Origin of the sequence: Paenibacillus sp. LPE1-1-1.1 (genome assembly GCF_040676435.1) — a bacterium.
Taxonomy (GTDB): domain Bacteria; phylum Bacillota; class Bacilli; order Paenibacillales; family Paenibacillaceae; genus Pristimantibacillus.
Genome location: NZ_JBEGHY010000001.1, coordinates 1,728,214 through 1,843,556 on the forward strand (window position 1 = coordinate 1,728,214; position 115,343 = coordinate 1,843,556).

A 115,343-nucleotide genomic window follows, 5' to 3' on the forward strand; every position below is an offset into this window, starting at 1 on the left:
GGGAGCAAACTTGAGCCTATCCGAGGTAGCAAGGTATATTAATGTATCGGAACGGCATCTTTCCAGACTATTCTCGCAGAGCATACATGAGTCATTCTCCATGCTCGTGAGATATGAGCGGATACGCGCGGCCGAGCAGCTCTTGTCGCAAACCATTATGCCCATAAAAAGCATTGCTGAACGCTGCGGGTTTTCATCCGTACATTATTTTACAAGAACCTTTGCTGAGGCTAAAGGCATTCCCCCTGCAGCTTTTCGGCAGGCAAGCCGCAGAAATATCGAACAAGAATAACCGTTCTGACCATAACGCCTCATAGGTCATGTATCGTGATTTCGCTTCTAACCATAAACCGGGCATTGACCCCGGCTTGACCGATGCCTTTTGAAATATAATAGGTTCCGTTCTGGCCCGTATGGAGTCCTTTGTAAATTCCTTTAGCCGACAGCGGGCCTTTGGGCTTAAACGCAAAAAAGAACGGCACGTTCAGCTGCTTTCCATGCAGATGGCCGGCCATTAAATAATCATAAGAATAATTGATCTTCAGTACCACGTTAGGATCATGTGTAATGATGACGATGGGCTTGCCGCTGTCGATCCCTTCAAAAGAAGGCGCGATACGGCTGCGGTGAGTACAATCATCATCAATGCCTACCAGCTGAAAATCGTCCACCGTAATATTCTCATTACGCAGTACACGAATATCATACGCATGAAAAAGCTCTAACAGCCGTTTTAAACGCGGTAGCTCGTAATCATGGTTGCCTAATACCGCAAATACAGGAACGCCGCAGTCCGCAATCATTTTGAGATAGTGCCCCGTGCGGGGAAGATAGCTCTCTTTGTACGTGTAGTCGCCTGTCAGGAATATGTAATCCGGTTTAATGTCCTCTATGGTTTTCCGAAGGCTTTCCGCACCAATGCGAAGCCTGTCAACATGCAAATCGCTAATTTGCAGAATACGCTTCCCTAGTCCGATCGGATGGGTTACCGTTTCGATTTTTAACCATTGCGTCGGCAAAATAAACAGCAGGTATAAGAGAATCGCGGTTACTGCCAAGGTTAGTATAATAGCCAAATGCGTCCTCCTATTCTGTCATTCCATACCTAAAATGAAAAAGCTGCTATTATCAGTATAGTAAAGATAACTTTATAAAGCTACCTGAAGCTGGTTGCCCAGCAGTCGGCTGAACAGTCCCTTCTTATCCTCTGCAAGAAGCAAGAAACTGCCTGTCTGCACGATTTTACCATTTTCGATCACAATAACCTGATCTGCATTCCGAATGGTCGAAAGCCTATGCGCGATAACAATAACCGTCATAATGCCTTTCAGTCGCTCGATTGCTTCTTGGATTTTAAGCTCGTTCAAGCTGTCTAGAGCACTCGTCGCCTCATCGAGAATAAGGATGGAAGGTCTTCTTAAAATAGCTCTTGCCAATACGAGCCGCTGTCTTTCCCCGCCTGACAAACGTATACCGCGATCTCCGATAATCGTATCGAGTCCTTGCGGCAGCTTTGAAACAAACTCGGCAGCTGAGGAAAACTCCATAGCCTCCCACATCTGTTCATCATTCGCATTAGGATCGACCATCAACAAGTTTTCCCTGATCGTCCCATGGAAAAGAAAGGGCTCTTGAGGAACATAGCTAATGGTTCTTCTTAGCGATAATAGATCCTCGTCGGAAAGCGTCTTGCCGTCGATAAGAACCTGACCGAGCTCTGGCTTCATAAGTCCCATCATCAGGTCGATTAATGTGCTTTTACCTGCACCCGATTGACCAACAATGGCTGTCATGCCATTAGCGGGGATTTGCAGGTTGATAGCTTCCAACGTAAACTCAGGCTGCTGCCGGTCGTAACGAAAATATACCTGGCGGCATTCGAGCTGGTGGTTGAGCTTTAGCGGCTGAGTCGATTCTCCGCCCAATATATCGGCTTCCAGCAGCTCCCTGCTGCTCAAGCATTGCTCTTGAAGCTCCATCAACATTTTGAAGGCAGGCAGAGCTGAAGCGACTTGCTCTATATTCGATTGGATCCCTGTAAAACGCGGCCATAATCGCGAGAAAATGACCATAATCAGCAATAAATAGCCTCCTTGGCTTTGAAAAAGCATCACCGAACCAAATACAAAACCGGCGATCATGATAGCCGAGAACAGCTTGTAAAAAAGCTGCGAGTTGCTTCGCACTTTTGAGCTTTCATACCTTTCCTGCGCGATCTTCTCTGACCAGCCGAGCAGCCAGCGATAACGCGAGGCTTCGAGCAAATTGCTTTTAATATCCTTCATCCCATTAAAATGATCGGTGATGCCAGCCATGTAGCTTTGAGCCAGCTCCGTTGTTGCGGCTCCGATCACCCTGGATTGCTTGATGAATCTTCTGGAGAGAAACGCAATAACCAATCCGCAGCCTAGAACGAACAATGTCATTTTGACCGAAACAAACAAAGCAATACCAACTTGTATGACCGTAAACACAGAGGACGCGATTAGCTGCAGAGATAAAAAAGCGCCGTTAGTCACACGTCCCAGCTCGCCCGTCAACGAATTAATAAGATCCGTCTTTCTCTTCTTAAGGAAGAATCCCCAATTCGCTTGCAGCAGCGCACGGTAAAGCTCCAAACGTATGCTATTCACAAAACCTGTATGTATCCGAATTTCCCGAAGACTTAGATTACGTCCGATTATTCCCTGTAAAGCGACAAGCCCAACGTATAACAATAAAATAATGAAAAGAGCTCTCTCTTTCGGAAGCTCTTGCAGTGACGATAGCCACGCAATACCGGGGAATGATGACAGCGGAATATTGACGATGCCTATAACGCTAAGCAAAGGCGCTAACAACAATATGCTTGCTCCGTCAAGTAATCCGACAAGCATCATCCCGAAGAGATTCAAGTAAAGCACCTTGCCGCCGTATGCATGCAGTTTTTTGGAGAAATACATGAGATGATTCATCGCTTCATCACTTTCCGTAACTAGTAATAGGTTGCTTGGGCAAACATGCCTGTGACCGTAAACCGATGCATTTCTTCAGCTCCGCTTACATAGAGGGGACCGCTTCGCAGCCAAGCATGCGCGATCAGTTTACCCGTTTCGTCCTTTGTCGTTCCTAAGTACAGCGTACTGCTAATGCCCCGCCTTTTAAGCATCTGCATACCTGCCATGGCTCGGGCAAGACATTTGCTATCCCAAGGCGTATGCCTGCTGGCCAGATGGATGGCAGTTCTGATCCGAACCAAGGTTTCTCTGTGCTCCGCCGATGCTTCAGTCAAGGATTCTTTCATGTATTGTCCTAGTGAAGGAGCTATTTTGCCAAATGGCTGATAGCGTATGCGAAGCCGTGCCCAGCCTAATAAAAGGGTCGCTTCTATTAATAGAAGCATCGTCTTGAAATCCAGTGAAAGCAGCACTCTCAATTTCATCAGCTTTCCCATCATATCACCGCTTAACTAAGCTTTAATATGAACGAGTCGTTCTTCCAGCAGATGGGACAAAAAGGAGAGCACCTGCTCCTCGCACACTTCTTTAGCTACTTCATATTGCTCCAGCAATGCCTCTACGACAGCTGAGATCGCGACAGGCTCTTTTATCAAATCCCAAATTTGGCTGCCCATCGTTCCGAGATTATAATATTTGCCGTTCTCTATGCTCAAAACCACTTTTTCCCCACCCATATCGCTAACGATGTTGTTGCTGTCTTGTACAATGAGCTGCTCCAATAATAAAGTATGAATGATGATCGCTTGGTTCTTTGTCATCTTCTAATCCCCCGTATGAATCGTATTTATAATGAGATCGACCAGCTCCGGTGCCGTAAAACCCGACGTCGGCCTTTGTAGATGATACATAGGCAAATCCGTCGCAAGGGCGGCTGAGCGTGTAAAATGCCAACGCGTTAAATCTAGCTTTTGTACCAAAAAATTCCTGTATGTATGCTGAAACAGAATATCCAGACGACCAAGCTTAGGAATAGAATGAATGGCAACCGACGTTGCATCCGTCATTGTTAGCTCAAACACCCCTGCTAGCGGCAACGCCATTGAGCAAAAATCGGCTTCGACCGGAATGCAAAATTTTGTTTCCCTGCCGTAAATCGTCCTAAGCTCATCGTTGCTGAGCCCAAATGCATCTAAGCTTTGCTGCCATAGCTTCTGCTGGGGATAAGCCGGAATAACAAGCGGTACAGGATCTGCCGCAGATTGCGAAACGGCAATAACGTCATCGCTTAAAAGCGAATAGCCTTTTTTTATGAAAGCGGAGGCCAGCGTTGATTTTCCGGCACCTGAGTGGCCAACGAAAGCGTAGGCTTTACCATCAATAGCAATAGCACTGCCGTGGAGAGGATAAACGCCGCGCTGCAGCAGCAAGGCACCAATACAGGTTCCAAGCACGTAGAGCCGAATCAAGTCCTCATCTGCGCCTTCATTGGGAGCAAGGATTATCCTGTCGCCGTTTTCAATCCGAAAAATTCCCGCATCCGGCATATTCACGGTTACGGTCTTATTCTCGACAACAAAGTCATATGGCATGATTTCTATTTTTTTTGAAAGAGAGCCGTCAATAACGATCTGAATATCGATAGACTCGCTTTCTCCTGAGATACTAGATAGCTCCGGCAGCGCAAGCTCGCTTGCAATGGTTAAACCAAATGCTTTGTACACTATCTTCGTTTCTGTTAGCAACAATGTCCTCACTCCGTCATTTCCTTGATAATAGCTAGAAAGCCCATATACACCAAATGTATAAGGGCTTTCCTTTTCATAACATTCATAATGACTTAGCTAGTGAAACGTGGGTTGTCGGAATATTGACCCGGCACGTATGCCTCATCAGTCAAAGGACCATTTTTAGTAGAAGCTGCCGTCATATGTACATGAAGGACCTCTAGTTCAGGTTTGTTCCATTGTTTTTTTGCTTGCATGTTTGTCACCTCCCTTCAAATCATTTTTTTAAGAAACCGATAAACAATAAGGGTACGCATAAGCAATTTAAAGTTCGGATCAATGGCATGCATTGGCTGGACGCCTTCCAGCAAACCTGAAAGGGATGTTTGCATTACCCTTGCGTCGATGAACGACATAAACGATCGATCCTCGCTCATTTGCCGCAGTTCATCGGTGAATGCGTGCCATTTCGGCAGCATGCGATGCACCCAATCCGCCCCTTGCACTCCTCTCGTACGCTGGTTCAGCCTCACCTGATCGGGTAACAGCTTTTCGGTTGCACGCCTAACCAATGCGCGATCCATTCCGTTCTGAACGTATTGACTCTCTGGAAGCGACAAACAAAACTGAATCACCCTTAGATCATTGGTCGGGTCGCGCTTCCATAAGGAATGTCTTAATGAAAGCTTTGTCGATAATGTATTGCCGGCATTCCAATGAAAGACTTCGTTAAAATGACTTTTTCTTTCTTCATATACATTTTTCGCTGCAAACCATCCCGTTTCATTAATACCGTACTCTCTAAGGCGTTGAAACACATCCGTTTTTTTAGCAAACTCAGGATGAATAATCGCCGGATAATGATATTGCTCTGTATGAGGCCGCAGCTGCTCAATGATCGGAAAAGCCGCACGGCTGACGCTTGAAAATACATGTGCTCGACCTGAACCGATATTCAAACTGTACTGTCGCATTTCGCGAAGCAGCTTGATCCATTTCATTTTTTTCAACAGTGTGGCGTAATAAGGAATGGCTGCCCCCCAAGAAATAGATAAATTCCCTCTGCCTCCATTAAGGAGCACGCCCACGCCCTGCTCCTCGGCCTTCTCGAACATCCCTTTCATCCAAAAAGAATTCTCAAAAAACTTGTAGGGCATTTCCATAATTTCTAGAAAATCATCTATCTCAGAATAAGAATCTCTTCCATGGAAATCCAGATAGTGATCCTTAATTCCTCCAACGTACCCAACTGTTGATTCTATATAGGGTCTTTCATTTGTTATCATGTATTTTGAAGTGTAATCAACGAAATCACTTGTCGGCACAAAACTAAACGTATGCAGCTTTTTATTATTCGGAAGCAATTCCTTAGATGCGAAGCTTACGATGGCTCCAGAGTCCAAACCTCCGCTAAGCTGCGCCCCAACATGACGATGAGTCCTTAATCTTGAAGTCACTGCTTGTTGAAACACATCTTGAAACGCTTCGATATAATCATTATTCGATTTGAAACGAATGCGCTCATCGGGATTAATTTGGTGATATCTTTCTAGTTTGATTCGCTCAGATGATATTGTAATCGTATGAGAGGGGGGAAGCTGTTCGATATTTTTATAGATGGTTTGCGAAGCATCGGCAACATCAACCATACCGGATATCGCAAGAAATTCAGCGAGCCATGCTTCATTAAGTTCCTTCTTCACGCCTGGAAGCGTGAGTAGAGGTTTGATCGTCGTACAAAATACGAAGCGATCCCGATTACAGTGGTAGTATAACGTTCGGCCGCCTGAGAAATCTCTTGCGCCATACAGTTTTCGCTCGCGGCAGTCCCAGATCATAAAAGCAAAATCACCAACCAAATGGACAGGAGTAGTCTCTCCCCATCTATGGTAAGCAAGCAGAATCAGCTGACTATCTGACATTTGTTCTCTTAGGTGAAGATCCACCTGCAGCTGGTTAAATAACTCTGACCGGTTATCAATAATGGCATCCGCAGTTATGACCAATCCTCTTTCCTTATCGAAAAAAGGATTGCGCTCGCCAATTGACTCTGGAGTAATCCACTGGTTATGGCAGCCTAGAAAAATATCATCCTCATGCCAAGCCTGTGCCGTATCACAAGGATAATGAGATAAAGCTTCCATTAATACGCTGCCTTGCTTCCATGCATTACTGCCATTGTCAGTTTGTAAAACTCCTGCGATAGCGCTCATCATTTCCTCCGGTGGGGTATCAAAAATCGTTCTTTATACGGAACAATATCCGAAACCGTTTATTCGTCAATTAGTTCTTAATAAAGAACATAAGTGCATATTACACCGTAATTTTGCCTTTGTCAACAACTTAACCACGATTATTTCGCACTAATCAACGATTATTGTTCTTTATTGAAAACAATATTTTTTTCTCAAAGCAATCATGTTTTTTGAAATGCATTATCCCAGATAAAAACAAAAAAATCACACACCAAAACACCCACTTATTGTTAATAATAAATGGTTTCTTTTTTCTGTATAAAAATTAATGTGAGTTATAACATACAAGCTTTCGCAATTAAGAATAATTCGTTATAATAAGACTAGTCTACAACGATGTGATAACGGAGGAGTTTGTTATGATCGGAGAACGCATTCAGATGCTGCGCAAGAGAAAAGGCCTATCCCTCACTGAGTTGTCTCAAAGGGCAGGCGTCGCAAAATCTTACTTAAGCTCCATTGAACGAGGGCTCCAGCAAAATCCTTCGATTCAATTTCTCGAAAAGGTAGGCGCCGTTTTGAATGTAACGGTCGAAGAATTTCTCAATAACGACGAAAAAACTGATCGCATGCCCGACCATTTGGATACGGAATGGGCTGACCTAGTGAGAGAAGCTATGGCTTCCGGCGTGAGCAAGGATCAGTTTAAGGAATTTTTAGAATTCAATAAATGGAAAATTAAGCGCGAATAGCGCTTTTTTCACTTTTATACGGCAGTTTCTTGAATATCGTCTTTTTTGCTTTCCTCAAGACATAGCAATACCTTGCGCACGTCTTCCTTGCTGAACCCCAAAGAACGTGCATTCATGATTAATGCTACCCACTCCATATCCAAGTCCTGATTGTCCTCTGATTTTACAAGTACCATATCCCATGTCCCCCATTCATTTTGGGACGGTTGCACCACTGACTCCATGCGTTTAAGGTGCCCAGATACTAAACGCATTTCAACGTCTCCCTATGCTTGTCACTCGCTTATATGTATTATAGACCACCAAAATTGCGCATGCTGTCGCTTCATGTCTTACAAATTTGATAGATAATTACATTTTTTGTCGAAAGACTTTAAGCAATATTAAATGGAATGGAATCAATGAACCAGGATCGTTTAGGGCTGAGTAACTACGTTTGAAATACCGATTTTTATTGCGCGGCTTTAATGTAACCAGCTGATTCACGTTCCGATATGGAAAACTCGTCTTCCCCGTAGCCGTTAGGATTAGAATGCTGCCAGCGCCAGGAATCTTCGCACATTTCTTCAATTCCATACGTCGCGGTCCAGTTCAGCTCCTCATTTGCCTTCGCTGTATCCGCGTAACAGATCGCAATATCGCCGGGTCTGCGCTCAATGAGCGCATACGGGATTCTTCTGCCGGATACCTTCTCGAACGCCGCAATCATCTCCAGCACGCTGTAGCCGCGTCCTGTTCCGAGGTTAAATATATCTACGCCTGATTTATTCATAATTTTCTCTAACGCCTTCAGATGTCCTCTGGCGAGATCCACAACGTGGATATAATCCCTCACGCCTGTACCGTCTACGGTTTCGTAGTCGCTTCCGAATACATTAACCTGCTTGAGCTTTCCGACAGCTACTTGAGATATGTATGGCATAAGATTATTTGGAATTCCATTCGGGTTTTCGCCGATTTTTCCGCTTTTATGGGCGCCAATCGGATTAAAATAACGTAAGATCGAAATTCCCCACTGCTCGCTTGACTCCGCTAAATCTTGTAGTATTTGCTCGAGCATAAGCTTCGTTCTGCCATAGGGATTGGTTGCGCTTAATGGGACGCCCTCTGATATCGGAACCTGCTCCGGCAGTCCGTATACGGTTGCTGACGAACTGAATACAAGCTTATGTACATCATGCTGCTTCATTACCTCGCACAATACTAATGTGCTTGTTATGTTCGTATGGTAATAGGACAACGGGAATCGAACGGATTCGCCAACCGCCTTCAGGCCTGCGAAATGAATCACGGCCTCGATGGAATGGTTGCTGAAGACCTCTTCCAGACCGCTGCGGTCCATAATGTCCATGTGGTAAAACGTAAATGGTTTGTTTGTGATTTCTTCTACTCTATCCAAAGAAATACGGCTGCTATTGGACAAATTATCTACGACAACAACCTCGTAACCCGCTTCCAAAAGTTCGACGCAAGTATGGCTTCCAATGTAACCCGCACCGCCGGTAACTAAAATTGCCATTTCATCACTCCTTATTAATCTCTCTAAATGAAGCAAGTTTATACCATTTTCATGCTCATTATATCAAAAAAAATCCCTGAAGCGTGAAATATCTCCAGGGAAGTTTATTTTATTTTTATAAACCGCGGCATTTAATTTCATTAAACGCTGCCTAGATCGGTGTTGTCTACCAGCCTGACGTAAGGAGCAGTACCGGCAACCGTAACCCCTTTGAAAACAGACTTCGCTATGGTCACGGATTGATTTTGGCGCAGCCAGTGGAGATTGATTTTACTGTTCTCGAAATGTGATTGCACAATTGCAGCTTTGTTCGTGTTATCGGCTTTTCCGACAGATGCATTCAAAAAGGTTGAGCCTGTCACGACCGCGTTACCGTCCAGCACCAAGCCTAAATTTTGAAACAAGCCGTTGCGCATGGTAATCTGTCTCTTATATTTGGCATCGGTGGAGCCTAATTGGACATCGCTATTGCCTAACGCAGGAGTTTTTGCTCTCAGAAACTCGCTGTTGCTGACATGGCAGCCTTCAAATCTAGCTGAGCCCTCAATGACGGTAAGACCTTCAATGATATTGGGACGTCCAGCATAATCTTGAGGAACCGAGACCGCAACATCATAGTTTTTTATGGTTGCATTTTTAATCACGGCGCCTGCGGCCAATATATTAAAGTTTGGCGTTGATGCATTATCTTTGCGCCAATCCCTCTCTATCGTAATATTTGTGATATAACATCTACCATAATTGAATCTTCCTACATGAAAGCCTGCTTGACCGGCGTCCGTAACCATCACCGGCGCTCCCCCCGGCGTCTCAGAAACCTGAAAGCTTAACGAAGTGACATTGACGGTATAATATAGTTTATCGACACTGATTCCTGACGGAACTTTACCTATCCATTGTTCAAATGAAACCTGCGCGCCATTGCCCATGCCGTGCGCTGCTTTAAGAGTAAAGGTCCCTGTAGCCATGTTTACCGTCGGCGATCCGAAGTACCCGTAAACACTTGACCCATAAACGGAGCCATTCGCGACTTTGCAGTTTTGGACAACTGCCCCTCTTACATCCAAAAACTTTAAATTACCGTTTTGAATAACGGCACCGTTTACAAAGTTATCTCCTTGCACCCAAAGCTCGCAGCCAATAAACGTATTATCCAAATATTTAACATAAGGAAAATTAGGATTAGAGCTTATGCCCCCGACGTTACCGCCTTCGAACGTATTTTTAGAAACCGTGACATAGGTGCCGTCAGCATTAACGAAATGTCCCCTCGCATTGCTATAAATATGATTTTCTGATACAAAAATTCGATAATTAAGCTCTATTCCATTTGGACGTTCTGCTGATTTATAAGGAATATTGGTCTCCCCATACATAGATTCGATATCGATACCGAACATTGGAGGCGTACCGTTTCTGAAGTTTGTCGTTACACCGTCTTCGTCATAGCCGATATGATGAATTTTGTTACGGAAAATATGCGTGTCGCTGGTGGACGTTATTGATATTCCTTGTCTCCGGCAATGGTGTATATGGCAATCATGAATGCGTATTTGCCGTCCCATCTGCTCTTGCGAATACATAGCTGGATCGATTTGGTATTTCTCCCAACCTGTAAAAATGCCGTCCCCCGTACAATCCGTAATTTCAGTATTACTAATCTCAATATTGCTAGAACCGAATATGCCTATGCCGCATCCACTTTCATGCGTAAAGTAGGAATTGTCTACCTTGGCTTGAATTGCTGTTATTTGAGCATCGGTAAGAGGTGACGTCAATGGAATCGCAAAAATCATTTTATTGTTTTTGCTTAAATCTTTCTCTTCGTTAAGGAACCATCCTCTTCCGGCAGCGCCGGCTGGCGCGAATACTCCATTATTGCGGGAGCCCGTCAGCGTTGCTTTTGATATCGTATCTTTGTATTGATAGAAATGATAGGCAGAAGCATTAACGCCCGGTATGTTCCACAGCCGAAAGCTCGCAAGAAGTCCTGGGTTAGCATACCGGTCAATCACTTCGCTGCGAATCCAGTTTGGATCATTATTCAATGTCCCATCCGCATTAACCCCGCCTCGAACAAACTTCACAAAAATTTCGTATACATGCGTCTTTTTGTCGCCAACCAGTTTGCCGCCGGACACTTTTGCGTATTGAATCGCTCTCATATCAATAATCGAATAATTTGGCGATGAATTCGCTTCAAGTGCAATGACAGAGTCCTGCTCAAGCTCAAAATACATGCCGCTCTGCATATTAATCGCTACTAGAGTGCTAGGATCCAGCTTCACGTTAAAGGTTCCGCTCGGAAGAACGACATGGGAGTAGCCCTGCTGCTTGGCCCACATTATTGCTTCATTAATGCCTTTAGTCGTTTCAGCTGCATTGGATCCATCATTGCTTATATTAAAACGGTCTAGCTCTATGCGGTAAGACGTATGTTGATTCATAGCCTTCACCTTCCTTTTACCGCTATCGTATGTAGCTTGTCAGTAAAAGGTTACTTGTTTCCGCCAATCTCCAGGCTGTGGCTGCGCTTAGCTGCTTTCTTGAAAATGGTATTAAATCGCGGAATTTTTTTCATCAAGCTTCTAACTATTCCCATTAAATATTTAAATTGTTCCGTTTTATAAAATACGCTTATGTAAATAACATTAACAAGAACGACACAAACGAAGCTTTTTACGATAAGCCATATAAATGTAGTAGATGGAATGAATTGGATAACGAATCCGACAGCAACGCAAACGACGAGTCCAAGGGCGGTATACAGCACATAACTGATATAGTATTTTTTAACCGGTTGTTTAAAAACCTTTTGATAAACAAGCATTGGCGTATACCAGAACGGCACGGCTAACGCGCTGATGATATTCCCTATAAATACGCCTAGAATGCCTAAGTAGTGAACTAGAATGAGAGATACGGCCAGGTTGATGCCTGCCTGAATAATCGGTGCATACCGGTCCTCGTGGAAAATTCCGGCGGTTGCTTTTACGGCGCTCAAAGAATTGCGCATTCCTCTTTCATAGAACATGACTACTAATACGAGCAATACGGCATTTGTCATCGTAAACTCCGGACCTAGCCATAGCGCGACTAGCGGTTCGATGAGCAAATATAGACCGATGGATAGAAGTGAATATAACCAAAAATTAAGCAGATACGTAACCTTGAAAATACGATAGACGGCATCTGCGCTTTCTTTCGCAATCAAATTCCCTAAGCTGTGGTACATGTTGGCAAAAACCTGGTTGAGCAAGGTACGGCAAATATCAATTAGCATTTTATAATTTGAATACAGCCCTACGGCCGCAATGCTTACAAAAGTAGAAATAAGAATGCTGTCTACGCCGAAAATAAAATAGTTTCCGACATTTTGCAAAATAATAGCTTTCATGTTTTTGATAAAATTTGCTTTCGTTTCCGGATCGAGCTTGGCTTTGATCTTCTGCTTCAGGAAGGGATACATTTTATTAACAATTAAAACCAATACGGCGGATGTTATAATCGAAAGCACGCTCTCGATTACGAGATATAAAATATAGTTTTCAGTATAGTATAGGATTGCGATTTTCATAGAGGTTGAAATAATGGCGGAGATCGAAAATACGGCTGTTACGATATAATTCTTCTGGCTAACATTTAAAAAAGATTGTTTATAGACAAATAAATAAGGAGCAGCCGTATTCACTAGAAAAAGCAAATAGATGATTTGCAAATTTTCCACGCTCGTTTCCTTGATAAAAAAATCAAGAAAAGGCATTACCCCTAAACCAAGCACTGTCACTAAGCCTGCTATGACCAAATAGGCTTTTTTATATAATTGCATCAGCGCATGGATCTTTGGTTGATTATTATCCGCGATCGGTTTATATAAATTGTATATAATGCTTGAGCCTATCCCTGCCTCGGCCAGCGACAGCATCGCAAGAATACTCGTGAATAGGCCGTTGATACCCAAATATTCAATACCGAGGCTATTAATAAAGACCGTTCTGGAAATAAAACTTAATACGGTTATAATTAGCTGATTACCTAACCCAACACCAATATTCAACAATGAGCTTTTTACTCGCATGTAAATCTCCTATCTAATTAAACGCTGATGGATAAAGAAATATGTAACAATTGGATCTTTTTTATAAGAAGATTAGGTTATTTTATTCATCATATCCAAAATCAAAGGCTAACTCTTTTTTTATTACGTCGATCTGAGATCTTGTTTTATAGGGCCAATAAGTATCGTAAACAGGCTTTTCTTTTAAAAAACCTCTATGTTTTTCAAGATAATTCTCCGTATTCCCTATTATTTTTGCCGGATTGCCTGCTACGATGGAGTTATCTGGTACATCCTTCGTAACAATTGATCCAGCTGCAACAATTACGTCGTTTCCAATGCGCACGTTACATAAAATTAAGCTGTTATACCCGATAAAGACCCTATCTCCTATCTTTACCCTACCAATCTTTGATTTCCCAAAGTGGAGTTTCGTGCTTGCATCATGTGCTAATATCGTACTATTAGTAATTGTGACATCGTCGCCAATCTCAACCAGCCAACAATGACCATAATCAATATGACTATTGAAAAAGTTAAAATTCTTACCGAAAGTCAGCCCTCGTTCTTTTAATATTTCCAACTCTGTTTTAGGATACAATTTGTTTTTAATCCGCGCTTTAACAGATTTCAATATTCTCATTAACATGGGATAATCACCTCTCTATTGCCCTTGATTGGAAATTAGCAATCCGTATGCAAAAACCTTGCGTAAAAGGCAAAATATTAAATAACATCGAATATACGCCTATGTCCTTGGTGTCGCCTTGCGAGAAATCTACTGCTCCGTTTCTTCTCGTTACTTTCATGAGATATTGGATTGCTAAATCCGCACCTTTAGAGCAAGCTTCTGTTAGTTCATCAATTTGTGACGCTTGTAATAAAAACCAAGCCAAGGTCGCGGTCGTAGATGAGTCTGCTCTTGTCTCTTGCCGTGTCACCGTCCAGTTCCAGTTCCCTTCCGGCCCTTGGAAAGCTAGAATGGATCGTGCAAATTTCATCACAAACTGCTTGAGAATTGGTTTTGCAGCATGGTCATCAGGCAGCTCGCGCCAAGCATCGCTTAGTCCGATGGCCAGCCATCCCAGCCCGCGTCCCCAGCCGAATAAGCCAAGAGGCAATGCATTTTCCGTATGATAAGCATGGCTTGGAATAAAATGATCATCGAGCATGCCGTATCTTTCGTATTGTTCCAGCTGCTTCACTGCTAATTGGACACATTCCGGCTTGTTATACTTCATGCCATAGGAAACAAGAAACGGACAAATAAATCCAATCGTATCCACGTATCGATACGTCTTCATGAATTTACGATATTGTACTGTCCCGTCTTCACCGATATGCGATTGAATAAGCTCCCAGGTGCTATCGAGTGCAGGCTTGAAATTGTTGCTATCGATACAATCAAGCTTCATTACCCCGTATGCTAGGATGGCTGAATCGATATAAGCCGGTTTCTCCCGCCATTGCCCATTCCCGTCGAACTTTGCTTTCAGGAATTGATCTACGCTTGTTTTTAGTTTATGGTCTGTTCCATTCTTCAAGCATTCGGATAGTCCTAACAACAACGACGCTTCCTGCCAGTGCTGAATGACGCTCTTGGAATAATTCCCTTTTATCATGTCGATCGCCACGAGCCGCACATTGTCCGTAACTTTAATTTTTGGTGTATGATTAAGCCAATTAACGCCAATTTGCGTTATGGATTGATTCCATTCTTGTTTGTTCCGGTGTCTGCCAATATGTATTCTGCTCAGCCAGTCCCTGCCGATTGGAAAAATATCAATGAAGATAACAATAAGGATGATTCCTACAAAAACAGCAGCTAGAATTTCTAGCATGATATTCGCTCCCCTATAAACAATTATATCAATGCGTATAGCTTTTCAATTTCCGACTCGCTTCCAAGCTGTTCTTGCGCAAGCTGCTCCGAAAAAAACAGCCGTAGGTTTTTGTCCTCTATTAATCGCCTAATTCCTTCATTTAAAGCGGCTGCGTTCATGTCTACGATTAACCCGTTATGATTATGTATAATTTGATCCTTTGCCGTACTGAAATTAGTAACGATAATAGGTTTCTTTAATATTTTTGCTTCATCAATCGCAATGGATTTACCTTCAAAGCGTGAAGGCTGAACATAAATATCAGCTTCCTGGATATAAGGATAGGGATTTTCTTTGATCCCGATAAGAAAGAAATGATTGGTAAGCCCGCTCTCCTCGATGAGAGACTCTAGCTTCACTCTTTCTTCCCCTTCTCCAATTACATACCATTTAAAGTCGTAGCCTTGATGAACTAACGCTTTAGATGCTTCAATCGCAAGCTCAAAGCCCTTCTGGTAGTTCAACCGTCCAATGGAAACAATGGTGATTCCTTTGTGTTGTTCCAGTTCCGTCTTGTCTAATGACATCCTGTTAATAATAGAAGGCGAAACAATGTTATGTATGACTTTAATTTTTTGTTTATATTGCGGGAATTTCTGTTCCAGCACTTCTCCGCATCCATCAGATACCGTAACGAGGTAATCCAGCTTCCCGAAGAAGGGAATATCCAGGTTTGAATCCATTCGCAGCTTCTCGTAATCATTATGAATAAACCCTATCTTTTTCATAGCATTAACTTTCTCAACCGCAAAATAGACCGGGTTTTTCTCAAGAAATCCAATCGCCACATCGTACTTTTTGTTCAGTCTGGGCAACGCCCTTGATAAATGCTTCCAGGCGCGCTGCTCGCGTTTGGCCGGGTTTTTCTCTGTCGTAAAGATATAACCGGCTTTCACTCTTGAGAAGGCAAGTCTATATCTTCCCGATTTTAGACAACTCACGCATGCCGATTTAATCGACATATCGAAGTAATGATACAGAGGAGGTTCTTCTAACACGGTCACTTGTTCCGGAAGTTTATCCAGAAAAATGCCTTCATGCTTGAACAAATATAAATCAACTTCATAGCGTGAATAATCAATCGTTTGAAATAAGGACAATAGTGATTTTTCTGCGCCGCCGCAATTCAAGTTATTCATAACGAACAGTAATTTTTTCTTCATACTTAGCCACCTATGCAAGAAGTTGGTAGAGCTTCATTATTTCCTCTTCGGTCCCTAGCTTTTGTCTTGATAGCTGCTCAACCATCGTTAGGCTCAAGCTTTGGTCCGTCAAAAGCTTTTCAATGCCGCTTGCTATAGCCTCAGCATCCATATCTACGATAAGGCCGTCAATTCCATCATTGATTTGATCTTTTGCCGTATTAAACCTCGTGATTACGATCGGTTTATTCAAAATCTTGGCTTCATCAATCGCAATGGATTTCCCTTCGAACTTGGAAGTTTGCACGTAAATATCGGATTGCTTGATATAGGTATACGGATTGGACTTCAAACCTAGGAGCTTAAAATGCTTTTCAAGCCCGAGTTCGGCTATCAAGCTTAAAAGCGTTTCTCGCTCTTTGCCTTCGCCTATTATGTTCCATTGGATGTTGTATCCGCGGTCCACCAAAATTTTACAGGCAGCAATCGCCATCTCAAAGCCCTTCTCATGATTAAGCCTTCCCACGGAAAGAATTACGGCTTCATCTTCTTTTCGTCCATATACATCTTGATGTTCTTTATCCGCCATGCTTTTGATAACGGAAGGAGAAACGATGTTATGGATCACATTAACCTTAGGAGCTTGCATCGGAAATCTTCTTTTTAAAATATTCGAGCATTCCTCCGATACCGTGACAATGTGATCCAACTGTTTGAAATAATGGATATCAAAATCGGGGTTCATGCCTAATTTGTCATAATCCGTATGAATCCAACCAATTTTCTTGCCTGCATGAACCTTCTCTACGCAAAAATAAATCGATGTTTTCTCCAAGAAGCCGATCGCGGCATCATAGGTTTGACTCAAAGGCAATAGTGAACTGGCTAAGTATTTCCAGCTATTTTGCTCGCCGATCGATGTCTGCTTGTTGCTTCTATTTTTCACGCTGAACATAATCCGGTTTAAGGCGAGCATCAGGTTTCCCCTGCTTAGAAATTGTTGGACCGATTCGGCCAGTGATTTTCCGAATATTTGAAAAGCAACCGGCAATGGCAGCACGCGAACTTGTTTCGGCAGAAGCTCCATAAATAATCCTTCATGATTCAATAAGAACAAATCTACTTCGTATTGATCAAAATCGATTTGGCTTAATAAATTGACCAAGCTCTTTTCTCCGCCGCCCGAATTCAAGCTAGGGATGACGAATAATAAGTTCTTCTTCATTGCAACCTCCCTAGGCAAGCTCTTTAATATACTCAACCGCTTTATATGACATTTTCTTAATCCCAGGGATCGCATGCTTCAGTCTTTTAATCAATAGTTCCTCTTCATTAACCATTTCATCGAACTTCTCGATTAGCCTTGCGCTATTCGATATTTCATCAATGCCCAGAACAAGCTTTTCTTCGCCAAATATATCTTTTGCGATACCTTTGGATTTAACGCTGTAACCGAGCACCATGGTAGGAACATAATTGGAGTACGCGGCGATCGTTGCATGAGTGCGCGCTCCGATAAAAAACCTCATTTTTGCAATGTATCCCTTATATTGAATGGCTGTCAGATGATCCGGCAAAAGGATCACTCTTCCTGTATGCTTATAGGTTTCATAATAGCTGCTTAAAACCTCGTAATCGTTGTTTCCGTTAATAATGACATGGGGCGTCAAGGCTATCGTCATATCCGTGGTGTCTAGAATATGCCGAATCAATTCATCAACTGCGGCTTGGGATTGCTTGTTTCGCTTCCATACTAACGGACTAAAGTTCAGTCCAACCGTATTCCCTTCCTGCCAGCCTTCCGGGAACGCCAGCTCTTCCTTTTCCATTGTAAAAGCCGGATCTGCGCAAAGCTTTACGTTAGTAAGCCCCTTGCTAATCAGCATGTTATAGGTTAGCGATTCGCGGGATAAAATGAGATCGAACAGCTTCAGATCTTCCAGCTTTCTCTCTGACATATCCTCTTCTCCGATCGAGCATCCCCAAAGCACAAGTTTTTTACCTTGGGCTTTCACCCGCCTGTCAATTTCGTACCAGCCAGGCTGCTCCCCGTAACAATAATTATCTCCGCCTATGGATAAACAGACATCCATATCCTTGATGTTTTTGATAATGTTGTGATGAATTTTCCCTAATGCGTAGGATTCATCTTGAAAAAACTTTAGCTTCATAGAGGATAAAAACCAATCGTAGGAATATTTTTTTATCGAGAGCGTTGATCCGTCATAGACGCCGTCCAGCTTCGCGATCACTTTATCCGTTTCAGGCTGTGCCGATGCTAAATATACTTTCGCTCCGTCGATCTTTTCCTTTAATATTGCGGTAGATGACCGGACAATGGCTTCGCATCCGCGGTTAAGACTTCCGTCATGGGCAAACATCATTATTTTCAAAACAAACTCCTCCAATTGTTATCCGTTTCGTAATCGGCTATATGCCGTCATGCAGAATAAACCAAACCATGATCTTCGGTTTATGAAATAAAGCATTAATTTCTGGTATCGATCCAGGGCAAGCTCCGTTTCCTTTTTATAAATGGGAAGGGCAGCTTTAACCTCATTGCTTTCAATCATTTTTCTTATGTATTTGATTTGTTCGTTAACGCGCAGGTTATCCGTTGGTTTTAAATATATATGGATATAAGCCATTACGCTTTGGATCAATTTAATTGATTTCAGATGACTGACCGTTTCTTCGTCCAACAAGCCTTTATAGCAAATGGGAAGCTCCGTGTAATAAACTTCCAGAGCACGCTGGAAATAATCTTTTTTAACAATATCCCTAGTTGCGCTGCCGACGGTCTCGCGGTAGTGGTAGCCGGTGTAATCGATATATTTCAAGCTTTTCGCACAACTGAAAGCATCCATATTGAATAGACCGTCTTCGCCCAGAGCTACATTCTTAGGAAAGATTATTCCATGATCCTTTATTAATGATTTTAGGTACAGCTTGTTGCAGGCCGTGTTTAATTCATCCGTTCTTAGAAAAACAGGCAATATTTCCTTTCTGATAAAGGCTTCGCCCATGATAGATTCCCTTGGAAACGGGTATTTTGTCAGAACGTAGTGTCCCTCGATTTCGCTCTCGAAATTAGAAAGAACAATATCGCATCTCTCTTCGGAAGCTGCTTCGTATAGCACGCCATACATATCCGCTTCAATAAAATCATCCGCATCCACAAAACCGATGTACTCCCCCGACGCAGCTTCCATTCCCGCATTCCGGGCCATGCTAACCCCTTGGTTTGACTGCTGTACCAAGATGATTCGAGAATCCAATTTGCCGTATCGCTCAATAATAGAGACGCTGTTATCCGTAGAACCGTCATTCACAAAAATAAATTCGCATTCACGGAGCGATTGTTTAAGCAGCGACTCCATGCATTCGGCGAGATAAGGTTCGGCATTGTATACAGGTACAATAACGCTGACCTTTATAGTCACTTGCAATAACTCCCCTCAAGCTCAATCAGCTCATATAACTTCTCCAGCTCGCCGCTGTTGCTGTAATCGGAGCTTTTGCAATGATTCGCTAAACGATCTCTTAGTTCGCGGTCCGTATATAATTTCTCGATCCCCTCCGCGACGCCTTCGACTGACAGCTCTGTAATATATCCATCCGTCATATGCTCGATCTGGCTTTCTGCCGTCGAATAATTGGTAATGACGATCGGCTTTCCTAAGATCTTTGCTTCAGTGACCGTAACCGCTTTCCCCTCATATCTCGAGGGCTGCACGTATAAATCGCACAAATTCATATAGGGGTAAGGGTTTATTTGCTTTCCTAGCAGAATAAATTGCCCTTCCAATTGATTTTGTACGATCAAGGCTTGAAGCATCGCTTCATCTCCGCCATAACCGACGATGTACCATACGATGTCGTCATAGCCTTTATCCACTAGAAGCTTAAATGCCTTTATCGCATCATCGAATCCTTTTGCATGGCAGAGTCTCCCGACAGACAGCAATTTAAACCGCGTATCGTGGGCCATGGGATTGGAATCTGCTTGTTCATAGGCCATGCTTCGAATAAACAATGGCGATACGATATTTTCCATGACGACTACTTTTTCTCTTAAAGGCTCGTAGCGTTTTAGAAAAGAGTCTCTGCAGGCATCCGATACGGCAACGATATAGTCGAATTTTTCCCACATCTTCAGATCCATCTTGTAATTTGCGGCTATCGTGGAATAATCCGTATGAATCCATGCAATCTTCTTATCAGCGGTTACCTTGTCGGCTACAAAGTTATGCGGCCATAAGTAACTGATTGCAACATCGTATTCCTTTTCTAATTTAGGCAGAAAAGGCATGGCGTACTTCCAAACCAATTGCATTTGTACATATCCGATTTCATGGATGCCGCTAATTTTGCTTTTTAGCAAAGAATGCCCTTTTGCTATGACGCGGGAAAATCCAATGGGCAGCAGCTTATCTTGAAACGTCTCCTTAATGGATTTTCTGAATGAGGTGTATGGAGCCATTTCGCCAAGCAAATTGGCTTTATCGGTTAATAAACCCATAAAATCGCCCTTATGCCGGTATAGCATCAGATCGATGTTAAACTTGGCATAGTTAAACTCATCCAGCATACCGGCTAAGCTCCGCTCAACGCCGCCGACTTCCATATCATAAGAAGCGATTAATACATTTCTCATCATGAACTCCTATTCACATATAGGTTTCGTTATTTTGATTTTTACTTCTGAGCTTCCTCCAACCCCATATGAATGGCCGCAGCGGAAAATAGAGAAAGTGCAGCCGTTTGGGAAGCGGCAGCGCTTTAGCATCCTCAGGATAGGGAAAAAGAAAGCTTGCGATAAAGATAACCTTCTGTCTAAAGGTCAATAAACCGAATAAATACTTTCTATGATAGCGGTCGACTTCCTCCGATAAAGGCGGACTGTGAAGATTTATCATTCTATGTACGTAGAACATGGCATCCTCAGCTGACCATTCTGCTCTTCTATCGTTTAGTAACGGCTTCATTTCCTCACGTAAAGGAACTGCGAACAATTTCGCCAATAGCAATAAGGTTTGCCCGCCGATATGCGTAAATTGATGTTTTCGAAGCAGAAGAATCAGCTTGGGCCAATCCACCTTTTGTTCCAGCAGCTGCTTAATATCAAGCAACCAGCGAAGCCTTGACCAGCCATGACGCGCGCCATGGGAGACCAGAAACATAAATAAGTCTTCTCTCCCCAAATAATAGATCGGCCGCGAGATTAAGGAGCTTTGCCTTCTTCTCTCCCATAGATCATCAAACTTCGGTTCCTTTGCCGGAGCAGGATTGAGTCTCCAATGCACCTCAACCTTGATTCCCTTTTCAGGGTGAATAAATGAAGTATGATGATGTCGCCATTTCCAGTCGTTCAGCACGGAGACAATATAATCATCCTTTTCATAGCCGCAAGAGAGGAGGAGGCTCTCCGTGTTTTCTAAGTCTTTCAGCGGAATAAGCAGATCTAAGTCGCATGACGTCCGAAGCGATACGTCGCCGTAAAGATCGGCCGCAATGACCGGTCCCTTTAGAAATAACGACCTTATGCCGCTGTCAGAAAATAATTTGGCAATCTGCTCCATCTCACCGCTAAGCGCAAGCATTTGAAGCGTATTTCGATAATAATCGCGATGAAACATTTGGGATACAAACGTAGGAACCCCAAGTGCTTTCAATTTCTGCAGCTTGTGGTTAAGCGATGGAAAGACCCTATGGTGTCGCGCTAATTCGATAAACCGGTCCCAATCCGCATGGCGGATCAGCTCCTGTAAATCAAATGTAATCTCAGCTTTGTTATCCATGGAAAGAATGGATAGCATGAGTCTCAATTCGTCGGATAGGTCTTCCTTATGGAGAGTGACGTCGTTATTCATGAATATCTCCTTCATACTGATTAGCCAATAACGAACAAAATATTTATTTTGTTCTATAAAACGAACACAAGTACAGATTAACACCATCCCTAATATCTGTCAATCATCATTCCATTGGTAGGCTATTCTTTTAGAAAAAAAGGTCGCGATCTGCTAGAATGAAAGAGTCAGATGGAACGGTTTTACAAATAAAGGGGGTTCAATCTTATGCAAAAAATAATCGTATACGGTGCCGGAGGCCATGCAAAGGCTGTTATAGATACGATTGAAAAAGCCGGTATGTATCAAATAGCAGGTATTCTTGACGGTTATAAGCCTGTCGGAACGACCTTTTACGGCTATGACATTTTAGGCGATGAGAACTGGCTTTCAGCCAATCTTTCGACCATCAACAGCGGCATAGCAGCCATTGGCGATAATTGGACCCGAGCAAAAGTCGTCGCGAACATAAAAGAAAAAAATCCTCATTTTTCGTTTATCACAGCTATACATCCTACCGCCTCTATTGCAAAGGGAGCTCAAATCGGCCATGGAACAGTCGTTATGGCGGGCTGCGTCATTAATAGCGATACGCTGGTCGGCGACCACTGCGTCATGTATACCCAGTCTTCTGCCGATCATGACTCTAAGCTGGGCGAATTCGTTACATTAGCCCCCAAAGCCTGTACGGGAGGCAACGTTAGTATTGGTGATTATTCAGTCCTATCCTTGGGCGCAAATGTAATTCACGGTAGAACGATCGGCGAACACGCTGTCATCGGAGCCGGTTCGACCGTTTTAACCGACATCCCTGCTTATACCGTCGCTTACGGTACGCCAGCCAGGGCTATGCGGGCAAGAGAACAAGGAGAGCGTTATCTTTAGAGAACAGACTAGGCGGATTGCGCGCTCTTTTCTGCCGATCTCTCGAACACATCGTTTATGCAATCCACAACCCTTACCTGATCAACAATGGTCATGCTCGAGCCCGAAGGCAAACAAATTCCGCTGTGGAATAACCGTTCACAAACGGATACGTCACCTGCGTGGGCATAGAAACGAGTCCCTTCAAACAGCGGTTGCATATGCAATGGCTTCCAAAGCGGGCGGGCTTCAATATTGGCGGCCGCCATCGCATCCAGAAGCTCCGTTATCGTTGTATTCGTTTCGTTCTCATCCATGACAAGCGTCGTCAGCCAGCGATTTGATTTGGTGTGCTGCAGCTCAGGCATGAAGCTGACGCCTCTCCAAGTTGAAAATGCCCTCACGTAGTTTTCAAATACCGCTCTTCTAGCCGCAACCCGCTCGTCCAATACCTCTAATTGAGCTCTTCCCACACCGGCCAAAATATTGCTCATCCGGTAATTAAAGCCCATGCTGCTGTGCTGATAATGCGGAGCCGCGTCTCTTGCCTGCGTAGCAAGAAAACGCGCTTTGTTTAGAAGCTCCACATCGTCAGAAACGAGCATCCCGCCGCCCGAGGTCGTTATAATCTTGTTCCCATTAAAGGAGTAAATACCGAACTTGCCGAAGGAGCCGCTCTGCTTGCCTTTGTACGTAGAGCCCAGCGATTCGGCAGCATCCTCAACTAGAGGCACCTCATACTGCTCGCATAACGCAACAAGCTCATCCATTTTAGATACCTGGCCATACAGGTGCACAACAATGACCGCTTTCGGCAGCTTCCCCTGACGGTCCGCTTCCTCCAAAGCCCTCTTCAACGCTAATGGCGACATATTCCACGTTTCCGGCTCGGAATCAATAAAAACAGGCTCCGCGCCGCAGTAACGGATCGGATTGGCACTTGCTACGAAGGTGAAGCTTGAGCAAAATACCGTATCCCCCGCGCCCACTCCCAGCAATTGCAAGGATAGGTGTATGGCGGCGGTACCCGAGCTGACAGCTACCGCATCCGCAGCCCCCGTGTAGGCTGCAATCTGTTTCTCAAAGGCATCTATATTAGGCCCTAGCGGCGCAATCCAGTTGGTTTCAAAAGCTTCGTTAATATAATTGCGCTCCTTCCCGCTCATATGCGGAGGGGATAAATAGATTCGTTTCATCTCATTAGCTGACAATTGCCACACATCCTCTTCCATATAATAAGCCATCCCTCAAGCAGTACAGATGCTTGAAAGATGGCTTTATCCTTCGCTATTGGTCGTCGTTCCTTGGAATACGGGCATCGTCACATGATTGCCATTGGATACCCCTTCGGATTTCAGGACCTTTTTTACGGTCAGCAGCAATATTTTAATGTCCAACAGAAAGCTTTGGTTTTCCACATACCAAACATCATGCTCGAACCGCGCTTCCCATGAAACGGCGTTACGGCCGTGAATCTGTGCCCAGCCCGTAATGCCGGGACGGACAAGATGACGCTTCGCCTGCTGTTCATTATAGAGCGGCAAATATTCCATAAGGAGCGGTCTCGGTCCAATTAAGCTTAGCTCGCCTTTGATTACGTTAACGAGCTGCAGAAGCTCATCAAGGCTGGACTTCCGCATTAGGCTTCCGAAAGCGGTCAGTCTCAGATGATCGGGCAGCAGATTGCCCAAACTGTCCTTTTCCGAGGTCATTGTGCGAAACTTATACACGTAAAAAGGAACACCATGCAAGCCTGGACGCTGCTGCTTGAATAATATGGGCGACCCCAGCTTAAAACGGACTAAAATTGCGGTAATTGCGATTACGGGCGAGAGTACAAGCAATAACAAACAGGAAATAATCAAATCGAACATTCTTTTTATCATCCGTATGGTCTCCTGATATACAATGTGTATTTCGCCTAGTTTGACGAAAGCATCCGCCTCATCTTGGAAATCATCTTCGGCCCGACGACACGGCTTACGACTTTCTTCACCTCGCCTCTGAAGCGCACATGCGCGGGAAGCCAGGATTGGGCAAAATGATGAATGGTATGGCTGTCATTCGTTATGTAGTTACCGCCGTCAATATAATCGTAGGGACTGAAATAAGTTCTCGGATAAAAGGTTACTCCGTTCCGAAGCACCTGATATTCACCATTTAGCTTAAGACCGTGCCGGCTGCAAATTTCAGTTATCACTGCCGTATTCGTCGTTGTATCCAGCTTTCCGTCAGGCAGCAAAAAGCTTCGCGTATTGTAATTTTCCAGCAGCTCTTTTATCCAAGGATGGCCCTTTGCCGCCCCCATCGTGCCGGATTGCAAAAACTTCTGGTCCTCAAAGCCCGAAAAGGCTTCATGCCGAAGAAAAATGCTTAACGGCTTAACGACCTCGACATCCGTATCCAAATAAATGCCGCCGTGCTTATGAAGCGCGTATAGACGAACATAATCGCTTACGAAAGCAAATTTCCGGGCTTCATAAGCCTCCTTCACGTAACGGATTGAGGAAATGTCAAAGTTATCCTCATTCCATTCCATCACCTGAAAATCTCCCAAATGCTTCTCCCAGCTTTTCATGCATTTCACGATTTTGCGCGGTTTTTCTCCGCGGCCAAACCAGCAGTAATGCAAGATCCGAGGTATTTGTTCTACTCCGCTCACGCCGCTGCCTCCTTTATGATGGCCATATTAAATATTTGCTTGTATACCGTATGTCCAAAGTGATGACACTCTCAAAATAGAAAAAGAACAAATAAAAGACCAAAATTGCGAAGTATATCAGTTTCTGATCTTTCTCCCGGAACACCTTAACGATCCATCCAATCAAAATTAATTGATAAAGATTAAAATAAATCGTCATTCTTGCGAATATCCAATTCTGGGTGGATATAATCATGAGCACAATGCCTATAATCGATAGATTAGCTAGAATATCACTTTTCGGAAATAGATATCTCAGCTTTTCTCTGCCAAAAAAAGCTATGATTAGAGGAACAGCATAAATAAATACCCTTATTACACTCGCTCCGCCTTCTTCAAAGTTCTGATAATGGGCATATTGAGTACCCTGTATCGCTTTAAACAACAAATCCGAGAATTGATTGAACCCTACGACGATTAAAATAGCCACTGATAATAATGCAAAAGTAGCGCCAGTCCAGGCCTTCCTTCTAACAATAAAATAGAGCGGGAGCATGACGAGTGCGCTTTGGTGAAAGACAGCAGCGAATAGTACAACTAACATATAGGTTTTCCATTTGCCTTCGAACAATGCCTTTGTCGCTGCAAATACAATAGCAGCGGCTAAGAACTGTCTGAGCCCGTTCATTGAAACAACAAATGCGCCGGAGGTAATGTAAACATACATGCTTAATTCATACATCCGCGAATATTTGTACATTACAATTGCGATAAGCATGTTTGTTACTAACGCAGTCGTAACAAGCAAGAGTTGAGGATCTTCTGTAATTTGCTTGAGCAGGAGCTGCAATAAACCGAATCCTATGTCTTTCTTATTAAGAATTGTTTCCCAGTCATAGGTATCGACTGTATAAGCATGCATATAAAAAAAAGTATCTCCAATATTATTCCGCAAGCCTGAAACAAGTATCAATGACATTGCTGCTGCCGCGGCTAATATTTTGTTCGGCTGAATAGTTAACTGTCCCACGGTAGCTGGCACCGAAAAATATCTCGCAATAGTCGCAAACAAAAAAACGATTACCAGGTTAAGCCAAAGGATAGTCATTTGTGGTTCCTTTCGGTGAAAATGCCTTTCGGGTTTTCATCGTAATATATCCAAATAAAAGTAAGCCTGGAAGGAACGCTGCGATCGTCAATGCCTTTGAAGGTACATTTTGTAACCCGTGTATATTTCTTGACAATAAACAGCTGGATACATAATGAATAGCCTGTCTAAACTTAAATAGTTTACTCCCAATTGGAAGCTCAAGAAGGGATTTACGGTAGAAAGCAAAACCCTTTGGATTTTTACGATATTGCATCAGCATATTACGCGATGAACCGTCAGGTAAATATTCAACATGACAAAGTACTTTATTCAATAGCAATAATTCATAATCTTGGTTAATTAAATGATATTTGTAGTCAAGACCAACATATCGTTCACCATCAAAAAGTGGATATGGGTAACGCTTTGTCAACGAAGTGCGATAGACTAATTTCTTATCACCCGTAATGCCATATTTATGATATAGGTCAAATAAGGTCGAGCTGGTCAAATCCTCAGGAAACTTGGATCCTACAATACTACCGTCAGAATAGGCGTCCAAACCTACAAAGCCGCAAACCTTATCGCTCCTATTCTCGTTCCAATATGTAATAATTTGATTCACCGCATCGTCAGGCATATAATCATCGGAATCAATACACACGTTAAGCTCTGTTTCCATCCGTTCATATGCAGTATTATGAGCACCATGCATCCCCTGGTTATTTTGAAAGACGTACGTGATAGACACGTCTTGCTGAGCTATCCAGCCGGCTACGAGAGCCTCGGTTCCATCGCTTGAACCATCATCAATAATGAGCCACTCAAAGTCCTTGCAGGTCTGTCGCTGCAAGCTCTCATAAACTTGATGCAAGCAATAAGCCCGATTATACGTGGGCGTAAACACGGTTAACGTCTTCATAATTCACCTCGAATTGTGATAAATATAATTCTGTTGCCTTTTGGGCTGTTTGACGGATATCATAGCCTTTAATTGCTAAAATGCCAGAGGGAATCATTCGCGACGGCTGTTTTGCTGCTTCGAGGATTCCCTTAACACCGCTTGCTTCATTTTTAAGAGAGAAGAACTTGACTAAATGTATGCCCATATCAACCTCTGCTGGAACTTGATCGGAAACGATACAGGGTAATCCCGCAGCTTGTGCCTCAATCAGCACGATGCCAAGTCCTTCATGATGTGATGGAAATACAAACACATCTACTGCTTGAAGAATATGATCAACATCACTTCTAATGCCTAGAAATTTCACTTTATCTTGTAAATGAAGCTCTATCACCTTTCGTTCTATCGAGGACCTAAGTGGTCCGTCTCCAGCTAGTAATAGCATACTGTCTGGCCTACTTTTCTCGAGCAACTTAAACATATCAATGAGCTGTGTATGGTTTTTTTGATGCGCAAACCTTCCTATATGACCAACAACGAAAATATTGTCCGGTATACCAAGCTCTTCTCGCATTTTCAAACGTTTCTCTGCTGAAAAAGCAAATTGCTCGCAAGCAATGCCGTTCTGTAAAATAAGCGCTGACTTCTCCCTTCCGGGAAACATCCACCGCGCCGCTTCGGTTGAGCAAGCGACGTTATGCGTCGCAGCCGAACGCACATGCGTCCCGGCGTACCATTTGTATAGGCGTGCAGAAAGGCCGCCTTCGCTTCTCGTATTGTGACTGTGCGCAATACGTACGGGAATGCTTGCCCTTTTTGCCGCCCGCAGGACAAAGCCGCTCATTTTATCCATGTGGGAATGAACAACCTTGTAATAAGCGTGCATATGGAAAAATTGATCCAATGCATGCAAATATTTCGAATGGCCAACGTCGGTAATATGGGGGATACGATGAACATTTCCGCCTAGGCTGCGGATCTCTTCGTCGAATACTCCTTCTTTGCAAGTGAGAAAATCGAATTGAATCCTCGTACGATCGATGTTGCGGTATAAATTCATAAGCAACGTCTCAGCGCCTCCGCGATTCATGTTCGCGACAACATGTAAAATCCTTAAAGGACCGCCCATTGCAATCTCTCCTTTTTATCTGGCTGCGGCTGTTCCATTAACGGCTGATAAATGTCGTTCAACTCCAGCGCTACCTGAGCCAATGCATATTTTTTAACCATTTCCGCGCTTTTCTCGCCCATTTGCAGACGAAGCGTATTCGATCGGCTGAGCTCGAGCAGCCTGTTTGCAAAAGACGCTACCTGATGGGCGTCCAGCACATAACCGTTCTCTCCTTCAATAACCAGCTCCGAATGGCCTCTGTTCTGCGTTGCGATAATCGGCAGTCCGCAAGCCATGGCTTCCATAATGTTTACCGGAAGTCCTTCGCGAAGACTGGATGCGACAGCGACATCGCACATCGGCAGCAGCTTATCAATATCCGACCGGTACCCGAGAAAATGGACCATGGCTCCCACCCCAAGCTGCTCGGCCAGCTCTTGGCAAGCTGAGAGCAGCGGGCCTTTTCCTGCGAGCAGCAGCCTTGCGTGAGGCACCTGTTCTTTTATGGCAGCCAAGGCACGGATCAGCAATTGATGGTTTTTGTTTTTGTTGAATTCAGCCGCGTAAAATAGGAGAAAATCATCTGTCCGAAAATCAAGCTCCTGCCGTAACCGCCACTTATCGATTTTGGGCAAGGGCTTATACCGGATGGTGTTCACGCCAACGCCATGGATATGCGCGATTTGCTTCGCTTTGAAGCGCTTTGAAACCGCCAGCCGGTAATCCTCGTTGTTGATCGTGATCAGACAGTCCGTTTTACGCGAAAGGATCTTTTCAATCGGATAATAAAGCATCCAGTTCAAAAGCGAAGAGCCTTTGCAAAAGTGAAAGCCGTGTGCCGTATAGATCACCTTTGTGCCCTTTTTTCTGGCTTTTTGCGCAGCCAAACGAGCCAAAACGCCGCCCATCGGCGTATGGCAATGAATGATTTTATAATCCTGTTCCTGGATGATCGCTTTCAACTCGCGGTAAGCTTTCAAATTATTCCGGTGGATCGGTGAGCGCTCAATCGACAAATTAAACTTGCGGTCAACAAAAGGGAGGTCCAGCTCGCCCTTTGCGGCGATATGAACCTCCCAGCCCTGCTGTTTGAACCATTCCAGAACGGGCAAATGAAAAGCCTTGAAATGATAATCAACCGTAGCGCAAAATAATATTTTATTAGGCATGTTTGTACCATCCTATACTAGAATTATTTTCTAGCAGCTTCCCGTTCTATCATTTCCGATAAATAGTTTAACAGCTCGTAACGCAGATCCTCCCGCTGAAGAGCGAACTCGATCGTTGTCTGTATAAAGCCCATCTTCTCTCCCACGTCATGGCGCTTGCCTTCGAATTCAAAAGCGTAAACGGCTTCCGCCAGGTTTAAAGCCGCAATGGCATCCGTCAGTTGAATTTCTCCGCCCGCTCCCGGCGTCTGGTTACCTAAAATATCAAAAATCGCGGGATTCAGTATATAACGGCCCATAATGGCCATATTCGACGGCGCAAGTTCTCTTGCAGGCTTCTCGACCAAATGTCTTACCCGGTGGAAAGATGCTTCCATCGGGGTGCCATCGACGATTCCATAACGGGAAACGGCTTCATCCGCCACGCGCTGCACGCCGATAATCGAAGTATGGTACTCCTCATACTTTTCAATCATTTGTTTGATGCAAGGCTTCTCCGCGGAAATAATGTCGTCGCCGAGCAGCACCGCGAACGGTTCGTCGCCGATGAATTTGCGGGCGCACCAAATCGCATGCCCCAGACCCTTTGGTTCCTTCTGACGAATATAATGAATATCCACCATGTCCGCCGATTTGCGAACCTCGCTTAGCAAGTCATATTTATGCTTGGCGGTCAATATTTGCTCGAGCTCCAATGAATTATCAAAATGGTCCTCGATCGCACGTTTCCCTTTACCCGTGACAATGATTATATCCTCGATGCCTGATTCAATCGCTTCTTCCACAATGTATTGAATCGTCGGCTTATCAACGATTGGCAGCATTTCCTTCGGCATCGCTTTTGTCGCGGGCAAAAACCTCGTACCCAGTCCGGCAGCCGGAATGATCGCTTTCCTTACTTTCATAACTTTAGCAACTCCTTCGTCTTATTAGCCTGTAACCGATGCGAATTCAGGAAGCTCTACCACGTTGTTGGCAAGGTCCAGCAGCCTGATCCGTAATTCCGCTTTATTCATTCCGCCATGAAGGGCGATGATTTCTTCGATTTGTTCAAAATAAATCTCGCTCGCCTTGCCTATGTAAATTTTCGGATATACTTGCTTTTCATTGATTTCATTATCCTTGAGCATTTCTTCAAAGAGCTTCTCGCCCGGGCGGATGCCCGTATAATGAATCCCGATTTCCTCAACCGTAAAACCTGACATGCGGATGACGTTTTGGGCGAGATCGGTGATTTTGACGGGATCCCCCATGTCCAGAACGAAAATTTCGCCGCCCCTGGCAAGTGCCCCCGCTTGAATAACAAGTCTTGAGGCTTCCGGAATGGTCATAAAATAGCGAACCATATCCGGGTGGGTTACCGTCACGGGTCCGCCCTTTTCGATTTGTTTTTTGAACAGCGGTATGACGCTTCCGCGGCTGCCCAGCACATTGCCGAATCGTACCGCAACAAATTTTGTATTGCTCAAGCGGTCCATATGCTGGATCACCATCTCGGCAATTCTTTTCGTTGCTCCCATCACGCTTGTCGGATTAACGGCCTTATCGGTTGAAATCATGACAAAGGTATCTACGCGGGCCTGATTCGCCGCCCTGGCGGCATTCAATGTCCCCATCACGTTATTCTTGAAAGCTTCCTCCGGATTTCGCTCCATCAACGGCACATGCTTATGCGCAGCTGCATGGTATACCACTTGAGGACGATGCGTCTGCATAACCGCCAGCATTTTATTCGCATCCTGCAGATCCGCGATTTCGGTTATAAACTCAATATTGGTGTGTCCATACAGCTCCCTTAGCTCCATCTCTATGGAATAGATGCTGTTTTCTCCATGTCCGAGCAAAATAAGCTTCTCCGGCAGAAAACGGGATACTTGGCGGCATACCTCGGAACCAATCGACCCTCCGGCGCCGGTAACCATCACGACCTTCTGCGTAACGTAGCCTGAAATGCTCTCGATATCCAGCTCTACGGGCTCCCGGCCGAGGAGATCCTCAACCTGGACATCACGAAATTGACTGACCGAGATTCTTCCGGTAGCCAGATCCTCGAGCATCGGAATAATTTGCGTTTTTGCTTTCGTTTTCGCGCATTCGCTAAAGATCGTATTCAGCTGCTTCTTACTTAGAGAAGGAATGGCAATAACGATATTGCTGATTTCCAGCTCGGCTGCAATCTTTGCGATGCTGGTAACGCCGCCTCTTACCGGTATCCCCATAATATCCAGGCTATGCTTATTCACGTCATCATCAATAAAAGCAATCGGCAGCAGCTCCGTATCGCTGTTGCTGAGAAGCTGCCGGGCAAGCATCGTGCCGGCTGACCCTGCGCCTACGATCAAAGTACGCTTACGTATACCGGCATTTTTCTGATAGCCACCTCGGAATATTCTCCAGCAAAGCCTAGAGCCTCCAATTAAGAGCATATGGATCATCCACGTCACTGCAAGCAGCCTGAAAAAGACATCCTGCATAACGATTTGTTGAATGACCGCCGCCGCAAGGATAGAGAAGGATACCGCCTTTGTGATAATAAGCAGCTCCCCCACGCTTGCGTACTCCCATGCCTTCTTATACAGCTTGTAATAGAAGGAAAAGAAATGATGACTGAGCAAAAGAGTAATCGAGCTGATTACAATCGGGACCGTCACCACGTCAAGTGAAGCGCTAAGTAAAAATCTGCTGAAGAAGATGGCGGTTAGTACGATAAAAGAATCGATAAACATTAAAAAGGACAATCTTTGCCGATACGTCAATGCCATTTCACCCTTCCTTGAATAAATCATATAAAGGAAATGCTTTCGAAGCATTCCGCTTTTGCTTATAACACGAAGACTACTGCAACACCTTTAGGGTGTTTAACTAAAAGGCTTTATGCAAAGCCATTTAGTTAAATACTCTAATGCAGGAATCAGGGCATTCAACCCCGCCTCACACCACACTCTTGACGACTCGCGTCTAAGGTTTTTCCTAACCCACAGCATGGCCGAGTGCCCCCATTGATAACGGTGAGGAGACATTACCGAACGAAACGGTCCTGATGGACTGAATATTGTGCTTTATAAAGAACACAAGCCCGTAAAAAAAGCGCTATTGATAACGATCATCAAACGCTCTTCTTATTTAATATGACGCCAAGTATGTTGGCTTTTGCAAACATCAACGCACGCTTCGCTTCGAGCGCAAGCTCTTGCTGCGTTTTCCCGCTCTTTAAAAGCAGCAGCACGCCATCGCATTTATTTACAAGCGCATTCGTATCCGATATGCCTAGAACAGGCGGGCAATCCAGCAGCACCATATCGTATTGCTCGGATGCGAATGCCATGACGTCCATCATCAGCTGGGAATCGAGCAGCTCCGTCGAATTATATAAGCGCTGCCCGCTTGGCAAAATATCCAATCCTTCGACCTCGGTATTATATATGGCTTCGCGAACTTCGAGCTGTTGGCCAAGTACATTCGACAATCCTGGCGAAGTTTGTACATTGAATATTTTGTTAATGATCGGATTCCGGAAATTCGCATCGATGATAAGAACCCGATCCCCGCGCTGAGCCATGCACACGGCCAAGTTTACGGCAGCCGTCGACTTCCCATCCCCCTCTGAGGGGGACGTGACCAGCAGCGAACGAATTTTTTTTCCGTTTGCAGCATATTGAATATTATTCCGAATGGTTCGATACTGCTCGGATATCGTGCCATGAGGATTAATGTAGGATAATAAGCTTCTGTTTACATAGGACTTAGATACCTTTTGCCGTTCACGAACCAATCGTCTCACCCCGCACCAAAATACTTTTTTGTTTCTTCAATTGCTTGCCGTAGTCTTTGCGTCTCATTTTGGTTACTTGACCCAGCATCGTTAAGCCGAGCAGCTCTTCGATCTCTCTTTCCGATTTGATGGAATCGTCAAGAGAATCAAGCAGGAATACTAATCCTATGCCTAAAATCAGGCCAGCCATCAAACCTACAAACAAAATGCTGTTGCTTCTTGCATTGATAGAATTGGGATTCACTTCGGCAATCGTCAATACTTTGATGTTCGTTATGCCAAGCGTTTCGGCCGCCACTTGCCGGTAAGCCTCCACACCTGCGTTGGCAATGTCAGCCGCCAATTGGGGATCGTTGTCGATAACGGTCACGACCGTTACCAGCGATCCATCGACACTATCCACTCTAATTTGACTTCTCAGCGAAGATGCCGACCGTTCTAAATTTAATTGCTCTATCACTTTGTTCATGACGATAGGCTCCCGGAACAAAACGCGTACCGTCCCCATCATTTCCGAAGACGCGGCTATAATCATCCTTGCAGATGAAGCGTACATAGGCGTTTCAGGCCTTGCGTTGTAAATTCCTGCCATAACTGAAAAGAACATCGTAATCAATACGACCAACCATAAGCGTTTTTTTACCGTAAGGAATAATGCTTTAAGATTAATTTCTTTGATCTTTAATCTTTCTTTATCATTTCGTGACGATTGCAGTTCTTCTAGCTTTGTAACGTCCATCTACACACCTGCTTAATGTTTGTTATAAAGAACAATAAGTTAATTTTAGTTCTTTATATAGAACATGTCAATACACGTTTCCTAAAATGTTATTCCCATTCAGTTATCGATATGAAGGATAATAATATTTGATGATTTCTTTTTCTCGTTGGCATAGTGCGTGGTCTCCGGCCTGCTTTCCTTCCACATATTTGAACGAATCAGGTCTTTTAATACTTGAAAATCGCCCTTGCTCATTCCTTCGTCAACCGCGTTTTTAATTATAGCACGCCATTCATCGTCTAATATTTCATCCTGATTAAGTTTTGGTAAATGCTCTTCTCCAAGTAAATATTCAATATTAGAATCCAAAGGCGCTGCTATTTTTGCCATTACCTGAAGAGATGGGTTGTTCTGCATATTGCGTTCAATGTAGCTCAAATAGGACTTGGATACGCCTGCTAGGTCGGCAAGCTTCGTTATCGAATAGCCCTTTTTTTCCCGTAGACTTTTAATCCGTTCCCCAATCATATTATTCTCCTTCGGCCAGTTTAGATCCTAACGTTAAGCTAAGCGCTTGCATTCTATTAGATAGACATTATAACAGACAATAAATACATTTTAGTTCTTAAAAGAGAACAAAGTCAATACCATTCCTATCACTTGGTTAACTAGACCTATCTTTTTCTCAATAGCGGCTAGCCATTTCCCGTCATTTTATTTTCATTTGTCTATCGGGAATTACGTTATTTTGCATGCCTAGAACTTTTTGTTCGCCCTCATCAAAAAAAACACCAAAACGGTGTTTTTTTCTTCTCGTAGGAGATCTATTTCTGCTCGGTAAACGTCAACGTAACGCTGTATACGGATATCTCTCGCAATAGGCGGCCTTCCGGAAGGCTGGCTTCCTCTTTGTCTCCTGCCAACTTCTCCTGAGCTTGCAGCTTGCGTAAATATTCATCCAGGTTATCGAAACGATAAAATCTCCTTACAACGATTAATGCACGCGTAAGGAGATCGCCATTATTTATCCGATGAGGGAAATCAAGCTCTTAAACTCCAGCTCCTCGAACTTGCGCAGGACGCTGTCGCGGTCGTATGCCCAGCAGCAGCCCTCAAGCGCTGCCGATACCGGCACATCGCAGCGAATCGTTGCCAGGTCGCGGGACAAATGGAGCATAGCCAGGTCCGCTTCGATTTTAGCCCGAATCGTTTTGGACACTGCCTCTAGATTGGCCAGCAGGCCCTCGATAGAGCCATGCTCCTGAATAAGCTTATGCGCCGTCTTCTCGCCGATCCCTTTTACGCCGGGATAGTTATCGGACGTATCACCCATAAGACCTTTGATATCGATAATTTGAATCGGAGTAAGCTGGCGTTCTTCCATTAAACTCTCCGGCGTGTACACCATATAGTTCCCGATTCCCTTCTTCATGATCGCAACCGACACACGGTCATCCACCAGCTGAAGCATATCATGATCGCCCGTCACGACAAAAATCTGAGCTTGATCCTTCAGCGCAGCAGCCAATGTCCCGATACAGTCATCCGCTTCATAACCTGCAATGCCGATGTTCGGCACATTGAAGCTCGCGACAACATCTTTTACAAGATCAAACTGCGGCACCAAATCCTCCGGCGCGGCAGGACGGTTCGATTTGTAGCCGTCATATTGTTCTGTCCGGAAGGTTGTGCTGCCCATGTCCCAGCAGCAAGCCACATGCGTTGGATTAAAGGTGTTGATCGCGTCCATGAAATAACGAACAAATCCATGCACGGCATTTACCGGTACGCCTGCACTCGTTTTACGAACGCTTCCTCCGAATGAAGTAGCAAAATAAGCCCGAAATAAAATCGCCATGCCGTCAACCAATAGCAAACGCTGCTCACTCATAAAATAAATAACCCCTCTCTTGCTTTTAAGCTGTCATTCTTATTTATTGCCCGCGGATAAAGCTTCCAATCCGTTTAGCCGCTTCGATCAATCGTTTTTCGCTCTCCACAAGCGCGATCCGTACGTAACCTTCGCCTTCGGAGCCGAAGGCTTCCCCTGGAACGACAACGACCCCGGTTTGCCGCAGCATTTCCTGGGAAATCCGTCTTGAGGTCCATGGCTCTTCCTGCGACCATTGCATCGGGGGCAGCGGCGCCCATACAAACATCGTTGCTTTTGGAGCGGCAACCTGCCATCCTTCAGCACGAATCGCTTCAATAAATGTGTTTCGTCTCTGCTCGTAAAGCTTTCCGGCCTTTGGCAGCTCCGCGCCAGCAATCGCTTCCTTCAAGGCAGCTATGCCAGCCTCTTGAACGGGATCGAACACACCGTAATCGATATTAGCTTTTAGTTCGCGCAGCGCGCCGACCGCGGTCTTGTTTCCGGCCAAAAAGCCTATTCTGCAGCCAGCCATATTAAAGCTTTTGGATAAGGAATGAAATTCAACCGCTTGGTCAAGCGCACCCGGAACTTCCAATATGCTAGGCGGCTCGCATCCGTCAAAGCCCATTTCCGAGTAGGCGAGATCATGTACGACTAATACGCCGTGACGGCGAGCCTTATCTATGAGCCTCTCGAAAAATGCAACGTCAGCTACCGCTGAGATGGGGTTATTCGGATAATTGAGCAAAATAAAGGTAGCTCTGTCCCAATCCGCATCGGAAATAGCATCCAGATCAGGCATAAAGCCGTTTTCTTCCTTTAGCGGCATTAGCATCGCTTCCACCCCGGCAAGCGCTAAGGAACCTGCATAAATGGGATAACCCGGATTAGGCAGCAGCGCCATATCCCCGGGATCGCATAGCGCCATGGCCAGATGCGCTAGTCCATCCTGCGAGCCTAGCAGGGTAACGATCTCGCTAGCGGCATCGAGCTCCACGTTAAAACGATGCTTCATCCACTTCGCCGCATGATCGCGAAAGGGAAGCCCGCTTTTGACAGCCGGATATGCATACATATCCCTGCGCAAAGCCGCTTCGCTGAGCGCTTGCCTGACGGTAGGCGAAGGCGGCTGATCCGGGCTTCCGATGCCAAGGTCGATGATATCAAGACCGCTTTCCGCGGCTGACCGCTTCCATGCCGCGACTTCCGCAAAAATCGATGACCCTAACTGCGACAGCCTGTTCGATCGCCATTTGGTTTGCGACATTCGTTTATTCACCCTTTTCCGTTGTTCCAAACTTGTTCGTATTGCTCTTCCTTAAAGCCTACCGTAACGGTCTGCCCGTCTGTCACGATTGGACGTTTAATCAGCATCCCGTTCGAAGCAAGCAGCTCGTATTTCTCATCCTCCGACATAGCGGCCAGCTTGTCCTTCAGGCCAAGCTCCCTGTAAACATCGCCGGATGTATTAAAAAATTTCTTCAGCTCCAACCCGCTGTTCGCAACGATCGCCTTCAGCTCCCCGGCTGTGGGTGTTTGCTCAACGATATCGCGGGAAATGACGTCATTCCCCTTGTTTTTCAGCGATTTAATCGCCGCTTTGCAAGTACTGCATTTCGGATATTGAATAATGGTTAATTGCTTTTGTTTCGTCATCTTGATGAATCCTCCAATAGGTATGTGACCAATTCGCTACCGTTCCGACAGCTTCTGCTCTAATAATTCAAGCTCAGACGGCAGCGATGCCTGCCATTCCATCCATTGTTTCGTAAGCGGATGGGTGAAGCCAAGAATCTCTGCATGCAGCGCTTGCCGTCCGGCCGTATTTTCCCAGTCTTCCACCGATCCTTCCTCAGGACCATACATCTTATCTCCGATAAGCGGACAGCCGATATGCTTCATATGCACGCGGATTTGATGCGTCCTGCCCGTTTCCAGCTTTAAGCGTACGGCTGCTGCGGCCGGCTTGCCATAGGAAGAACCAAAGCTTGATAATGTCTCATAATGGGTAATGGACGGGTACCCCTCAGGCGTAACGATTCGAATATGGGGCTGATCTGGATTTCGGTCAATCGGCGCATCGACAGTGCCCTTATCAGGCGCGGGGCTGCCGTATACATACGCGCGGTAGAGCTTCAAAAAACCGTTTGCCTGCATCTGCTCAGACAGCTGCTGATGGACATAAGAAGTTTTTGCAATCGCAACCAGGCCCGATGTTTCTTCATCAAGGCGGTGAACGGGCCTAAAGCGCACCCGCTCCCCCTTTTCCTGCCAATGATGCACGACCCCATTTGCAAGCGTGCCCGTATAGTGCCCGTGAGTGGGATGGACGATCATGCCTGCAGGCTTATTGATAATGAGAAGATCCTCGTCTTCGAAAACGATTTGTATAGGGATAGGCTGAGGCAAAATATCCTCGGAAACCTCCCGCTCCATTCGAACGCGTATGATATCGCCGGCGGCAACGGGAGCGGTCGTATAAGCTCGGACTTCGTTCACCGTCAGCCCATGCTCCGTTAGCTTCACCTGCGATAGCAGCTTACGCGACACGCCAAGTTGCCTCTCTAAAACGGTTCTCACCGTTTTCCCATGCTCCGTATCGCGAACAACGGCGACTAACGGCCGATAATATAATTGCTCTAATCCGTCCGTCATTTCTTGGCTTTCCGAAACACTTCCGCGCTTCGCACATATTCAATATCCGGTACGCCGAGCTTCGCATTGGCTGCCCTAGCCGCTGCAAAGAAGAAATCGGAAAGGCGATTTAAATACTTCAGTACCTCTTGGTTAATGGGATGCTCAGCTGCAAGCGTGACAACGCGCCGCTCAGCCCTGCGGCATACGGTTCTGCACACATGCAGCTGCGCGGAAACCGTGCTTCCTCCCGGCAATATAAATTTCGTGATTTCCGGCGCTTCCGCGCTATATTTATCAATGCAATTCTCTAGCCTTACAGCCGGCTCCCCGGAAATTTTTAAAGGCGCGCCCTCTACGGCATAAGCAAGATCCGAACCGCAGTCGAACAGCTCCTGCCCAATGTCGATAAGCAAAGCCGCCATTTCTGCAAGTTCTCCGTGCTTTGCCGCTTCTGCAGCTGCCAGGCTGACGAAGCAATTGAGCTCGTCAATCGTGCCGTAGGCCTCGACACGAGCATCGTCCTTCCGCACCCGCCCGCCAATCAAAGATGTCTGGCCGCTGTCTCCCGTTTTCGTATATAATTTCAACCTTCTCAGCCTCCTCTTGCATCTATTGCCGTATAATCATGCAAACAGCAGGCCGGATATGCTCCTGACCTGCTGCTCGTGGAAATAAAGTAACGTAATCCTCCCGTTACCCTTGCTGCTTTAAGCGATGGACAAATCCGCCTATGCGATCTAAAGCTTCGGTTAGGTTGGTAACCGAGGTGGCATAAGAGCAGCGAAGATGGCCTTCTCCTCCGAGACCGAATACATCGCCCGGAACGGCTGCGACATTCGCTTCATCCAGCAGACGCTGCGCGAATTGTTCGCTCGTCAAACCCGTTGATACGATCGAAGGGAATGCATAAAACGCCCCTTGCGGCTCATGGCAATCAAGCCCGATTTCGCGAAAGCCCTTCACGACGAGGCGGCGGCGCTGATTGTAAGCCTCGACCATGCGGTCTTTCTCCTCCAAACCGTGCTGAAGCGCTTCAAGCGCTGCATACTGTGCCATGATTGGCGCACACATAACCGTATATTGGTGAATTTTGAGCATAGCTGCAATAAGATCGGGATGTCCGCAGGCATAGCCCATCCGCCAGCCCGTCATGGCAAAGGCTTTGGAGAAACCGCTGACGAGGACCGTGCGGTCCTTCATGCCGGGCATAGCGGCAAAGCTGACATGCTTCGATCCGTAAGTGAGCTCTGCGTAAATCTCATCCGAGATAACGATAAGATCGTTTTCTTCCACAAGCTTCGCGATAGGCAGCCAATCCTCATACGTCATGGTTCCGCCCGTCGGATTGCTTGGATAACATAATATAAGCACTTTCGATTTCGGCGTAATCACCGCTTGCAGCGATTCGGCTTTGAGCTTAAACTCATCCTTCGCAAAGGTTTCGATGCCTACGGGCTTCCCCCCGGTAAGCGCCGTAATCGGCGAATACGAAATATAACAAGGCTCCGGAATCAAAATTTCATCGCCGGGCGCAATGAAAGCGCGCAGCGCGAGATCGATTGCTTCAGAGCCGCCAACCGTCACCAAAATTTCGTTTGCAGGGTCGTACCCGACTGAAAATTGATCATTTAAATACTGGCCAATCGCTTCGCGCAGCTCAGGCATGCCCGCATTCGAAGTGTATTGGGTTTTGCCTGTTTCCAGCGCGTATACGGCGGCTTCCCTTACATGCCAAGGCGTCACAAAATCGGGCTCGCCGACTCCCAGCGTGATCACATCCTTGCGCGTGCTGACCAAATCAAAAAACCGACGGATACCCGACGGTTTAATGTCCCGGACGAGCGGGGACAAATACTCGGCCATCGATTGACGCCGCACAGGTGTGGAGGGATGTTTTTCTTCGTCTTTAATCATTGCCATCACCCTTTTTTACGGCGAAACCATCAACCGATGATCTCCTTCATGCTCCTCGAAGATAATGCCGTCTTGTTTGTATTTTTTCAATATGAAAAATGTTTTGGTCGATAATACCGCATCGATCGGCGATAATTTATTCGATACAAAAGAGGCGACCTCTTTTAAGTTTTTCCCTTCAACCTCAACTAGCAAATCGTAGGCACCGGACATCAAGTATACCGATTTTACCTCCGGATATAAATAAATGCGCTCGGCGATTCCTTCGAATCCGCGACCGCGTTCTGGTGTAATTTGGACCTCGATTAGAGCTGTTACCTTTTGGTCATCGATCTTGCTCCAGTTCACGACTGTTGCGTATTTCACGATGATATGGTCGTTCTCGAGCTCGGCGATCGCTTGCTTTACTTCCTCGGTTGGAACGGCAAGCATGGTTGCGATCAACTCTGCATCCCTTCGCGCGTCTTCCTTCAGCAGTTCAAGCACTTTCAACTGTAATTCGGTCATTGTATAACTCCTTCCAGTACGACTGCGATTATAAAGAATATTTTACAACGTTTTTGAATCCCGTGCAATCAATGCCTAAGGCTGATGCCTGTTTTAATGCCGCTTCCGCCCCCTTGCAAGAGGACTAGTACTTGCCTAAATGAACGTAATCCAGTCTTTCTTCCGATGTCTTGCGAAAATAAAAAAAAGACCCCGGCGGGGTCTTTACATATAATACGGCTGTCCGTTTTGCTGCTGGCCGGACTGCTGCTGCATATTTGGCGTATAGAGCGTTTGGCTTTGCTGCTGCCCGCCAAGCGTTTGCTGCAAAAACTGATTCGTTTTTTGCTTGGTTTGCTGGTATTGCTTTGCCTGCTTATCAAGCTCTTGACGAAGCACCGGCGAGGAGGTGTTGTACATATTCGCTTGCTGCATCGCTTGGAATAACTGCCCCTGAAGCGCCAAAGTGCTGTCTGTCAGTTTCGTGAACAGCTGGCGAATATCCGGACAAGTTGATTCCGTTGCCGCCGTGGCGTATTCACGGACAACTCTTTTTAAATCGGAAAGGATCGAGCTCGCCAAATCCTCTTCCGTCAAAATCGATTGCTTTTGTTGCTGCTGATACATAGCGTCTTGCCTCCTAAGCGTTAGTTGGATATTCTTATTGCTGCGGCTGAGTCGGAGCCATTTGCTGGTGATGCGATATCGCATGCAGCAGCGAATCAAAATGCTGTTGATGCGTTTGTATCATTTGCGAGCATAAATTGGTTAGAGCCGGAGTAGTGCCTGTTGCTACTAATGCAGCACATTGCTTGATTAACAAATCCTCGTTGGACATAGAGTCTGCAATGTACTCCAGCTCTTTCCCTGTCATTGGCTGAATCATAAATCATCCTCCTTATTTCGGTACTGGGCGGCTATGCGCATGGTCATCCATTTTTTTCGTGCCAAACGTATTATGAGCATTATTTCCTTTATTTATGTACTCTCATTGAGATCAAAATTGCCCGAATGGATCAAATTGAATTTCACCTCGATCTTCAGCTGGTTTGGCTTTGGTTTCCATTTCCCTCCCTTGCAGTTTTGTTTCCAATAGGCTGTATGGTAACGGTAGAGATGATGCTCCAGCTGGAATAAATCCATGCCATTGGATTGGCCTTTGCGATAAGTTTCCCCGATCTGGTGCTCAACCCGGTCTTCGATCGATGCGACCAGCTCGGCCTCGCTCATAATGCCTTGCATTTCGGCAACATCGCCATTCATGCTCACCTTCAGCAAAAAGCCGGCCTCTCCGTCTTTGAAGCTTGCATGCACCCGGCTCTTGGAAGAAACGACCGCAACGGTCGCGCTGCCTTTCTTGCCCGTCGCTTCCGTTAAGTAATGCTGAAACACGGGATTGACCCACCGCAGCCCCGAAGCATCCGATTCCGTCATAAATCCGAGATATTCCATCTCCCTATACACAAAAATACCGTCATATAACTGAATCGTGAGCGGCTGCTTCTTTCTTTTCCAATAGTCCTTGTTTGCCGTCAGCGCGGGCAGAGTCGTCGTCATAGCAGGCTCCTTCAAGGTTTGTACGGCTAGCTGCGTGGCATAGGGACGAATAAAGCTCCGTTGGCTGTTGAGCGGTCCCGGCGAATACATAATGCTGTTCAAGGGAGATTGATCAAAAAAAGTATCGGTCGTAAGAATCGTATCGATCGGTCCTCTTGTTCCGAACACTAATGAAGTATACCGCGATGCCCGCTGGCGATTAAGGCCATCCATAATATCGCGCATTTTAAACATGGCTCTCTCCTGCACGATAACGGTTTTCAAATGCTCCAAGCTGAGGATCGCTTGTCCTGCCTGAGTCAAATCATTCAGTGCAAGCAGGATAGAATCGCCTTCGCCTTTGCCGATCCAAACCGGATTAGGGTCAGGCTGAACCGCTTCCGTCTTCGCGATCAGTCCGAATTTAATCATTTGGGCATATAAGACGTAATGGCCTTCCGAGTAATCAATGCCAAGGGATGAAATATAGCTCACATCCTCTAAATTGATTTCATCCCAGCAGCCTTCCAGCAGGAAGGAGCTAAGCAGCAATCCGAATAGCGCCGCCCTTTTCCAAAAATAACGGCGCCGCTTGGCAAGCCTTGCAGCAGTCATTACTTATCCCTCCTTCCGCTTCGAAGCTTCCAGGGCATTTGCAGCAGTGCAGGAACCAATTGCTTGAAGCGCAGCGGCGCAAGCGGCTCCAAATAGGAACGTCCGAAGGATTCCAGCGAGCATAAGTAAATAACGACCGCGAAGGTGCCTATAAAAAAACCAAAAATACCAAGCACCGATGAACAGATTAGAATCAGGTAGCGAATGATGCTCACTGAGCCGCTTAAAGATTGATTGACGAGCGTAAACGTTGACACTGCGGTAACCGCGGCCATGACTAGCATGGTCGGAGAAGTCATTCCCGCGCGAATCGCCGCATCCCCGACGATTAATCCGCCAACGACCGAGACCGTTTGTCCAACCGCCCTCGGCAGCCTGACCCCCGCCTCACGGAAAAGCTCGAACATGGTGAGCATCATGAACATTTCCATCGTGGCGGACAGAGGTAAGCCGATTCGGGATATGGTAATCGTCGCGAGCAGCGTAAACGGAATTTGATCCGTATTGAATGCCGACAGCGCAATCCAAAAGCCCGGCAGGCACATCGACAAGATAAGCCCGACAAATCGCAGCAGCCGCTCTAGCGACACGTAATAATACGGTAAATGTGCATCCTCCGGCGATTTAATGAGCAGCAATAAGGTTCCCGGGGCAATGAGGGCAGACGGCGAACCGTCCAATAAGATCGCTACCTTGCCCTGCAGCAGCGACTGAACGACATAATCGGGACGTCCGACGTATTCGATTAACGGAAACAAGGAAAGACGATGGTCCGACAACAGCTCCTCCAGCTGGCTTCCCCCGCTCAAGGAGGGGATATCGATGCGGCTGAGTCTGCTTCTTGCTTCCTTAACCAGCTCAGCCTCGGCAATGCCCTCCATATAAATCAAAGCGATTTCCGTTAAAGACTCGCTGCCGATGCGATTATATTCCACGTGCATGTCAGGCGTTCGGAGCCGTTTGCGGACTAAGGCGACATTTGTGGCCAGCTGCTCGACGAAGCCGTCGCGCGGCCCTCTAACCGACACCTCCATCGTTGATTCCTCCGGGCTTCTGCCCGGTTGATCCGCGATATCGAACTCAAATAGTCCTTCCAGATTTTCAAACGACAAAATAACGCTGCCTGCAAAAAGCCGCGCGTACAAGTTGCTTCCATTCGGGCCGGGTTTTATTCTGCTGAACAACATGCTGGGCCTATGGATATCGGCCTCAACTGCTTTTGGAACCGAGCTGAGCTGTTCCGCCCATTTTTCAAGCTGCGGGAGCAGGCCTAATTGCATTTGCTGATTATCAATCAATCCTTCGCAATAAAGCAAAGTGACCTTTAGGGGCCCGTGTACGTCAAGCGTAAGCACATATTCAATCACGTCATGGCAGCCCACCAGATTTGATCTGAGTTGCTCTATTGTCATGTCGCCGCTGATTTGTTGTTCATGGTGTTCATACTGGTCTTCGTCATTCATGACTGCTCTGCCTCCTCGGAGCCGCTTATGACCATACGCTTATGCTTTTTATTATCTTTCTCCCTCTTCAAGAGGGATATAAGCCATAAGATGCTGATTACCGTAACGATGAAAATACCGACATATTGAAAATACATGGCCAAAAGTTTTTTGAATTGAAGCATATGGTTAATGCCGAAGCCAGAGACAATCAATATGAACAAACCTAAGACTGCCGGTGAAATCCACTTTTTTTGCAGACGGCGCATAGGCCCGAACTCAGACAGGATATGTATCGAGATGGCCAATCGGACAAGCGCACCGGACATCCACTGAAAAATCGCAAAAAAATCAACATGCTCGAAATATTTGCCAATCGAGACCAGCCGCCATTGCGAAAATGCCGGATAACGCATTTTCCCCGCTTCCGTTGGACCAAATTCGGCTATGGCCCCCATTACCGGACCCAGTGTGAGCATGGCCAAAAACAAGACGAGAAAAATGAAATGCCACCGTTTGAACCTTCCTTTTATATGATGTTGGATGAGCAGGATTCCAAACAGCTCGCAAGAGGAGGTTAGCGTAAACAAAATACCGTAAAGGACGGGGCTTATGCCGTTCTCCAGCATTGGCAATAAAAAATGGTAGTCCTTATGAGGCATGTTCGCGGACATGACGAAGTCACCCAGCAGCACCACAATCGGCAATAAAATACAACTCGCATAAGCAATCGTCCGAAGTCCTGAAACGGATGCGAACAAACACAATCCAAGAAATACCGCGCAGACGACAACAGAAGGCGTGTGAGGCAAATAGGTAGTCGCCGTCCAGGATGCCGTCGTAATAAGCGTCTCGAGCGCCATACATAATTGAGCAAGCAAAAATATGGCCAGCAGCAGCATCGCAATCCAGCCGGGAAAGAAGCCGCGAAGCCATTTGTCGACGGGCATTCCGTTCATTCGCTTTAAAATCCCGTATATCGGGAACACCGCCCATGGCAGTACAATGGCAAGCTCTCCGAACACGGATATCCATGCGTCTCTTTTTGCGGCATCCAGCAGCAAAGGTACAACCAGAACATGGTTTACGAGACCCACGGACAAAATCATCATGAACATTGTAGGTAAAATACCGAATGGCTTGATTTTCATTTACCAATCACTTCCTTACAAAATAATGTTTCCCGTTATGCGCATCACGATGCATCTTAAAATCGTTTTTGCATAACAAAAAAATATGCCCCCGCCGGTAAATGGCGATGAGCATATTTTTCTCTCATTAAGGGATATGAACCGTCTTCACGTGGTCAAAATGCAAGAAAACGGCATTCCCGCTGGCGTTTGCAAGTTCGATCATATTTTGGTCTACGCTTTTCAAGACACCGATTTTATTTGAATTTTCGCCTAAATCAAGCACGACAAATTCACCGATTAGTTTGCGAAGCTGTTGATCGAACGTTCTAGCCAGTGTAAGCGGGGAGGGTCTTAAGGGGAATTGCTCTGGTGTCAACGTATACGGCGTCAGGTTCGGATGATAAGGAATCAAATATTTCATATGCTGCAGCGAAACGATAACCGTATGGTAGACGGGGGAGTAGAAAACAAAAAAATCATTCATTACCGTAGTCAGATAGCCATGGATCGATTGATTGCCGGTGATATAAATTTCAGAGAACATGCCTTTGGCATTCATTAATATTTTGCGGTAAGAGACTGGATCGTTATAGGGTTCAAAAGGCATCTCCGGTGCATCGTACTTTTCTTCTTCTTGCGTGGATACGCGAAGCTGCTGTAAATGAATGAGCGGTATATATAGAAATCGCGTCCCGTTATGGAGAACTAATATATCTTGACCAAACTCGATTAGTTTACCACGTATAGGCGCTACTTTACCTGAAATCTCCAATTCGACCTGTTGGTCCAGCAGCGGATGACGGTTTTTCATGCGATCAACCTCCTTTCATCCGATTAGGTTGTTGAGCCAGGCAAGGGTCTAGCCCTTGCCTGGCTCAAGCTATTAACCTTTTTTAACCGAACGACGTGTCAGATTGGTAGCTTTGACGGATGCTGCATTCGCACGGCTTCTGCCGCCGCTGCGGTTGCCTTGTGTTTTATTTTTGTTTTCGTCTTTGTTTTCGTTTTTGTTGTCGTTTTTGTTATCGTTTTTGTTGCCGCCAGAGCGGTTACCGCCAGCTGCTTGAATCGTTTTGATATGATCTTTCTGGATTTGTATTGCTTCTTTGCCAGCTACCAGCAGGACAAAATCGTCTCCTACTTTTGCAATAAAGCCTTCAACTTTCTCCGGTCCGCCCGAGTTAATTTGTACGAATTTTTCGTTAAACGAACGAATAACACCATCGAAGTTTCTCGCGTTTACGAAATCAGTGTCACGGCGTCCGCTTTTGTGGCCGCTTTTGTTTCCGCTTTTGTTTCCGCTTTTGTTTCCGCTTTTGTTGCCGCTTTTGTTGCCGCCGCTTTTGCCGCCGCCGACTTCCGTAATGCTCTTTACATGGCTGGTTGCGACATAAACAATGCCATCTTTCGTTTTTACTACAAGGTAATCACTTTTCACGGCAAGAAGCTTGCCTTGAATGGAACTTGGGCCGCCGCGGTTGATTTTAACGTTTTTGCCTACTAAACTATGAAGAAAATCGTCATTTTCACCGTTGCTTCTGTGGCTCTTGTGGTTGTTATTGTTAAAATCAGATTGACCAGCAACATAATAATGATAGTTACAGCAGTAATTCATAAAAAAATCCCTCCGATAATTTTATTAGTAGTTTTGAAGCTTTCCATATAACCGACGTGTTGACCGTGTCACCAGCATCTTTTACTCTTTGCTCTACATCCCTCCAATACTTAATTCACAGCATCTATCATGAGGAGCGTTATGTAATATAATTATATGTATCCCCTATAGCAGTGGTACTAGATTAGTATCTATTTCTTAAAGAATGAGCAACTACCCGTTACGAGAAGTAGGGTCTGGACATAGGTTATAGTAGCTTCAAAAGTATCCACATAATAGGAGGCAAATGAATTGGCTCAAAATAAAAAACGCAAGCAAAAGAACTACGCAAAAGCAGCTAGCAACAAGGTTGAGCAGCTTACGGGCGGCAATCGTTCGATAGGCGCGGGATCACACGGAAATCGCACGCAAGGGAATGTTTCTGGCGGGAGTCTATCGGCTGGCAGCCTTTCAGACGGGAATCTTACAAGCGGCAATCTTACTAGAGGCAATCGCTCGGTTGGTAATCTTACTAGAGGCAATCGCTCGGTTGGTAATCTTACTAGCGGCAATCGCTCGGCCGGTAATCTTACTAGCGGCAAGCCTACGGCTGGCAATCACACTGGCGGAAGCCATTCAAGCGGCTATCGAACAAACGGCAGCTTATCGGAGGGTGGCACTCCTTTTTATAATTCGCCGCCCTTGCTGCTTGAATCCTCCGATATGCAGCCCAGCTTCATATGGGAAATCAAGCTGCCCTAATTTACTGTGACCATCTGGGCATAAGCCGAATACGGTATAAGAACAAAAGCCTATCGTCTAACGGTAGGCTTTATCTTTTGCCTCGGGAGATGGTTAGATGGCTGCTGAAACCCTGCCTGTGCGTACGATTCGCATAAATGATTCGGATCTTCAAGAAATTAAGGGCAACGCCTGGGGACGATCCTTCAAGCCGGCTGCGCTCGAGATGGATGGTGAAACCTATAAAGCGGAATTTGGTTTGCGGGGTGGCCATACGCGCAACTACTCCAAAAAATCATACGAAGTTCGCCTTGAAGGCGGCAAAACGCTGCATTGGAATGCAGAATATGATGATCCGTCCATGATGCGTAACGCGCTTTCTTTTTACTTCTTTAATAAAATAGGAGTGCCTTCCCCTCTAACGAACCACTTCTGGCTTATCATAAATGGCGTTCCACAGGGCGTGTATTTGGAAATTGAAGCGGTCGACCGTCTTTTTTTCAAGAAAAGAGGGATTGGTTACCGGTCACTTCTTTACGCGGTCAATGACAGCGCCGATTTCAGCTTGATAGACCCCGTCTCCAAGGACAGAAAGCCTTCTCTATTCGATGGGTATGAGCTGATGAAAGGGAAAACGGGGACAAAGGGCCGACTTGTATCGTTCGTGCGCAATTTGAATCGCATGTCCGGAAAGAAGCTGGGCATACACACGGTAAGGCGGTTAGATGTATCTCAATATTTATTATGGCTTGCCGGTGCCGTGTTAACGGGAAATTATGATGGGTTTGATCAAAACTATGCCCTATACGAGCACAGCGCAAGCGGAAAATACCGCATTATTCCGTGGGATTATGAAGGAACCTGGGGGAGAAATTGTTACGGCAAGCCATGCGGAAGCGATCTCGTTAGACTGCAGGGTTACAATACCTTGACCGAGAAGCTTTTTACTTTTCCAGCCTGCCGCCGAAAGTATAGGGCAATTATCAAAAGGCTGCTGCAAACGGATTTTACAGCGGAAAAGCTGGAGCCTGTTATCTCCAGCATGCATAAAAGGCTGTCACCTGCCATTCGCGGCGATTACACCCGCAAGGCAAGCTATGATACTTTTCTGTCGGAGCCCTCCTTCATTCACGCCTATATTGATGAAAGGCGGGAAATATTGCAGAACTCGCTGCGGAAATGGGTTTAACCCGCTTCCGCAGCCTGTTTAAAATATATTCATGCTCATATAGCGCTCACCCGAGTCCGGCGCGATGCATAGCACGCGCTTTCCTTGGCCCAGCCGTTTTGCAATTTGCATCGCTGCCCAGACGGAAGCGCCCGATGACGGACCGAGCAGCAATCCTTCGCGTGTGGCAAGCGCGCGCATCGTTGTCAGCGCGTCCTCATCGGATACTTGAATAATTTCGTCATAGATGGAAGTATTGAGTATGGCAGGTACAAAACCTGGGCTTGTACCGACCAGCTTATGCGGCCCCGGAGCGCCGCCCGATAATACAGGCGATCCCTGAGGCTCCACTACAGCTACATATAAATGCGGCAATGCTTCCTTAAGCGCTTCTCCTGTACCGGTTATCGTGCCGCCAGTGCCCGCGGTTGCGACAAAAGCATCAAGCTTCCCGTCCACTTGCTCCATGATTTCGATCGCGGTCGTCAATCGATGAATTTGCGGGTTTGCTTGATTTTCGAATTGATTGGGAATGAAGCTGCCTGGATGCCGCTCGCGAAGCTCCTCCGCCTTGCGAATGGCCCCTGGCATTCTCTCCGCAGCCGCCGTTAATACGACCTCGGCCCCGTAGGCCTGAAGCAGCTTAATTCGCTCTGCAGTCATATTGTCGGGCATAACCAATATCATCTTGTAGCCTCTGGCCGCCGCATTCATGGCCAGCCCGATTCCCGTATTGCCGCTCGTCGGCTCAATAATCGTATCCCCAGGTTTGATTAACCCCCGCTTCTCTGCATCATTAATGAGAGAGAAAGCCGCTCGGTCCTTTACGCTTCCACTCGGATTAAAGCGCTCCAGCTTGACGCATACCTCGGCACTGCCTTCCTCCTGAAGCCGATTCAGCTTTACGACTGGGGTATTTCCGATTAACTGCGTGATGTCTGTAACGATTCTTGGCATACTTGTCCTCCTTTCCGTACTTGTTAAGCCTGCTGCTGCTGCGCCAGAAATGGCCTGATGAGCCACCAGCCTGCGATCGGAACGACGCCTACCGAAAACAACAGCCACGTAATCGCGGCCGTGGAATGATTCAGCGGCAGTACGATGAGATAGGACGACAATCCAATGACCCTTCCCAGCACAAGCCCTGCCTCGCGAAGAACGATAAACTCCTCCCGCTCCCGCGCGCTCTCTTCGGATTGCCCGATTAAATCAAATACCCTGGAGGTCATCGGTATAATGTAAAGCGGCATGAATAGGGAAGTTCCGATGCCGAACATCAACAGCGTCGCATAGGTAACCTTCCAAAACAGCGGTAAAATAACGATGGCGATCATGATCACACCGATCAGCATCGCCAGCTTGCGATTGTTTTTTTTGAGCATCTTGCCCACGGTCCAGAAACTGAATAGGGCAACAAGCGAGGTAATGAGCGAAAAAGTTCCCAGCTTGCTTTCGTTTTGCGTGGCCACGTAAACCGTTAGACCGACAAGAAACATAAAAACCCCTTCGCGGACGCCCTGCGCCGCAATCGCGGGAAATATGCGACGCCAAGGGTTCCCTTTTTGCATCAGCTGCTGGATGCCATGCTTCCAATTGTATACGCCCTCGACATGCCGTTTCTTAAGCCAGAAGCTCAAAATAACGCTGATCGAGAAGATAACGAGCGATATCGTAAAAATAAGCCGATACCCTTGTTCTCCCTGCATCGAGGTTATAAGCAAACCAGAAACCCAAGGCGCCACAATCCCTGCTGCCGAGCCGAGCAAGCCTGCCCAACCGTTATAACGGTCACGGTTATCCGGGTCCGTTACTTCGAAATAGACAACATTGAACGCAATCCAAAAAAAGCCCAGCGCCATGCCGTTCAAAATGCCAAGCGGCACATAATATACCTTTGCTTGCTGGCCTAAAAGCAGAACGGTGCAATAAAAAACGCCTGATAAAATGATGCCTGCGCGCAGGCTGTTCATTTTGTTATGCTCTTTCACCCATTTGCCGGCAACGTAGAACGTTAATCCGCTCATGACATACTGCCCCATCGTGTACCATCCGATCAATGTGTACGACTGGCTTGCTTTCCATAAATAAACCGGGACGAATGTTCCGGACAGCGCGTTAGCAACGCCGTAAAGAGCTTGAACTATGAGCAATAAAACAGCTTGTCTATCTAAGGTTTTTGCCAAAACGCTTCCTCCTGCCGAAGGATAGAGCAAGGCTTCAAAGCCTGTCTATCCCTTTTCATTTCGGAATTACGTTTTGTAAGGTTCCCCTTTTGACAGCCCTCCATGCCCGTCCAATTTATCCAGTGCCGTCTACTCGTTAGGCGTTAAGCGTTTGAGCATTTGCTCGCGGTCGCTTTGGCTTAGCAAAGAGGACGTGTGGTAGCAAGCCGGACAAACATATAATAGCAGCGTAAAAGGAGTCGTTAACACCGGTCCGCCGAGCGATGGCGCAATTCTAGACTCAAATTGCTGCTCGTCAAAGCGCTGTTCGCCTGCCTCAACCATGTAGGAGCGGCATACCGGACATTCCGGCACTTCATCCTGATCATCAAGCACGCGCTGCACGGTCTCTTCTACAGCAAAGCGCGAGGTATCCGCGCTGCGGTAGCCATCGCCCTGCTCCAGCCAGCGCTTATGATTCGGATCATCGGAATAATCCTCCTCCGTCTCTTCATCGAGATCATCCTCTGACCACTCATCCTGCTTGGATGCGGGACCGTTGGCGGCTCTATGGGCATCGTTGATTTTCAAGGCCTGAACCGCTCTTTCATGCTCGTCGGCTTCTACTTCTTCCTCATCATAGCCAAGCTCAATCGTCCGGTAAGCGCTTAGTTCATTATCGCAGTGCGGGCAATGCGACTCCGGACCGATCTCTTCATCCCATACGATTTCCGTTAAACACCATGGGCAAATCAAATGCTCTTCCATTTTCTCTTCTCCTCTAATGTTTCATTAAATAAACGATACCGAATGCAAAAAATAAAATAGCGACAACGGCTAAAATTCTCCATAAATATTTCAAAATGGCTTCCCCCGGGTTAAATAATGACCGTGGCTCCGATGACATAGGACAGCGAAATCGAAATAATCATCGCTATAAGCCCTACTGCGCGGTTATCGCGGGCGATCTCATCGTCAATTCGGAATACGGGCGTTAGAAATTCGAATAAAAAATAAGCGGCCATCAAGATGATAAAACCGAATGCGCCCCAAATCAGGCTTTGATAGACCGAATCATTGGATTCAATCGAGAATCTGAAAATATTGCAGATCCCGAAAATTTTACCGCCCGTCGCCATGGCAACGGCAACGTTCCCTTTTTTGATCTCGCTCCAGCATTTATATCTCGTTACGAGCTCAAAGCAGGATAAAAATACAATGAGTGACAACACGGCAACCGATACATAAACGAGCGAGGCAGCATACGGGTTGCTAAGCAGCTTGTCGACTTCATTACTCATTCAACGATCCCCCCATTACCTTGCGATCTATTGGCGAGGCGGCTGCACGCTATTTTAGCTCTGCAACCGTCACGCCTACTCCGCCTTCGCCATAGTTGCCGAGCCTGAAGCTTTTTACATGGCTGTGCTTGCGCAAGTATTGCTGGATTCCCGTCCGGAGCACACCTGTGCCTTTGCCGTGAATAATGGCAACCTGCGCCAAGCCCGACAAAAAGGCTTCATCCAGAAAACGGTCGACTTCGAGAATCGCTTCTTCCAGATTTTCGCCGCGTAGATCAAGCTCCATCTTGAAATTCTCTTCCTTGGAGCGTTTAAGGCTGGCTGCCTGCTTAGGCTGCTGCGTTTTGGCGGCAGCGGCTCCCTTGAGGAGCTCCAAATCATCCAGGGCGACTTTCATTTTCATGATGCCAAGCTGTACCGTAGCATCTGAGCCGTGAATTTCCACGACAGTGCCCTTCTGGTTCAAGCTGTACACCGTGACTTCATCGCCTGCTTCAATCTTTGCCGTTTTTGCTGCGGTTTTCGTGCCGCCCTTTTTGGCTTTCTGCAGCTCAGGCGCTGCTTCATCCAGCTTGCGGCGCGCTTCAATAAGCTTATGCTCCTTGACCGAAGCGCCCTCTTCCATGGCCAGCTTGCGCAAATCGGCGATAATTTGCTCCGCTTCGCGCTTCGCTTTCGCGACAGCCTCACGCGCCTCATCCTGCGCTTTAAGGAGCAGCTTTTCCTTTTGCTCTTCGAACCGCAACCGTTCAGCCTCATGGCGCGCCCGGAGCGTTTCCATCTCACGGCGCAGCGATTCCGCCGTCTGGCGTTCCGTTTCGGCGCCCAGCCGGTTCTCCTCAAGCGAGGCAATCATATTTTCGACACGTTGGTCTTCTTCGCTAACCTCGCCTCTTGCATGCTCGATAATCGAACGTTTAAGACCCAGCCGCTCAGCAATCGCAAATGCGTTGCTTCGGCCCGGCACGCCAACAAGCAAACGATAGGTAGGACTGAGTGTGGCAACATCAAATTCCATGCTCGCATTAATAACACCCTTGCGATTATATGCATATGCTTTAAGTTCGCTATAATGCGTAGTTGCTACGATTCGGCTTTCCATCGCATGCACATGCTCCAGAATAGCGATAGCAAGCGCGGAGCCTTCGGCAGGATCCGTACCCGCCCCGAGCTCATCCAGCAGCACTAAGCTCTTGGAGGTCATCGTCCCCAGAATGCGGATGATGTTCTTCAAATGGCTGGAAAACGTACTTAGGCTTTGCTCAATGCTTTGCTCGTCGCCGATATCCGCATAGATCGCGTCAAAGACGCACAGCTGGCTTCCGTCTTCAGCCGGCACGAATAATCCCGACATCGCCATTAAGCTGAGCAGACCTATTGTTTTTAGGGATACGGTTTTACCGCCCGTGTTCGGGCCCGTAACAATAATAGCGGTATATTGATTGCCCAGCTCTACGTCGATCGGCACAACCTGATCAGCGGCAATCAGCGGATGCCGGCCCCGCTTCAGCTTTAGAAAACCTCTGTCATTCATGCGCGGCAGCGTAGCTTTCATGCCGTGTGCCAGTCGTGCCTTGGCGTAAGCAAAATCAATTTGCCCTAGCAAATCCAAGTTAAAAATTAAATCCTCCACATAATCCGATGCCAAAGCGGTAAGCTTCTGCAATATTTTCTCGATTTCCCGCAGCTCGCCCGCTTTGAGCTCCCGCAGCTTGTTGTTCATTGCTACAATGGCCTCCGGCTCGATGAACAAGGTTGCGCCGGATCCGGATTGGTCATGCACGATACCGCCAAAATGGGAGCGGTATTCCTGCTTGACCGGAATCACATACCTGTCGTTGCGCAGCGTTACAATCGAGTCCTGCAGCATTTTTTGCACGGAAGACGAGCGGATCATTTGATCCATCTTCTCGCGGATGCGCGATTCTCCGTTCCGCAGCTCGCGCCTAATCGAGGCTAAAGCGGCGCTCGCGCTGTCCATGACCTCTGCTTGATCGTCGATGCATTCAAATATCGCATCCTCCAGCTGCTTATGCTCGCTAATCTGCTCGGCAATATGCTGCAGCATTGGGATTGGGTTATCTTCATGCAATACGCTGATATGCTTCTTGACCCGGCGCCCGCCGCGAGAAGTCGCCGCAATATTGAGCAGCTCCTCCGGATTAAGCGTACCGCCGATGCGCGCGCGGTGAAGCGGCGCGGTAATATCAACGACGCCCCCAAACGGCGCGCTGCCTTTGAGCCGGTCCGCCGTGTAGGCTTCATCCGTAGCCTGCAGCGTTTTCTTAACCGCTTCCAAGTCCGTCACTGGCTGGAGCGACTCCGCAATCGACTTACCGAGCGAAGTAGCCGCATGCTGTGACAATCTATGTATGATTTTAGGAAATTCAAGTGTCGTCAATATTTTAACGTCCAACAAATAACACTCCTCTCGCCTTCTTATTATAGCCGAACCGCGGCATTGATGCACGAACTCAGCTAGGTCTCATACATAAATGATTCACAGTTGGTCACAATATAAACGAACGAGCCGTCTTACGATGTAATTTTCGCAATGCATGACGAAACAGAAACCGCCCGGCGGTTTCCTTTCGTAAAACTTAAGGAGGTTTGTGCAATGACTTTTTTGGGACATGTGGTACGGTTTATAGTTGCTGCGCTTGTGTTAATGCTGGTTGGGTTCATTGTTCCCCAGTTTAGCGTCGGCGGCTTCTGGAGCGCCTTTTTTCTTGCTCTTGTCATCGCCGCGCTTGGCTGGATTATTGAAGGTATATTTGGTAAAAGGGTTACGCCCTTCGGTCGCGGCATCGTCGGCTTCCTCGCCAGCGCAGTCGTTATATGGATCGCTCAGTTTATCGTCGGAGGCGTAAGCGTTACGCTGCTTGGAGCCATTTTGGCTGCTTTGGTCATCGGGATCATCGACCTGTTCATTCCGGTCAGTACCCCATATGAAGCCGGCAGACGAAATCACGATTAAATCAACAAGTGCCTTGCATGACAAGCTTGAAAGCCCTTGATTACCTGAGAAGGCGATTAAGGGCTTCTTGCCGCTTACAGCGGTCCTTGGGTTTCTTCATAGTAAATTCACAGCTTCTTCAATAGTTTGACATATGGTTTCACTGCATTTGCCTGCAATATAAGTTACAATAAATAGAAACCGGCTGAGAAAGCAAAGCCGATATTTGAAAGGGGAAGCACTGCAAATGAAAAAATGGTTACTATTCGCAAGCGCATTATGCCTAGTATTCGTTATTGCCGCATGCGGCGCGAACACTACAAAAGAGGATAATCAAGAAGCCAGCACAACCACCGCAGACAGCGGAGCAGCATCCTCGGATCTTGTTATCACGGCATCTAACTGGAAGTTTGATCAGAAGGAATATAAAATCAAAGCTGGAGAAACGGTTAATCTAAAGCTTGATTCTGTTGACGGCATGCACGGCCTAGAGATCAAGAACACGGATTACGAAGTCGCTACCGGCAAAACAGTGCCAGTCAGCATCAGCGAGCCTGGAAGCTACGAAATCGTGTGCACGGTTCCTTGCGGCGCGGGACACCGCGAAATGAAAGCTACGCTTGTGGTTGAATAAATCAATTTCAAGGTGAAAAGGGCAGTTCCACGGTCGACAACGACCAGAGGAACAGCCCTTTTCCAATACTCCTGTTACTGCTTCGTCAACAAACATACTAGCTGTCTTTTTACGTAAAATATTTACGTATAAAATAAGTCGGCGTACAGCTCCATGCGTGACAGTAGCTGTTGACCAAGTTACTGCCGTAGGGCGACAGCTTCTTGTCGCTTGGATTGTAAAGCTCCCAGAACGTATCCGCCCCGTCCTTGATCATCTCGCCCCAATAAGCCCGAATTTCCTCCAGCGCCTTCTCCTTCTTACCGCACAACAGCAGCGCCTCGATGAGATGGTGATAAAGGTACGGCGTAGACATTGAAATCGCCGGCGGCTGCTCGAATAAGCGGTCCAGCAGCGCTGCGCTTTGCTCCGGTTCCAGCACCTCGGCCAGCACCATCCAGATTTGCGTTGCCCAGGATACTTGGGCCTTGGAGCCGCTTATAAAGAAAGCTTGCTCTTTATCCCATAAATGCGTAAGCGCTGCGTCTGTCGATTGCTTAATCGCCAAGGAGATAAAAGACTGCGCATCGCTGTCACCAAGCCCTGAAGCTAGAGCTAATCCTCTTTTTAGGCAATAGATCAGGACAGCCTGCGCGCCTGCCTGCTTATTCAGCTCTTCATGCCAATCGAGGAAGCAATACCAGGTATCGTCATCCTTGACAATGCCCCGCTCGTCAAGACGCTGCAGGCCAATGCGAAGCTGCTCCGCCGCAATGGGCCACAGCTCATCAAGCGTATCGCGATCCTTCGTCGCCTCATAATAGTCATACAGGGTAGCAACGAAAAACAGCGCATAATCATATAAATAGATGTCATCTATAAAAGGGGAAGGCTTCTCATATAAACAAGCGCCTACCTGCCCATCCTCAAGCAGCATTCCGCCAAAGAGATACAAGCATCTTTTGACAAGAGCGTTGCTGTTGAAGGTTTCGTAATTCGCGAGCGCCTGAAGCCGAAGATCTCCGATCCAAAGTCTCCGGTCCCGCTTCGGGCCATCCTCGAAAACGGTATGCATACAGTCCTGGAGCGTCTTAATACCGATGCGGTCAAGCTCCCTCAGCTCCTCGGACATATGATCCGGAAGCGGCTTCACCTGTGCAACGTCACCCGAGGTTACTGTGGTGCAATGCACCTCCGGAAACGAAACACTGTAACGCTGAGACGCCGCGAGCACGATGATTTTCAAGTAACGGAAGGTATAGCGCCTAGGCAGGGTAATCGTTCCCGGCAGCACATCCACGTTTACGATTTCATCCTGCAGCCACGATCGGCTCAGCCAGCCATCGTAATCGTCAAAATCCTCCCCAATCTCGCAGGGCATTTCCCCAAAAATCAATTTCAAGCGAAGAGGGGCATCGGCATTGCTGTTTACATTAAGAATCGACAGTGTAAGGTATCCGACATGATGGTCACCGAAATCGAGCGTAACGCTATCGCCTTTGCCCAGTACGCGGCCTGCCAGTTCTTCGGCTGCGCCAATGCGCTCCGTTCGCCAGCCCTGGAATGCCTCGGCATCTTTCACGACGTCTATGATATGAGCCGGATAAACCTTCTTTTCATATAAATGTGGAATTAGCGACTCTGCCCGTTCCACGAAAGGCTGATTCACCTGTTTGCTTTTCATTGTTTGATCTCCTGTTCCCTCATAATAATGTCCTGTTTCCTGCCTGCTCTCAAAAGAAAACGGGGGGTTCCCCCCGCCGCCTAAACATACGGATCAGCCCTTCACGGCTCCCACCGTCATGCCGCCGACAAAATATTTTTGCAAAAATAAAAAGGCAATGAGCAGCGGCAGCGCGCATAAGAAGCAAGCTGCGAACAGGACGTTCCACTGCGTCGGATTTTGCTGATCGCCGAGGAATCCCAGCATCGCCAGCGGCAGAGGCGAATCCGCTGCTTTGGAAATAAAGATCATATTAAAGAAGTAGTCATTCCATATCCATACGCCCTGCGTGATGACGACGGATACCGTTACCGGAATCAGCAGCGGGAATACGACAAGCCAGAAGCGGCGGAACAGCCCCGCTCCGTCGATGTGGGCTGCCTCCTCCACTTCTTCGGGTACGCCGCTTCTAATGAAGCCCGTGTACAAAAACGTGGAAAAAGGAAGACTGCATGTAATAAACATCAGAATCGGCGTGTACTGCGACGTAGGAATATGAAGTGAATTAATCATCTGCACGATCGGGATAAGCACCATTTGAGAAGGCACGACTAATCCCGAGAGAAAGAACAAGTACAGGAATTTGCTCCATTTGGTTTTGAGCCTCGCCATCGGATAAGCAGCCATGGCTGCAAGCAGCACGACAAAAATGACGGAAATCCCGGTAAGAACTATGCTGTTCCACAGCGCTTCCGTGAAGTGCATGCGCTCGAATGCCGTACGGTAGCTCGCAAAGGACACTTCGCTGAATAGATTAAGCGGATTGGCATTGTTTTTCGGATCGCGCAGCGAAGTCGACAACGCAATGATAAGCGGAATCAAATTGACAGCCATGACAAGGATAACGCCGAGCTGCACGAGTGTTTTTTTTGTCACAGAGCCGATAGTCATGCCGACACCTCCCGTTTGTTCATACGGATGACAAAGGCTGCGGTAAGCACGATGATCAGGGCAAAGGAAATCACGCCAAGCGCAGATGCTTTACCGAATAGCTGCTCCGTAAAGGCCATCTTGTAAATGGAATAAATCAAGGTGTTTGTCGAAGTGCCCGGACCGCCATTCGTCATGATGAACGGGAAATCGAAGGCCTTCAAGCCATTGATGAGACTTAGCGTAACGTTAATCGTAATCGCGGTAGCCAGCAGCGGCAGCTTCACATGCTGCAAGAGCCGCCAAGGGCCGCAGCCATCCATTTTCCCGGCTTCCAACAGATCATTCGGTACGGTTTGCAAACCTGCAAGGAAAATAATCATCGTCGTGCCTATGTTTTTCCAGATTTCAACAAAAATAATCGCATATAAGGCAGAAGAATAGCTGCCTAGAAAATTCAAATTGTCATCGTTTATTCCGAATTTATCTAGGAAGGTTGAGATCATGCCGTAATCCGGCATATATACGTAGCTCCAAATGAAACCGACAACGATCGCGCTGAATAAGGTCGGAATATATGCCAAGGAGCGGTAAATCCCTTTTCCTTTAATTTTCATGTTTAGGAGCAGAGCAAGCGCAAGACCGATCACATTGCCCAGCACGACGGTAACCAACGTATAGATCAACGTATTTTTGACGGAAATCCCTAATGTATCTCCGTTAAAGAGAGCTTTATAGTTGTCCAGGCCGATGTACTGGTAAGCCTGGGAAAAGCCGTTATAGTCGGTGATACTGTATTGAAACAATCTTAGAATCGGAAAAATCCAAAAAATCAGATAGAAAATAAGGGCCGGTATCGCAAAAAAGTACATCGATTTTTTCATTACGGTCGAATTCATGTTGTTCCATCCTCTCCAGCTAACCTGGTACCGGCAGGGAAGACTTTCGTCTTCCCGGCAGATACTATCCGTTAAATAAGAAACGGTTTATTTATTTTTCCAAAGTTCCTGGAACTTCTCGTCCATCGCTTTCGCAACGTCTTCCGGCGTCGTTTTTTGGCCGCCGATTATTTCCGCGAATTTGGCTTGCATGACATCGGAAACGCCTGCCGGCCACATTTGGTTGCTGAAATATACCGAATTGCCGTTGGTTTGATAGTTCTCGTTCACTTCTTTGAATAGTTCGTTCGTCAAAGGCACATCCTTGTACACGCTGATGGAGCTGTTAGAAGCTACAAATGCCTTGAACAGATCCGATTCGCCATCGAACAAGTAGTTCAGGATTTCCTTGGCGGCATCCAGGTTCTCCGACTTCGCGTTCAGCGCGTAACCTGCGGCGGTTGCAGCGGATACGAAGGTTGGTTTGCCCGCATCGTTGCCCGGAAGCGAAGCAAAACCGCGGGTAAAGTCAGCTGCACCCTTGGAAGTCATGGAAGCATAATCCCATGTGCCAGTGAAAGTCATTGCGGCTTTGCCGTCGATGAACAATTGGGAAGCCTGCGCGCTGCCTGCTCCAAGTGAATTTTTTACGACGTAACCTTTATCGTAAAGCTCTTTGTACATCGAAATGGTTTTCACCCATTTTGGATCATTAAGCGATTTTTCGCCGTTTTGAACCTTTACGTCAAAATCCATTTCATCCGGATATACTACGTTGGCAGCAATCGGATACATACCGAATTGAATCACCCATGGATCTTTATCGCCAAGCACGATCGGCGTGATGCCTGCATCCTTCAGCTTTTGGCACACTTCAAGGAAAGAAGCCCAGTCCTTCGGAAATTCAGTCACGCCCACTTGCGCCAGCATTTCCTTGTTGTAGTAAACGCCTAGGTAATCAAGGCCCTCTGCAACTCCGTAAGGCTTGCCTTCATAGGACATATCTTCCTTCGCGCCGGTACCGATATTGTCCCAGAACTTCAGATCAGACAAGTCGGCGGCAAAGCCTGCTTTAGCGAAGTCGATGACGCCGCCGGCTGCATTTTTAGGGAAAATCCAGAAAATATCCGGTCCTTGTCCCGCTGCCAGCTTTGTGCGAACCGAAGTATTGTATTGATCGTCAGGAAGCTTTTGCACTTCAAGCGTAATGTTCGGGAATTTTTCCTTTACTAGGCGCGGAAGCGTCTCCAGCTCAAAGTCCTCTCCCTCCGAAGCTTTATTTCCGGACATCATCATCGTGAGCGTAATGGGCTCCGCTGCATCCGTTCCGGCATTTTTGTCACCCGCCTCGTTAGCGTTGTCACTTGCTGCCGGCGTATTCGCCGCATTTGAAGCACCATTATTGGAGCTGCAAGCGCTGAGCAGAACGAAACAAAATACTAAAATTGCCAGTCCCATTGTTTTTAATGATTTCATCTGCATTTCCCCCTGTTACATCGATTGTTTGTTGCAGGCTTGCTTTGCCCTGCCATTTCATGAAGCGCTATTGCCTTGAGCACACTTTTATAATAATGTGATAAACAGTATAAATGCTTTGGCTAATTTGGTGCACTATTTTTAGATTAGACAAAAATGGGGGATACGTGTATGCTCTTTTTTAATATTAAAACCAAGCTCTTTCTAGTTCTTGTCCTAGTATCCATTGTGCCCATTATTGTCGTTACTGTCAGTTCTTATCGCAGCTATACCAAGCTCGTCAATGAACAAACCTCCCTAATCGCCTCTACAACGATCAACAATTCGGTAAAAAGCATTGAGGATATTTTGCAAAATATAGACCGCATCTCGATAACCATACTGCAGCAATCGTCCAGCGTAACCGCTTACAACACCGTTAGCGACGAGCTTAGGAAGCTGCGTAATACAAATGACCAGTATGAGATCTTTATTACCAGAGCCCAACTCAAACTCATCTTTGAAAATATTCTTCTGGGTTATAATTACATTAATGGCATTTATTTATTTACTCCGGATGGGAAGTTTATCAGCTACGGAAACGGAACCGATTTGAATGTCGATTACGTACCCTTTGAAGACGAGTGGTACAAGCAGACGGTTGCCGGCAAAGGCTCGCTGTACATCGGAGATGTGGGCGTCAAACCTTATATTATTAATGCCAAACCCTCCATCGGCTTCTCGCGGTCGCTGTATGATCCCAATACCAATGAATTTCTCGGCGTCTTTATGCTCGATTGCAGCATGAATATCTTTGCAGGCTTAAACCGGAATCCCGCGCCGAGCCTCTCCAACATTTATTTGGCGAACGAGAGCGGTAAAATACTGTTTGACGGCACCAACAGCCATATCGGCGAATATCTGCCCGATGGACTGCTTAGTAAATCCCTGGCAATGTCCGGCTCTAAGCAGCAATTCAGCGATTCCGAAAGCTTAACGGTCATCCAGGCGGTTCCGAGCAATAATTGGAAGGTGATTGCCAATATATCCGTTGCCAAAGTATATGAAGAATATGGCATTTCACAAAAACTGATTATTTATATATCGGTATCTTGCGCCGTTATTTTTCTGTTTCTTTCCTTCTTCTTGTCCAATCTAATTACCAAGCCGATCATCCAGCTAACAAAGGCGATGCGCAAGAACAAATCGCAAAAATTCGTCACGGTTAAAGCCGACAAAAAAAGAGTGGATGAAATCGGCATCCTCTACCATGAGTACGGCAAGATGATGGACGATATCGATACGCATATCCGCGAGAGCTACCAGAACCGCATTTTGACCATGGACTCGCAAATGAAAGCGCTGGAAGCCCAGATTAACTCTCATTTCCTGTATAACACGCTTGAATCGATTAACAGCATTGCTGAAATCGAAGAGGTGGAGAGCATCGTTGTCATGACCAAAGCACTCGGGGATATGTTTAGGTACAGCATCAAGACCGACAGTGAATTAGTCGCAGCGGCCGAGGAAATCCAGCATGTGGACAATTACATGGCGATTCAGCAAATCCGGTACGGCGATAAATTATTGTTTATAAAAGAAATTGAAGAACCGATTTTGCAAAACAAAATGTTGAAGCTGCTGCTTCAACCGCTCGTAGAGAACGCGATCTACCATGGGCTAGAAAACAAACGAGGCAAAGGCAGCATCACGATCAAAGGTTATCAGAGCGAGGAAATGATCTTCTTCGAAATAAGCGATGACGGGGTGGGCATGTCACAGGAGCAGGTCACGGAGCTTAGACAGCTGCTTGCCAAGCCGCCGGAATTCTCGTCCATAGGCCAGCGTTCGAAGCAAAGCATTGGCATCAAGAACGTCCATTCTAGGCTTGCTCTCTACTATGGCTTGGAGGACGGAGTCACCTTTGAAAGCGAAAAAAATAAAGGCACAACCGTCAAAATTGCAGTTCCGTCTAATTGGGAGAAGAGGTGATCACACGATGTATTCATTCATTATCGTAGACGATGAACCCTTGATTCGTAAGGGGCTGCTCAAAAAAATAAATTCATTCAGCCAAGAGCTTGCCTTCGCAGGCGAAGCGGACAACGGTACAGATGCTTTGGAGTTAATCCGCAGCCTGGACCCGGATATTATATTTACGGATATGCGAATGCCCGAAATGGACGGGAAATCGCTAATGAAAATCGTTCACCAGCAATATCCCGACAAAAAAATGATCGTCATCAGCGGACATTCCGACTTTGACTACATGAAGGAGGCGATATCCGCCAAGGTCGTCAGTTATTTGCTTAAGCCGTTTAGCCGGGATGAGATCCATCGCACGCTCGAACAAGCGATCGAAGCGCTTGACAAGGAACGGTCCGTCAAGCAGGAAGTCGTATTGAAAGCAGCCGAAAACGAACAAATCAGCTATCATTCCGATATTCAATCCCTGCTGCATCTTATCATCGGCATTCAGCACAGAGACAAGCTGCCTTCCTTTCAATCGCTCCGATTGAAGGAAGCATTGGCTGCGCGCTATCATATTTTGCTGACGCTGTATGCGCCGGATTCGAATGTCCAGGAAATAAACGGACTGCATCGGGATTATGTTTATATCCCCCATTCCCAAAGCGATAAGCTGGCTTTCATGCTGCTCTCCTATCCGGAGGACCAAGACCAATCAGAATCCGCCATGGTTGAGCATGCCGCACGAACGGCAGAATTGCTGATCGATTCGATTAGCGTTCGGAAAGGCGGCGAAGGCTGCGTAGGCATCAGTTCCGTCATCCGTGAATTCAATATGCTGCACCAAGCGCATCTTGAAACCATTGCCGCGCTGGATCAACGGTCGATCGCTGATTTTGGCCGCTGCTACCTTTATAACAAACAGGCCGCCGCGCAGGATGTCTTGCTCTGGGAAAGAACGCATGAGCTGCTATTTCTGGTCGAATCGGGCCAAACCGCGAAGGTAAAGGAGCTCGTCCTCGATTTCTTCGCCTTTTATATCCGCCAGCCCGCAGTCTCGCTTGCACAGCTAAAAGAGCAATGCAGGGCAATGATACAAGAGGTCAAAAAAATATTGTCTGCTTACTTGCAAACACATGCCGACGGCTCTCCTTCTTCAAGCCTGGAGTCGGTACTGAACATTTCCTTTGATCTCGATTCCATCCGGGAGTACCTGCTCACCGTATTATCGAGCACCGCAGACCTCCTGAAGGATAGCTCAGCTTATTCATCCGAAAATGTCATCGATAACATCAAAACATATATCCACAAAAATTTTACGAAGGATTTGACGCTGGAAAAAATTTCTTCGCTTTTTTATCTTAATCCCAGCTATCTAAGCTTCCTGTTCAAAGAAAAAACGGCGCAAAATTTTACCGATTATATTAACCAGCTGCGCATCGAGCAAGCAAAAACGCTTCTGAAAAACACGGATGACAAGGTTTATAGGATAGCCAAGCTTCTAGGCTTTGATAATCCGAAATACTTTTTCCGCGTATTCAAGAAAATGACAGGCCTGACCCCCGAAGAATTTCGAAAAAGCTAAAGCATACACCAAAAACCAGCCTGCCCTCTTTCGAGGCACAGGCTGGTTTTTGGTTCCTTTATTTAAGAAATAAGGCCAACGACAACGCTATGCGCCCGGAGGGCAACAGCTGCAAGCTCAGCGCGCGTAATCGTGCCTGAAGGCTGCAATTGCTGCGCCGGCGTTCCTTTGAAAATACCGTATTTAATGGCGGCCGCCATCGCCGTACGGTTCTCTGCGGAAATGCCGGCCGCATCCGTGAAGCCTTGAAGCAGCCCGCTTACTTCCGTCTCGCTAAGCGTAATGTCTACACCGGCATAACGAAGGGCGTTTGCCAGTACCGCAGCCATTCCTTCACGGGACATTGGCGTGTCGGCCGTTAACGTTGAATAGCTCACCAGCCCATGCTGGCCGGCAGCTCTCACGACCGAATCATACCATTTCGCATCTGCTGCGTTTTTCTCGGGAGATAAGCCGAGCACATGAAGCGCGACCATCAGCGTTTGCGCTTTCGTTGTAGGCGCTCCCGGCTGCATTGTCGATGGCGAAACGCCGTTGATCAGCAGCAGGCTGTTCGCCTTGGCTATCTCGCCTGCATACCATGCACGGTCTGCCACGTCCGTAAATTTACGCTCAGAGGAGACGGCTGCATAGGTGCCGCTCAAGGAAACAAGCGCTTTTATGACCGTATTCCCGCTCGCGTCTGTCGTAATTTGGCTTGGGACCGGCGTCAATGTCCCGTCATCGGCAACCAAAGCCAGTGTTGTAACCTTTTTGCCGGCTTCTTTCTCGATCGTAACGGTCGCCGTGGCATAAGAGCCGTTCAATTTGCCTATTTCGATACCCACAGGCGCCCCGGACAACGTTACGCCTTCAGCCTTGATCTTTTTCACTTTTGCCGTATCTGCTGCACTCGCTGCCGTAACCGTAACGGCTGGCGATTCCGTGCCGGTCGTACCTCCTCCTCCTGAAGAAGCCGAGGTAATGTTAAGGGTCAGCTTATTGCTGTCCGTTACATTGCCGTCAAAGGCGGCTGACTTCGCTGTGATGGCAATCGAAGCGGCTTGCGCGGTCCCGCTGAATTGCAGCGCTGCCAGCTTGCTTGTTTCATCAATAGTGATAGCTGCCAGCGTCAAGCCGCTTGTAGTTGAATCAAAGCTCCAGTTCTCTATATCGGCTGCAGAAGCTGCAAAAGCAGCGCTATCAGTCTTAATGACCGCAACTGGGTTTGCTTGGCCTGCAATAAGCTGGCTGGCAGTACTGATTGCCGATTCGCTCTCGAAAGCCAAGCTGTCGATACGGAGATCAGCCGCTTTGAACACGACATATAGATCATGCTTGCCTTTCAGGGCCGTATTGCTTAAATCTGCTTGAACATCGACATAGGCCAGCTCCGTAACCGGAACGGAAGCATTGGCAATGGTGTAGGACTTAGGCTGCGTCGCCGGAACCTCGATCATCGCGATAGGCGCGCTGCTTGGGGAATCCGCGTGCAGGGTAATGATACCGCCCGCAGCATCGGAGGCAACCGAAGCCTTAACGCTTTTTGTGCCTGTCAAATCCACATTCGGTATCGCCGCATAGGAACCATTCAGTTTGGATCTCACCGCATAGTATCCGCCGACTACTTTTTTCGCCTTCAGATTTTGCGCGGTGCGTTCTTTGGACACCTCGTGATAAATGACTTCATGGGAAGCAAACGCATGGTCAAACACGTTAAACGGCTTGTAGACTTGCAAATCAGCGATTGCATCGCCATTGATTTGAATGGTCTTTTCTGCGCGAATATCCTTGGAGGATGAACCTGCCATCAAGGTAAAAGCGCCATTTTCTACAATAAAGCGATTCTGGTTGACATCCCAAATGCCAAAGTCATTGGCATCAACCGAGAGGGTAACCGTCTTGGTCTCTCCGGCTGCCAGAGCGATTTTCTCGAACCCGACCAGCTGCTGCTTGGGAGCGGAATCGCCATAGCCCGATTCGTTATTTTTAATGTAAAGCTGAACGACTTCCGAAGTATCGATGGAGCCTTCATTTTTCACTTTGACGGAAACGGTAAACGGCTCTTTCCCGCTTGCGCTGTCAGGTGCCGTAAATTCGCTGTAAGAGAAGCTGCTGTAAGAGAGCCCGTATCCAAACGGATACGTAATCGGCGCATTCGTATACATATACGTAAGCTCGGACTCTATCGGATCGGCATTCGTCATATCTAACGTAAATCTCGGATCAATCGTAGCCAGCGAGGCCGTCTTGTTTCCTTCGGGAATGACATATTTGTTAATCGCCGGGAACGCGGACATGTCGGCATACCAGGTCGACGTCAGGCGGCCCGTCGGTGCATAATCGCCGTAAAGCACCTGAGTCAGCGCATAAGAATCATATTGCCCTCCGTATGGCTGATACACGATTGCCGAAACATTCGGGTTGTTTTGAATGTCCTCCAGCCCGACCGGAAAGCTGCTTTTGACAACGACAACGGTCTTCTTGCCTTGTGCGGCGAAGGCAGCAGAAACCTTGTCCACAAGCTCGTAATCGGCATCGCCCATATACAAGCTGGAGCGGTCATTCCCTTCTCCGGCGCTATGACGCGGAACCGCGCCAACGAATACAACGGCATAGTCGTCGATCGCCGCTCTTGCCACGGTATCCTGGCCGACTTCCTTCACTACCGTTTCTTTAAATTTCACGTCTGCGCCTCGGATGGCTGCATTCGAGACATTCCCAAGCGGTGCTGCAGCTGTCTTCAGCTTGGCATCCGCTCCCGTAGTGATCAGACGCCCGTTCGCATAATACCAGTTGATAAAATCGCCGGAAAACCCGCTTCTATAGCCGTTCGCAATCAGCGACAGGGTTTGGTCTGCGTTTGTCTCGATGCGGAGCCTTGGCGGAATCGCGCTCGTGTTGCCGAGCATCGCCGCTAAATCCCAATCGTTGTTGGTTAAATTTAATCTTGTTGCGTCTGTATTGCCTACGGCAGCATTATTCGCCGTTGGAGAAGTCACCCATCGATTGTTTTTAAGCGAAAGCAGGCTGTAGCCCTCCTGCCCCCAATCGAACACTTGGAACAGCTGGGACGTGTCGGCTGGATTGAGCGGATCCTCGGTTGTTACAAGCTGAGCTCCGCCTGCAATAACAGCAGGATCATAGACATTAGCCGTAACCGTTTGATTATTGCTCATCGCGGTGAGCGCTATCACTTTGCCGGCTGAATCGTAAGAGACGTGATTTGCCCCGTTTGCGTTAATCAAGGCGAGCAGCGGCGAGATGCCTGATTCCGGAAGGGCTGGCGTCGTGCCTACCGAATAGGTCGTTTTAAATCTTGCATCCGCATAAACGCCGGCAACAGCCGCATTTTTGTTTTTTGCCAAAGGCAGGACACCGTCATTTTTCAGCAAAACAATGCTTTCTTGCGCAGCTTGCAGCGCAACCTCCTGATGCTCCGGCACGCTGTAGGTTGCTGCCGCTGCCGTACGCACATCCTTGGCATCCTGGGCAAACGGATAAAATTTAGGAATGCCGTTTTCATCTGTCTCATTAAAGATGCCGACACGAACCATCTGGTTGACATGCGGCCTGGCTGCCGTGACCAGATCCTCGGCGGTGATGCCATACTCTCCTTTATTCACAAGCGCAACCAGGTCCGGCACATCCGCAGGCGTCGTGCCTGACGGCCGTCCCGCATTTGCTTCGGCCAGCGCCATCAACACGGTCGCATGCGTGCGGTCGATGGCATAATTCGTATCATAGCCGTTGCTAAGATTGCCAGAATTCGATACATGGGCATCCCCGTTAAAGTCTGGCGAGCTGTAGACGCCGTATTTGGAAAAATCATTCGCATGGAGCTGCAGCGGAGATAAGATATTAGGAATGCCGTTCGTCCGTCCGAATGAAGTCATGACCCCCGCTATGGAACCGGATGCCAAGCCCTTCAGCGGACTTCTTGTCTGGTATTCGAACATGGACCTTGCACCCGCGCTGTTGCTCGAGCTCTCGCGGAACCACTGCGCATTGTATACGGAATAATGCTTGGTTCCTACTGCCGCGCGCATCCAGAATCCGTCCTCGCTAACCGCTTGGTCAATGCCGCTTAGACCGGATGCCATGTTATCGATCAAGGTGCCAGCCATATACGGATCTTCCGAATAACCTTCGTCAAAACGTCCGCTTAAAGGGTTGATCCGCATATCGCTGACCACCGTAAACGCGACAGTCGCCGATGCATTAGCGCCCCCATGGATATTCGACTCGCCTTGCTTTACCTTCAGAAGGCTTATTTTTTCACTTCCCATTACCTTGCCGATATCCGTAAGAAGCTCCTTATTCCAGGTTTGTCCCATGCCGACCAATGCGGGGAAATCGGTTGAAACGCCCTGGACATTATCCGCAGCCGCCAATGCGCCCGGAATGACCTTGCCTGCATTCGGCCCCTGTGTAAGCGTGTAATGGTTGCGTGAACCTGTCACATAAACGGCTGGACCCTCGAGTCCGGTATATTCAAAATAAGTGTTCACGTAAGCGTCCAAATGCTCCGGATTGCCGTCGAACAACGGCATGCCGTCAAAGACTCCTCCGCTTTGCGTTTTGAACGCAATGCTTTCTGCCGCATGTACGAGCGGCGCTGCATTTGCTGTTATGCCCGTGGCCAGTACCCCCGCAAGCACCAAGGACAACATTTTTTTTCCCCATTTTCGCTGGGTTGTTTGGTTCATTTTTTCGCTCCCTTTCTGCTCTCGTTTTGCAAACGCTTTCATCTCGACCCAAATTTATTATACGATTGTATACGGTGTACTTTGTTTTTACCTTTTGGTGTAGTAATTTTAGATTTTACCTCATTTTGTCATTCGGCCGGCTTCCGAAATATAATATTTTTTTGCTTTTGAACAAAAAAAGTCTGATAGCTATTTCTCTTCCCCAACCGTTCCGCCTCTGATAAGATATTCACAAAAGAACTGCGAATGGAGGAATGGTGATGGGTACCCTGCAAAATCGAGTCGCCATTATAAGCGGAGCCGGAACGGGTTTGGGGCGCGCAGCATCGGTCTCTTTTGCGGCGGCAGGCGCGGATGTCGCGGTTCTCGGGAGACGTCTCTCCAAGCTTGAGGAAACCGCTTCGCTCATCAAAGCAAAGACAGGAAGGGATGCCCTGGTTTTGCAGACGGATGTTGCCGAGGAGCAGCAGGTGCAGGAAGCCATTGCGGCGGTTATCGCGCATTTTGGAAAAATCGATATTATATTGAATAACGCAGCCGTGTTTGAATCCGGCACGGTGCTGGAGTTATCTTCGAATGAATGGCAAAATCAAATTGCCACCAATTTAACAGGGCCTTTTTTGCTGACGAAAGCAGCGCTTCCAGCCATGCGCCAAGCAAAATACGGCCGGATCATTAATATAACCTCCGGACTGTCCTGGAACGGCGCAGGCGGCTATGCCGCTTACAGCGCAGCCAAGGCCGGACTCGAATCGTTAACGCGCACGCTCGCGGGCGAGGAGCATGAGCATGGCATACTTGCTAACCTGTATAACCCGGGAACGCTTCGCACCGAAATGCATGCCACCGGCAAAGATCCGGCCATTGTAACGCCGGACCTGATCCGATTGGCCAGCCTGCCTGCGGGCGGCCCTACAGGAACAATCGTTTCCTACGGCTGATATGACGCCCGGCATAACCATGCACAAAAAAACCGCTGTAACCTGCCAGGCGTTTGCCCTGCTGGTAACAGCGGTTTTTTTATTATTCCGGATAAGCTAGCTGTGCTCGATCAGCTCAATCCATTCATTGTATTCGGTTTGCAGCTTCGAGTACTCGTTCTTCAGCTTGTGATGCTGCTCCATTAAGTCAGCGTGATCCTCCGCCAGCTTCTCCGCGGAGCGTGCCGCTTCATCCCGCTCATAGACGAGCGACTCCAGCGCGCTCGCTGCCTCGTCACGTTCATTCGCAAGCTGTTCTGCCCTGCGCGCAGACTCTTCCCGCTCTTGAGCGAGTCTGGAAGCATGCTCGCTAAGCTCTTCCTTCAGCTCGGAGGCAGCAGCCGCTTCCTGCATCGCTTGCTTTAGCCGCTCGCGCATCAAGCTCTCCTCTGATTCGCGCAATTTCTTCTCTTGCTCCAGGCGGCTGGCTTCAGCCGCTGTCAGCTCCGCGAACTCCTGTTGTTCCTTCAGCTGTATGCTCAGCTCCCGTTCACGGCCCGCTGCCGCTTCCAGCTGCTGCACTGCAATTCGCTCGCGGGCTGCCGTCCATTCCAGCTGCTCGGTCAGTTCCTGCTCCCGAGCCGTAAGCTTCTCCAGCTCTGCCTTGTAGGTTTGCTCGCCATCCGCGGCGGAAGCTGCAATTTGTTCGATTTTGTCGAGCTGCGCCTGCAGCTTCTGAATCATCGTCTCGTAATCATGCTTCTGTTGCAGAAGCAGCTCCTCTTGATTCGCCGACAGCTGCTTTACCAGCTCGTCATGCTCGGACGCCAATTGCTGAAGACGCTTCTCGCGCTCTTCCTCCAGCTGCCTCCGCTCATCTTCCTGCTTGGCCGCAAGCGCAATGTAACGCTCCTCGTACTCGTCGACCAGCTGCTCGGAACGGGCTGCCTCCTGAACGGCAAAAGCTTTGGACTTCTCCTCGTACTCACTGGCGAGCTGCCTGTTCTGCTCCTCATACTGGTCCGCCTGCTCGAGAAGCTGCTCCTCGTATTGGTTTACCAGCTGCTTGCTCCGAGCTTCGTGTTCAGCAGCTTTCTGCTCCAATTGCTCCTCATACTCTCGGGCGAGCTGTCTGTTCTGCTCCTCATACTCGCGGGCAAGCTGCTTGTTCTGCTCTTCGTACTGAAGCGCCTGCTCGAGAAGCTGCTCCTCGTAGTGCTGGACAAGCTGCTTAGACTGCTCTTCAGCCTCTTCTGCTTTACGCTGTGCTTTTTCCTCATACTGCCTAGCAAGCTGTTTATTCTGCTCTTCAAGCTGTACGGCTTGTTCGAGCAGCTGTTCTTCATGCGCGTCGGCAAGCTTTCTTTCATGCTCTTCACGTTCAGCCGCTTTCTGACTGATTTGCGCCTCATAGTCGTGCACGAGCTGCTTGCTTTGTTCTTCGTATTGCACGGCCTGCTCTAGCAGCTGCTCTTCATATTGGCTAGCCAGCTGCTTCTTTTGTTCCTCATGCTCGGCAGCTAATGCCTCTATACGGGCATCTCTTTCGGCTGCCAGCTGGTCAATTCGCTCATTGCTCTCCGCGGTCAGCTGTTTAAACAGCTCGTCGTTTTCTTCTTCTACGACCCTCAGCTGTGCTTCATGCTCCTGACGCAGCGTATTAATTAGCTCGCGCTTCTCTTCTTCAAGCACTTTTAATTGCTGCTCATGCTCCTCGTGCAGCATATCCCGCTGCTGCTCCAGCTCTGTACGCAGTCTAGCTTGGAACTCATCCCTTAGCCGCTGCTCCGTAAGTTCCTTCTCTTCAAGCTCAAGCTCAAGCTGCAGCTGCTGCTCCTCCTGCTGCTTTTGCAGCTCCTCCAGCTGAAGCAGCGTCATACCCTGCTGCTGTTCCCTGTCCAGCGCTTCTTTCAGCCGCTGCTGCAGATCCGTAGCCCGTTTGTCCGCTGCGGACACGTGGCTGCGCTCATGGGCAAGCTTTTGCTCCAGCTCTTGGATCTGCGCGGCAGCTTCGCTCCCATTCTCCTGCAGCTCCTGAATCTGGCGTATCGTTTCGTTCAGCTCGGTTTGAACGAACTGTACTTCGCTTTCTTTCTCGTTTAAGCTGCTCTCCAGCTGAGCAAACGAGGTTCTTGAGGCTTCCTCCTGCTCCATGGCCTGAACAAGCTGCTCTTCCGCTTCAGTAATCCGATGCTCGAGCGCTTGCTTATCCGCCGCCCAGCCTTGCTGAATCTCCGCAATTTGCGCTTGCAGCCTGCTGCGCTCCTCTAACCAGCCGTTTCTGCGGCGCTCCAGGTCGGCACGGAAAACCTGCTCCGCTTTTGCTGCTTCAGCCTTCCAGTTCTGCTCCCGCTCCTCGCTTTGGCGGGCAAGCTCCAATTGCGAGGTCTCGGCATGGGCAAGCCAGCTTAGCTCCCGCTCATCCCACTTGCTCTGCCAGCTGTCCGCCAGCTCCGTAAGCTCTGACTCTTTTTCCTCCTTGATGGTTAAAAGCGAGGCTTCATGCTCCTGCATCAAGGCTTTCAACTGCTCGTCCTTATCCTGTCTAAGCGCAGCCAGCTCATTCGCTTTCGCGCTTTCGAGCTCCGATAGCTGTATCTCCTTCTCAAGTTCAAGCTCCAGCTGCAGATTTTCTTTGGCCTCTTTCAGCTGCGATAGCTCGGCTGCCCACTGTTTTTGCAGCTCTGCAAGCTCGATTTCCTTATGGTTTTGCAGCTCCGCCAGCTCCGTATCCTTCGAGCTGCGAAGCTCAGCCAGCTGGGCTTCAAGCACTCGCTTCAGCTCATTCAGCTCGGTATCCTTCTTGGACTGGATCTGTGCCAGCTGTTCGTCTTTCTTGGCCCGCAGCGCCGCAAGCCGCTCCGCGTTTTCCTCCGTTAGCCGGGCAATCGTTTCCTCCTGCGCCTTCATGGCTTCCGCAGCGGCAGCTTGCTCGGCAGCCGCCTGCTCGGCGGCAAGGGACAGCATCTCCGCCAGCTCGGCTTCTGCCGCCGCTTTGGCCTTCTGCAGCTGTTCGCTCGCCATCCGCTTCGTCTCTGCCAACTCTGCCTGCAGCGTAACGGCCTGTTCGCCGACCTGCTCCAGTTCCCTAATCAGGAGGTTCAGCTTAGCTTCCTCCTCCAGCAGTCTCGCATTATCGCGTCTTAGCCTAAAGACTTCCTCCGTTATTTGTACGGCGGATAGCACTGCCAGCTTCGGCATATCGAGACGCGGATAGCCCTTGGCCAGCTTTTTCATGCTTTCGTCGATTGCTGCCGCAACCCTTTTCATATATTCCACATTGGAATGGCCTTTTAATTTATATTGAACTCCATATATATCAACCGTAACAACCGTATTTTCAGCATCCATTAAGGCGAATCCTCCTATTGTACAAGTAGAGCAAGCGTAGACGGCTGTCGTCGTCCATGTAAAGGAGCTGCTTTCATTTCGCGGTGAAATATAGGCATATGGATCGTTGCAAAAAGATTTATGCCTCATATTTAAAAGGAAAAAAGCCGCATCGATAGCTCACTAGGAACTATTTCGATGCGGCTTTGAAGGTTTCCTGCCTATTTGCGTAATTCAGCTGCAAAAGATTGTTCTAATTGTAAAACAACCTTCCCATGCAGCTCCGTTACCTCTTCATCTGTCAAAGTACGCTCTCCATGGCGGTATACAAGCGACAGCGCGACGCTCTTCTTGCCTGCTCCGAGCTTCTCTCCGGTGTATACGTCGAAGACGCGTACCGACTCCAGCAGCTCGCCTGCAATATCCCAAGCAACGCCTGTCAGCTTGGCAGCCGCAACCTCTTGATCGACAACGACAGCGATATCCCGCTGCATTGCAGGATAACGCGGAAGCACTTTATATTCGATGTCGGAATCGGCAAAATCGTAAACCAAGTCCAAGCCGATCTCAAGCACGTACGTGTCCGCAAGATCCGCCTCCAGCTGGAGCGTCGGATGCAGTTGGCCCACGTAACCGATGACTTCATTGCCTTTTGGCGTATGAAGCAGAACGGCAGCCGTACGGCCAGGGTGGAAATGCTCTGGCTGCGCCGCTTCGTAAGACACGCTCGCCGTTAATCCGAGGACGGCAAATACCGTTTCCAAAATACCCTTCGCGTCGTAGAAATCCACCTGCGCCGCTTTTGCGTTCCACTGCGCCTCCGAACGGTTCCCGGTCAGGAGAGCCGCAAAACGGTGCTTCTCTTGCGGAAGGCGAGTCAGCTGCTCTTCATCGGTATGGAATACGCTGCCGATTTCAAATAGAGCCGCTGAATCATTTTTACGGTTGCGGTTATAGGCCGCCGTTTCAAGCAGCTGTGCGATCAGCGTCGTGCGCAGTACGCTCCGATCCTCGCTCATCGGCATGGCAAGCCGAACGGGATTCGTATGCTCGGCCAGTGCAGGGAACAGCTTCGTCCGCTCCGGTCCCGTGAAGGAATAGCTGACGACTTCGTGCATTCCGGCATCCGACAAGCGTTTACGCAGCTCGCGGCGGATGGCCTGCGGCTTCGTCAAGGAGCCTGGCACGACATCGCCATGGATGAGTGTCGTCGGAATCTCATCGTAGCCGTGTAAACGAGCAACTTCTTCGATGAGATCAACCGCGCGCGTAATGTCGCCGCGGCGCGTCGGCACGTTCACGGTGAACACGTTGCCGTCAGACAGCTCGTATTCAAAGTGCAGGCGCCCAAAAATCGTTTGAACCTCCAGCCTCGAGAGCTCCGTTCCGAGATAGCCGTTTATTTTGTCCAGCGATACCGCGACCTTGGCCGGCTTCGCCTCTGCTGAAGCAACCTCGACAATGCCTTCCGCGACTAAGCCTTGCGCAAGCTCAGCGATAAGCGCCGCCGCACGGTCGAGTGCAGGGATTACTCTTGCCGGGTCAACCTCTTTCTCGAAGCGAATGCTTGACTCCGAGCGCAGGCCAAGCTGACGTGACGTCTTCCGTACGGTACCGCCATCGAATTTCGCCGACTCGAGCAAAATATTGACCGTTTCACCGGTCACCTCCGTGCTTGCGCCGCCCATTACGCCTGCAAGCGCAATCGGCTGCTGGCCATCGGTAATCACGAGCATATGCGGCTCGAGCTTGCGTTCTTGGTCGTCCAGCGTTACCAGGGTTTCGCCGGCTTTCGCAAGCCGTACATCAATGCGTCCGCCTGGCAGGCGGTCCGCGTCAAAAGCATGCAGCGGCTGGCCGTATTCGAGCATGACGAAGTTCGTAACGTCGACAACGTTGCTGATTGGACGAATGCCTGCGGCGATCAAACGGTTTTGCAGCCACAAAGGGGATTCGCCGATTTTCACGCCTTTAATATAACGAGCCGAATAGTGCGAGCAATGCTCCGGCGCGCTGATGCTTACCGACACAAGGCTGTCCGCGCGCACGGTCGTATGATTGATGTTGGCGCTTGGCAGGCGAACCTCGCGGCCGGTTAAAGCACCAATCTCATAAGCCACGCCCAGCATGCTGAGGCAATCCGAACGGTTAGGCGTCAAATCCAGCTCAAGCACCTCGTCGTCTATTCCCAGCACTTCGCCGATAGGCGTCCCGATCTTCGTAGCTGCCGGAAGAACGAGGATACCCTCTTGCTGCTCCTTAGGCAGAAGCTTCTCGTTCAAGCCAAGCTCCTTCGCCGAGCAAATCATCCCTTGGGATTCCACGCCGCGCAGCTTTGCGCGCTTGATCTTGAAATCGCCGGGCAATACCGCGCCGATAACGGCAACGGGAACAAGCTGTCCCGCGTCGACATTTTTGGCTCCGCATACGATTTGCAGTTCTTCTCCCGTACCAACGTCAACTTTGCATACATTCAGCTTGTCAGCGTCGGGATGCTTTTCCTTCGATTTCACATAACCGGCAACAACGCCGTTTACGCCTTTGTTGCGGGATTCAACAACGTCGATTTCAATGCCGCCGCGCGTCATTTTCTCCGCAAGCTCTTCCCCCGTAAAGCCGGAAAGGTCGATATATTCGTTTAACCATTTATAGGATACATTCATCTCTCTTCTTCCCTTCTCTCAATGCTACATTCTTGCGAATTGTACTAAGAACCGCAGATCGTTCGTATAGAAATGACGAATATCGTCAATACCGTATTTCAATAAGGCGATACGCTCAACTCCCATGCCGAAGGCAAATCCGCTGACTTCCTCTGGGTCATAGCCGCCCATTTCAAGCACCCGCGGATGAACCATGCCGCAGCCGAGAATTTCGAGCCAGCCCGTATGCTTGCACATGCGGCAGCCTTTGCCCGCGCATTGTACGCAGGTAACGTCAACCTCCGCGCTTGGCTCCGTGAACGGGAAGAAGCTTGGGCGAAGCCTGATTTGCGCTTGCGCGCCAAACATTTGCTGCACGAATTGCAGCAGCGTGCCTTTCAGATCGCTCATCCGGATGTTTTTGCCGATCACAAGACCTTCGATTTGATTGAACTGGAAAGAATGCGTCGCATCGTCATCATCGCGGCGGTAAACCTTGCCCGGGCAAATGACCTTGACCGGTGTTTGCCCGTTCATCGCCTTCATGGTACGTACTTGAACCGGCGATGTATGCGTACGCATCAGAATGTCGTCCGTTACGTAAAACGAATCCTGCATATCGCGCGCCGGGTGGTTCTTGGGCAAGTTCAAAGCTTCGAAGTTATAATAATCCTCTTCGACCTCTGGTCCCTCCGCAATGGTATAGCCTAGACCGATAAACACATCCTCGATCTCCTGCGCCACCTTGTTAAGCGGATGCATGGAGCCTGTCGGCAGCTGTTTGCCCGGAAGAGTCACGTCAAGCGTCTCCGCAAGAAGACGGTTATTCGTCTCGGCTTGTTGGAATGCATTCTGCTTCTCGTCGATAACCGATTCAATTGCTGCACGGACATCGTTCGCAACCTGGCCGATCACCGGACGCTCTTCCGCGCTTAGACCGCCCATCCCGCGCAAAATTTCAGTCAAAGCCCCTTTTTTACCTAAATACTTTACGCGCAAATCATTAAGCTGCTGGGGAGTAGTCACTTGCTGCAGCTCCTGCAGCGCTTCTCCGCGCAGTCCTTCCAATCTTTCCTTCATTCTTCTTCGCCTCCATATCATCATCTCTAAATCATGCAAGCGTAAACGGCTAAGCCATACTATAGGAGGCTTAGCTATCGTTTCGCGGAGAAATATAAGCACTTTATAAGCTAACAAACTTATAAATTCTTATATTTATACAAAAAAAGGCCCTCTCTCCCTAAAGGGACGAAAGAACCGTGGTACCACCCTAATTCGGATTGCGCTCCTGCCTTTGCGAATGACCCATCAATGGTCATCGCTTGCCTGTCGGCGGCGGATTACAATCCCTTAGCCCCATAACGGCGGGAACCGGACTTTCCCTACTTGCGCCGCGCGGCAAGCCGCTGTGGCGTTTCAGGTGTCTGCTCCGGAGTGAATCTTCGGCAGCCTATAATCACAAAGACGCTCTCAATCTACGGCGTCTTCTCCCTGTGCGAAAGCACTGCTTACTCTTCTCCATCATCGCTTTACTGCGAATATGAAACAATAATCTATATTATATGCAATCTGATGCAGCGTTGCAACCGCAAACCTTGCATTTCGAATCGAATCAATCTAACGCCGTATAATTGATGATTTTTTTTTGCACACTATTCAAAAACGAGGACGGTGTGAAATTGTCGAGCGTATTCGAAGCAGTTGCCGATGTAATGAAAACATTAATAGATAACGAACCGAAACCCCCGCTGCATATAGGAGAAGCAATGACTTGCTGGACATACTTGACCATGCTGGAGGAAGAAATAGCGAATGTCCAGATCGGAATAAACACAACGACAGACAATGAACTGTTAGGCGCGCTTCAGGCATCAATGGAATTAGCAAAGGCACAATCAACAGTACTAAGGGATTTTATGCTGCTAGAAGGCGTGACTCTACCACCGGTATCTGAAAAAAAACCAAATTCAGAACCCAATTCAGTACCCATGGGCGTAAAGCTGACTGACGATGAAATCGCAAATGCACTTTCCGTTAAACTTGTTGCCAATTACATGATGTGTGCAACGGGTGCCGTGCAGTCTGTCCGCAATGATGTGGGATTGATGTTCGTTAAATTCCAAGCAGAGAAAATGAAGTTTGGCGCTTCGTTAAAAACGTTAATGCGTAAACGCGGCTGGATTAAAATTCCTCCATACTATGTTCCGAATGGATTGCCGACACCATAATTTCTAAATTTCCATTCAATCGGCACTCCTACACGAACCTTGCGGGATGCCTTACCTTGCCCAATGGCTTGATGAAGCATTGGCCAAATGAAGAAGACTTTATTTTCTCGGTCTTCAACGATGTATTATTCAAGTCGTATTTTGCACAATGTAATCTGCCGTACGTATAGCCATCGCAGCAGCGGTGAGTGAAGGGTTTGCGGCACCAATGTGAGGCAAAACGCTGTTTCCTGCGACATACAGGCCGGAAATGCCGTGGATTTGGCCATACCGGTCAGTAGCGGAGGTGAGCGGATCATTGCCCATGCGGCATGTGCCGAATTCATGATAATCGGCACCCGGTGCGAGTAAGCATAGGTCAGGCTTGCCGCTTTGGCCAGTTAACTGTATGCCGGCGGCTTGAGCAATCCGAGGGATATCCGCTTTTATTTGCTCGATAATGTCATTGTCCTTAGGGCTGTACGCAAAGCTGACACCGATCTGAGGTACGCCGTATTCATCTCGCCGGGCGGGATCGAGGTAAACCTGATTTTCGAACCTTGATTCCACGGTGCCAAACCCGCCAAAGAAATTCATCCCCCACTCCTCATGCAGCTCCTTCGGGGTATCGTGATACCAATAGTACGGACCAGGACCTTGAATTTGCACCTGATAAGGACGTTCAGCAGTCGATGGAACCAGGATCGCAAGCGTTCCTAATACTTCCGTAACAGCTGGTGTCCGAATGAGCCCATTCGTTACGACAAACGAATGGTTAGCGAGGTAATGCCCGATCGCCCGGCCGGGAATTCCGGAATGCAGAAGCAGTCTGGGCGCTTGCAGCGCGCTTGTACCGACAATGACGGTTTTGGCTTTTAAAAAATAAGTTTGTTTAAACGGATTACTGACCTCGACACCGGCGACTTTGCCCTCCTGCGTCACGATCCGCGTAGCGTTGGCATTCACCGCCAAGTCAAAGGGCGCCAAATTGAGCGCTTTGGCGAAAAACTGAATGGAGCTAAACGCAGCGGCAGAATGAATCTCTCCATATTTGGTAGGATCAACGTCAACGGCCATGGGACTTCCTGCTGCCTCGGGGAAGCCGCTTTGCCATAATCGATGCAATAATTCACTCGTGAGGGAAGAATCTTTGCTGTATGCGTTCGAGACATTCATTACTTCTTCGGCAATATTATAATACTTCGTCAATTCCTCATACGATATAGGCCAGTCCTTCATATCAAATCTTTGGAGCCGCGGACTGACCAAGCCCCAGAATTGCGTTCTGCCGCCAAGTGCATACAGCTCCCTAGCGCCTGAGAAGGAAGGAAGCGTTCTTCCAATCGGAACAGAGACGGCAGGGTTAGCAAAAAGACGTCCGGCACGGTCATTATTTAATGTCGGAACATTCCAGCTATGCGTTTGTAGAAGAAGCCCTCCCTTTTCGACAACGGCGATTCGTTTGCCAGCATGCATCCACTGCTCGCATAATCGCCATAAAGCGGCGCCGCCGCCCATGCCTGAACCGATAATAATAACGTCATATTCGGTCTCAGCCATATCGGCGAGAGAGGTGAGAGGAATCCATTGATCGAGAAATGGCATGGGATCTACGGGCGGGCAGGAAAAAAGCGTGCTAGGGGCAAGCGGCGAGTCCACGACAGGGATACGTATTACGGAGCCCGAAAGGTTTGAATTATGGACAGGCAGCTCCGGATTGGCCGCATGAAGCAGTTCGGTATCCAGATGATAGTGCTCGGCAATGGTTGCGAAAGTGTCATCCTTGCCAGCGACATAAAGCCTCAAAGCATCCACTTCCTCTTCTATCTTTTTATTCCTATATTATGTTTCGTTGTACCTGTCTGATGCCAAGGACTCGGTTGCGGCAGTAAGGTAATAGGTAATCACCCAAATAAACTGAAAACATACTATAGAAGAAACATGCAATACAGCAAGGAGAGCGGCTTATGATCAAAGCATGGATTGGCGGAAAAGCGTACCAGGAGAAAAGGGCCATACGCGTGACAGTCTGGAATGAATATATCGCGGAAAAGGATAATCCGGAGGTAGCCGCCGTATACCCAAACGGCATTCACTGCGCGATTGCCGATGGATTATCGCCTTACGGCTTTTATATTCATACGGCTGTATTAGAACAGCCGGAGCATGGCCTAACACCAGAAGTATTAAACCATACAGACGTCTTGATATGGTGGGGGCACTTGGCACATGAGCGAGTTAGCGATGAAGTAGTCGAGCGCGTTTATCATAGGGTATTAGGCGGAATGGGGCTTATCGTGCTGCATTCGGGCCATTTCTCCAAGCTGTTCGGTAAACTGATGGGAACGACCTGCCAGCTTAAATGGCGGGAGGCAAAGGAGAGAGAGCGCTTATGGGTTGTTAATCCTGCGCATCCGATCACGGCGGGGCTTGGCGAATATATCGAGCTGCAAGAAGAGGAAATGTATGGCGAATTTTTTGATATTCCGGCACCGGATGAGCTCATTTTTATCGGCTGGTTTCAAGGCGGAGAAGTATTCCGCAGCGGCTGCACCTTCTACCGCAGGCAAGGTAAAATCTTTTATTTCCAGCCAGGCCATGAAACGCATCCTACTTATTACCATAAACAAATCATTCGTGTCATTGCTAACGCGGTTCACTGGGCGGCATCCCCTCATGGCGCATCTCCCGTATTCGGAAATACAGCGGCTCTCGAGCAAGTGTAACATCACTCATAAAGGATAGCGTTCGTCTCTAGACGGCTTTCAAAATCCGGTAAACCGGATTTGCTGCTTGGCGTTGTTTTTGTCTTCGTTAGAATAGATAGTTGTTGTTTATCTATAACAAGAAAGAGCGCCCAATGGGCGCTCTTTTGCAATATGGCTGTTTTCTTAAGAGTCAATGCGCATCATCATTTCCTCAAGCAACCGGATGCGGGCAAACGAGGCGCGCAGCAAGCCGATCCCAATCTCCGGGTATAGGCGGATGAGCCTGGAGACGTTTTCGCCCAGCAGCTTCAGCACCTTTACATCGCCGAGCAAGGCTTGAGCCGTAACCGTGGATGAGGTGCTGTCGAGCGCGGATGTAACGCCGCACACATCACCTGTCCCCAATACGCCGATCGTGCCTTCCCATCCCGCGGCCGAAATGCTCGTGAGCTCTATATTACCGTCAACGATGACGTACATCGCCGGATTCGGCTCGCCCCGCTCCAACAGATTCTCCCCGTCCGGGCAACTATATACCTCGGCAATGTTCGCAATTAACCCTAATTCCTCAAGCGATAAGTCAGCAAAGTAGGGAACCTGCCTAAGAAAGATAACCTTATTTAGCCGGCTCATGATCTGATGGTCGCTTCCCATTTGCTTTCCCTCCTCTATTAACGCTGCTCCTGCAATCTCCCGCCACCAATCGTCATTTCCTTGCAAGGCCGCCTTCAGGATGGCATTAGCATCCTCATCGGTATCCACAGGCTTGCCTTCTTCGCCGCGTTCCAGCACGGTAAGCAAATATTGCGATAACCGCCGCTCTCCCATGCCCTCGGCGAGCACTTCCCAGGCATTGCTGCGGATTTCTTCATCCTCGTCTGCGGCAGCACGCCTAATCGCATCAGCAACCTGTTCATCCGCAAGGTTCGATAAGACTGCCCATACGCCGTCCATAATAAAGGTCCGCACTTCCCGCCAGCGCCGCAATGCAAGCTCGGAAAGCTCCGAATGGCCAAGCTGCTTAAGCGATAACGAATAGCCGGAGGCTGCTTCAAGCTCACTTAACCGCTTCAGCGCCTCGTCGGTTAATACGGTTCGAACCTGTTCCTCTGGGAGCAGCGCCGACAGCGCAGCTACTGCAGAAGTCCATCGCTTCGGCGGCGAATCCGGCAAACTTCCAAATAGCAAAGGTATGGCGTCTTCGCCCATTTGAACGAAGCTTTCTGTGGCCGTACGGAACATTTCCTGGTCCATCATCGGCAGCTTCTCCAGCAGCCTCGGGATAATCGTCAAAATCTGCAGCTTTCCGAGGCAAGCGATAGCGGCTACTCTGGCAGCCGGATGCGATTCATCCGCAAGTCTCTCAACCTTGGATACGAACGCATGCAGCTCCAGCTCCGCGATCACCCGGCAAATATAAACCGATGATTCTCCCCCCTCATCCAAGATGCGGTCAATGACCTCTGCGCAAGCCTCGTAGCTCGGCGCATTGTTGAAGGAGTACATCGCTTTGACTGCCTCGGCGACGACGCTTGGATGCCGGTCAAGCAGCTTTTGCCGCAAAAAGTAGAACGCCTGATGCTCCATATGCTTCATTCTGCCAATTTGTCTTACGCCCTCGGCGCGCATCTCGTCATCCGGGTCCTCTAGAAAAGCCGCTACCTTTACCATCGCATGCAAATCCGCGCTCTCCAAATTCATGGCTCTAACCGCGGCAACGCGAATACGCGGATTCGGGTCGTCGATAAGCTCCAGCAGATCTGGAACATCGCTTGGATTTTGCAGCCTTCCGATAATTTGCAAAGCAATCTCTTTGGCCGAATCGAGCGGCAGCTTCAGCATACTCCTAACCTCTGCAATTGCAGCCTCGTTCCGGCTAAATTCATCGAACTGCTCGGCCAAATCCTGTTCGCCGATCGTCTGTACGCTGCTCACGAGCTCCCGCATATAGAACCTTCTGCCTAACCAAGAAAGCACGAACAACAGAGCTGCTCCTGCCAAACCGACAAACGATAAGGCTGTCCAAGACATACCGAGGCCTGAATGCAAAAACTGCAGGCCCGCGCCTATTAAAATGCCCGCGGACGCCGCAATCCCTTGCGCCGCATAGCGGTAGCTGTCGCGCTGCGCGAGCGGAAGCGTCTTGAAGAAAAGCTGGTAGGACGGCTCCGCGGAGTAATAAAGCAGCAAGTACAGAAGCATGTACCCGATCGAAATAATCGGCAGCGCGGCCGACCCGCCGACAAAAAACAAAGCTCCAGCAAATGAAAGAACGTACACACCCGAGATCGCGGTAAGCATCTGACTTGCTCCAAGCCGGGCCATCAACCTGCCGGATACGGTTTGCAGCAAAAACGCAAGCACAAACAGCACCATCGTAACCATCCCAAAAAACCGGCTGAATGCCTGTTCGCTAGGGAACGACATTTTGGTTACGTTCAGAAATTCGTATTCCATCAGAAAATAAAGAGCTGGCATAAGCGTCATCAACAGGATAACCGTAAGCAAAAAAGGCGACCTCAGCGCATGCTTAAACACGGCCCCCGTAGAAACCTGTTCTTCTTCCTGTCCACTCGCTTCAATCTTAATCGATAATGGAACCAAATAGCGGGTAATCACTTTGCGGTAATTCGGTAAGGCTGCCAGCAGCAGCACGCCTCCGGCGGCATAAACAACTTCTGGGCCGAAAGCAAGGCTGATCAGCTGCGCAAGCAAGCCTGCCGCTACCCCGCCAAGCGTTGCCGAACCAACGAATACAGGCATCAGCCGCTTGGCCTGCTGTGTCGAGCATAAATCGACAGCCAGGCTCCACAGCAGAAGGGTCTGCTGCCTTACGACGAAGCTGGAGGCAATAAATAGAACCGGATAATAGGCTCTCGCCTCGAGGCCGAAGCTTTCCATAACGAGCAAAACGCCGGCATTGACAAGCACGATCCCAAGTAAGAGCCCATATAAGACGCGCATCAGCTTCGGCTTTGGCAATCTAGCGGCAAGCCAGGACAAGAGCCATGCCTCGAGCGGCAAAATAAACGCCTCTGCCGCATAGACGTAAGGCAGGTATTCGCTTCCGAACCTTTGATTGTACAATGTCATGAAGCCGTTATAATTAAGCATTTCCGCTATGCCGCAAATAAAAAAAACAGGTGCCATCATAAGCAGCTTACGCTGATCCTCTGGACGGGCACCCATTGCACGCAATATGCTATCTATTTTCATTTCTCTTTAAACCAGCTTTCGGTGATAGATTAATCGGTCTTCCCCTTCGTAGTAATAATCCGGGCATCTTCCGACCAGCGTAAAGCCGCTTTTTTCAAATAATTGCCGTATCCGGTCATACTCGGGCAAATCGCAGGTATAGGTTACCAGATATCTTGCCTGTATCGCCTTTAAAAAAACATACATTTGTTCAATAAGCATGGCGGCCACGCCTGCCTTGCGGTAATCATGATGCACAACAAGATAATCCCAGCTGTACCCGCCTGTTTTTTGCTCGTTTTCAGCGACGCAGTTGATGCCCACGATCTTTCCTTGCTCATCCTTGGCATACCAGAAGGATAGCTCATTCTTTAGCGCACGGTAAGGAAGCTCGCGGAAATGTACCAGCTCGCCCGGGGTATACCGCGTATCGTCAAATGAATAATCCGATAATAAAAACTTCACGATCTCCTCTGCTTCAACTGTCGTGGATACGCGGTCAATTTTAAACTGTCCCACCAGCATTCATCCTGCCTCCCCGCTCTTCACGGTTATACAGCGAGCGTTCCATTCCAGCCCTCTGTTGAACCCTTCTGGTAATATTCGTCACAAAGATAGAAATAAAGCTTAGCCGCTTTGTCAAATCGATTGATTTTGATGACTTCGATAAAGGTTTCCCTTGCATCGAAGAAGCGCCCCTCTTGGCAAAGCACGATCCCCTTCTCGAACATCGTTTTCGTACGGTCCTTTAAGTTCCGCTCCGTATCCGAATCTCCCTCGTATACATCGATCAGCTCGATCGGCTCATCCTTGCCTTCGATCCGGATCCGGCCGAGCTGGCGGAAGCGGAAGCGCTCCGGTGCGCGAAGCTGGTCATAGAACGTACGCGTTACCAGAATCGATGCGCCCATTGTATCCGACATGCGTTCTAAGGTTGCGGTAATGTTCACGTCATCCGAGATAACGTTGCCCTCCATCCGCTGCTCCTCGCCGACAATGCCTAGCATAAGCGGTCCCTTATGAATGGCCATGCCGAGATCCACGGGAGCGAAGCCCGATGCCTTTAAGCTCTCGTTATAGGAAACGAGCTCACGGCGTATGGAAACGGCGGCGCGCAGCGCATCTTCGTTCCGTGCCGGGAACAGCGCCATAAAGCCAGCGCCCAAATATTTGCTGATCAGCCCCTCTTCCGTTCGAACGAAAGGACTGAAGCGTTTGAGGAACGCGTTCATGAAATCAAAGTTTTGCTTGGGCGACAGCTGCTTCGAGAGCTGGTGAAACGAGCGGATATTCGCTACCATAACGGTCATATTTTGCTGGACTTGATCTCCAAGATGGATATCCGTAATTCCTTTTTTGCCTAAATATTTGAAAATTTGCTGCGGCACGAAGCGGTGCGAAGCTTCGCTAAAGGACGTGATATCCTTGATATAAGTACGGATATGAAGCGCCATCCGGTTAAACTGCTCGCCTAAATCGCCTACCTCATCCTGCGAGCGTATGTTCACCCGCACATCCCAATTGCCGTTTGTCATCTCCATCACGCTTTTGCGAAGCTTGCGAAGCGATGACAGCAGGTAGTACGTAACGGCAAGCACCAAAATAATCAGTACAACGCTGATGAGTACAATATTGCGTATTACGCTTTTATATATGGTTTGATTAGATTGATAGAGGACATTCAGATCGCGGCCCGTTTCATAGACGCCGACGATTTTGCCCGATGAATCGTAGATAGGCCCGATCGCATACAGCCACTTACCGGTTGCATCCTCCCAGCGGTCGGTTACGACCTCGCCATTTTCGACGACGAGACGGTTTAGCTCGTTAACGGGAAAAGGCTTATACATATTCACGCCGTCATCGTCATCCATCATTATGAAAATTTCGCCGTTCTCGTATTTGTACAGCGTGCTGTACAAGCCCTTGCGATTTGCCGGATCCTCGCTTTCAAATAAGAAATTCATTTTGCTGCGAATCGTTTGATAGTCTTTGCTCATATAGTCATTGGGCGACGTTAACCGGTTGAGCTGATCGCCGTTAATGATATTTTGGCCATTTCGCGCAAGCAGTGACAGCTGTCTCTGCATCTCTTCCTCCATTTTGCCGGAGAAGCTGTCATAGATGAAATTGGACAATAGAATCATAGCAATGATCAAAATTGGCACAATAGCGAATACCTGTTTGAAAAACAGCGAGATTCTGCGACCCAGCACCTGTACGTAAAACAGGCGGATGAGGAACAGCGTAATAACGAGCAGGGCTGCTGCCGCAAGCCAGGTTAACCATCCTTTTACAACGGAGCTGCGATCATAGGAAAGCTTCATCCGTACGCTCGCGCTGCTCTTTTCACCATCAAGCTTGACGATGCTGTCGCCTAAAACAAGCTCCATCCGACCTGTGGTATCCATCGTCAGATCCATTATATCCAGGCTTTCTGCCTTCGGCGCCGCCGCCATCAAGGCCGGTTCGTCGATTACCGTTACCATATCGCTGGAATCAATGGCATTCATGCTCGTAACGGCATTCACGAGACGGTCAATAAAATAGAGCCTGCCATTCACGCCGAGCAGCAAACCTTCCGGGAAGTTTTTGCGCGTGCGCTCCATCCCTTCCAGCGGATAAGATAAAACACTTGCTCCATCGGCCTTTACTTTAAAAATAGCGCCGCGTTTCGTAGAATAGTAGATATGATCCGGCTCATAACCTACGATTTCCGATAAGTACCGGTCGTCTGGCAGCTTGAATGCCAGTGTCTCCTCTGGCTTGCCCCCTGCCGCGGACAATCGATGCAGCTTTACGTTTGTATCTTCATTTATGTAGAAGTAGATGCTGTCGCCTGCAACCTGCAGGCCTTTAATCAGGCCAACGCGCTTATTCGTTCCGCTGCCTTTGTAGGTATACAGGAGCGTGCCGCTTGGTTCACCTTTAGGATAGCGGACGATCCGCTCCTCTTGGACATAAAGCCCATAGCCGTCCAATATCGTGTCGAGAACATAGATCGTACCGTCATCCGCAACCGCAATATCGGTAAAATCATGTCTGCTGCCTGCGCCCGCATCCTGACGAATAAGCTCTTCAATCGCTCCCTCGCTGTTAATCCGTACGATTTCTTGGCGGGAGTCGCCGATCACAATGGAGCTTCCATCCGGTCCTGCGGAAGCTTTCGATAAATAATTTAGTGGTTTTTCGGTAGTATAGGGGAGAGTTTGGAAGTGATTCAAATTCGGATAAAGCCAAAAACCGAGACCGATTGCCATAAGTAACAGCAGAGCTATTCCCAACGTGGACCTTCGCATGCGCACCATCGCTTTCATCTTACAAAATTCAACTATTTCCATAGTACTACATGTTTAGCCATTTCGCATCAGAATACTTGTTGATATTCATCGAATGTTAGCTATTTTAGTAGGTTTTTGTTGATGGTACTTATGGCTTATAGTACTATTAAAATAGTAGAAATTAGGAGGGGCAGACTTATGCCTGCCCACTCGCGGAAAGGAATTTTATGGGACAACTAATATGCGGCGGAGCCACGATGCAATGCTCTTTCGGAGCAGCTCCGGGTACGTTCAACGTGCTGCCTGCTAATCGCGTGATGACGGCGATGCCGATCGCGAATATTATGGATAACAAGCCTATGGTTAATATTTTGCCGTTTGGCGTATGCAACTCTATGGCAAATCCAATGGTGGCAGCCGCTACGGCAGCGGCGCTCGGCGTGCTTACCCCTCAGCCCTGCATTCCCGTCACAGCCGCACCATGGGTACCCGGATCGCCGACGGTTCTAGTCGCGAACATGCCCGCTCTCAACAATTCATCCAAATGCATGTGTAACTGGGGAGGCGTCATTCAGTTCGTGAATCCCGGACAAATGACGATACAGGTGCCATGACATGATCGAGCAAATTCTAAACCCCATTATCAAACCCATTAAGCGAAAGATTATCGCACCGCTCAAACGGGCCAAAACACTTCCTAAGCGTTTGCTTGCCGCGCTGCGTAAATGGCTGGTCACCGCTATTTTCGGACCGCTTCGCTCGCTTAATAATTATCTGCGGATCGGCAGCTACTATATTGCGAAGAAGCTCATCGCGCTGGTGCTCGTTATTACCCTTATCATCGTTTATTTCGGATTTATTAGTCCGCCCGCCTTTATTAACAAATGGTTCGGCCGTACGCCTCAGCTGGAAGCTGCCGCCGCTGCGGACAGCGGATTTACGGGACCTGCCTCCATCCTTGATGCGGATGGCAAGCTGTTATTTGAAGGACAACTTGAAAACGGTCAATTCACGGGAAACGGCAAGCTCTATCATCCAAACGGAGAGCTTCAATATCAGGGTGATTTTGCCAAAGGACTAAAGGAAGGCTCGGGCGAGCAATTTGATGAAAAAGGCGTACTATTGTACCGCGGGGCGTTTGCCGCCGATCAATACAGCGGTGAAGGAACGTTGTTTTACCCGGATGGCAAACCTAAATACACAGGCCAGTTTCTTGCTGGCGCATATGAAGGCGCTGGCACGGAGTATGGCTCAGACGGAAGCATCATCTATGCCGGCGCATTTGTAAAAGGCGTGTATAACGGAGACGGCAAGCTCTACAGCGGCAAGGATAAGCTGCAGTATGAAGGCCAGTTCAACAACGGAGCCTATGAGGGTGCAGGCAAGCAATATGACGGCAATGGCCTGCTTATGTATGAAGGCAATTTCCTGGCGGGCAAGCTTTCCGGTCCAGGCAAGCACTATTTCCCTTCCGGCTTCGTAAAATACGAGGGCGCATTCCTGCTCGGCAGCTACCATGGAGCCGGCAGCTTGTTTAACGAAACCGGATCCGTCGTTTATACGGGCTCTTTTGCGAACGGACAGCAAAACGGTACCGGTCAAGTCTTTAACGCTGCTGGCGGAATCATGTATGACGGCAAATTCGTAAACGGCAAATACGAGGGCGTTGGAACACTGTTTGACGCGGACGGCGCACCGCTCTATAAAGGCTTTTTTCGCCAGGGCAGTCTGTATGCGGAAGGCTTCTTGAATATCTCGCTCGTGAAGCTGCAAGAAACGTTAGGCGCACCGGATGCTCCCGCTCCTGCGGAAGAAGCGGCGGACGAAGCTGCAGGCGCAGAGGAATTGCAGCATGATGCAGCTGCGGAATCCGATGCAGCAGTTGGATCGCCATCGCCCGAAGCGACGGCTGCTCAACCAACTGCAACGCCTACGGCTACCCCTGTGGCTTCAGCGGCTTCAGGCGTTTCTGTCACGCCAACGCCTGAATCTCAAAAAAACGAGGTTCAAACGTTGTCTGAAAGCAATGCAGATGCTCCATTGGCTGACGATAAGCCTTTAAATGCAGCGGAATCGGAGGACTCGGAGGCTTCAGGAGAAGGCGCAAATGATACGGTTCCCTCGGAGGGCTTAGCGGACGAAGTCATTTTGCCGCAGACGCTGACATTCAGCGCCATCCAAATGACTTTTGTCCTAGAGGTCGATGAGGATAATCCGGAAGCTTTCTATGTACAGCAGCTAACGACTTGGAATGCAGTCATAATGGAGCAAACCTACAGCCGCTTGTTAGCCGCCAAAACGCCTTCAACGAAAGAAAAACTAGATAACGGGCGCACACGCATCATTTTTAAATCTAACGACATGCTTCTTACCTTCTTAATGAACAAAGACAAGCCTGTACGGCTTGAAATCACGAAAATCGTTCCTGAATCATAGGAAAAGGCAGGCTGAGGAAATATCCTCGGCCTGCCTTTTATTTTGGCTTGCTGCCTTCTTATTCCTGCTGCGATGCGGCAGCCTCTGCAAGTCCTGAATCCGAGGGGTCATCCGCAAGCACGGCAGCCTGCGCAGCGCCCAAGCTCTTGAATGCCCACCAGCGCACCGCGATGACAGATGCCGATGATTCCGTTTCGCCCTGCAGCTTCATGCCAATCCGGAATGTGCCTTTTTCGGGATATACAAGGGTTCCGAGCGATACATTCGGAATATCCGGCTCGAATTCGGTGCCTTTGAATACGTCGCTTTGACCGTGATACACCTTCTTCATCGTACTGGCCGTATCCCCCAATACCGATCGATCGATTTCTTCAAGACCGACTACAACGGAAACCTGCCCCTCGCCTAAGCCGTGCTGGATCTCTTCCGATACGTAGTTTTTCTTGCCCCGCGAGAAGAAGAAGCCTCCGGTTTTGCCAATAGACTCAAGCGCTACCTCCATAGTGCCCGTCGAAATCTCATCGTACAAATGCTGCGGACGCGGAATGCCCAGCTTAAAATCAAACTCATTGCGGTCAGGATGATACTGCACGTCGAGTGTCGGCTTTGCATCGTATTCCAAATCATGCGTCTCGGCGCTTGCAAAAAACTTATGCAGCGACGAAGCGCGCGAGGTTTGCGATAACCGCTGCAGCAGCGACGTGCTTTCAATGTATTCGTCAAACGGAACACGGTCTACCTTCTCGATCATATACGTCGGGCCCATTTGGAGAAGGCTGATTTTGGCTAAGCAGATGCTTTGATCAGCCGCGCCTTCTACGGCTTGCTCCAGCGTCCGCTCATGCCAGTCCTTTAAGATGCGGTTCGCTACGGGCTCGTCCAACACCTCAATGGTATGCTTCGCATTCGTGTCTAACGGAATAGCCGAGTCGCCAATTGTCAGCTTTGCAGCTTGGCACGGAACGGTAAGCTCTGCTTTGCCGCCTGCCTTCAGCGGTGCCTTTACATGGAAGCTCACTGCATATTCCGTTTCCTGCGCATCTCCAGGCTCTGCGAATTGGACCCGTGAACCGTCATTTCCGACAGGGGTGAAACCTGCTGCTTCATAATCATATTGAAACGCAATCCGCGGCGTTTGGAGCGTCTTCTCGACGACAAGCTTGATCTCGACTACTTCGCCGGCATTGACGTATTTAGGCATGCGCTGCGTGATGCGAACGTTCGGGTCCTCATAGATCGTAACCACGTTTTCGAGCAGGCGGACGAATTCGAACGAGGAGGGCGCCGGCGCTTCTTCGTTAATGAACAAACGGTAGGATTCCAGTACCCGGTTATACTCACTTACTTCATCGTTGCGAATAGCCGAGTTTCCGACCGAATGTACGGGCTCCTTGCCCTTCTCGTCATATGCGATGCACAAATATACATTTTTCTTATATTCATTGTTCGTGAAGCCCTCAATCATGGACAGCTTCAGCGTAACCGGCGAAGGAATGACCAGCTCGCGTCCGATATAATCGATCGCAACGCCCATTTCGACCGAGATCGTTTTATCGTCCACCGCTACAACCTGCATGCCGGATAACACGCCGCTGCCGTAAAGCAAACGGTTCAGCAGCCTTCTTTTATCATTGAAATATTTCTGCTCCGACTCGAAATCGCGCACGGTGAGCAGCTTCCCGTAAAAATAACGATTTCTCTCAAATGGATACAGCCTCGATTTTTTCACCTGTACCGCTCCTTCGCGTTTTTATATTATTCCAGCTCTGAATCCATTTCTAAGCGGGTATGCACATCCAAGCGCTTCTCCATGCCGACGTCTACGATCAACGTATCGTTTGGCATCGTTCGTTCCGGGTTCAGCTTAAGCAGGGACGGCTCCGTCAGCACCGTATTAATGCCTAGGTACGTATGCAGATCCAGATACATCCAAGGCTGCAGCAGCACAAGCTTCGCCTCCGTAAATGCCGGCTTTTGTTCGTCCAGCAGCTGCTCGATAACGACCCGCTGCTTCTCGGTCGGAGCCTGCTCCGGCTTCAGCAGCACCGTAAAGGTGTAAGGATCGCCGCCGTACAGCTGATCCGTCAAGTGGCGCAGCTCGGCATTATCGCGCATTGCTTTCGTTTGAAAATATTCCACGATCAAAGGCGATATACCGGTATAAATCTCGATCGTTTTCATCAAGCCTTGCCGCGTCCCCCGGTAACGATACAGCTCCGGCGCTGCCTGGATAAATGCTTGAACCTGTTCATCGGTCCAATAATCATCGGTTTCCAGACCGACCCAGGTCGCCAGCCAGCGCAAATGCTCGCCTGTTGCCCGTTCCGGATCGATATACCTCGATAAATCCTCGATTTCCTCCTCGATCCCGGAAAATAAAGTGCCGAATAATGATAAATAGCGTTCAAGAAAATCGCGGCTAGCCGGGTCCTCTTGGTAGACAGCCGGCAAATAAGACAAGTAGGTATCCCTAGGAAAGTATATGCGCATCGACTCCAAAAGAGGCGTATACCTTTCAGAGGCGATCCATTCCATTTTTAACCATAAATAACGGCCCTTTGCCCCAAAAAACAAGGCATCGTTCGGGTTAATAACGGGCTTCGACCAGAAGCCCTCCAGCCCCTTCAGCTTCTCGCGGTAAGGAATTGTCGAATCCGTAATCCAATCGTCAACTTTTCGGTACCTGCCGTTAATGATGCAGCTGTCATCATTTTGGCTGAAATAAGAAATATGCAGCTGCGTTCCGTCAGGGATAAACGTCTCAAGCGCCATTTTATGCCAGACGGTCTCGGCTTCTGCGCTGTCAAACGCCTGCGAAAGCCAAACCCCCTCGGGAACGCCCGTTTCCTCCATCAGCAGCGTCTGCGGCTGCAGGTTCAAGATCGTTACGTTTCCGTCTTCGCCGTTTAAGATGTACATGCGGTCCTTTTCATCGATCAACAGCTGATCCGCTTTGCCGCGAAAGCCCGTCACGCGCCCAATTGTCTCGCCGAGGGCATTCCATTGCGTAATGAACCGGTCATCCTCGCTTACCTGATCCATTTGCCGCGTATCGCCGATATAAAGCGTTCCGCCGCTGTCAACGCAAAGCCCCGCATACGGCAGTGAGGGAAGCTCGCTTTTTACGCTCATGCGCCCGCTTGCCTGAAAGCCGAACAGCCTTGCATATAACGTATCGAATATATAAAGCTCGCCCGAAGACGATATCGCCATAAAATAGGTTCGGTTCAAATGCCTCAGCTTCGCCCGAACATGCTGGGTAAAGCCCGGATCGCTCCAGACGCCGGCCACTGCGCCGCCAAGCGTAAATTGGACAATGCCCAGCTTCGCGCCTTCTGCAATCGTCGGTTCATCCGCCCCCTTGTCGAGCTCAAGCGGCGTCAGTACGTAGACATAACGTTTATCTGCCGCAATCGCAAGCGGATGCAGGGGAATGCCGTCGGCCTCTTCCCCGACTCGCGACCAAATGGTTTGTCCATTGCCTGTATGGTAAGCCGCTACCGTTCTCTCGCTCGTCCGGTCGGCCGCAAATAAAAGGTCGCCTGAGGCGGCCAGTCTGGCATCGGCGCTAAATAAACCGTGTCCCTGCGTAAACAATCGTTTATGGTCTGAATTGCGCCGGTCGTAAATCCATAAATCCGCGCGCTCATCCAGCAAATACATATGCTCATGCTGCGAGACAGCCAGCTCCTTCACGGGTGCCGTGCCAGCGAGCTCATTAAGCAGAAGCGTCCCTGCGATTCCATATCTGTTATCGCGGCGAACGCCGTATCCGGCTGCGTGGTACCCGAGATTATAACTGATACCGCGCTGCCAGTCATGCCCGCGGTTGATCGAGAAAAAGTGGTTTTGTCCGTTCATGCTGTACCTCCTTTGCAGCCGATTACCGCGATGCTACAGATGCGTGCGACTAATAAGTTCAATTTCATGCTGACCTGAGAAGACGAGCCCATGCGGCGGCAGGATGATATCGCCACCCGCGCTTTTCCTCACATGCGGACCCTCCGCGTCAATCCATAGATCCTGTATGTAAACGACGCCGCTTCCCATGCTTAACGCGCTGTAAATATCGCCTTTATACACGGATCGGCCAAAGGCCCAGCCTTTCGCCCCATGCTCGCCGTCAAGCGGACGCAGCAGCTGTTTCAACTGTTCAACCAGCCGCTGGCCTTCATCTACGAATTGCGGCTCCACGACAACGACGGCGTTGACGGTCACTTTAATATAGACCGGGGGAATGACATGCACTTCTGTCGTAACCAGTCTTCTCGTGTCAAGATGGCGTTTGACGGTCTGAAGAAATCCGGCGCTTGGCGTCGGTGTATCGGTCAGCCCATAGGGGACAACGACGACCGAAATTTGGCCAGCGGCTGTTTCCCTCGGATAATCAGCCAGTCCCGGCTTGAAGAGCGGAATCGCATGGACTCTGGCGACGGCTGCGCCTGGCGTTGCTCTTGCAAGCGTTTCGTAATCCTCGTTCGTTACCGCGCGGAACGTATGCTTTAACTCAGCTTGCGCTCGCTGCAGCGTGATCGGCAAAGTTTCCGCTTCGGCTCCGCCTGATGCGAATCCGGGGTTGTCCACCTTAATATGAAAAGCCCTTTGCGTGTCGTTTACCCATTCCGAAATGAGATGCGGCTTCACATTGCCGCGGTCGCCGCCGCCAAGCTCGCACGCAGTCAGCATAATATTCGTGTCTAGGCCCGCAGCCGGAATAGCACCTCTTTCCCCGTTGCCGAAATGAATGAGCCTTTTCACGGGATCGTATACGAAATGAAGATCTCCCGGCTTCGAGCGGTCAAAATCATCCACTCTGGTCCAGTCCTGCCATTTGTAAATGCCCTGAGGCTCCAGCTCGCCCACCTGCAGGCGAAGCGCATCGCGTTTCTTGCAGGATAAATGGTAAAGCTCGAACGTCTGGCTAGGCAGTCCGCTGCTGCGTCCAATCTGCCGGTAGAGATCGAAATCGGGCTCGCTTGCAAGAACCCTTACCGTCTCGCCGGGGGGCGGAATCGCGCCGGATGAGCCGTCGCTAAACCGTATCGTGACCCGGTCAAGGGATTCATGCCTAATAACCGTATAGATATTGGGCGGACGGTCCATTTGGGGCAATGCATCAAAGGAAGCGGCTTCCTGCCAGTATTGCCAAGCACCGTCTGCATCCCGAACTTGAACGCGTATTTGGCCAAAAACAGCCAAGTAGGTTTCAATCTGTATTTCTTCATTCAGTTCACCTTTAACCGGGCATTCAATCATTTCGCTTAGGGTGTTTTTCTGCTTGGCTGCTACGGTATGCAGCATAAGCTGCCGGATGCGGGGCGGCATTTCATAGCCTGCCTCCTCCACCGTCGCGCAAATCCAATTGCGCGCTTGTTCGCTTGCAGGGTGAACCGTTACGCTGCGCATGCGCGATTTCAAACGAAACGTTAGTTTTCCGCTCAGCGTCAGGTGGAGAGTCTCGTCCTCTATAATCTCGACCGGCATCCAACCCTCTGCGCCAGTCACATCATCTAAGCAGTAAGCCTTCCACGAAAGCCGTGCTGAGGGAGAAATCGCCGAGCGGTTCACGGCCAGCGTTTGCTCCGAATCCTGATGGCTATCCGCGCCGGTTTCCTGCAGCTTTATGTTAATCGTTACCTGCTCCTGCGCCTCCAGCTCCCGATCGAAGGAAAGATACAGCTTCGAGGCTGCCTTTGCATCCTTGCCGAAGGCATAAAAGGCGACGTTCGCATGGTCATTTGTGGCCGTTACGTCATTTGCTTCCCGTTCCGTCCGGGTAACGATCCGGTCCAGCGCGAGCGGCGTAAGCGCTATGGAGGCTTCCGTCTCAAACATCTGGTCCTCGGCCATCAGCTTCGTGCCGCGCGGCAGCGTTAACGGTTGATTCACGTTCGAAAACTGAATAACCGCTCTCGATGAGCTGGCATCCGCGGGCGTGACACCGAGCAGATCAAGAAATCTGCGTTTGTTTTTCTCGGGCACGCGGCCGATGAAATAACGCTGCATCTCCGTCAACCACGCGAACAGCTCAATAAACGTAATCCCGGGGTCATGCGCGTTTTCGTCCGTCCACTCCGGTACCCGCTTAGGGATCAGCCTTCTTGATTGCTGGACGATTTCTGCATAGGTACGGTCGTCCAAGGGCAGCCTTGGCAGCATAGGATCTCTCCTTCCTTTGTATGATTTGGATTTGGTTTAAAGGCCGCAAGGAAAAGATTCCGATCATCCCGGGGCCGGTACAGCCGTAATCGTATGCGTCCCGTTAATGACGATGCCGTGAATGACTTCGTCCATCCGGGCGGGATCCCATTCGGTCTTGATCCCGTTTTCTATTTTGATGATATGTAAATATAAACGATCAATATACAAAAGCGAACGGACAGCATGCAGAAGGGAATGCAGCACCGAAACATGCAGCGCTTCGCCGATATTCCAGCCGCTGCCGTCGACATTGCCGGAAACCGGATTCAAGAAAGCGTTAAGCTTGGCAGCGCAGGCCATCTCGAGCGGCAGCAGCTCGTCCACCGATTCAGATACAACCGTCGCATTCACCGATACTTCCAAATAAGCGGGTTCGATCACGCGTATGGCTCCGCCCACAGAAACCATATTGGAAGCCGTTCGCGAAAGCTCACGCTCCACTGCTTTGCGAAGCTCGGGAAACTGGGCCGCGTTCGCTATGCCGCCCGCCGGAAAAGCTACCACTGTCATCGAGCCCGGCGAACGTTCAAGCAGTCCGTTGCGGTTGCTTAGGCATTTGACCTTCGCAATTTGCGGATACGCCTCTCTTGCGATCCATTCCACATCCTTCGCCGTAACCGCGCGTCCGCGGTGCTTAAGCCGCTGCGGTCCCCTCGCGAGAACCTGTTCAACCCGTTCCGCGTCGCCACCGCCAATCGAAGGCGCTGGATTGCTCACGCTGCTCACGAAAGCAAACGGAAGCACCATCCCCGTTATTTGCCCGGCATCCACATGGCCGCTTGCGCCGGCTGTTGTTTTAAACCGAACGCGCACCGTCTCTGCCGTATCCGACGAAGGCAGCTTCCCTCTGACGCCGTCGCCAAATTGCAGCGTACCTCCGGCATGGTCAGGCAAATAATGCCGATCGATGGGACCGGATTCCGCAAGCGAAGCCACGGGCTGCCATCTCACCCAAAACCGTTGGTCATTGTTATCGCCGTCTCGTTGCAGCTTATAATAATCAGGCTGCGAATCGCTTAGCGTTGCTCGATCCATGGGCGTAACATGCTCCAATTCGTCCACCCATACCTCTTCCTCGATAAAAGCAGCGGGAGCCAGCTGCACGAACCCGTCCGAGGGTATCGTCAGCTCCTTTTCCTGGCTGACTTGCTGCCTGACGGAAACCGCATTTAGATATAAGCTTGCGGCAACCGGATTTCCAGGATAGGCGTCTCCAAGCGAGCTGTCACGATTGACAGCCCGGATCCAATAGCGTTCGCGCCCAAACAAACGAACCTTAGCCATTGTCGGCGGTCCTACCCACTGCAGCTCCCCGCTAACCGTAAACGCGTCCGTGCTGTCTGCCACCTTGAGAGGCTGCCATACTTGGCGGCCGGCTTCTTGGCACAGCGCCTCCCATTCTACCCATGGCGGCTGGCTGCGAACCGCAAATCTGCGTTCAAGCTCGATATGCAGCCGAATCGGGCCTTTTGCCGGAGCGGCATCAAATGAAGCGTACATGGCCGGATGGCTTGCCTGAATAGGCTCAAACAGCTTGAAGCACTGACCTCCCTGCTGAGCGGAGGAAGTGCGGTCCCGGTTGTCAATATTGCTTCTCGTATACACATGCTCCGGCATAAATAAGGATTGCGAGCCGTGTGCGTAGGAAAGCGAGGGCTTCCCAAGCCAAGGCGACATGTATTCAACCACGGGGGCAATAATCGGATCGGTTTGCAGCACGCGCGCCCTGATCCAATAATCGGATGCGCCGTTGACGAACGTTTGCGTCATATCCTCCGGACAATCGAAGGTAAGGGTGAAGCTTCGATCGCTTTGCTCCGGCAGCTCCGCAAACAACGTGCCAAATTGCTCGCTTCCCGGCAGCCTGGCCCAATTGCCTCCGTCCCAATATTCCCATTGCACGCTTCTGATGCATACGCGCGGAGGGTCCTTCTCATCGAAGTCAGAGGTCCGCATAACCATCTTCCACTTGACTTCAGGGTCCTGAGCCATACGCAGCCGGCTCGGTATCGCCTTCGCCGAAAAGGTCAGCTTGATTTTGCTTTCACGCTTGCTGAACGCTTCCTCGCAGGATAAATAGAATACCGAATAAGGGACAAAATGCTCCCCGAACGGAAAAAATCCATCGCTCAGCAGCTCCGTGTCATTAAAATACAAAGCGCCGGGCTGAATGCCTTCGTCATCGCCAGCCGCGTCATGCGCCGCTCGCAGCCTGATTTTGTCCATTTCCAAATGCTTCTTCAGAAGAGGGGAGGCCTTCCCCGGCAGCTGCTTCACGGTGCATCTGATCCACCGGCCGGTTACGCCCTCATGCTCTGTCAGCTCCAGCTTCCCTGCTTGTTTTTTATGTAAGATAACCATGTTTCCAGCAGCCGTTGCTGATTCAAATTTCACCCATTTCCCGTTGCAGGGATATGTCCATTCCACCCATTCCGAAGCAAGCGACGCGGCAAGCTCGGGCTCTGAATAACGTTTCTCGGTATGATGAACATTTAAATAAAAACGGCTGGGGCGATCCACGAGGAACAGATCGTCATGGCGAATAAAAAGCGTATGCTCCTGCTCATTCGCCTTCGAGCTTGTATCGAACAAGCTGACAGGCTCCGCTTGGCCGACTTTCAAGCGATCCCCGTAATCAAGCGCAGCCGTAGCGATATGATCCCGTTCCGGATGCACGTTGATCCATTCCATGAGCTTAGCGGGCGTTGCAAGCAGCGCTTTCTCCGTCTCAAAAACGAGCGGCTCGCCGCCCGACGGATGCGGCGCAGTCAATGCGATGCCGGCCGGCAAATAAACGGGATCAACCGTCCCTTCGCTAAGCTGGAACACCACCGAAGCCCGGGCTGGGCGAGGCGGCTGCAGCTTCACCTCTATCAGATCGAGAAAGGCTAGAAAATGATTAAGCGGCGCTTGATTGAGCCGATGAACCGTATCCTCCAGCATCTCGGCGGTCAAATAGGCAAGCCCCGTCCCCGCATCAGGCTCCTCCTGCGAGAAGCGCCATTCCGGCGTATAATGCGGCGCCATCTCCTTAAGCTGAGCCATAAAGGAGGATAACGTATTATGATTTATTTTCGGCGGACGGTTGTCACCGCCCTTTCTTCCCCCGCGCATCGTCACGTTTTTCGCTCCCGTTATTTCGTTCCTTCCTCCAAATAGAAAGGAAAGACCTGATTGAATAGATTGTTTGTCGATCTTACAGCATAAGAGACGCTCATCAGCACGCGGCCGTTATTATGCCGATCGGGCTTTACTTCAACCTCTACGTCCTTCACCCTTGGCTCCCATATCCGAATCGCTTCCTGCACATCGCTTGCGATGAGCCGCAGCGAGGTTTCATCCGTCGTGCCAAATACAAAATCCCTTAGGCCGCAGCCAAAGTCGGGACGCATCAGCCGCTCGCCTTTCGAGGTGCGAATAATGATCCGGATCGCTTCCTCGATATCCTCTTCGCCTTCCGCCATGCGAATGCGGCCGGTAGTCGCGTCGACCTGAACAGGAAACTTCCATCCTTTTCCCAAAAACGATGCCGGCATCGGCTGCTGCCCCCTCTAGCATTAATTGATTTTGACCATTGCGCCCTTTAGCGACAAAATGCCGGTAGCTTTGACTTCAAGCATGCCGTTTGATTGAAGCGTCAGCGATGCATCCGCCTCCACTTTCACCTGCGTGCCCTTTACGGTGACCGACTTTGTGCCCGTTACCTTGACATCGCCCTGCCCGTTCATCTCAATCGTCGAGGTTGTCCCGCACTTGATGGTCACCTTCTTGCCGGTCTCATCCAGCTTGATCGACTGCTGCTGATCCTGCGTTTCAACCGTAACGGTCTTTTCCTTATCCGCAAAGGTGATGTTATGGCCTTTGGATGTTTTTATCGTTATTGTGCCTGCGCTGTCCGTATCATCAAACGTGATTTCATGCCCGGTCTTCGTTTTGATTTTACGAACATCGTTTTTATCGTTCGGCGCCGGCGGCTTTTGTTTTTTGCTCCATAATGATCCGATAACGATCGGCTGGTCCAGCCGTCCCATTAAAAAGGCTACCAAAACCTCGTCGTTTACTTCCGGCAAAAAGAGAGAGCCCATGTCGTTTCCGCCCATTAAGGTAGCGACGCGAACCCAATCGGTCTGCAGCTCGCCCTCGCGCAGAGGAAACTTCACTTTTACGCGGCCGAGCTTGTCGGGGTCCTTGTTATCGGTTACGACGGCATTCCATACGCCGGATAGCTGCTCGGATTGCATCGAGCGTTGATGCTGGTCAAAAAATCCAGGATACATCGTGCTCATATCGCATTCCCCTCCGTCTCAAAATAAATCATGTAGCCGCTTGCTGCGTCAAGCCGATGCGTAACCTTCGTCAGCCGCAGGATCTGATCGAGCTTTTCGCTGCCAAGGCCCTCGATTTTAATTAATTCGCCCGGCTTAAACTCGGGAAAGCCGATAGAGGTGCCATGTCCGATAACAAGCTCGCGCGATATGCGGTCCAGCATCGATTTTGCGAGAGACTGCGCTTCGTCCTGCGATGCGGCCTGCGTGTAAACGACCTCCATCTTTTGCGTGGACAGCATGCTCGCTACGCTTGGTCCGCTCTTCGGGTTCCCGCCGATAATGGTGACAGAGCTTGCTACCGACTCTATCGCTTGCATCTTATCGACGTCGTAGCCGCGGACCTTGACTTGCGAGGTCTGGCTGGAAGCATCGACCGTTAACGTGAACTGCACGAGGTTTTTCCCGTATTTGAGCGCAATGAGCGGGTCGCCGGATGTCTTGGGCTTTTTAAAATAAAGCTTTGATGCCGTCACGTAGAAATGCCGGTCATTATCCATCGCGAGCGAGCGGATAAAATGATAGTCGCTGACCCCGATCTGCTCGATCGTTTTTTTCGTAACCGTCGTATCGTCCAGATCAACGGATAAACCGTAATTACCGGCAATTTGCCTTACGACATCGGTATCCTTCATTTGGTTCCATACCTTAGAGTGCGAGGTTTTCATTAAGAGAAAAGAGCGGTCCATTGCCGTTACGGTAATCGTCGGGCTGCCGTTCGACGGAAAATCGAGAGAATAGCCCGTAATAATCCCGTCAAAAACGAGCGATTTCTTATCCGCATAACCAAGCTTGATCTGCAGCTTCTTGCCCACCGCAATTGTCGATCCCACCCATTGCATGCGGGACTCGCTCCAAATGTAACCATTCGATACCGAAAATCGCGCGATGTCGGCCTGGGCATCCGTCGTTTGCTCCACGTCGACCCATTCAATGGCCATATCCAATAACCTGATTGACTGGCCTTCGATTAAAATATCGGTTTCGGGCGCGCTGAAGTCGCCGTATTTGGCTTCCAAATCCTCAAAGGAGTTTACAGGCACGTTATCACTCCAATCTCGGAATCGTTAAGCTTCTTCCGGACAGCAGCATGCGCGGGTTATCGATCCCGTTCGCTTCCGCGATATGCCGCCATGCACCCGGGTTTTCATATTCCTCGGCAGCGATCGACCAGAGCTGGTCGCCCTGCTTGACGGTTTTCTGCTTGGTACGGTCGGCCGATTGGCGCGGAATTTCTTGATACTGCTCCTTCATCGTTTGCGAGCTGAGCATAACGACCGTTAATGATGCCCGAACGGGAACCCCGGTCTCCAGGAACATCGTATATTTCTGCGAAATACTCGTGATTACGCCTTTAAAATCAAGGGAGCCCCAAATGAATTTACAGGTTGGCGGCGTATGAAGATCCGAATCCACATCGAGAATGCCAACGATTTTGGAGGTATGGGTACGTACGTCAATCCCTGCTTCATAGGTGTCAAAAAACAAATTAAGCGTCAGAGTCGTCCGGTCGCCGCTCGTGAATTGGGAGAGCGGGGTTTGCAGGCCCGCGATCTCCTTCTCCGAATATTGATTGCCGGACTCCATCTCGTAATCGGTCGGGTTAAAAAGCACATCTACCTTTTCGGTTTCTTTCGCCCGAAAAATCCAAAACTGCGCTTTGCTTAATGCCATTCGCCATTCCCTCCTCATCCGGCCATTCTAGTAGCCTCGTCTTCGCTGCTCCAGCTTCATCTTCCGCTCCAAAGCCTTATATACTTGATCCGCAATCGCTTCGGGACGAAGCTGCGGAATTTTCATGATCATTTTTTGCAGCTTCTCGGGATCCAGCTCCCGCGGCGCCTCTACCTTCACCTGCCGAGGCGGCTCCTGTACGGCAGCTTGCTTCGGCTTATGATGAGAGAGATCAGGCATCCCGCCTCGATCGGCGAACAGAAATGAGCCGCCGTCACCCGATGATTGGTTTGGGGCTCCGCCGATCCCGCTGCGGCTGCCGGCGGCCGCTGCATAGCTTAGCCGGGCCTGCCCGTTCGCCGCTCCGGCTGTCTGAGCGGCGCTGCCTGGACCGGCATCCCCTGCATGCACGACTGTCGTCAAGCCTTGCATTGCCGTCAAATATTGTACCCGCGCAGCTGCAGCGCTTCTCGCGCTTGCCGAACGCCGCTGAATCGACTGGAACAGCCGGCTGCCTGCCTGCATGCCTCTGCTTGAGAAAGCGGCTGGTTGAGCTTTCTGGACCAGCCGATTCAAGCCCGCTGCTTTTGAGCTGCTGACGCTGGATGGCTGCGCTGCGGTACGCTCGGAAAAGCCGCCTTCCAGGCTTGCTTCCGCAGCACCAGCGAAAACATTCCTCTGCACGCTTAGAGCAGGATAAGCCCGCATGGATGCGGATGATATGGCTGCTGCCGTGGCAGCTCCTTGCTGCTCCAAGCGCTTAAACTGCCTAGTCGCTGCTTCGCCTGCCGCTGCCGCGGATCGTTTTAATGCTTTGGAGCCGGTCTCCAAGCTGTCGCTTTTCCTTGCTTTTCCTCGCATGGATCGCTGGACTAAGCCTGCAGAGGCAGCCCGGTTCAAAGCAGCCAAAGACTGTCTTTGAACCGCTGCCGCTTTTGCCTTTAGAAGCTGAGATGGAACCGGCGGTTCAGCCCGTCCGTCTGCTGCTTGCACAGTGTCTGCACCGTTCAGAGCCGTTCTGACAATGAGCGGCTCAGTCCGAGCGTCCTCCCTCTGAACCAAGACTGCCTTTGCAGCCTGAATCGGCTCGCTCGTAACATCGTTTGGCAATGCTGGTGCTTGCTTAAATGGGTCAGCTTGGTTGCCGGCTTCGGGAATGCTCCGTTCTGCCGGAACGATTTTGGACTGTACGAATTCAGGACTCTGACGTCCGGTTTTTCTCCGGGCATGATAGCTGGCTGGACCAAAACCATTACTTGCCGTTTCGTTCTTCCGAGCAGCTAAGGCTGTCTCTGCCCGTTTAGAATGGGGCATTCCATTTCCCGTTAAGCCGCTCGTCTCTGGCCGCTTATGAGAGAGCTTTAGCGCGCCTCGCAAAAGCGTTGTTTTCTTGCCGCTTTCCCTGGCGAGCAATTGCCCGCGTACCGCAAGCTGCCGTTCCGCTTCAGGAGCCGTTTTCACTCCCGTTTGCATGTTAGCTTGCGACTTCGTAAACGGCTTGGCTTCCGCTACTGCTTTAGTTGATGCTTTAGTCGGTGCTTTAGTCGGTGCTTTAGTCGATGCTTTAGTTGGTGCTTTAGCAGCCGATTTCGCAGCGGCCGCGCCGGAATGGCCCGGCCCCTTCTCTGGTCTGGGCATCTCCGAAGCTGCTGTCTTTCTATGTACGATAGCTTTGCGGCCGCGATATGCCGTATTCTCACCAGCATTTTTGCTCGAGAGGCCGGATAATTGCCGGATTTCCGATGCTGCCGTACGGTTTAAGCTGTCTGCCGCTGATTGCAGATTAAGCTGCGATAGGCGAGGCTCAGCAATCTGCTGCGAGAGCCTTTCCTCATAGCGGCGCAGGATCAGCTGCGCCGGTTTTGCGGCAAAGCGGATGTTGCCGGCTTTCAAATAAGCGGTTACCGCTGCTTCGGGCATTTTATTTTTTAGTTGCCCCTGCTGCTTCGCTTGATCCTTCGGCACATTTGCAGCTTTAGATGACGAATTGCTATTGTTGCCAGAATTGGTCTGCTGCCTGCTTGCCGGAAATCCGTCAGCGGTTGCAGTGACCTTTGATGGTTTATCTGCAGGCAAAACCGAATTTGTTCCGCCAGGCCTGCTTGGAACTGCTGTATGTGAATGATCGCTTGCAATGGACTGCTCCGCTTGCCCGCGCTGTGTTCGATGAATGAAGCGCTTGGCTGAAATCGCCATGCTGCTCGTGCCCGCATCATGCTTGGCTTTATCTGCCAAAGACTGCGGCTCGCGCTGCAGCGTCAACAGCTGAAGCCTAATCCGGTTATGGTCCGCTACCGAACCCGTGATTACCCAATTGCCGGACTGGCGCGCGATGCTCGTTTCAAACGGTTTAATGCTTGAACGTGCGGCTTTTGTTGCCGAGTGAGAGGCTGCTGCTCCCTCACGAAGCTCATTTCCTTGCACGGAAGCCTTCTCCGTTGCTTCAACCTGTTCATCTTCTTGCTTATGATCCCTGCGATGCTCTAATCCTTGCCTTCTATTGACGCTTGCTCGAGCCGCGTTCTTATCCGCTTCCCGCCTTACGGCCTCGGCCCGCTTCGCCGCCTCGCGCTGCTCCAAACCCGCAGCCGCGGCGCTTCGCTCCGCTTCCTGCCTCACGGCTTCGGCCCGCTTCGCTGCCTCGCGCTGCTCCAAACCCGCGCTCGCGGCGCTTCGCTCCGCTTCCTGCCTCACTGCCTCGGCCCGCTTCGCCGCCTCGCGCTGCTCCAAACCCGCAGCCGCGGCGCTTCGCTCCGCTTCCTGCCTCACTGCTTCGGCCCGCTTCGCCGCCTCGCGCTGCTCCAAACCCGCAGTCGCGGCGCTTCGCTCCGCTTCCTGCCTCACTGCTTCGGCCCGCTTCGCCGCCTCGCGCTGCTCCAAACCCGCAGTCGCGGCGCTTCGCTCCGCTTCCTGCCTTACTGCCTCGGCCGGCTGTTCCTGCCGATTCGCAGCACGCCTTGCATTCGTAAGCCGCAGCGCCGAGTTTCGGGAAGCCGAACCTTTGCCGGTGGCTGGCAAAAGCTGTACCCGTTCCTTCGCCAGAGGTTTTCTAAGCTCCTCCAGACGGCGAATCGATTGTATGACAATGCCCGGCTGAAGCCTCGCTTGCAGCCATTTATAATAATCCGCTTGCAGCTCTGCCTTCCATGCTTTGATCGGCATGCCGGCTGTTTGCGGTATCGTTCCCTGCCATAATTCACGTTTCACCTTTGCCGGGCTGCTATCGCCCTGCAGAGGTTTTTCCGAATTCCCCTTGCTGCTGTTAATCTTGTCACGCTGCACTATAATGCGCTCTGTCGATTTTCCTGATGTCTGCTTATTGCTGTTTTGACCGTTCTCGTTACGGTGCTTCTGGCTGCTAACGGTATTCTTTTCCGCTTGCTTGTTTATGCTCTGAACAGCCTTTTTCAACTGCTTATTGCTTATATCAACGGATTTCTCCGCCTGCTGTTTGCTGCTTTGGACCGTTTTATTCAACTGTTTGGCGCTGCTCTGTACTTTAGCCTCCAGTAGCTTGGTGCTGGTCAAGCTTCGTTTCCCCTTGCCCGTACCGTCACTGGCGGCAGGCTGCGTCATTGCTATTTCTCTTATTGTTCTTTGTTCCTTTATGACATGCGTCACGTCACGGAACACGATTTTTTCACGCTCTACCGTCACTCGCTCGCGTTCGATCATCTGTTCGGTCCTGCGCTCCGAGCTTGGCAAAGCTTTCTTTTTGCTGCTCTGCTTTGGCTCCGCGGGCTTTGGCGCCAACACTTGGATATGTAAGGTTTGCTGCGTAATGCTGGGTTGGCTTTTTAACACATGCGACATGGCAGCCCGCTCAAACTTATTGCGTCCCGCGCTAGTTTTATATTTATTTAAGATGCCTCCGGCAAACGGCTGAACCGACGTCGATTGTTGTGTCACAGCTTTTCCCGTACGGTCCGCTATACGTTTCATCCGATGCATCCTCCTATTCGAATTCAAATGAAATACGCGCCGCATCCATCAAATGGAATAATTGCTTTTTAATTGCGCGCAAAACTAAGTTTAAAAAAACTCCATCCTAAACCTCTATGCCTCACGCCTGAAAATCGCCATACAAGCCGCTATGGATAATTTCAATCGTTTCAACGGCTACGTCGCTCGTACTGGCATTAAGCTGCGGGCCCGTCCATTTTACCGGATAGGCGTCAAAAAAGCTCCAGCGTCCAAACTCCGTTCCGTCTGCGGATTGCAGCACAATCGCGCCGGTCTTGCGGTCAATCGTTCCATCGATGGTGCTTTCATACCAGCTCCAAAGCGCCGGTGATTTGGTCATGCCTTTACGCAATACGAGATTCGGAAACCGAACGCCCTTAGGCAGCTTATGAACGTAACCGTTCACTCCGCCTTCGCGGTATTCCTCAATTTCCGTCTCCGCCTCCAGCCCCGATACCTCGGAGAAGCCTGCCACGAAGATGTCGTCGAGCTCTACCCAAAATTTGAACGTTGTCGCTACATCGTGAAAGCGACCTTTCTCTTGCCCCTTCATGACTGCCATAGCACAGCGTCACCTCTTTCCAAAAACGTCGAAAATGTTTTTCTTGCCGCTGCTATCCGTCGTATCATCATTCATCTTGCGGTTGATTTTAGAGATTTCATCGCACCATCGGCGGCGCTCGGCATGCTCCATGTTCATGATATCGTCATGCGACCAATGGAAATAATAAGCGACGAAGCCCACCTCCTCGTACAGCCGGTCAACCGGGTAACCTAAGAGAGAGCTTCCGTTAAGGACAAAAAATCGACAGCCACCTCGAACTCGTGATCGCATTTCGGACAAGCGGTAAGCACCTTAGGCGCTTCTAAATCGTTAATTTGGCGATACAAATTTTGCAGGTAAGCAAGATCGGCCGTGAACATTTTCTCGATCAGCTTCGTATCGATATGCCTCACGTCGCCCAGCCTCGTAACGACTCTCGCCATCAAAATAACCGTCAGATAGCTCGGATTGGACTGAACCCTCGGGTCCTTCATCGGTAAAATCTCGTCTGCTGCCGTTGCGAGCCGCATGACTCCGCGACGGTGCAAATTGCCTTGATCATCCACGTAGCCGCGGGGTAATTCAAATTCGTATTCCGTTTGAAATGCCATTGCTGCATCACTCCAATCATTTCCTGTGGCTTCTACTTTTAAAAATGAGGAAAACAAGAGAGGAGCGTACGATTCCTCGCCCGCCGCCATCCCTTGTTCGCCAAAAAACAAGCTTTGCTGCTCTGTCTTACGCGGTGCGCGTCAAGCCTTCATGCGCGAATTCAATCAGCTCAAGCGCAACCTCATTGCCGGTACCGTTAAAGGTAGGCGCGGTATATTTTACCGGCCAAGCTTCGATAACCTGCCATGTAGCCACGTCTTCGCCTTCTTCATCAAGCGCGATAATCGTAATGGTTTTACGCTCAATCGTGCCTTCTGCGCATTCTTGAAGCCATTCGTAAAGCTCCATGGATTCCGTCGTGCCCCATTTCAACGAGATGTTGCCGTATTTAATCAAGCCTGGAAGCTTGCGGGGCGTAATAACCTCATTGCCCTCGCGGTACTCGACGACATCAAAGGTTGCCTCGAAACCGGAAACCTCGCTAAATCCTGCTTGCTCAAGACCTTCTACTTCTACACGAAATCTAAAATTGCGATATGGATCAATACGATCTCCTGGCATGTGGATCCCCTTCCGTTATTCGATATGGAAGCTAATTATTATTCCGAGCCTGTCTTCTGGGTGATGCGGAACACGACAAATTCAGCTGGTTTCACCGGCGCTACGCCGATTACGCAAACCAATCGTCCGTTATCGATGTCGTCCTGCGTCATCGTGGAACGTCCGATTTCAATATAAAAAGCTTCTGACGGGCTTGTACCCGACAAAGCGCCGTCACGCCATACGCGTGTCAAGAAAGCATCGATCGTACGCTGTACGCGGGCCCATAGCTGCTCGGTATTCGGTTCGAATACGACCCAGCTTGAACCGTTTTTGATGGAGCCCTCGATGAAAATAAACAAACGGCGCACGTTGATGTATTTCCATAGCGAATTGGACGAGCATGTACGTGCACCCCATACGCGGATGCCTTGGCCGGTAAACGCGCGGATCAGGTTGACGCCCGCAGGGTTAAGAATATCCTGCTCGCCGTTGTTGTATTGCACATCCAGGCCGACTACGCCGCGAAGCGTTTCGTTTGCCGGAGCTTTTTGCACGCCGCGCGTTGTATCCGAACGGGAGTAAACCCCTGCGATCGTACCGGACGGCGGTACGAAAATGTTGCGTTTGTCGAGCGGATCGAACACTTGCAGCCACGGATTGTACAATGCGCAGTAGCTCGAATCAAATAGATCGCGATGAGCGAGTACATCCTGAACTTTCGTCGCCTCGCGTGGAAGATCGAGAATCGCGAAGCGGCTTCCCAAAATTTCGCAATGCGCAACGAGCGACAGCTGGACGTTCGGGTCAGTTACCCCCGGAATCGCCATAATGCTGACAACATCGTTATCGATAAATGATTGAATACCCGTTCTTTTGCCTGGACCGAAGTCTTCGCCGATAAAATCGGCAGCCGATAGGCTTGCTGCCGTACCGTCGCTTCCGCCCGAGAGCAAAATTTCAAATGCGGCCGTCTCGGAGCCTGCAATTTGCTCAAGCGGAGCAACGCTGGCATCCGATACCTTCAGCACTTGCACCTCAACGATATTAGAACGCGAGATCAGCTTCTCTACATAGTTCGGCGCCTCTGGGTTAAGCGATGCCTTCTCGTAGGTTTCCGACTCTGTGCCGTAAAGCACGTTCAGAGTAAACTCCGATGTGCTAAGTACTTTGGTTGGAACAAGCGCAGTATCAACAACGTCGCCTTTAAGCGCATCCGCAAGCTCAATGACTTGATCATGCACGGATACGATTCGGTTGTATTGCTTCTCCGTTCCGTTTGTGAAGACAACGACATCGCCAGCATAGAAGCCTGCTGCGTTTTTCACGCGGTAACGATTGCCCTCGCTTGCTTCAAAAATCGGTGTTTTGGCTTTGCTTGCAGGCACGATAACCGCACGGACCTGATTTCCCCAAGCGCCCGGGTTCTTAGCGGCGATAGAGAGAACAGCATCCTTTTGCGCTTCGTTAGAAGCGGTTTTTGCATCCGACGGCGCTACCCGGGTAATATAGCAGCGGGAGCCTCCGTTCGTGAAAAACTGGTTAACGGCATAAGCAAGAAAACGGTATGAGCCGAAAGCATTTTCGGATAAATAGGAACCGTATACGCGTCCAAAATCTGCCGGGCTCGTAATAAGCTGCGGCAATCCTTCGACTGGTCCGCGAGCAGCAAGACCGATAAAGCCCGCTGTGCTTGTACTAACACCCTCCAGCGGTTTGGCGCCGCTCTCGAATTCCTCCACATAGACGCCTGGCGATAAATACTCAGCCATGTGTGATCTCCTCTCTGAATCTATTTATGTATTAGGTAACGGCAGGCGCACTTCTCCTGTGTCAACCCCAAGACCAAATGGAATGCGGCAGTATTCCTAATCCTCTTAATCTACTAAAGGATTAAGGCCTGCGCGGTTATTACTTCTCCGGCTCGCGCTGTCAGCTCGGCCGCAGCGCTGCCTCGCTCGGTTTCTGCGAATGCTTTAACCGTAAAGGTGCGCGGCAGCGTCCCGCGAAACGGCAGGATGACATTGCCGTTATGCGCGCTGCGCGTTTGTACCGCTGGCAGCAGCGATGCGCCCCTGCGGTAGCTTTCTTTCACCGGCTGCTCGAACCTGAGCGCGCCCCCGGGCAATACCTCGGCAACGCGGACAAGCTCTTCGTTCCCTTGTCCGCGAAGCAGCAGGCTCTCACCGGCAGCCGTCTGTCCTTGCAATAGGCCGATGGTAACCATTTCTGCTCCCGCAAGGAGTGAATCCTGGGCAACACGGGCTCTTGCTGCGGCATCCTCGCAGGCATACGCCCATACTTTGGCGCCGGCGCAGGGAGCCCCTGCCGCATCGCATAATGGAAATGCAAGCGCTGTCGAAGCCGCGGGATAAGCATAGCCGGGTCCAGGCAGAAGCGGTACGGTGACAACCGGATTTAATTTTTTTAGCGAAGCTGTTTCAATGTTTTGTTTAAAGGGTATAAACGTAGATGAGGAAACTGTGAGCGTATAGCTCCCTGGCGAAAGATCTAGGAACAAATAAGTTCCATCAGGTTTGCGAATAGGCTTCTTATGGACGCCTTCGAGTGAAACTGTCAGCGCAGAGGGCGCTGGAAGCCTTCTTGTCCAAACGTCGATAGGCGATACGACAAGCGAGCAGCGTGTAATGCTAACGGACCGAAGCCGTGACAAATCAGCCACCGCCCTTTTCCTCAAGCACGATATGGCGCTCGACGACACGGGAAACAGCCTTCACCCGATTCGAATCCAGCATGACAGGACCCACGCGGTAGACAACAGAGAGCTTGTACGGCAAATCGCCGAACTGCCAAAGCTTCATCAGCTCTTCGCCCTCCATGCTCATTAAAGTCAGTCTAATGGCGCTTCCGCTCTCCGCGAGCGTGCCCTCCAGATAGGGGCCGCTCAGAACGGCGTTATCGTACAGCACCTGCATCGCACGACCTAATATGCGATGCTCATCTAACGACTTAGTCAATCGATCCGCATTGGAATGCGCTGTCATCATAAAATAAAAATCCAGCGCCTGCGGCGGGTATTGAAGTACGCCTCCACGATCCACCATGCCGGTTCGACGCGCTTCGCCATTTTCCTTAACGTTGAATAGAAACAAGGAAAGCGCTAGATCGCCTGCATCACGGGGCGAAGCCATGCCGATCAGGTCAGGGCGAGGCACAGGGTCAGGCGTAAGATGATCGCGTAGCAAGCGCAGCAAGCTGGCTCCCAAATCCGCAATTACCGTATATCCTCCCATTGGCCTATCACTCCCTAAAAAAACATAATGATATCTATATTTGTATACGAAATCTATTATAGCTTCTCTATTACCAATTGACTATGCAAAATTACTCAATTTTTGTCAATTTCGCACGTATTGTAGAACTTTTATGATTTGATGCCCGCACACTATGAAAATCTGCCGATTAGAGATTTGTTAATTGTATGGCTCAAAGGACTCCTTGACGACAATTTTCCCCATTTTATGAAGTTCCTGCCTTGTTGCCCGCACCATATGACGCATGCTGATCGGCGATTGCTCTGCCGCCGCCATAAAGGCTGCCGACAAGACGATATTTTTGATATGCCCGCCCGACGCGTCAACGCGCGCCGCAAGAAACGGCAAATCCAGATCCGGATCAAGCGGTGCTTCTTTGGGCAGCAGCGAACGGAATATTTGCTCGCGCTGCGCCGCATCCGGAAACGGGAATTTCACGATAACCTGCATTCTGCGCAAAAAAGCTTCATCCATATTTTGGAGCAAGTTCGTCGCAAGGATAGAAACGCCGTCGAAGGTCTCGATCCGCTGGAGCAAATAGGCCGCTTCCATATTAGCGAACCGGTCATTCGAATCCTTAACTTCCGTCCGTTTGCCGAACAAGGAATCTCCTTCATCGAAAAACAGGATCGCGCCGCTGTTCTCCGCTTCCGCAAACAGCTCGCGCAAATTTTTCTCCGTCTCGCCGATATACTTGCTTACGACGCGGGAGAGATCAATGCGGTATAGCTCAAGTCCTAGTTCTCCGGCAACGACCTCCGCAGCCATCGTCTTGCCCGTGCCGGGAGGACCCGCAAACAGCATGCTTAAGCCGCGCCCGTAAGGGAGCTTCTGGCCAAATCCCCATCGGTTAAACACGGTTTCGCTGTATTTATGCCTGCTGCAGGCATCCTTCAGCAGCTCAAGCGGCTCATCCGGAAGAATAAGATTATCCCACTGTCGAACCAGCTTCTGCTTCTCCGCAAGCTCCGATAGCCGATGCTGAACCTGCGTTCTGGAGGCGGATGCGTAATCGTCAAGCGTAGGTATCGCTTGCTTTCTCCGGGCAGAAAGCCGCTCCGCCTGCAGACTCATTCCCGCAATTTGTCCGGCCGTAAAGGCATACTTGTCGGCGAGGCGCTTCAGCAGCTCCTGATCCGCGTCTTCGTTGCTGCAGCGCTGCCAGAGCTGCAAACGCGTCTCGGCATCCGGAATGTGAACCGCTTGATTGATCAGCGCCGCGAAAGCAGGTACCGGAAGCTGCGATGAACGTCTTTCCAGCCGCGTCAGCCAGAGGATGACAGGAAGCCGCGATACCTCGGAATAGGAAGCGAGCGCTGCGCGAATCGCCTCCAGCCGGATCGGCCAGCCCTCTGCCGCCGCAGCCTCGCCTGCGCCTTCATCCACGCAGAGCGCCGCATCTGACAGCAGCGCTTCCCGCACCACATGCCGCAGCTGCTCCGCCATGGCCTCCGCGTCCCGCGCAAGCTTGTCCAGCTTAACCAGCAGCAGCGGTTGTTCCAATGCTTGGGCCAACAGCCTGGCATGCAGCTTTTTGCCGGAGCCCGAGGGCCCGCTGAGCTGAATAAACGGCAACGTCCGGTTCGAAATCCGCTCATCCGAGGCCTGTTTTACGTTACGATTCCGCTCCAGCTGCACGGCCTGCCGTAAGCCGTCTTGCAGCTCCTCGCCAAATGCCAGCATCGGTGCAGGATCCTGCACGCCAAAGAAAATGCAAATATCGGCAATTCTCGAATCAAGCTTCTCGGTTTCCAGCAGAAAGGAAATGATACGGGAATCCATGCGCAGCGGCTGTTTGAGCGAGCTCCTCTCCGCGGCGGCTGCCCCTTTATCCGTACGAAGCACGAATCTGCTTAAAGTGGAATAACCCGCGAGCAGCCGCCTTGCGTGATCGGTATCCTGCTCGCGGTCCGCGAGCAATCTCAGCGCAAGCTCGGCCGTAGGCACCCGCAGCGTGACATCGTCATTTAAATAGCCGAACCAGCTCTCGTAACGGGTATCCAGCTCGGATGCCAGGCATAACAGTACACAGCGTTTCTCCCAATTGCTCAGCTGCAGGCTCCATGACAAATAAGCGAACGGGAGCCATCTCCCTTCGCTTATGCTGTCACTGACGTTCTGCGCAAATGCCTGCTCTGCCTCCATGCGAAAGCCTCTAAACGAGGCAAGCGCATCCTCTTCCTCATGCGGCTCGCTTTCCTGGAGGGAGCGTTCTATATCCGCCGGACTAACGATCAGACCGCGCATCGACATCGGAGTCTGGCCGTCCATCTCCTTGCTTTCAAAGTCGGCGATCAGCATGCGCATTCCCCGCTCCAGCACGGCGAGCTCGTCACGTAAATATTCTAATCCTGTTTCATATAATCGCATGATCGTTCACCCTTATCGAAGTGCATTGCGCTTATCGGCGCATTAGGCATAATACCGCAATATCATCGGATTGCGGCGCGCCGTCCGCGAACATAAAAACGTCCATCAGCAGCGCATCAATAATTTCCGCACTGGAATAGCCGGAGGTTTGCGACAAAAACTGCTGCAGGCGGTTGGTAGAGTACTGCTCTTGAGACGCATTTTCAGCCTCGGTAATGCCATCCGTATAGAGTACGAACCGGTCCCCGCGTTCCAGCTCAATCGTCTGGTCCCTGTACGTGAATTCCGGGAAGGAGCCCAGCGGAATGCCCTTAGGCAGCTTAATCGGCAGTACGGTTCCGTCTTCTTTAACAATGTAAGGCGTGCAATGTCCGCCATCGCTCAGCACAACCTCGCCGGTTACGATGTTCAGCACGCCGCATACGATCGTTGCGAACAGCTGCGCATTGTCCGTACACAGCTCATCGTTCACCTTCTCCAGCAGCTCGCCAGGCGATAGATCCGAATTCATTTTCCCTTTGATGAGCGACAGCGTCATCGCCATGAACAGCGCCGCAGGTATTCCTTTGTCGGATACGTCTCCGAGCGTAAAGAAAAGATGGTTGTCGTCGATTTTGAAAAAGTTATAAAAATCGCCGCCGACTTCCTTCGCCGACTTCAAGAGCGCGCACACGTCAAACGGCTCATTCGCCGATGGCATCGTCGTCGGCAGAAAGCTGAGCTGAATGCTTCCGGCAATTTGGAGCTCATTTTCCAAACGGTCCTTAAGCTGCGTTGCGATCTGGAGCTCATTGACCGATTCCTCCAGCGCCTCATAAAGCCTTGCGTTATCGAGCGCGAGCGCAAGCGGGCCCGCATACTTCGCCAGCGTTTCAAGATCGTGTTCTTTGAACGGCACCCTGCCGTTCTTCGCCGTCGCTTCCAGCACGCCTACCCTGCGTCCCCTGGCTACCATCGGCACGGTAACCGTTCCGCCGACGATGCTGCCTTTGCTCGCCCGTTCATTGAAATTCAAATCCTTTTCCCCCGGAAGATCGGGTTCATAGGCAAAACCAACGGCTGCCTCATCGGCGAATATGAGCTGCCTCGCTGCCTCGCTTACCGAGTCAAGCAGCTCGGGCTTATGAAGGGACGAGTGGACCTTCGTGCTTAAGTCGAACAGCATTTCCGCGCGCTTTAACTTAGCGGCAAGGCGGCGGTTGAGAACAAGCAGATATGCCGCAGCGCATAGGGCCGCAGCACCGATAACTAAATAGAGTCCTGACAAGATCGGTACCGCCTTTCTAGCTTCTGCCCAAAAATCATTATGCGCCGGCTCCTATTTTCTCGAGCGCCTCTTCGCGCGTTGCCGCCATCTCCAATATCGTCGTAAAGCCTGACATTTCGAATACGTCATAGACCTGCTCGCCAAGGCAAGCGCATACCATCCGTCCCTTGGAGGCTCTCA

95 protein-coding genes and 1 riboswitch (2 of these 96 only partly in view) are annotated in these 115,343 nt (G+C 49.3%); of the genes, 14 read left to right on the forward strand and 81 right to left on the reverse strand.

Annotated features, from left to right (window positions below; genetic code table 11):
• Positions 1-292: the 3' portion of an AraC family transcriptional regulator gene (locus MRBLPE1_RS07530; RefSeq protein ID WP_364143532.1), read on the forward strand. The gene continues 596 nt to the left of window position 1, outside the view; the window shows 292 of its 888 coding nt (coding positions 597-888); its start codon lies beyond the left edge, outside the window; the stop codon is at positions 290-292.
• A 19-nt stretch (positions 293-311) separates the two neighbouring features.
• Here MRBLPE1_RS07530 and MRBLPE1_RS07535 read toward each other — a convergent pair whose 3' ends face one another.
• The 7 genes from MRBLPE1_RS07535 to MRBLPE1_RS07565 form a co-directional block, all read right to left on the reverse strand.
• Entirely contained in the window at positions 312-1,076 is a 765-nt protein-coding gene (locus MRBLPE1_RS07535) for a metallophosphoesterase (RefSeq protein ID WP_364143535.1), read from the reverse strand.
• Between the two features lie 72 nt (positions 1,077-1,148).
• Positions 1,149-2,954, reverse strand: a complete 1,806-nt coding sequence (locus tag MRBLPE1_RS07540; RefSeq protein ID WP_364143537.1) for an ABC transporter ATP-binding protein — start codon at positions 2,952-2,954, stop codon at positions 1,149-1,151.
• Between the two features lie 20 nt (positions 2,955-2,974).
• Positions 2,975-3,433, reverse strand: coding sequence for a lasso peptide biosynthesis B2 protein (locus MRBLPE1_RS07545; protein ID WP_364143540.1), 459 nt, complete (start codon positions 3,431-3,433; stop codon positions 2,975-2,977).
• Positions 3,434-3,448: 15 nt separating this feature from the next.
• Positions 3,449-3,757, reverse strand: coding sequence for a lasso peptide biosynthesis PqqD family chaperone (locus MRBLPE1_RS07550; RefSeq protein WP_364143543.1), 309 nt, complete (start codon positions 3,755-3,757; stop codon positions 3,449-3,451).
• Between the two features lie 3 nt (positions 3,758-3,760).
• Positions 3,761-4,693: an aldolase gene (locus tag MRBLPE1_RS07555; RefSeq protein WP_364143545.1), complete on the reverse strand. Its 933-nt coding sequence runs from the start codon at positions 4,691-4,693 to the stop codon at positions 3,761-3,763.
• Between the two features lie 83 nt (positions 4,694-4,776).
• On the reverse strand, positions 4,777-4,920 hold the full coding sequence (locus MRBLPE1_RS07560; protein WP_364143547.1) for a paeninodin family lasso peptide: 144 nt from the start codon (positions 4,918-4,920) through the stop codon (positions 4,777-4,779).
• Between the two features lie 15 nt (positions 4,921-4,935).
• A complete protein-coding gene (locus MRBLPE1_RS07565; protein ID WP_364143550.1) occupies positions 4,936-6,876 on the reverse strand; it encodes a lasso peptide isopeptide bond-forming cyclase in 1,941 nt (646 codons plus the stop codon).
• A 401-nt stretch (positions 6,877-7,277) separates the two neighbouring features.
• Here MRBLPE1_RS07565 and MRBLPE1_RS07570 point away from each other — a divergent pair, with 401 nt between their 5' ends.
• Positions 7,278-7,610, forward strand: coding sequence for a helix-turn-helix domain-containing protein (locus MRBLPE1_RS07570; protein WP_364143553.1), 333 nt, complete (start codon positions 7,278-7,280; stop codon positions 7,608-7,610).
• Positions 7,611-7,624: 14 nt separating this feature from the next.
• On the opposite strand, the gene MRBLPE1_RS07575 is transcribed toward MRBLPE1_RS07570, so the two are convergent.
• From MRBLPE1_RS07575 to MRBLPE1_RS07630, 12 genes are all read right to left on the reverse strand, one after another.
• Complete coding sequence (locus tag MRBLPE1_RS07575; protein WP_364143556.1) at positions 7,625-7,786, reverse strand: anti-repressor SinI family protein; 162 nt, start codon at positions 7,784-7,786, stop codon at positions 7,625-7,627.
• Between the two features lie 15 nt (positions 7,787-7,801).
• Positions 7,802-7,883: riboswitch (cyclic di-GMP riboswitch) on the reverse strand.
• A 178-nt stretch (positions 7,884-8,061) separates the two neighbouring features.
• A complete protein-coding gene (galE, locus tag MRBLPE1_RS07580) occupies positions 8,062-9,129 on the reverse strand; it encodes a UDP-glucose 4-epimerase GalE (protein ID WP_364143559.1) in 1,068 nt (355 codons plus the stop codon).
• A 140-nt stretch (positions 9,130-9,269) separates the two neighbouring features.
• Positions 9,270-11,576, reverse strand: a complete 2,307-nt coding sequence (locus MRBLPE1_RS07585; RefSeq protein ID WP_364143561.1) for a right-handed parallel beta-helix repeat-containing protein — start codon at positions 11,574-11,576, stop codon at positions 9,270-9,272.
• 50 nt (positions 11,577-11,626) lie between these two features.
• Positions 11,627-13,207 carry a lipopolysaccharide biosynthesis protein gene (locus MRBLPE1_RS07590; RefSeq protein WP_364143564.1) on the reverse strand — a complete coding sequence of 527 codons (1,581 nt, stop codon included), beginning with the start codon at positions 13,205-13,207 and terminating at the stop codon, positions 11,627-11,629.
• An 82-nt stretch (positions 13,208-13,289) separates the two neighbouring features.
• Complete coding sequence (locus MRBLPE1_RS07595) at positions 13,290-13,835, reverse strand: acyltransferase (protein ID WP_364143567.1); 546 nt, start codon at positions 13,833-13,835, stop codon at positions 13,290-13,292.
• Positions 13,836-13,842: 7 nt separating this feature from the next.
• Positions 13,843-15,030 (reverse strand): glycoside hydrolase family 88 protein, encoded by a 1,188-nt coding sequence (locus MRBLPE1_RS07600; RefSeq protein ID WP_364144545.1) that lies wholly within the window; start codon positions 15,028-15,030, stop codon positions 13,843-13,845.
• Between the two features lie 20 nt (positions 15,031-15,050).
• Positions 15,051-16,232: a glycosyltransferase gene (locus MRBLPE1_RS07605; protein ID WP_364143570.1), complete on the reverse strand. Its 1,182-nt coding sequence runs from the start codon at positions 16,230-16,232 to the stop codon at positions 15,051-15,053.
• A 10-nt stretch (positions 16,233-16,242) separates the two neighbouring features.
• Positions 16,243-17,436, reverse strand: coding sequence for a glycosyltransferase (locus tag MRBLPE1_RS07610; RefSeq protein WP_364143573.1), 1,194 nt, complete (start codon positions 17,434-17,436; stop codon positions 16,243-16,245).
• 10 nt (positions 17,437-17,446) lie between these two features.
• The gene (locus MRBLPE1_RS07615) at positions 17,447-18,604 is read right to left on the reverse strand and encodes a polysaccharide pyruvyl transferase family protein (protein ID WP_364143575.1); all 1,158 of its coding nucleotides are present in this window, start codon (positions 18,602-18,604) and stop codon (positions 17,447-17,449) included.
• An 18-nt stretch (positions 18,605-18,622) separates the two neighbouring features.
• On the reverse strand, positions 18,623-19,654 hold the full coding sequence (locus tag MRBLPE1_RS07620; protein ID WP_364143577.1) for a glycosyltransferase: 1,032 nt from the start codon (positions 19,652-19,654) through the stop codon (positions 18,623-18,625).
• Positions 19,651-20,868, reverse strand: a complete 1,218-nt coding sequence (locus MRBLPE1_RS07625; protein WP_364143580.1) for a glycosyltransferase — start codon at positions 20,866-20,868, stop codon at positions 19,651-19,653. The genes MRBLPE1_RS07620 and MRBLPE1_RS07625 overlap by 4 nt, the downstream gene beginning before the upstream one ends.
• A 13-nt stretch (positions 20,869-20,881) precedes the next feature.
• Positions 20,882-22,084, reverse strand: a complete 1,203-nt coding sequence (locus tag MRBLPE1_RS07630; protein WP_364143583.1) for a nucleotidyltransferase domain-containing protein — start codon at positions 22,082-22,084, stop codon at positions 20,882-20,884.
• A 207-nt stretch (positions 22,085-22,291) separates the two neighbouring features.
• On the opposite strand from MRBLPE1_RS07630, the gene MRBLPE1_RS07635 reads away from it, so the two are divergent.
• Positions 22,292-22,948, forward strand: a complete 657-nt coding sequence (locus tag MRBLPE1_RS07635) for an acetyltransferase (protein WP_364143586.1) — start codon at positions 22,292-22,294, stop codon at positions 22,946-22,948.
• 8 nt (positions 22,949-22,956) lie between these two features.
• Here the strand turns inward: MRBLPE1_RS07635 and MRBLPE1_RS07640 are convergent, their stop codons facing one another.
• The 26 genes from MRBLPE1_RS07640 to MRBLPE1_RS07765 all read right to left on the reverse strand — a co-directional run bounded on the left by MRBLPE1_RS07640 (position 22,957) and on the right by MRBLPE1_RS07765 (position 47,586).
• Positions 22,957-24,159: an aminotransferase class I/II-fold pyridoxal phosphate-dependent enzyme gene (locus tag MRBLPE1_RS07640; protein WP_364143589.1), complete on the reverse strand. Its 1,203-nt coding sequence runs from the start codon at positions 24,157-24,159 to the stop codon at positions 22,957-22,959.
• 45 nt (positions 24,160-24,204) lie between these two features.
• Positions 24,205-24,810, reverse strand: coding sequence for a sugar transferase (locus MRBLPE1_RS07645; protein ID WP_364144548.1), 606 nt, complete (start codon positions 24,808-24,810; stop codon positions 24,205-24,207).
• 38 nt (positions 24,811-24,848) lie between these two features.
• The gene (locus MRBLPE1_RS07650) at positions 24,849-25,589 is read right to left on the reverse strand and encodes a glycosyltransferase family 32 protein (protein ID WP_364143591.1); all 741 of its coding nucleotides are present in this window, start codon (positions 25,587-25,589) and stop codon (positions 24,849-24,851) included.
• A gap of 13 nt (positions 25,590-25,602) precedes the next feature.
• Entirely contained in the window at positions 25,603-26,676 is a 1,074-nt protein-coding gene (locus MRBLPE1_RS07655; RefSeq protein ID WP_364143593.1) for an EpsG family protein, read from the reverse strand.
• Positions 26,657-27,580 carry a glycosyltransferase family 2 protein gene (locus tag MRBLPE1_RS07660; protein ID WP_364143596.1) on the reverse strand — a complete coding sequence of 308 codons (924 nt, stop codon included), beginning with the start codon at positions 27,578-27,580 and terminating at the stop codon, positions 26,657-26,659. The genes MRBLPE1_RS07655 and MRBLPE1_RS07660 overlap by 20 nt, the downstream gene beginning before the upstream one ends.
• On the reverse strand, positions 27,546-28,691 hold the full coding sequence (locus tag MRBLPE1_RS07665) for a glycosyltransferase family 1 protein (protein ID WP_364143598.1): 1,146 nt from the start codon (positions 28,689-28,691) through the stop codon (positions 27,546-27,548). Before MRBLPE1_RS07665 ends, MRBLPE1_RS07660 begins: the two co-directional genes overlap by 35 nt.
• Positions 28,676-29,842, reverse strand: coding sequence for a glycosyltransferase family 4 protein (locus MRBLPE1_RS07670; protein WP_364143600.1), 1,167 nt, complete (start codon positions 29,840-29,842; stop codon positions 28,676-28,678). Before MRBLPE1_RS07670 ends, MRBLPE1_RS07665 begins: the two co-directional genes overlap by 16 nt.
• Before the next feature lie 23 nt (positions 29,843-29,865).
• Positions 29,866-30,747: a UTP--glucose-1-phosphate uridylyltransferase GalU gene (gene galU, locus MRBLPE1_RS07675; protein WP_364143602.1), complete on the reverse strand. Its 882-nt coding sequence runs from the start codon at positions 30,745-30,747 to the stop codon at positions 29,866-29,868.
• A gap of 24 nt (positions 30,748-30,771) precedes the next feature.
• The gene (locus MRBLPE1_RS07680) at positions 30,772-32,598 is read right to left on the reverse strand and encodes a polysaccharide biosynthesis protein (protein ID WP_364144551.1); all 1,827 of its coding nucleotides are present in this window, start codon (positions 32,596-32,598) and stop codon (positions 30,772-30,774) included.
• A 350-nt stretch (positions 32,599-32,948) separates the two neighbouring features.
• Positions 32,949-33,614, reverse strand: a complete 666-nt coding sequence (locus MRBLPE1_RS07685; protein ID WP_364143605.1) for a CpsD/CapB family tyrosine-protein kinase — start codon at positions 33,612-33,614, stop codon at positions 32,949-32,951.
• Positions 33,604-34,353, reverse strand: a complete 750-nt coding sequence (locus MRBLPE1_RS07690; RefSeq protein WP_364143608.1) for a YveK family protein — start codon at positions 34,351-34,353, stop codon at positions 33,604-33,606. The genes MRBLPE1_RS07685 and MRBLPE1_RS07690 overlap by 11 nt, the downstream gene beginning before the upstream one ends.
• 99 nt (positions 34,354-34,452) lie before the next feature.
• Positions 34,453-34,863, reverse strand: coding sequence for a helix-turn-helix domain-containing protein (locus MRBLPE1_RS07695; RefSeq protein ID WP_364143611.1), 411 nt, complete (start codon positions 34,861-34,863; stop codon positions 34,453-34,455).
• Between the two features lie 496 nt (positions 34,864-35,359).
• Complete coding sequence (locus tag MRBLPE1_RS07700) at positions 35,360-36,226, reverse strand: 5'-3' exonuclease (protein WP_364143614.1); 867 nt, start codon at positions 36,224-36,226, stop codon at positions 35,360-35,362.
• 43 nt (positions 36,227-36,269) lie between these two features.
• Positions 36,270-37,475: an aminotransferase class I/II-fold pyridoxal phosphate-dependent enzyme gene (locus MRBLPE1_RS07705; RefSeq protein ID WP_364143616.1), complete on the reverse strand. Its 1,206-nt coding sequence runs from the start codon at positions 37,473-37,475 to the stop codon at positions 36,270-36,272.
• A gap of 8 nt (positions 37,476-37,483) precedes the next feature.
• Entirely contained in the window at positions 37,484-37,864 is a 381-nt protein-coding gene (locus MRBLPE1_RS07710) for an arsenate reductase family protein (RefSeq protein WP_364143618.1), read from the reverse strand.
• A 36-nt stretch (positions 37,865-37,900) separates the two neighbouring features.
• Positions 37,901-38,863: an RluA family pseudouridine synthase gene (locus tag MRBLPE1_RS07715; protein WP_364143621.1), complete on the reverse strand. Its 963-nt coding sequence runs from the start codon at positions 38,861-38,863 to the stop codon at positions 37,901-37,903.
• Complete coding sequence (locus MRBLPE1_RS07720) at positions 38,860-39,432, reverse strand: cob(I)yrinic acid a,c-diamide adenosyltransferase (protein ID WP_364143623.1); 573 nt, start codon at positions 39,430-39,432, stop codon at positions 38,860-38,862. Before MRBLPE1_RS07720 ends, MRBLPE1_RS07715 begins: the two co-directional genes overlap by 4 nt.
• Before the next feature lie 106 nt (positions 39,433-39,538).
• Complete coding sequence (locus tag MRBLPE1_RS07725; protein WP_364143626.1) at positions 39,539-40,759, reverse strand: aminotransferase class I/II-fold pyridoxal phosphate-dependent enzyme; 1,221 nt, start codon at positions 40,757-40,759, stop codon at positions 39,539-39,541.
• A 15-nt stretch (positions 40,760-40,774) separates the two neighbouring features.
• Complete coding sequence (locus MRBLPE1_RS07730; protein WP_056640011.1) at positions 40,775-41,266, reverse strand: Lrp/AsnC family transcriptional regulator; 492 nt, start codon at positions 41,264-41,266, stop codon at positions 40,775-40,777.
• 204 nt (positions 41,267-41,470) lie between these two features.
• Positions 41,471-41,872, reverse strand: a complete 402-nt coding sequence (locus MRBLPE1_RS07735; RefSeq protein WP_364143629.1) for a spore coat protein — start codon at positions 41,870-41,872, stop codon at positions 41,471-41,473.
• 34 nt (positions 41,873-41,906) lie between these two features.
• Positions 41,907-42,131 carry a hypothetical protein gene (locus MRBLPE1_RS07740; RefSeq protein WP_364143631.1) on the reverse strand — a complete coding sequence of 75 codons (225 nt, stop codon included), beginning with the start codon at positions 42,129-42,131 and terminating at the stop codon, positions 41,907-41,909.
• Between the two features lie 92 nt (positions 42,132-42,223).
• Positions 42,224-43,396: a Ger(x)C family spore germination protein gene (locus MRBLPE1_RS07745; RefSeq protein WP_364143634.1), complete on the reverse strand. Its 1,173-nt coding sequence runs from the start codon at positions 43,394-43,396 to the stop codon at positions 42,224-42,226.
• Positions 43,396-44,859 (reverse strand): spore germination protein, encoded by a 1,464-nt coding sequence (locus MRBLPE1_RS07750; RefSeq protein WP_364143635.1) that lies wholly within the window; start codon positions 44,857-44,859, stop codon positions 43,396-43,398. The genes MRBLPE1_RS07745 and MRBLPE1_RS07750 overlap by 1 nt, the downstream gene beginning before the upstream one ends.
• Complete coding sequence (locus MRBLPE1_RS07755; RefSeq protein ID WP_364143637.1) at positions 44,856-45,989, reverse strand: GerAB/ArcD/ProY family transporter; 1,134 nt, start codon at positions 45,987-45,989, stop codon at positions 44,856-44,858. Before MRBLPE1_RS07755 ends, MRBLPE1_RS07750 begins: the two co-directional genes overlap by 4 nt.
• A gap of 127 nt (positions 45,990-46,116) precedes the next feature.
• Positions 46,117-46,782, reverse strand: a complete 666-nt coding sequence (locus tag MRBLPE1_RS07760) for a DUF2642 domain-containing protein (RefSeq protein ID WP_364143640.1) — start codon at positions 46,780-46,782, stop codon at positions 46,117-46,119.
• Positions 46,783-46,854: 72 nt separating this feature from the next.
• Positions 46,855-47,586: a DUF6897 domain-containing protein gene (locus MRBLPE1_RS07765; protein WP_364143641.1), complete on the reverse strand. Its 732-nt coding sequence runs from the start codon at positions 47,584-47,586 to the stop codon at positions 46,855-46,857.
• Between the two features lie 291 nt (positions 47,587-47,877).
• On the opposite strand from MRBLPE1_RS07765, the gene MRBLPE1_RS07770 reads away from it, so the two are divergent.
• Positions 47,878-48,327: a c2 calcium-dependent domain-containing protein 4C-like protein gene (locus MRBLPE1_RS07770; RefSeq protein ID WP_364143644.1), complete on the forward strand. Its 450-nt coding sequence runs from the start codon at positions 47,878-47,880 to the stop codon at positions 48,325-48,327.
• Between the two features lie 97 nt (positions 48,328-48,424).
• Positions 48,425-49,495 (forward strand): CotH kinase family protein, encoded by a 1,071-nt coding sequence (locus tag MRBLPE1_RS07775; protein ID WP_364143646.1) that lies wholly within the window; start codon positions 48,425-48,427, stop codon positions 49,493-49,495.
• 18 nt (positions 49,496-49,513) lie between these two features.
• Here the strand turns inward: MRBLPE1_RS07775 and cysK are convergent, their stop codons facing one another.
• The 5 genes from cysK to MRBLPE1_RS07800 all read right to left on the reverse strand — a co-directional run bounded on the left by cysK (position 49,514) and on the right by MRBLPE1_RS07800 (position 55,353).
• Entirely contained in the window at positions 49,514-50,431 is a 918-nt protein-coding gene (gene cysK / locus MRBLPE1_RS07780) for a cysteine synthase A (protein ID WP_364143649.1), read from the reverse strand.
• 23 nt (positions 50,432-50,454) lie between these two features.
• A complete protein-coding gene (locus MRBLPE1_RS07785) occupies positions 50,455-51,657 on the reverse strand; it encodes an MFS transporter (protein ID WP_364143651.1) in 1,203 nt (400 codons plus the stop codon).
• A gap of 129 nt (positions 51,658-51,786) precedes the next feature.
• The gene (locus MRBLPE1_RS07790) at positions 51,787-52,404 is read right to left on the reverse strand and encodes a hypothetical protein (protein ID WP_364143654.1); all 618 of its coding nucleotides are present in this window, start codon (positions 52,402-52,404) and stop codon (positions 51,787-51,789) included.
• Positions 52,405-52,514: 110 nt separating this feature from the next.
• A complete protein-coding gene (locus MRBLPE1_RS07795) occupies positions 52,515-52,937 on the reverse strand; it encodes a DUF350 domain-containing protein (RefSeq protein WP_364143656.1) in 423 nt (140 codons plus the stop codon).
• A gap of 49 nt (positions 52,938-52,986) precedes the next feature.
• A complete protein-coding gene (locus tag MRBLPE1_RS07800) occupies positions 52,987-55,353 on the reverse strand; it encodes an endonuclease MutS2 (RefSeq protein ID WP_364143658.1) in 2,367 nt (788 codons plus the stop codon).
• 201 nt (positions 55,354-55,554) lie between these two features.
• Here MRBLPE1_RS07800 and MRBLPE1_RS07805 point away from each other — a divergent pair, with 201 nt between their 5' ends.
• Both MRBLPE1_RS07805 and MRBLPE1_RS07810 read left to right on the forward strand, forming a co-directional pair.
• Positions 55,555-55,914 carry a phage holin family protein gene (locus tag MRBLPE1_RS07805; protein WP_364143660.1) on the forward strand — a complete coding sequence of 120 codons (360 nt, stop codon included), beginning with the start codon at positions 55,555-55,557 and terminating at the stop codon, positions 55,912-55,914.
• A gap of 226 nt (positions 55,915-56,140) precedes the next feature.
• Positions 56,141-56,527: a cytochrome C oxidase subunit II gene (locus tag MRBLPE1_RS07810; protein WP_364143663.1), complete on the forward strand. Its 387-nt coding sequence runs from the start codon at positions 56,141-56,143 to the stop codon at positions 56,525-56,527.
• Between the two features lie 109 nt (positions 56,528-56,636).
• Here the strand turns inward: MRBLPE1_RS07810 and MRBLPE1_RS07815 are convergent, their stop codons facing one another.
• From MRBLPE1_RS07815 to MRBLPE1_RS07830, 4 genes are all read right to left on the reverse strand, one after another.
• The gene (locus tag MRBLPE1_RS07815; protein ID WP_364143664.1) at positions 56,637-58,190 is read right to left on the reverse strand and encodes a sugar hydrolase; all 1,554 of its coding nucleotides are present in this window, start codon (positions 58,188-58,190) and stop codon (positions 56,637-56,639) included.
• A gap of 93 nt (positions 58,191-58,283) precedes the next feature.
• The gene (locus MRBLPE1_RS07820) at positions 58,284-59,120 is read right to left on the reverse strand and encodes a carbohydrate ABC transporter permease (RefSeq protein WP_364143667.1); all 837 of its coding nucleotides are present in this window, start codon (positions 59,118-59,120) and stop codon (positions 58,284-58,286) included.
• On the reverse strand, positions 59,117-59,998 hold the full coding sequence (locus MRBLPE1_RS07825) for a carbohydrate ABC transporter permease (RefSeq protein WP_364143670.1): 882 nt from the start codon (positions 59,996-59,998) through the stop codon (positions 59,117-59,119). Before MRBLPE1_RS07825 ends, MRBLPE1_RS07820 begins: the two co-directional genes overlap by 4 nt.
• Before the next feature lie 87 nt (positions 59,999-60,085).
• Positions 60,086-61,453, reverse strand: coding sequence for an ABC transporter substrate-binding protein (locus MRBLPE1_RS07830; RefSeq protein ID WP_364143673.1), 1,368 nt, complete (start codon positions 61,451-61,453; stop codon positions 60,086-60,088).
• 171 nt (positions 61,454-61,624) lie between these two features.
• Between MRBLPE1_RS07830 and MRBLPE1_RS07835 the strand changes: the two genes are divergently transcribed.
• Both MRBLPE1_RS07835 and MRBLPE1_RS07840 read left to right on the forward strand, forming a co-directional pair.
• Entirely contained in the window at positions 61,625-63,424 is a 1,800-nt protein-coding gene (locus MRBLPE1_RS07835) for a cache domain-containing sensor histidine kinase (protein ID WP_364143675.1), read from the forward strand.
• 7 nt (positions 63,425-63,431) lie between these two features.
• Positions 63,432-64,985 carry a response regulator transcription factor gene (locus MRBLPE1_RS07840; protein WP_364143678.1) on the forward strand — a complete coding sequence of 518 codons (1,554 nt, stop codon included), beginning with the start codon at positions 63,432-63,434 and terminating at the stop codon, positions 64,983-64,985.
• Positions 64,986-65,047: 62 nt separating this feature from the next.
• Here the strand turns inward: MRBLPE1_RS07840 and MRBLPE1_RS07845 are convergent, their stop codons facing one another.
• The gene (locus tag MRBLPE1_RS07845) at positions 65,048-69,673 is read right to left on the reverse strand and encodes a glycoside hydrolase family 3 C-terminal domain-containing protein (RefSeq protein ID WP_364143680.1); all 4,626 of its coding nucleotides are present in this window, start codon (positions 69,671-69,673) and stop codon (positions 65,048-65,050) included.
• 260 nt (positions 69,674-69,933) lie between these two features.
• On the opposite strand from MRBLPE1_RS07845, the gene MRBLPE1_RS07850 reads away from it, so the two are divergent.
• Positions 69,934-70,614 carry an SDR family NAD(P)-dependent oxidoreductase gene (locus tag MRBLPE1_RS07850; RefSeq protein ID WP_364143683.1) on the forward strand — a complete coding sequence of 227 codons (681 nt, stop codon included), beginning with the start codon at positions 69,934-69,936 and terminating at the stop codon, positions 70,612-70,614.
• Positions 70,615-70,710: 96 nt separating this feature from the next.
• On the opposite strand, the gene MRBLPE1_RS07855 is transcribed toward MRBLPE1_RS07850, so the two are convergent.
• From MRBLPE1_RS07855 to pheS, 3 genes are all read right to left on the reverse strand, one after another.
• Positions 70,711-73,944, reverse strand: a complete 3,234-nt coding sequence (locus tag MRBLPE1_RS07855; protein ID WP_364143686.1) for a hypothetical protein — start codon at positions 73,942-73,944, stop codon at positions 70,711-70,713.
• A gap of 200 nt (positions 73,945-74,144) precedes the next feature.
• Positions 74,145-76,586: a phenylalanine--tRNA ligase subunit beta gene (pheT, locus tag MRBLPE1_RS07860; protein ID WP_364143688.1), complete on the reverse strand. Its 2,442-nt coding sequence runs from the start codon at positions 76,584-76,586 to the stop codon at positions 74,145-74,147.
• A 24-nt stretch (positions 76,587-76,610) separates the two neighbouring features.
• Complete coding sequence (gene pheS / locus MRBLPE1_RS07865; protein ID WP_364143690.1) at positions 76,611-77,645, reverse strand: phenylalanine--tRNA ligase subunit alpha; 1,035 nt, start codon at positions 77,643-77,645, stop codon at positions 76,611-76,613.
• A gap of 599 nt (positions 77,646-78,244) precedes the next feature.
• On the opposite strand from pheS, the gene MRBLPE1_RS07870 reads away from it, so the two are divergent.
• Positions 78,245-78,793 carry a DUF3231 family protein gene (locus tag MRBLPE1_RS07870; protein ID WP_364143693.1) on the forward strand — a complete coding sequence of 183 codons (549 nt, stop codon included), beginning with the start codon at positions 78,245-78,247 and terminating at the stop codon, positions 78,791-78,793.
• A gap of 129 nt (positions 78,794-78,922) precedes the next feature.
• Here the strand turns inward: MRBLPE1_RS07870 and MRBLPE1_RS07875 are convergent, their stop codons facing one another.
• A complete protein-coding gene (locus MRBLPE1_RS07875) occupies positions 78,923-80,578 on the reverse strand; it encodes a GMC family oxidoreductase (RefSeq protein ID WP_364143696.1) in 1,656 nt (551 codons plus the stop codon).
• Between the two features lie 161 nt (positions 80,579-80,739).
• Between MRBLPE1_RS07875 and MRBLPE1_RS07880 the strand changes: the two genes are divergently transcribed.
• On the forward strand, positions 80,740-81,498 hold the full coding sequence (locus MRBLPE1_RS07880) for a ThuA domain-containing protein (protein WP_364143699.1): 759 nt from the start codon (positions 80,740-80,742) through the stop codon (positions 81,496-81,498).
• A 165-nt stretch (positions 81,499-81,663) separates the two neighbouring features.
• Here the strand turns inward: MRBLPE1_RS07880 and MRBLPE1_RS07885 are convergent, their stop codons facing one another.
• Genes MRBLPE1_RS07885 through MRBLPE1_RS07895 form a run of 3 tightly spaced genes read right to left on the reverse strand, consistent with a single transcriptional unit; the run spans position 81,664 to position 87,959 of the window.
• Positions 81,664-84,696: an Npt1/Npt2 family nucleotide transporter gene (locus tag MRBLPE1_RS07885; RefSeq protein ID WP_364143701.1), complete on the reverse strand. Its 3,033-nt coding sequence runs from the start codon at positions 84,694-84,696 to the stop codon at positions 81,664-81,666.
• A gap of 6 nt (positions 84,697-84,702) precedes the next feature.
• Positions 84,703-85,200 carry a GNAT family N-acetyltransferase gene (locus MRBLPE1_RS07890; protein WP_364143704.1) on the reverse strand — a complete coding sequence of 166 codons (498 nt, stop codon included), beginning with the start codon at positions 85,198-85,200 and terminating at the stop codon, positions 84,703-84,705.
• Between the two features lie 26 nt (positions 85,201-85,226).
• The gene (locus tag MRBLPE1_RS07895) at positions 85,227-87,959 is read right to left on the reverse strand and encodes an adenylate/guanylate cyclase domain-containing protein (RefSeq protein WP_364143707.1); all 2,733 of its coding nucleotides are present in this window, start codon (positions 87,957-87,959) and stop codon (positions 85,227-85,229) included.
• A gap of 224 nt (positions 87,960-88,183) precedes the next feature.
• Between MRBLPE1_RS07895 and MRBLPE1_RS07900 the strand changes: the two genes are divergently transcribed.
• Both MRBLPE1_RS07900 and MRBLPE1_RS07905 read left to right on the forward strand, forming a co-directional pair.
• Positions 88,184-88,570, forward strand: a complete 387-nt coding sequence (locus MRBLPE1_RS07900) for a DUF4280 domain-containing protein (protein ID WP_364143710.1) — start codon at positions 88,184-88,186, stop codon at positions 88,568-88,570.
• A gap of 1 nt (position 88,571) precedes the next feature.
• Positions 88,572-90,392, forward strand: a complete 1,821-nt coding sequence (locus MRBLPE1_RS07905) for a hypothetical protein (RefSeq protein ID WP_364143713.1) — start codon at positions 88,572-88,574, stop codon at positions 90,390-90,392.
• Between the two features lie 58 nt (positions 90,393-90,450).
• Here MRBLPE1_RS07905 and MRBLPE1_RS07910 read toward each other — a convergent pair whose 3' ends face one another.
• The 19 genes from MRBLPE1_RS07910 to MRBLPE1_RS08000 all read right to left on the reverse strand — a co-directional run.
• On the reverse strand, positions 90,451-92,121 hold the full coding sequence (locus MRBLPE1_RS07910; protein WP_364143716.1) for a hypothetical protein: 1,671 nt from the start codon (positions 92,119-92,121) through the stop codon (positions 90,451-90,453).
• 26 nt (positions 92,122-92,147) lie between these two features.
• Positions 92,148-94,253, reverse strand: a complete 2,106-nt coding sequence (locus MRBLPE1_RS07915; RefSeq protein WP_364143718.1) for a phage tail protein — start codon at positions 94,251-94,253, stop codon at positions 92,148-92,150.
• A gap of 33 nt (positions 94,254-94,286) precedes the next feature.
• Positions 94,287-96,551: a putative baseplate assembly protein gene (locus MRBLPE1_RS07920; RefSeq protein ID WP_364143720.1), complete on the reverse strand. Its 2,265-nt coding sequence runs from the start codon at positions 96,549-96,551 to the stop codon at positions 94,287-94,289.
• Between the two features lie 63 nt (positions 96,552-96,614).
• Complete coding sequence (locus tag MRBLPE1_RS07925) at positions 96,615-99,707, reverse strand: baseplate J/gp47 family protein (RefSeq protein WP_364144554.1); 3,093 nt, start codon at positions 99,705-99,707, stop codon at positions 96,615-96,617.
• Between the two features lie 20 nt (positions 99,708-99,727).
• Positions 99,728-100,129 carry a GPW/gp25 family protein gene (locus MRBLPE1_RS07930; protein ID WP_364143723.1) on the reverse strand — a complete coding sequence of 134 codons (402 nt, stop codon included), beginning with the start codon at positions 100,127-100,129 and terminating at the stop codon, positions 99,728-99,730.
• Positions 100,130-100,150: 21 nt separating this feature from the next.
• The gene (locus tag MRBLPE1_RS07935; protein ID WP_364143726.1) at positions 100,151-100,879 is read right to left on the reverse strand and encodes a phage baseplate assembly protein V; all 729 of its coding nucleotides are present in this window, start codon (positions 100,877-100,879) and stop codon (positions 100,151-100,153) included.
• The gene (locus MRBLPE1_RS07940) at positions 100,876-101,961 is read right to left on the reverse strand and encodes a phage late control D family protein (RefSeq protein ID WP_364143729.1); all 1,086 of its coding nucleotides are present in this window, start codon (positions 101,959-101,961) and stop codon (positions 100,876-100,878) included. Before MRBLPE1_RS07940 ends, MRBLPE1_RS07935 begins: the two co-directional genes overlap by 4 nt.
• Positions 101,962-101,965: 4 nt before the next feature.
• Positions 101,966-102,592, reverse strand: a complete 627-nt coding sequence (locus MRBLPE1_RS07945) for a CIS tube protein (RefSeq protein WP_364143732.1) — start codon at positions 102,590-102,592, stop codon at positions 101,966-101,968.
• 27 nt (positions 102,593-102,619) lie between these two features.
• Positions 102,620-106,534: a hypothetical protein gene (locus MRBLPE1_RS07950; RefSeq protein ID WP_364143734.1), complete on the reverse strand. Its 3,915-nt coding sequence runs from the start codon at positions 106,532-106,534 to the stop codon at positions 102,620-102,622.
• A gap of 121 nt (positions 106,535-106,655) precedes the next feature.
• Positions 106,656-107,117 (reverse strand): phage tail protein, encoded by a 462-nt coding sequence (locus tag MRBLPE1_RS07955; protein ID WP_364143736.1) that lies wholly within the window; start codon positions 107,115-107,117, stop codon positions 106,656-106,658.
• Between the two features lie 9 nt (positions 107,118-107,126).
• On the reverse strand, positions 107,127-107,390 hold the full coding sequence (locus tag MRBLPE1_RS07960) for a DUF6760 family protein (protein WP_414698857.1): 264 nt from the start codon (positions 107,388-107,390) through the stop codon (positions 107,127-107,129).
• Entirely contained in the window at positions 107,330-107,710 is a 381-nt protein-coding gene (locus MRBLPE1_RS07965; RefSeq protein WP_364143738.1) for a phage tail assembly protein, read from the reverse strand. The genes MRBLPE1_RS07960 and MRBLPE1_RS07965 overlap by 61 nt, the downstream gene beginning before the upstream one ends.
• Positions 107,711-107,837: 127 nt before the next feature.
• Positions 107,838-108,272 (reverse strand): phage tail protein, encoded by a 435-nt coding sequence (locus MRBLPE1_RS07970; RefSeq protein ID WP_065386021.1) that lies wholly within the window; start codon positions 108,270-108,272, stop codon positions 107,838-107,840.
• Between the two features lie 38 nt (positions 108,273-108,310).
• Positions 108,311-110,023: a phage tail sheath family protein gene (locus tag MRBLPE1_RS07975; RefSeq protein WP_364143742.1), complete on the reverse strand. Its 1,713-nt coding sequence runs from the start codon at positions 110,021-110,023 to the stop codon at positions 108,311-108,313.
• A gap of 113 nt (positions 110,024-110,136) precedes the next feature.
• A complete protein-coding gene (locus tag MRBLPE1_RS07980; protein ID WP_364143745.1) occupies positions 110,137-110,925 on the reverse strand; it encodes a hypothetical protein in 789 nt (262 codons plus the stop codon).
• 1 nt (position 110,926) lies between these two features.
• Entirely contained in the window at positions 110,927-111,505 is a 579-nt protein-coding gene (locus tag MRBLPE1_RS07985) for a DUF4255 domain-containing protein (protein WP_364143747.1), read from the reverse strand.
• Between the two features lie 180 nt (positions 111,506-111,685).
• Positions 111,686-113,896 (reverse strand): AAA family ATPase, encoded by a 2,211-nt coding sequence (locus MRBLPE1_RS07990; protein WP_364143749.1) that lies wholly within the window; start codon positions 113,894-113,896, stop codon positions 111,686-111,688.
• A 31-nt stretch (positions 113,897-113,927) separates the two neighbouring features.
• Entirely contained in the window at positions 113,928-115,163 is a 1,236-nt protein-coding gene (locus tag MRBLPE1_RS07995; RefSeq protein WP_364143752.1) for a PP2C family protein-serine/threonine phosphatase, read from the reverse strand.
• A gap of 37 nt (positions 115,164-115,200) precedes the next feature.
• A protein-coding gene (locus MRBLPE1_RS08000; protein WP_364143755.1) for an STAS domain-containing protein crosses the window boundary here: on the reverse strand, positions 115,201-115,343 show its end. The gene runs 202 nt beyond the window's last position; the window shows 143 of its 345 coding nt (coding positions 203-345); its start codon lies off the right edge, out of view; it ends in the stop codon at positions 115,201-115,203.

What these genes read in the sequence shown, in the direction of transcription:
- MRBLPE1_RS07745 (WP_364143634.1), bottom strand. Translation starts at nt 43,396, where the DNA reads ATGACTGCTGCAAGGCTTGCCAAGCGGCGCCGTTATTTTTGGAAAAGG.
- MRBLPE1_RS07640 (WP_364143589.1), bottom strand. Translation starts at nt 24,159, where the DNA reads ATGGAAGAGGATGTGTGGCAATTGTCAGCTAATGAGATGAAACGAATC.
- MRBLPE1_RS07885 (WP_364143701.1), bottom strand. Translation starts at nt 84,696, where the DNA reads ATGAAAATAGATAGCATATTGCGTGCAATGGGTGCCCGTCCAGAGGAT.
- MRBLPE1_RS07765 (WP_364143641.1), bottom strand. Translation starts at nt 47,586, where the DNA reads ATGAATTACTGCTGTAACTATCATTATTATGTTGCTGGTCAATCTGAT.
- MRBLPE1_RS07850 (WP_364143683.1), top strand. Translation starts at nt 69,934, where the DNA reads ATGGGTACCCTGCAAAATCGAGTCGCCATTATAAGCGGAGCCGGAACG.
- MRBLPE1_RS07905 (WP_364143713.1), top strand. Translation starts at nt 88,572, where the DNA reads ATGATCGAGCAAATTCTAAACCCCATTATCAAACCCATTAAGCGAAAG.
- MRBLPE1_RS07890 (WP_364143704.1), bottom strand. Translation starts at nt 85,200, where the DNA reads ATGCTGGTGGGACAGTTTAAAATTGACCGCGTATCCACGACAGTTGAA.
- MRBLPE1_RS07575 (WP_364143556.1), bottom strand. Translation starts at nt 7,786, where the DNA reads ATGGTACTTGTAAAATCAGAGGACAATCAGGACTTGGATATGGAGTGG.
- MRBLPE1_RS07590 (WP_364143564.1), bottom strand. Translation starts at nt 13,207, where the DNA reads ATGCGAGTAAAAAGCTCATTGTTGAATATTGGTGTTGGGTTAGGTAAT.
- MRBLPE1_RS07985 (WP_364143747.1), bottom strand. Translation starts at nt 111,505, where the DNA reads ATGGGAGGATATACGGTAATTGCGGATTTGGGAGCCAGCTTGCTGCGC.
- MRBLPE1_RS07945 (WP_364143732.1), bottom strand. Translation starts at nt 102,592, where the DNA reads ATGGCATTAAGCAAAGCGCAGTTTTGGATTTTTCGGGCGAAAGAAACC.
- MRBLPE1_RS07930 (WP_364143723.1), bottom strand. Translation starts at nt 100,129, where the DNA reads ATGCCGGCATCGTTTTTGGGAAAAGGATGGAAGTTTCCTGTTCAGGTC.
- MRBLPE1_RS07715 (WP_364143621.1), bottom strand. Translation starts at nt 38,863, where the DNA reads ATGACGGACGGATTAGAGCAATTATATTATCGGCCGTTAGTCGCCGTT.
- MRBLPE1_RS07565 (WP_364143550.1), bottom strand. Translation starts at nt 6,876, where the DNA reads ATGAGCGCTATCGCAGGAGTTTTACAAACTGACAATGGCAGTAATGCA.
- MRBLPE1_RS07655 (WP_364143593.1), bottom strand. Translation starts at nt 26,676, where the DNA reads ATGACTATCCTTTGGCTTAACCTGGTAATCGTTTTTTTGTTTGCGACT.
- galE (WP_364143559.1), bottom strand. Translation starts at nt 9,129, where the DNA reads ATGGCAATTTTAGTTACCGGCGGTGCGGGTTACATTGGAAGCCATACT.
- MRBLPE1_RS07630 (WP_364143583.1), bottom strand. Translation starts at nt 22,084, where the DNA reads ATGAATAACGACGTCACTCTCCATAAGGAAGACCTATCCGACGAATTG.
- MRBLPE1_RS07750 (WP_364143635.1), bottom strand. Translation starts at nt 44,859, where the DNA reads ATGAATGACGAAGACCAGTATGAACACCATGAACAACAAATCAGCGGC.
- MRBLPE1_RS07855 (WP_364143686.1), bottom strand. Translation starts at nt 73,944, where the DNA reads ATGGATGCTGAAAATACGGTTGTTACGGTTGATATATATGGAGTTCAA.
- MRBLPE1_RS07965 (WP_364143738.1), bottom strand. Translation starts at nt 107,710, where the DNA reads ATGGCATTTCAAACGGAATACGAATTTGAATTACCCCGCGGCTACGTG.
- MRBLPE1_RS07735 (WP_364143629.1), bottom strand. Translation starts at nt 41,872, where the DNA reads ATGTATCAGCAGCAACAAAAGCAATCGATTTTGACGGAAGAGGATTTG.
- MRBLPE1_RS07730 (WP_056640011.1), bottom strand. Translation starts at nt 41,266, where the DNA reads ATGACCGAATTACAGTTGAAAGTGCTTGAACTGCTGAAGGAAGACGCG.
- MRBLPE1_RS07660 (WP_364143596.1), bottom strand. Translation starts at nt 27,580, where the DNA reads ATGAAGACGTTAACCGTGTTTACGCCCACGTATAATCGGGCTTATTGC.
- MRBLPE1_RS07825 (WP_364143670.1), bottom strand. Translation starts at nt 59,998, where the DNA reads ATGAATTCGACCGTAATGAAAAAATCGATGTACTTTTTTGCGATACCG.
- MRBLPE1_RS07665 (WP_364143598.1), bottom strand. Translation starts at nt 28,691, where the DNA reads ATGGGCGGTCCTTTAAGGATTTTACATGTTGTCGCGAACATGAATCGC.
- MRBLPE1_RS07880 (WP_364143699.1), top strand. Translation starts at nt 80,740, where the DNA reads ATGATCAAAGCATGGATTGGCGGAAAAGCGTACCAGGAGAAAAGGGCC.
- MRBLPE1_RS07775 (WP_364143646.1), top strand. Translation starts at nt 48,425, where the DNA reads ATGGCTGCTGAAACCCTGCCTGTGCGTACGATTCGCATAAATGATTCG.
- MRBLPE1_RS07740 (WP_364143631.1), bottom strand. Translation starts at nt 42,131, where the DNA reads ATGATTCAGCCAATGACAGGGAAAGAGCTGGAGTACATTGCAGACTCT.
- MRBLPE1_RS07550 (WP_364143543.1), bottom strand. Translation starts at nt 3,757, where the DNA reads ATGACAAAGAACCAAGCGATCATCATTCATACTTTATTATTGGAGCAG.
- MRBLPE1_RS07955 (WP_364143736.1), bottom strand. Translation starts at nt 107,117, where the DNA reads ATGGCAGTCATGAAGGGGCAAGAGAAAGGTCGCTTTCACGATGTAGCG.
- MRBLPE1_RS07670 (WP_364143600.1), bottom strand. Translation starts at nt 29,842, where the DNA reads ATGCCTAATAAAATATTATTTTGCGCTACGGTTGATTATCATTTCAAG.
- MRBLPE1_RS07545 (WP_364143540.1), bottom strand. Translation starts at nt 3,433, where the DNA reads ATGGGAAAGCTGATGAAATTGAGAGTGCTGCTTTCACTGGATTTCAAG.
- MRBLPE1_RS07920 (WP_364143720.1), bottom strand. Translation starts at nt 96,551, where the DNA reads ATGCTGCCAAGGCTGCCCTTGGACGACCGTACCTATGCAGAAATCGTC.
- MRBLPE1_RS07845 (WP_364143680.1), bottom strand. Translation starts at nt 69,673, where the DNA reads ATGAACCAAACAACCCAGCGAAAATGGGGAAAAAAAATGTTGTCCTTG.
- MRBLPE1_RS07820 (WP_364143667.1), bottom strand. Translation starts at nt 59,120, where the DNA reads ATGACTATCGGCTCTGTGACAAAAAAAACACTCGTGCAGCTCGGCGTT.
- MRBLPE1_RS07625 (WP_364143580.1), bottom strand. Translation starts at nt 20,868, where the DNA reads ATGAGAAATGTATTAATCGCTTCTTATGATATGGAAGTCGGCGGCGTT.
- MRBLPE1_RS07755 (WP_364143637.1), bottom strand. Translation starts at nt 45,989, where the DNA reads ATGAAAATCAAGCCATTCGGTATTTTACCTACAATGTTCATGATGATT.
- MRBLPE1_RS07605 (WP_364143570.1), bottom strand. Translation starts at nt 16,232, where the DNA reads ATGAAGAAAAAATTACTGTTCGTTATGAATAACTTGAATTGCGGCGGC.
- MRBLPE1_RS07975 (WP_364143742.1), bottom strand. Translation starts at nt 110,023, where the DNA reads ATGGCTGAGTATTTATCGCCAGGCGTCTATGTGGAGGAATTCGAGAGC.
- MRBLPE1_RS07925 (WP_364144554.1), bottom strand. Translation starts at nt 99,707, where the DNA reads ATGCGCGGGGGAAGAAAGGGCGGTGACAACCGTCCGCCGAAAATAAAT.
- MRBLPE1_RS07595 (WP_364143567.1), bottom strand. Translation starts at nt 13,835, where the DNA reads ATGTTAATGAGAATATTGAAATCTGTTAAAGCGCGGATTAAAAACAAA.
- MRBLPE1_RS07705 (WP_364143616.1), bottom strand. Translation starts at nt 37,475, where the DNA reads ATGTCGCAAACCAAATGGCGATCGAACAGGCTGTCGCAGTTAGGGTCA.
- MRBLPE1_RS07790 (WP_364143654.1), bottom strand. Translation starts at nt 52,404, where the DNA reads ATGGAAGAGCATTTGATTTGCCCATGGTGTTTAACGGAAATCGTATGG.
- MRBLPE1_RS07990 (WP_364143749.1), bottom strand. Translation starts at nt 113,896, where the DNA reads ATGCGATTATATGAAACAGGATTAGAATATTTACGTGACGAGCTCGCC.
- MRBLPE1_RS07760 (WP_364143640.1), bottom strand. Translation starts at nt 46,782, where the DNA reads ATGAAAAACCGTCATCCGCTGCTGGACCAACAGGTCGAATTGGAGATT.
- MRBLPE1_RS07935 (WP_364143726.1), bottom strand. Translation starts at nt 100,879, where the DNA reads ATGAGCACGATGTATCCTGGATTTTTTGACCAGCATCAACGCTCGATG.
- MRBLPE1_RS07695 (WP_364143611.1), bottom strand. Translation starts at nt 34,863, where the DNA reads ATGATTGGGGAACGGATTAAAAGTCTACGGGAAAAAAAGGGCTATTCG.
- MRBLPE1_RS07830 (WP_364143673.1), bottom strand. Translation starts at nt 61,453, where the DNA reads ATGAAATCATTAAAAACAATGGGACTGGCAATTTTAGTATTTTGTTTC.
- MRBLPE1_RS07635 (WP_364143586.1), top strand. Translation starts at nt 22,292, where the DNA reads ATGCAAAAAATAATCGTATACGGTGCCGGAGGCCATGCAAAGGCTGTT.
- MRBLPE1_RS07560 (WP_364143547.1), bottom strand. Translation starts at nt 4,920, where the DNA reads ATGCAAGCAAAAAAACAATGGAACAAACCTGAACTAGAGGTCCTTCAT.
- MRBLPE1_RS07815 (WP_364143664.1), bottom strand. Translation starts at nt 58,190, where the DNA reads ATGAAAAGCAAACAGGTGAATCAGCCTTTCGTGGAACGGGCAGAGTCG.
- MRBLPE1_RS07970 (WP_065386021.1), bottom strand. Translation starts at nt 108,272, where the DNA reads ATGCCAGGAGATCGTATTGATCCATATCGCAATTTTAGATTTCGTGTA.
- MRBLPE1_RS07795 (WP_364143656.1), bottom strand. Translation starts at nt 52,937, where the DNA reads ATGAGTAATGAAGTCGACAAGCTGCTTAGCAACCCGTATGCTGCCTCG.
- cysK (WP_364143649.1), bottom strand. Translation starts at nt 50,431, where the DNA reads ATGCCAAGAATCGTTACAGACATCACGCAGTTAATCGGAAATACCCCA.
- MRBLPE1_RS07900 (WP_364143710.1), top strand. Translation starts at nt 88,184, where the DNA reads ATGGGACAACTAATATGCGGCGGAGCCACGATGCAATGCTCTTTCGGA.
- pheT (WP_364143688.1), bottom strand. Translation starts at nt 76,586, where the DNA reads ATGAATGTATCCTATAAATGGTTAAACGAATATATCGACCTTTCCGGC.
- galU (WP_364143602.1), bottom strand. Translation starts at nt 30,747, where the DNA reads ATGAAAGTAAGGAAAGCGATCATTCCGGCTGCCGGACTGGGTACGAGG.
- pheS (WP_364143690.1), bottom strand. Translation starts at nt 77,645, where the DNA reads ATGAAGGAAAGATTGGAAGGACTGCGCGGAGAAGCGCTGCAGGAGCTG.
- MRBLPE1_RS07840 (WP_364143678.1), top strand. Translation starts at nt 63,432, where the DNA reads ATGTATTCATTCATTATCGTAGACGATGAACCCTTGATTCGTAAGGGG.
- MRBLPE1_RS07610 (WP_364143573.1), bottom strand. Translation starts at nt 17,436, where the DNA reads ATGAAGAAGAACTTATTATTCGTCATCCCTAGCTTGAATTCGGGCGGC.
- MRBLPE1_RS07585 (WP_364143561.1), bottom strand. Translation starts at nt 11,576, where the DNA reads ATGAATCAACATACGTCTTACCGCATAGAGCTAGACCGTTTTAATATA.
- MRBLPE1_RS07700 (WP_364143614.1), bottom strand. Translation starts at nt 36,226, where the DNA reads ATGAGTGAGCAGCGTTTGCTATTGGTTGACGGCATGGCGATTTTATTT.
- MRBLPE1_RS07710 (WP_364143618.1), bottom strand. Translation starts at nt 37,864, where the DNA reads ATGACGAAACAAAAGCAATTAACCATTATTCAATATCCGAAATGCAGT.
- MRBLPE1_RS07950 (WP_364143734.1), bottom strand. Translation starts at nt 106,534, where the DNA reads ATGAAACGTATAGCGGACCGTACGGGAAAAGCTGTGACACAACAATCG.
- MRBLPE1_RS07960 (WP_414698857.1), bottom strand. Translation starts at nt 107,390, where the DNA reads ATGCGATCACGAGTTCGAGGTGGCTGTCGATTTTTTGTCCTTAACGGA.
- MRBLPE1_RS07725 (WP_364143626.1), bottom strand. Translation starts at nt 40,759, where the DNA reads ATGATTAAAGACGAAGAAAAACATCCCTCCACACCTGTGCGGCGTCAA.
- MRBLPE1_RS07805 (WP_364143660.1), top strand. Translation starts at nt 55,555, where the DNA reads ATGACTTTTTTGGGACATGTGGTACGGTTTATAGTTGCTGCGCTTGTG.
- MRBLPE1_RS07540 (WP_364143537.1), bottom strand. Translation starts at nt 2,954, where the DNA reads ATGAATCATCTCATGTATTTCTCCAAAAAACTGCATGCATACGGCGGC.
- MRBLPE1_RS07810 (WP_364143663.1), top strand. Translation starts at nt 56,141, where the DNA reads ATGAAAAAATGGTTACTATTCGCAAGCGCATTATGCCTAGTATTCGTT.
- MRBLPE1_RS07570 (WP_364143553.1), top strand. Translation starts at nt 7,278, where the DNA reads ATGATCGGAGAACGCATTCAGATGCTGCGCAAGAGAAAAGGCCTATCC.
- MRBLPE1_RS07690 (WP_364143608.1), bottom strand. Translation starts at nt 34,353, where the DNA reads ATGGACGTTACAAAGCTAGAAGAACTGCAATCGTCACGAAATGATAAA.
- MRBLPE1_RS07915 (WP_364143718.1), bottom strand. Translation starts at nt 94,253, where the DNA reads ATGAACGGACAAAACCACTTTTTCTCGATCAACCGCGGGCATGACTGG.
- MRBLPE1_RS07835 (WP_364143675.1), top strand. Translation starts at nt 61,625, where the DNA reads ATGCTCTTTTTTAATATTAAAACCAAGCTCTTTCTAGTTCTTGTCCTA.